This is a genomic window from Mycoplasma amphoriforme A39, from assembly GCA_000723365.1.
GTDB classification, from domain to species: Bacteria; Bacillota_I; Bacilli_A; order Mycoplasmatales; family Mycoplasmoidaceae; genus Mycoplasmoides; species Mycoplasmoides amphoriforme.
The window spans coordinates 749729-865071 of the sequence record HG937516.1; the positions used below are offsets into that span (position 1 = coordinate 749729).

Annotated in this window: 82 protein-coding genes, 6 tRNA genes, 3 rRNA genes and 1 riboswitch (1 of these 92 cut by a window edge); of the genes, 42 read left to right on the plus strand and 49 right to left on the minus strand. The window is 31.2% G+C overall.

What is annotated here, in order from left to right:
- Nucleotides 1–26: 26 nt before the first annotated feature.
- A complete protein-coding gene (locus ABDB96_RS02840) occupies nucleotides 27–491 on the plus strand; it encodes a hypothetical protein (RefSeq protein ID WP_343251281.1) in 465 nt (154 codons plus the stop codon).
- A gap of 1389 nt (nucleotides 492–1880) precedes the next feature.
- On the opposite strand, the gene ABDB96_RS02845 is transcribed toward ABDB96_RS02840, so the two are convergent.
- Nucleotides 1881–2585 carry a hypothetical protein gene (locus ABDB96_RS02845; RefSeq protein WP_343251282.1) on the minus strand — a complete coding sequence of 235 codons (705 nt, stop codon included), beginning with the start codon at nucleotides 2583–2585 and terminating at the stop codon, nucleotides 1881–1883.
- Nucleotides 2586–3998: 1413 nt separating this feature from the next.
- On the opposite strand from ABDB96_RS02845, the gene ABDB96_RS02850 reads away from it, so the two are divergent.
- Together ABDB96_RS02850 and ABDB96_RS02855 are read left to right on the plus strand one after the other, a co-directional pair.
- A complete protein-coding gene (locus ABDB96_RS02850) occupies nucleotides 3999–4793 on the plus strand; it encodes a hypothetical protein (RefSeq protein WP_343251283.1) in 795 nt (264 codons plus the stop codon).
- Between the two features lie 611 nt (nucleotides 4794–5404).
- Nucleotides 5405–5596, plus strand: coding sequence for a hypothetical protein (locus ABDB96_RS02855; protein ID WP_343251284.1), 192 nt, complete (start codon nucleotides 5405–5407; stop codon nucleotides 5594–5596).
- A 651-nt stretch (nucleotides 5597–6247) separates the two neighbouring features.
- Here ABDB96_RS02855 and ABDB96_RS02860 read toward each other — a convergent pair.
- Nucleotides 6248–6919 carry a coiled-coil domain-containing protein gene (locus ABDB96_RS02860; RefSeq protein WP_343251285.1) on the minus strand — a complete coding sequence of 224 codons (672 nt, stop codon included), beginning with the start codon at nucleotides 6917–6919 and terminating at the stop codon, nucleotides 6248–6250.
- 1289 nt (nucleotides 6920–8208) lie between these two features.
- Between ABDB96_RS02860 and ABDB96_RS02865 the strand changes: the two genes are divergently transcribed.
- The gene (locus ABDB96_RS02865) at nucleotides 8209–8583 is read left to right on the plus strand and encodes a hypothetical protein (protein WP_343251286.1); all 375 of its coding nucleotides are present in this window, start codon (nucleotides 8209–8211) and stop codon (nucleotides 8581–8583) included.
- A gap of 668 nt (nucleotides 8584–9251) precedes the next feature.
- Nucleotides 9252–9485, plus strand: a complete 234-nt coding sequence (locus tag ABDB96_RS02870; RefSeq protein ID WP_343251287.1) for a hypothetical protein — start codon at nucleotides 9252–9254, stop codon at nucleotides 9483–9485.
- Between the two features lie 571 nt (nucleotides 9486–10056).
- Here ABDB96_RS02870 and ABDB96_RS02875 read toward each other — a convergent pair.
- On the minus strand, nucleotides 10057–10782 hold the full coding sequence (locus ABDB96_RS02875) for a coiled-coil domain-containing protein (protein WP_343251288.1): 726 nt from the start codon (nucleotides 10780–10782) through the stop codon (nucleotides 10057–10059).
- A gap of 1186 nt (nucleotides 10783–11968) precedes the next feature.
- Between ABDB96_RS02875 and ABDB96_RS02880 the strand changes: the two genes are divergently transcribed.
- Complete coding sequence (locus ABDB96_RS02880; RefSeq protein WP_343251289.1) at nucleotides 11969–12202, plus strand: hypothetical protein; 234 nt, start codon at nucleotides 11969–11971, stop codon at nucleotides 12200–12202.
- A 1252-nt stretch (nucleotides 12203–13454) separates the two neighbouring features.
- On the opposite strand, the gene ABDB96_RS02885 is transcribed toward ABDB96_RS02880, so the two are convergent.
- Nucleotides 13455–14120, minus strand: a complete 666-nt coding sequence (locus tag ABDB96_RS02885) for a coiled-coil domain-containing protein (protein ID WP_343251290.1) — start codon at nucleotides 14118–14120, stop codon at nucleotides 13455–13457.
- Nucleotides 14121–15686: 1566 nt separating this feature from the next.
- Here ABDB96_RS02885 and ABDB96_RS02890 point away from each other — a divergent pair.
- Nucleotides 15687–16445 (plus strand): hypothetical protein, encoded by a 759-nt coding sequence (locus ABDB96_RS02890; protein ID WP_343251291.1) that lies wholly within the window; start codon nucleotides 15687–15689, stop codon nucleotides 16443–16445.
- 1386 nt (nucleotides 16446–17831) lie between these two features.
- Here ABDB96_RS02890 and ABDB96_RS02895 read toward each other — a convergent pair.
- On the minus strand, nucleotides 17832–18503 hold the full coding sequence (locus ABDB96_RS02895; protein WP_343251292.1) for a hypothetical protein: 672 nt from the start codon (nucleotides 18501–18503) through the stop codon (nucleotides 17832–17834).
- A gap of 1642 nt (nucleotides 18504–20145) precedes the next feature.
- Between ABDB96_RS02895 and ABDB96_RS02900 the strand changes: the two genes are divergently transcribed.
- Together ABDB96_RS02900 and ABDB96_RS02905 are read left to right on the plus strand one after the other, a co-directional pair.
- Nucleotides 20146–21240 (plus strand): hypothetical protein, encoded by a 1095-nt coding sequence (locus ABDB96_RS02900; protein ID WP_343251293.1) that lies wholly within the window; start codon nucleotides 20146–20148, stop codon nucleotides 21238–21240.
- Nucleotides 21241–22054: 814 nt separating this feature from the next.
- Nucleotides 22055–22192, plus strand: a complete 138-nt coding sequence (locus tag ABDB96_RS02905; RefSeq protein WP_343251277.1) for a hypothetical protein — start codon at nucleotides 22055–22057, stop codon at nucleotides 22190–22192.
- Between the two features lie 458 nt (nucleotides 22193–22650).
- Here the strand turns inward: ABDB96_RS02905 and ABDB96_RS02910 are convergent, their stop codons facing one another.
- Nucleotides 22651–23355 (minus strand): hypothetical protein, encoded by a 705-nt coding sequence (locus ABDB96_RS02910; RefSeq protein ID WP_343251294.1) that lies wholly within the window; start codon nucleotides 23353–23355, stop codon nucleotides 22651–22653.
- Between the two features lie 1444 nt (nucleotides 23356–24799).
- Between ABDB96_RS02910 and ABDB96_RS02915 the strand changes: the two genes are divergently transcribed.
- Nucleotides 24800–26110, plus strand: coding sequence for a hypothetical protein (locus tag ABDB96_RS02915; RefSeq protein WP_343251295.1), 1311 nt, complete (start codon nucleotides 24800–24802; stop codon nucleotides 26108–26110).
- A gap of 1480 nt (nucleotides 26111–27590) precedes the next feature.
- Here the strand turns inward: ABDB96_RS02915 and ABDB96_RS02920 are convergent.
- The gene (locus ABDB96_RS02920; RefSeq protein ID WP_343251296.1) at nucleotides 27591–27830 is read right to left on the minus strand and encodes a hypothetical protein; all 240 of its coding nucleotides are present in this window, start codon (nucleotides 27828–27830) and stop codon (nucleotides 27591–27593) included.
- 922 nt (nucleotides 27831–28752) lie between these two features.
- Here ABDB96_RS02920 and ABDB96_RS02925 point away from each other — a divergent pair.
- Nucleotides 28753–29454 (plus strand): hypothetical protein, encoded by a 702-nt coding sequence (locus ABDB96_RS02925; protein ID WP_343251297.1) that lies wholly within the window; start codon nucleotides 28753–28755, stop codon nucleotides 29452–29454.
- Nucleotides 29455–29679: 225 nt separating this feature from the next.
- Nucleotides 29680–30042: a hypothetical protein gene (locus tag ABDB96_RS02930; RefSeq protein ID WP_343251298.1), complete on the plus strand. Its 363-nt coding sequence runs from the start codon at nucleotides 29680–29682 to the stop codon at nucleotides 30040–30042.
- A gap of 2478 nt (nucleotides 30043–32520) precedes the next feature.
- On the opposite strand, the gene ABDB96_RS02935 is transcribed toward ABDB96_RS02930, so the two are convergent.
- Nucleotides 32521–32760, minus strand: coding sequence for a hypothetical protein (locus tag ABDB96_RS02935; RefSeq protein WP_343251299.1), 240 nt, complete (start codon nucleotides 32758–32760; stop codon nucleotides 32521–32523).
- A 931-nt stretch (nucleotides 32761–33691) separates the two neighbouring features.
- Here ABDB96_RS02935 and ABDB96_RS02940 point away from each other — a divergent pair.
- The 8 genes from ABDB96_RS02940 (at nucleotide 33692) to ABDB96_RS02975 (ending at nucleotide 41791) form a co-directional block, all read left to right on the plus strand.
- Entirely contained in the window at nucleotides 33692–34366 is a 675-nt protein-coding gene (locus tag ABDB96_RS02940; RefSeq protein ID WP_343251300.1) for a superantigen-like protein SSL4, read from the plus strand.
- Nucleotides 34367–35392: 1026 nt separating this feature from the next.
- A complete protein-coding gene (locus tag ABDB96_RS02945) occupies nucleotides 35393–35542 on the plus strand; it encodes a hypothetical protein (RefSeq protein ID WP_343251301.1) in 150 nt (49 codons plus the stop codon).
- A gap of 707 nt (nucleotides 35543–36249) precedes the next feature.
- Nucleotides 36250–38010 (plus strand): RNA polymerase sigma factor, encoded by a 1761-nt coding sequence (locus ABDB96_RS02950; protein WP_343251302.1) that lies wholly within the window; start codon nucleotides 36250–36252, stop codon nucleotides 38008–38010.
- A complete protein-coding gene (locus ABDB96_RS02955) occupies nucleotides 37994–38671 on the plus strand; it encodes a tRNA (adenine(22)-N(1))-methyltransferase (RefSeq protein WP_343251303.1) in 678 nt (225 codons plus the stop codon). Before ABDB96_RS02950 ends, ABDB96_RS02955 begins: the two co-directional genes overlap by 17 nt.
- Nucleotides 38652–39440: a Nif3-like dinuclear metal center hexameric protein gene (locus ABDB96_RS02960; protein WP_343251304.1), complete on the plus strand. Its 789-nt coding sequence runs from the start codon at nucleotides 38652–38654 to the stop codon at nucleotides 39438–39440. Before ABDB96_RS02955 ends, ABDB96_RS02960 begins: the two co-directional genes overlap by 20 nt.
- A 128-nt stretch (nucleotides 39441–39568) precedes the next feature.
- Nucleotides 39569–40492 (plus strand): sigma-70 family RNA polymerase sigma factor, encoded by a 924-nt coding sequence (locus ABDB96_RS02965; RefSeq protein ID WP_343251305.1) that lies wholly within the window; start codon nucleotides 39569–39571, stop codon nucleotides 40490–40492.
- Nucleotides 40493–40733: 241 nt separating this feature from the next.
- The gene (gene plsY, locus ABDB96_RS02970; protein ID WP_343251306.1) at nucleotides 40734–41477 is read left to right on the plus strand and encodes a glycerol-3-phosphate 1-O-acyltransferase PlsY; all 744 of its coding nucleotides are present in this window, start codon (nucleotides 40734–40736) and stop codon (nucleotides 41475–41477) included.
- Between the two features lie 2 nt (nucleotides 41478–41479).
- Nucleotides 41480–41791: a NifU family protein gene (locus ABDB96_RS02975; protein WP_343251307.1), complete on the plus strand. Its 312-nt coding sequence runs from the start codon at nucleotides 41480–41482 to the stop codon at nucleotides 41789–41791.
- Between the two features lie 3 nt (nucleotides 41792–41794).
- Here ABDB96_RS02975 and ABDB96_RS02980 read toward each other — a convergent pair whose 3' ends face one another.
- A complete protein-coding gene (locus ABDB96_RS02980; RefSeq protein WP_343251308.1) occupies nucleotides 41795–43777 on the minus strand; it encodes an MPN338 family protein in 1983 nt (660 codons plus the stop codon).
- Nucleotides 43770–45794 carry an MPN337 family protein gene (locus ABDB96_RS02985; protein ID WP_343251309.1) on the minus strand — a complete coding sequence of 675 codons (2025 nt, stop codon included), beginning with the start codon at nucleotides 45792–45794 and terminating at the stop codon, nucleotides 43770–43772. Before ABDB96_RS02985 ends, ABDB96_RS02980 begins: the two co-directional genes overlap by 8 nt.
- 412 nt (nucleotides 45795–46206) lie before the next feature.
- Here ABDB96_RS02985 and ABDB96_RS02990 point away from each other — a divergent pair, with 412 nt between their 5' ends.
- The 6 genes from ABDB96_RS02990 to ABDB96_RS03015 all read left to right on the plus strand — a co-directional run bounded on the left by ABDB96_RS02990 (nucleotide 46207) and on the right by ABDB96_RS03015 (nucleotide 52916).
- Nucleotides 46207–46905 carry an RDD family protein gene (locus ABDB96_RS02990; RefSeq protein WP_343251310.1) on the plus strand — a complete coding sequence of 233 codons (699 nt, stop codon included), beginning with the start codon at nucleotides 46207–46209 and terminating at the stop codon, nucleotides 46903–46905.
- 6 nt (nucleotides 46906–46911) lie between these two features.
- Complete coding sequence (locus ABDB96_RS02995; protein ID WP_343251311.1) at nucleotides 46912–49104, plus strand: ATP-dependent helicase; 2193 nt, start codon at nucleotides 46912–46914, stop codon at nucleotides 49102–49104.
- Nucleotides 49104–49718 (plus strand): 5-formyltetrahydrofolate cyclo-ligase, encoded by a 615-nt coding sequence (locus ABDB96_RS03000; RefSeq protein WP_343251312.1) that lies wholly within the window; start codon nucleotides 49104–49106, stop codon nucleotides 49716–49718. Before ABDB96_RS02995 ends, ABDB96_RS03000 begins: the two co-directional genes overlap by 1 nt.
- Entirely contained in the window at nucleotides 49718–50572 is an 855-nt protein-coding gene (locus tag ABDB96_RS03005) for a TIGR00282 family metallophosphoesterase (protein ID WP_343251313.1), read from the plus strand. The genes ABDB96_RS03000 and ABDB96_RS03005 overlap by 1 nt, the downstream gene beginning before the upstream one ends.
- Before the next feature lie 598 nt (nucleotides 50573–51170).
- Complete coding sequence (locus ABDB96_RS03010; RefSeq protein ID WP_343251314.1) at nucleotides 51171–52322, plus strand: GTP cyclohydrolase II; 1152 nt, start codon at nucleotides 51171–51173, stop codon at nucleotides 52320–52322.
- 288 nt (nucleotides 52323–52610) lie between these two features.
- The gene (locus ABDB96_RS03015; protein ID WP_343251315.1) at nucleotides 52611–52916 is read left to right on the plus strand and encodes an HU family DNA-binding protein; all 306 of its coding nucleotides are present in this window, start codon (nucleotides 52611–52613) and stop codon (nucleotides 52914–52916) included.
- 306 nt (nucleotides 52917–53222) lie between these two features.
- Here the strand turns inward: ABDB96_RS03015 and ABDB96_RS03020 are convergent, their stop codons facing one another.
- The 18 genes from ABDB96_RS03020 to upp all read right to left on the minus strand — a co-directional run bounded on the left by ABDB96_RS03020 (nucleotide 53223) and on the right by upp (nucleotide 70881).
- Entirely contained in the window at nucleotides 53223–54092 is an 870-nt protein-coding gene (locus ABDB96_RS03020) for an ATP-grasp domain-containing protein (RefSeq protein ID WP_343251316.1), read from the minus strand.
- A gap of 219 nt (nucleotides 54093–54311) precedes the next feature.
- Nucleotides 54312–55127: an ABC transporter permease family protein gene (locus ABDB96_RS03025; RefSeq protein ID WP_343251317.1), complete on the minus strand. Its 816-nt coding sequence runs from the start codon at nucleotides 55125–55127 to the stop codon at nucleotides 54312–54314.
- Entirely contained in the window at nucleotides 55120–56046 is a 927-nt protein-coding gene (locus tag ABDB96_RS03030) for a hypothetical protein (RefSeq protein ID WP_343251318.1), read from the minus strand. The genes ABDB96_RS03025 and ABDB96_RS03030 overlap by 8 nt, the downstream gene beginning before the upstream one ends.
- Nucleotides 56047–56117: 71 nt before the next feature.
- A complete protein-coding gene (locus ABDB96_RS03035) occupies nucleotides 56118–57332 on the minus strand; it encodes an ABC transporter ATP-binding protein (protein WP_343251319.1) in 1215 nt (404 codons plus the stop codon).
- Between the two features lie 341 nt (nucleotides 57333–57673).
- Complete coding sequence (locus ABDB96_RS03040) at nucleotides 57674–58861, minus strand: DnaJ C-terminal domain-containing protein (RefSeq protein WP_343251320.1); 1188 nt, start codon at nucleotides 58859–58861, stop codon at nucleotides 57674–57676.
- A gap of 257 nt (nucleotides 58862–59118) precedes the next feature.
- Nucleotides 59119–59499: a hypothetical protein gene (locus ABDB96_RS03045; protein WP_343251321.1), complete on the minus strand. Its 381-nt coding sequence runs from the start codon at nucleotides 59497–59499 to the stop codon at nucleotides 59119–59121.
- Between the two features lie 103 nt (nucleotides 59500–59602).
- Nucleotides 59603–60013: a hypothetical protein gene (locus ABDB96_RS03050; RefSeq protein ID WP_343251322.1), complete on the minus strand. Its 411-nt coding sequence runs from the start codon at nucleotides 60011–60013 to the stop codon at nucleotides 59603–59605.
- Nucleotides 60014–60048: 35 nt separating this feature from the next.
- Nucleotides 60049–61446 (minus strand): F0F1 ATP synthase subunit beta, encoded by a 1398-nt coding sequence (atpD, locus tag ABDB96_RS03055; RefSeq protein ID WP_343251323.1) that lies wholly within the window; start codon nucleotides 61444–61446, stop codon nucleotides 60049–60051.
- A 15-nt stretch (nucleotides 61447–61461) separates the two neighbouring features.
- The gene (gene atpG, locus ABDB96_RS03060) at nucleotides 61462–62319 is read right to left on the minus strand and encodes an ATP synthase F1 subunit gamma (protein ID WP_343251324.1); all 858 of its coding nucleotides are present in this window, start codon (nucleotides 62317–62319) and stop codon (nucleotides 61462–61464) included.
- Between the two features lie 2 nt (nucleotides 62320–62321).
- The gene (gene atpA / locus ABDB96_RS03065) at nucleotides 62322–64007 is read right to left on the minus strand and encodes a F0F1 ATP synthase subunit alpha (RefSeq protein ID WP_343251325.1); all 1686 of its coding nucleotides are present in this window, start codon (nucleotides 64005–64007) and stop codon (nucleotides 62322–62324) included.
- On the minus strand, nucleotides 63997–64566 hold the full coding sequence (gene atpH, locus ABDB96_RS03070) for an ATP synthase F1 subunit delta (RefSeq protein ID WP_343251326.1): 570 nt from the start codon (nucleotides 64564–64566) through the stop codon (nucleotides 63997–63999). Before atpH ends, atpA begins: the two co-directional genes overlap by 11 nt.
- Complete coding sequence (locus tag ABDB96_RS03075) at nucleotides 64559–65182, minus strand: F0F1 ATP synthase subunit B family protein (protein ID WP_343251327.1); 624 nt, start codon at nucleotides 65180–65182, stop codon at nucleotides 64559–64561. The genes atpH and ABDB96_RS03075 overlap by 8 nt, the downstream gene beginning before the upstream one ends.
- Before the next feature lie 24 nt (nucleotides 65183–65206).
- A complete protein-coding gene (atpE, locus tag ABDB96_RS03080; RefSeq protein ID WP_425528229.1) occupies nucleotides 65207–65500 on the minus strand; it encodes an ATP synthase F0 subunit C in 294 nt (97 codons plus the stop codon).
- A gap of 71 nt (nucleotides 65501–65571) precedes the next feature.
- Complete coding sequence (locus ABDB96_RS03085) at nucleotides 65572–66501, minus strand: F0F1 ATP synthase subunit A (protein ID WP_343251328.1); 930 nt, start codon at nucleotides 66499–66501, stop codon at nucleotides 65572–65574.
- The gene (locus tag ABDB96_RS03090; protein ID WP_343251329.1) at nucleotides 66467–67021 is read right to left on the minus strand and encodes an MG406 family protein; all 555 of its coding nucleotides are present in this window, start codon (nucleotides 67019–67021) and stop codon (nucleotides 66467–66469) included. Before ABDB96_RS03090 ends, ABDB96_RS03085 begins: the two co-directional genes overlap by 35 nt.
- Nucleotides 67022–67128: 107 nt before the next feature.
- Nucleotides 67129–68682: a DUF31 family protein gene (locus ABDB96_RS03095; RefSeq protein ID WP_343251330.1), complete on the minus strand. Its 1554-nt coding sequence runs from the start codon at nucleotides 68680–68682 to the stop codon at nucleotides 67129–67131.
- On the minus strand, nucleotides 68669–70168 hold the full coding sequence (locus ABDB96_RS03100) for a DUF31 family putative serine protease (RefSeq protein WP_343251331.1): 1500 nt from the start codon (nucleotides 70166–70168) through the stop codon (nucleotides 68669–68671). Before ABDB96_RS03100 ends, ABDB96_RS03095 begins: the two co-directional genes overlap by 14 nt.
- A 140-nt stretch (nucleotides 70169–70308) precedes the next feature.
- Nucleotides 70309–70881, minus strand: a complete 573-nt coding sequence (gene upp / locus ABDB96_RS03105) for a uracil phosphoribosyltransferase (protein ID WP_425528244.1) — start codon at nucleotides 70879–70881, stop codon at nucleotides 70309–70311.
- Between the two features lie 222 nt (nucleotides 70882–71103).
- Between upp and ABDB96_RS03110 the strand changes: the two genes are divergently transcribed.
- The 4 genes from ABDB96_RS03110 to rrf all read left to right on the plus strand — a co-directional run bounded on the left by ABDB96_RS03110 (nucleotide 71104) and on the right by rrf (nucleotide 78184).
- Nucleotides 71104–71916, plus strand: a complete 813-nt coding sequence (locus tag ABDB96_RS03110; protein ID WP_343251333.1) for a DUF1600 domain-containing protein — start codon at nucleotides 71104–71106, stop codon at nucleotides 71914–71916.
- A gap of 1315 nt (nucleotides 71917–73231) precedes the next feature.
- A 16S ribosomal RNA gene (locus ABDB96_RS03115) occupies nucleotides 73232–74746 on the plus strand.
- Between the two features lie 368 nt (nucleotides 74747–75114).
- Nucleotides 75115–78018, plus strand: a 23S ribosomal RNA gene (locus ABDB96_RS03120).
- A gap of 61 nt (nucleotides 78019–78079) precedes the next feature.
- A 5S ribosomal RNA gene (gene rrf, locus ABDB96_RS03125) occupies nucleotides 78080–78184 on the plus strand.
- The 16S, 23S and 5S rRNA genes sit together here, the layout of an rRNA operon.
- Nucleotides 78185–79582: 1398 nt before the next feature.
- Here rrf and ABDB96_RS03130 read toward each other — a convergent pair.
- From ABDB96_RS03130 to ABDB96_RS03190, 13 genes are all read right to left on the minus strand, one after another.
- Nucleotides 79583–79747: a hypothetical protein gene (locus ABDB96_RS03130; RefSeq protein WP_343251334.1), complete on the minus strand. Its 165-nt coding sequence runs from the start codon at nucleotides 79745–79747 to the stop codon at nucleotides 79583–79585.
- A gap of 472 nt (nucleotides 79748–80219) precedes the next feature.
- A complete protein-coding gene (locus tag ABDB96_RS03135) occupies nucleotides 80220–80954 on the minus strand; it encodes a hypothetical protein (protein WP_343251335.1) in 735 nt (244 codons plus the stop codon).
- Nucleotides 80955–81615: 661 nt separating this feature from the next.
- Entirely contained in the window at nucleotides 81616–82182 is a 567-nt protein-coding gene (coaE, locus tag ABDB96_RS03140) for a dephospho-CoA kinase (RefSeq protein WP_343251336.1), read from the minus strand.
- 2 nt (nucleotides 82183–82184) lie between these two features.
- On the minus strand, nucleotides 82185–83015 hold the full coding sequence (gene mutM / locus ABDB96_RS03145) for a DNA-formamidopyrimidine glycosylase (RefSeq protein WP_343251337.1): 831 nt from the start codon (nucleotides 83013–83015) through the stop codon (nucleotides 82185–82187).
- A 4-nt stretch (nucleotides 83016–83019) separates the two neighbouring features.
- Nucleotides 83020–83919, minus strand: coding sequence for a 5'-3' exonuclease (locus ABDB96_RS03150; protein WP_343251338.1), 900 nt, complete (start codon nucleotides 83917–83919; stop codon nucleotides 83020–83022).
- The gene (locus ABDB96_RS03155; RefSeq protein WP_343251339.1) at nucleotides 83909–86905 is read right to left on the minus strand and encodes a DNA polymerase III subunit alpha; all 2997 of its coding nucleotides are present in this window, start codon (nucleotides 86903–86905) and stop codon (nucleotides 83909–83911) included. Before ABDB96_RS03155 ends, ABDB96_RS03150 begins: the two co-directional genes overlap by 11 nt.
- Nucleotides 86906–86940: 35 nt before the next feature.
- Nucleotides 86941–87180 (minus strand): hypothetical protein, encoded by a 240-nt coding sequence (locus tag ABDB96_RS03160; protein ID WP_343251340.1) that lies wholly within the window; start codon nucleotides 87178–87180, stop codon nucleotides 86941–86943.
- A gap of 279 nt (nucleotides 87181–87459) precedes the next feature.
- A tRNA-Leu gene (locus ABDB96_RS03165) sits at nucleotides 87460–87543 on the minus strand.
- Between the two features lies 1 nt (nucleotide 87544).
- Nucleotides 87545–87620, minus strand: a tRNA-Lys gene (locus tag ABDB96_RS03170).
- A gap of 3 nt (nucleotides 87621–87623) precedes the next feature.
- A tRNA-Thr gene (locus ABDB96_RS03175) sits at nucleotides 87624–87700 on the minus strand.
- 7 nt (nucleotides 87701–87707) lie between these two features.
- Nucleotides 87708–87783 (minus strand) — tRNA-Val (locus tag ABDB96_RS03180).
- A gap of 55 nt (nucleotides 87784–87838) precedes the next feature.
- Nucleotides 87839–87915: transfer RNA gene (locus ABDB96_RS03185), tRNA-Glu, on the minus strand.
- 5 nt (nucleotides 87916–87920) lie between these two features.
- A tRNA-Asn gene (locus ABDB96_RS03190) sits at nucleotides 87921–87995 on the minus strand.
- 355 nt (nucleotides 87996–88350) lie between these two features.
- On the opposite strand from ABDB96_RS03190, the gene ABDB96_RS03195 reads away from it, so the two are divergent.
- A complete protein-coding gene (locus tag ABDB96_RS03195; protein ID WP_343251341.1) occupies nucleotides 88351–88734 on the plus strand; it encodes an MG296/MPN423 family protein in 384 nt (127 codons plus the stop codon).
- Here the strand turns inward: ABDB96_RS03195 and der are convergent.
- From der to ABDB96_RS03210, 3 genes are read right to left on the minus strand one after another with little or no spacing between them, the layout of a single operon-like run.
- The gene (der, locus tag ABDB96_RS03200; protein ID WP_343251342.1) at nucleotides 88731–90119 is read right to left on the minus strand and encodes a ribosome biogenesis GTPase Der; all 1389 of its coding nucleotides are present in this window, start codon (nucleotides 90117–90119) and stop codon (nucleotides 88731–88733) included. The genes ABDB96_RS03195 and der overlap by 4 nt on opposite strands.
- The gene (gene cmk / locus ABDB96_RS03205) at nucleotides 90120–90791 is read right to left on the minus strand and encodes a (d)CMP kinase (RefSeq protein ID WP_343251343.1); all 672 of its coding nucleotides are present in this window, start codon (nucleotides 90789–90791) and stop codon (nucleotides 90120–90122) included.
- Nucleotides 90776–91408 carry a hypothetical protein gene (locus ABDB96_RS03210; RefSeq protein ID WP_343251344.1) on the minus strand — a complete coding sequence of 211 codons (633 nt, stop codon included), beginning with the start codon at nucleotides 91406–91408 and terminating at the stop codon, nucleotides 90776–90778. The genes cmk and ABDB96_RS03210 overlap by 16 nt, the downstream gene beginning before the upstream one ends.
- 218 nt (nucleotides 91409–91626) lie before the next feature.
- Here ABDB96_RS03210 and rpoB point away from each other — a divergent pair, with 218 nt between their 5' ends.
- The 11 genes from rpoB to ABDB96_RS03265 all read left to right on the plus strand — a co-directional run bounded on the left by rpoB (nucleotide 91627) and on the right by ABDB96_RS03265 (nucleotide 110520).
- A complete protein-coding gene (gene rpoB / locus ABDB96_RS03215; RefSeq protein WP_425528230.1) occupies nucleotides 91627–95928 on the plus strand; it encodes a DNA-directed RNA polymerase subunit beta in 4302 nt (1433 codons plus the stop codon).
- Between the two features lie 20 nt (nucleotides 95929–95948).
- The gene (rpoC, locus tag ABDB96_RS03220; RefSeq protein WP_343251346.1) at nucleotides 95949–99812 is read left to right on the plus strand and encodes a DNA-directed RNA polymerase subunit beta'; all 3864 of its coding nucleotides are present in this window, start codon (nucleotides 95949–95951) and stop codon (nucleotides 99810–99812) included.
- Nucleotides 99813–100276: 464 nt separating this feature from the next.
- Nucleotides 100277–101794, plus strand: a complete 1518-nt coding sequence (locus ABDB96_RS03225) for a hypothetical protein (protein WP_343251347.1) — start codon at nucleotides 100277–100279, stop codon at nucleotides 101792–101794.
- A gap of 594 nt (nucleotides 101795–102388) precedes the next feature.
- Nucleotides 102389–103747: a phosphopyruvate hydratase gene (gene eno / locus ABDB96_RS03230; RefSeq protein WP_343251348.1), complete on the plus strand. Its 1359-nt coding sequence runs from the start codon at nucleotides 102389–102391 to the stop codon at nucleotides 103745–103747.
- A 90-nt stretch (nucleotides 103748–103837) separates the two neighbouring features.
- A complete protein-coding gene (locus ABDB96_RS03235; protein ID WP_343251349.1) occupies nucleotides 103838–105196 on the plus strand; it encodes a DEAD/DEAH box helicase in 1359 nt (452 codons plus the stop codon).
- A 78-nt stretch (nucleotides 105197–105274) separates the two neighbouring features.
- Nucleotides 105275–105389, plus strand: a riboswitch (FMN riboswitch).
- 112 nt (nucleotides 105390–105501) lie between these two features.
- Nucleotides 105502–106593, plus strand: a complete 1092-nt coding sequence (gene ribD, locus ABDB96_RS03240) for a bifunctional diaminohydroxyphosphoribosylaminopyrimidine deaminase/5-amino-6-(5-phosphoribosylamino)uracil reductase RibD (RefSeq protein ID WP_425528231.1) — start codon at nucleotides 105502–105504, stop codon at nucleotides 106591–106593.
- Nucleotides 106594–106596: 3 nt separating this feature from the next.
- Nucleotides 106597–107250, plus strand: a complete 654-nt coding sequence (locus ABDB96_RS03245) for a riboflavin synthase (protein ID WP_343251350.1) — start codon at nucleotides 106597–106599, stop codon at nucleotides 107248–107250.
- Nucleotides 107250–107888 (plus strand): 3,4-dihydroxy-2-butanone-4-phosphate synthase, encoded by a 639-nt coding sequence (ribB, locus tag ABDB96_RS03250; RefSeq protein WP_425528232.1) that lies wholly within the window; start codon nucleotides 107250–107252, stop codon nucleotides 107886–107888. Before ABDB96_RS03245 ends, ribB begins: the two co-directional genes overlap by 1 nt.
- Before the next feature lie 338 nt (nucleotides 107889–108226).
- A complete protein-coding gene (ribH, locus tag ABDB96_RS03255) occupies nucleotides 108227–108694 on the plus strand; it encodes a 6,7-dimethyl-8-ribityllumazine synthase (RefSeq protein ID WP_343251351.1) in 468 nt (155 codons plus the stop codon).
- A 420-nt stretch (nucleotides 108695–109114) separates the two neighbouring features.
- Entirely contained in the window at nucleotides 109115–109588 is a 474-nt protein-coding gene (locus tag ABDB96_RS03260) for an APC family permease (RefSeq protein ID WP_343251352.1), read from the plus strand.
- Nucleotides 109555–110520, plus strand: coding sequence for an amino acid permease (locus ABDB96_RS03265; RefSeq protein ID WP_343251353.1), 966 nt, complete (start codon nucleotides 109555–109557; stop codon nucleotides 110518–110520). The genes ABDB96_RS03260 and ABDB96_RS03265 overlap by 34 nt, the downstream gene beginning before the upstream one ends.
- Before the next feature lie 410 nt (nucleotides 110521–110930).
- Here ABDB96_RS03265 and ABDB96_RS03270 read toward each other — a convergent pair whose 3' ends face one another.
- The 5 genes from ABDB96_RS03270 to rsmH form a co-directional block, all read right to left on the minus strand.
- Nucleotides 110931–111200: a TM2 domain-containing protein gene (locus ABDB96_RS03270; RefSeq protein ID WP_343251354.1), complete on the minus strand. Its 270-nt coding sequence runs from the start codon at nucleotides 111198–111200 to the stop codon at nucleotides 110931–110933.
- Nucleotides 111201–111290: 90 nt separating this feature from the next.
- A complete protein-coding gene (locus ABDB96_RS03275) occupies nucleotides 111291–111572 on the minus strand; it encodes a TM2 domain-containing protein (protein WP_343251355.1) in 282 nt (93 codons plus the stop codon).
- A gap of 13 nt (nucleotides 111573–111585) precedes the next feature.
- Nucleotides 111586–113310 (minus strand): cell division protein FtsZ, encoded by a 1725-nt coding sequence (locus tag ABDB96_RS03280; protein WP_343251356.1) that lies wholly within the window; start codon nucleotides 113308–113310, stop codon nucleotides 111586–111588.
- A 26-nt stretch (nucleotides 113311–113336) separates the two neighbouring features.
- Nucleotides 113337–114611 carry a hypothetical protein gene (locus ABDB96_RS03285; RefSeq protein ID WP_343251357.1) on the minus strand — a complete coding sequence of 425 codons (1275 nt, stop codon included), beginning with the start codon at nucleotides 114609–114611 and terminating at the stop codon, nucleotides 113337–113339.
- On the minus strand, nucleotides 114598–115343 hold the 3' portion of the coding sequence (gene rsmH, locus ABDB96_RS03290; RefSeq protein WP_343251358.1) for a 16S rRNA (cytosine(1402)-N(4))-methyltransferase RsmH. 214 nt of this gene lie beyond the right edge of the window; the window shows 746 of its 960 coding nt (coding positions 215–960); its start codon lies beyond the right edge, outside the window — the gene reads right to left on this strand; its stop codon occupies nucleotides 114598–114600. The genes ABDB96_RS03285 and rsmH overlap by 14 nt, the downstream gene beginning before the upstream one ends.

Below are 115343 nucleotides of genomic sequence, written 5' to 3' on the forward strand. Positions count from 1 at the left end.
CATGTTGTGCTACAAGAGGTATCTAAATGAAAAAGTTTAAAAAGAAGTTTTTGTTAACCGGATTGGCATTAGCGGTTCCGTTGGTAGGAGTCATTGCATCAGCTTGCTCTGAGGTTAGTCAAGATGGTTCAACCCCTCCGCCTGGCGGAAATAATGGTGGAACCGCTGGTCAATCAGGAAGTGGCTCTGGTGGAACCGCTGGTCAATCAGGAAGTGGCTCTGGTGGAACCGCTGGTCAATCAGGAAGTGGCTCTGGTGGAACCGCTGGTCAATCAGGAAGTGGCTCTGGTGGAACCGCTGGTCAATCAGGAAGTGGCTCTGGTGGAACCGCTGGTCAATCAGGAAGTGGCTCTGGTGGAACCGCTGGTCAATCAGGAAGTGGCTCTGGTGGAACCGCTGGTCAATCAGGAAGTGGCTCTGGTAGTTCCAGTATGATGATGAAAAATAATAACATCGAAAACATACTTGAACATTTACCTAATTTCTTATAATTAGTAAGAAACAGAGTTACATTACTTTAATTAAAAAAAGCAAAACTCTATGACAAAAAGGGTTTTGCTTTTTAAATTTAAAATACCTAAAATTTATCTTTATTATCGCAACCATATATCAAATAATTAAAACCTTGAAATCTATGAAATTTTTTGGTTTTAAATATCAATTCCGTATTATAAAACAACTTTAATTATAAACAAAGACCTATTTATATTGTTCTTCTTTTGTTAATTTTATAAAAGTAAATTTCGTTAAACTATAGTTCAAAAGATTTATTTGAACCAGATATTGTACATATGATTATGCCTCAACTTAAAATTAGTTTTACAAAGCCCAAGTATTTTTAGTTTATATCATCCAATCGTGAGCATATTTCATGCGTATAGAAAATAATCATTTGCTAAATTTTGCTATTTTTAGAACCCTACTTTAATTTTTGATTTTTTATTTCCGATGAAATGAATCAGATAATAGGATTGATCCAAATGAGTAAATAAAATAATAAAATTTAACTAACTGAATTGGCCTTAGTAGTTTCATTAGTCGGTATGATTCGGTTATCGTGTTTTCAAGTTACAAAAGAAGATACTCTACAAAAGTTGAGAAGAAAAAACAAAGATTATTTTGCGAATGGAAGCCGAAGGTGTAGCGACTACACTTGTTAATAATTTTAAAAAGAATAAGGAAAATCACTAATGGATATTAGCAACTGTGATAGACTAATGTACAGATTAAAGACGATTAGAAGTTAACTTCCATAAATTCTTTCCAAAACCTCCAGGATTTCAACATGGCATTTCAGAAACTGGTAATAGGATGTTATACTTTAAATTACTTTAAAAAATATAATAAATTCTTTAATCCATCTACAGATTTCGAAATTCAACTAAGAACTCTTTGCATTATCACACTAAAAATGTTATCGTAATTAGATTTAAAAAACAACTCGATAAATGAAAATAGTTAAATACTTTTTAATTACTTTTAAAGTTCAAAATCTATAAAACCTTTATTTCTAATTTTATATATTTTCATTTTTCAAGAATAAAAAAACTACTTTTTAGTTAATCTTCATAATTACTTTAATAAAAATGAATGATTTATCATGCATTTAAACCACTTTAAATCACTGTTAATTTTTTATCAACATTATCAACTTTTGTTTTATTTTGTAAAAATCATTAAATTTATATTTAATCAATTAAAAATCAATTTTTGAAATTTCACATGATTATTTTGGGTCTTGATCATAAAGTTTTACTAGATAACAATGTACCTTTAATTTAGAAATTAAAGAATTATATTGAAACTAATAAAATTTGAATAAGCAAATAGATATCAAAAAACAGTAATTTTGTTTGAAAAATAAGATTTTTAAATATTGTTTAGATACGCTTTGATTCATCAGTTTCCTGATCAATCAAATATTGATAATCCTTACTAAATTTTATTGTTTCTAAGTATTTTTTAACAAAATCGATCATATTAGCATCTACTCTAAACTGAATGTAACCAATTTTCTTCTTTTTAAGATGATCAAAGTCTTGGTAAATTTGCTTAATTAATAATTTTAACTTATGCTGATTTCAAGAGTTATCAATATGAACTACAACAATATTTTTCATTAATTTGTAAAGTTTTTGTACTGGTGGGGGCGGCGGTGGCAGGTCAGTAGGTAAATGGTACGAATCAATCCTGGCGTTAATTGCAGCGTTACCATGGTCAACTTTTTGGTCTAACTTATCGACCATTTGGTTGGTTTTATCAATTTCTTTTTTTAATTCAATTTTATTGTCATCAATTTCCTTTTTTAACTCGATTTTAGTGTTGTCAATTTTTTGGTTTGTTTTTTCAATTTCCTTTTTCAACTCAACTTTATTATTATCAATTTCCTTTTTCAACTCAATTTTAGTGTTGTCAATTTTCTTGTCTAGTTTATCAACCTTTTGGTTGGTTTTATCAATTTCCTTTTTTAACTCGGTTTTGATGCTCTGAACGCTCTGATTCGTATTCTTAGCATTTTCAGTAAGTTCTTTTAGCTGTTCAAGAACCAATTTTTGAAATTGAGAGTCATTATCCTTTTTAGCCATACTAATTACCTCTTCTTGATACTTGTAATAAAAAGTTTTAACATTAGGTTTTCTTGCCTTAAATAGTTGAAAACAAGGATAATCTATTATAAATTATTTTGCTTTTTTGAATTTGTATTTTTTTAAAATAATTCTCAATCTGACATTAAAACTGATAACGATGTATTACTACTACTTGTCCAATCTAAATCATTATGAAAATCGTCAACAAATATGTAGTTTTACTATATTAATTTAGATCAATAAATAAAGATTTTTAAACTTTTTAAGCAGTTACAATTTTTTAATCAGGATGAGAGGGCTTCAAAGAATTTGGTGCAAATACATTATCGTAAATAATTGCATAAGTTATTTGAAGACAAGATATCAAATTAGCAAAACGATTGGCACTTTGCACACTCAATTGGTAAGAAATAAAAAAAACTAACAGTTTCTAAATATAAATAAAAAGGCAGAATGATGAATCTTTAAAATAAATAAAATTAAACTTCTAATTTATAATGGAAAAAATTCTGATTCTTTAATCTTTTTAATAACCGTGAAAGCTAATATACATCTTGCAGTATTGGAATTTAACATCTTTATATTTTGTAGTTTATAGTTTATTCAAAAAATGAATAATTTTTATTGTTAACTAAATTTATATTACTAATTTTTAGAGTTATTACTATTAAATTCAGTTTTGTTTTGATGTTTGAAATTTCATTAATCAATTTAAATTTAGTTCCCAAATTCATAGTTGTAAAACAGATTGTAAAGGTAATCTATTCACAATTAAATTTTATCAGATATCAAATTATTGAAATTTTTAGCCATAATAAAATTTGGAGTAATCATCGTTTCGAGTTATTCTTTGGCTTTATCGTTGTAATCTAATGACTAATGATAAATCAATAACAATCAATCCATTTTTATTTGAACCTTACTAGTTCCAGGTTACTGTGGTTATTATAATCAAGTTTAAATTGGTGTTTGTCTTCAAGGTTTTTAATATTTTGCTTTCTTAAAAATAATTTTGAAAATTCGATCTTTGAGTAAATTAGTTTTATTAAGTTTGTTTTACAAACTAATTAATTTTAAAAAACCTAAATATTTTTAATTTGCATCATATTGCCAAAAGAAAATTTAAAGAATTTTTCATATGATTATTAGTTTGTTGAATTCTGCAATTTTTAATTTTTGTTATTTTTTTAATTTCTATTTAAAGAATACAATAATTTCTTACAATCCTTAAATTTTGGACTATTAAGGATTTAATTTGTCGATTTTTTTATCAAAAAGCACGATTTTTTAAACAAACCACTTGACAAAAAAAAAAAAAACAAAATATTACCATCATTTAAAAACAAAACATGAAATTTTTCTAAACCTTATGTTTATTTACGAAGAATCATGTTAAGTGAGGTAAGTAAAATGAAAAAGTTTAAAAAGAAGTTTTTATTAACCGGATTGGCATTAGCGGTTCCGTTGGTAGGAGCCATTGCATCAGCGTGCTCTGAGGTAAGTCAAGATGGCCCAACAACACCACCACCAGCAACCGGCGATCAATCTCAAAAAAATCCACCAGCAACCGGCGATCAATCTCAAAAAAATCCACCAGCAACCGGCGATCAATCTCAAAAAAATCCACCAGCAACCGGCGATCAATCTCAAAAAAATCCACCAGCAACCGGCGATCAATCTCAAAAAAATCCACCAGCAACCGGCGATCAATCTCAAAAAAATCCACCAGCAACCGGCGATCAATCTCAAAAAAATCCACCAGCAACCGGCGATCAATCTCAAAAAAATCCACCAGCAACCGGCGATCAATCTCAAAAAAATCCACCAGCAACCGGCGATCAATCTCAAAAAAATCCACCAGCAACCGGCGATCAATCTCAAAAAAATCCACCAGCAACCGGCGATCAATCTCAAAAAAATCCACCAGCAACCGGCGATCAATCTCAAAAAAATCCACCAGCAACCGGCGATCAATCTCAAAAAAATCCACCAGCAACCGGCGATCAATCTCAAAAAAATCCACCAGCAACCGGCGATCAATCTCAAAAAAATCCACCAGCAACCGGCGATCAATCTCAAAAAAATCCACCAGCAACCGGCGATCAATCTCAAAAAAATCCACCAGCAACCGGCGATATGATGAAATCTAATTCCAATATTGGTTCACTTGAAAATTTGCCAATGTTCATTAAACTTACAAAATAACCGGTTAAATTATTTTAAAAAACAAAACCTGATGCAAATTCGGGTTTTGTTTTTTAAAATTTAAAACACCTCAAATTTCTCTTTTTATAGTTAAGTATCAAATCATCAAAAATCTAAAAATTAATTATATTTTTTTGTTTTTTATTTTGCATAAAATAAGTTTTTAGGTGCCCAAAAATTAAATTTAATCATTTTTACTTATTCCCTTAATTTACTTTGTTCTTAAAAGTAAACAAAGATTAATAATTAACACTTTTATATTGTTACTTTCCGTATGATTATTTCACAATCTAAAACTAAGTTTAAAAAATACGAATATTTTTCGTTTTCATGAAAGACTCAAAATCAGATCTCAAGAACTACCGTGTCAAATGATAATTTGCTAAACTTTTTTATCCTTACCATTCATTTTTTCATTTTTTACTAATAAAAGACATGAATCTTCAATCAAGGAACTTAACAAAAAAATAAAAATTTATCAGATTGATCATGTACTAAAATATATTTTTGAAACTTTTTATGATTGTGAATGATTATGATGCAGATTAATCTATATGAAAATCTAGAAAAGAATTTAATTAACTTAACCATTAGTAGTTCTATTTGTTGGTATGATAGCTTTAGTGTTTTCTGACGCACAAAATAAGAAAACCTTGCAGAAGGTCCAGATTAAGAAGGTCAAAAAATTATTCGGTGAATTTAAAACTGATAATCTAGTTATTACACTTGCTAATAATTTTCAAAAAGGAAGTGATGTTTCGAATAGCATCAGTGATCGCAATAGTGCTAATATTGAAGCATAAAGGAAGGATAAACAAACTTTCCTAAATCTTTTTAAGAACCTCCAGAACTTCAATATGGCATTTTAGAAACTGGTGGAGGATCATTATGTTTCAAGTTACTTTGAAAAAAACAGGAAATTATTTGATCCATCTACAGATTTCGAAATTACAACTAAGGCCTATTACATTGTCATACTAAAAGTACTATCGTAACTAAATTTAAAAAACTACTCGATAAATGAAAATAGTTAAATACTTTTTAATTATTTTTTTAAAGATTAAAATTTATGCTAAATTTTATTTCTGATTTTATATATTTTCATTTTTGAAAAATAAAAAAACTACTTTTTAGTTAATCTTCATAATTACTTTCATAAAAATGAATGGTTTATCATGCATTTAAATCACTTTAAATCACTGTTAATTTTTTACCAACATTATCAACTTTTGTTTTAATTTGTAAAAATCATTAAATTTATATGTAATCGATTAAAAATCAATTTTTGAAATTCAACATGATTATTTTGATTTTTGATCATAAGGTTTTACTAGATAACAATGTACCTTTAATTTAGGAATTAAAGAAGTATATGAAACTAATAAAATTTGAATAAGCGATATATATCAAAAAGTAGGAAGTTAGTTGAAAAAACAAGGCTTTTTAAATACTCTTTAGATACGCTTTGATTCATCAGTTTCCTGATCAATTAAATATTGATAATCCCTACTAAATTCTATTGTTTGTAGGTATTTTTTAACAAATTCAATCATGTTAGCATTTACTCTAAACTGAACGTAACCAATTTTATTCTTTTTAAGATGAGTAAAATCTTGGTAAATTTGTTTGATTAATAGTTCTAACTTATGTTGATTTCAAGAAGCATTAATATAGACTACAACAATATTTTTCATTAATTTGTAAAGTTTTTCTACTGGTGGGGGTGGCGGTGGTAAGTCAGTAGATAAATGGTACGAATCAATCCGGGCGTTAATTGCAACATTACCATCATCAACTTTTTGGTCCAGTTTATCAACCTTTTGATTGGTTTTATCAATTTCTTTTTTTAACTCAGTTTTAGTGTTGTCAATTTTCTTGTCTAGTTTATCAACTTTTTGGTTTGTTTTTTCAATTTCTTTTTTTAACTCAACTTTATTGTTATCAATTTCCTTTTTTAACTCGATTTTAGTGTTTTCAATTTTTTGATTGGTCTTATTAATTTCTTTTTTTAACTCGGTCCTGATGATCTGAACGTTTTGAGTTGTTTTCTTGGCATTTTCGGTAAGTTCTTTTAGTTGCTCAAGAACCAATTTGTGAAATTCAGATTCATTATCTTTTTTAGCCATACTAATTACCTTTTTTTGATACTTGTAATAATAAGTTTTAATAGTAAACTGTCTTGCTTTAAATGGTTGAAAACAAGCGTAATCTATTATAAGTTATTTTGCTTTTTTGAATTACCATTTTTTTAAATTAATTTTAAATTTAGTATTAAAACTGATAACGATGCATTACTACTAGTTATCCAATCTAAATCTTATGGAAATCGTTAGCAAGTATGTAGTTTACCATATCAATTTAGATCAATAAAAAAAGATTTTTTAAACTTTTAAGCAGTCACAATCCTTTAATAAGGATGATGAGACATCAAAGAATTTAGCATAAATGTATTATCGTAAATAATTGCATAAGTTATTTGAAGATAAGATATCAAATTAGTAAAACGATTGGAACTTTACATACTTAATTAGTAAGAAATAAAAAACTAACAGTTGCTAGATATGGATAAAAATACAGAATGATGAATTTATGAATCTTTAAAATAAATAAAATTAAACTTCTAATTTACAATGGAAAAAAATTCTGATTCTTTGATTTTATAATTATGTAAGGTCAATACGCATCTTGCAGTTTTGATATTTAGAATGTTTTTATAATTTTCAAATTCATAGTTGTAAAAGAGATTACAAAAGTAATCTATTCACAGTTAGATTTTATTAGATATCAAATTATTAAAATTTTTAGCCATAATAAAATTTGGAGTAATCAGTGTCTCGATTTGTTGTTTGGTTTTGTCGTTTCAATCTAATCACTAATGATAAATCAATAACAATCAATCCATTTTTATTTGACCCTTACTAGTTCCAGGTTACTGTGGTTATTATAATCGAGTTTGAATTGGTATTTGTCTTCTATATTTTTAATATTTCGCTTTCTTAAAAATGATTTTGAAAATTATATCTTTGAGTAAATTAGTTTTATTAAGTTTATTTTGCAAGCTAAATTAATTTAAAAAAGCTAAATATTTATAATTTGCATCATATTGCCAATAGAAAATTTAAAGAATCTTTTATATGATTGTTAGTTTGTTGAATTCTGCAATTTTTAATTTTGTTATTTTTTTAACTTCTATTTAAAAGACAGAATATTTTTTTGTAACCCTAAAATCTTGACTGTATAAAGGATTTAATTTGTCGATTTTTCTATCAAAAAGCACGATTTTTTAAACAAACCACTTGACAAAAAAAAAAAAAAAAAAAAACAAAATATTACCATCATTTAAAACAAAACATGAATTTTTTTTTAAACCTGATTTGTTTACGAAGAATCATGTTGTGTTATAAGAGGTATCTAAATGAAAAAATTTAAAAAGAAGTTTTTATTAACCGGATTGGCATTAGCGGTTCCGTTAGTAGGAGCCATTGCATCAGCGTGCTCTGAGGTTAGTCAAGATCAACAACCCCAACAACCAGGTAAACAAGATCAACAACCCCAACAACCAGGTAAACAAGATCAACAACCCCAACAACCAGGTAAACAAGATCAACAACCCCAACAACCAGGTAAACAAGATCAACAACCCCAACAACCAGGTAAACAAGATCAACAACCCCAACAACCAGGTAAACAAGATCAACAACCCCAACAACCAGGTAAACAAACGAACAGTTCCAGTTCGAATATTGGTTCACTTGAAAATTTACCAATGTTCATTAAACTTGCAAAATAACCGGTTAAATTATTTTAAAAAACAAAACCTGATGCAAACTCGGGTTTTGTTTTTTTTAAATTTTAAACACCTCTAATTTATCTTTTTATCGCAAGAATCAAATCATCAAAATTCAAAAATCAATCATATTTTTGGTTTTTAATATGAGTTTTTGCATAAAATAAGTTTTTAGGTGTCCAAAAAAATAAATTTAATCATTTTTACTTATTGCCTTAATTTACTTCGTTCTTAAAAGTAAACAAAGATTAATCACAATTCAAATGCTTATATTGTTACTTTTCGTATGATTATTTCACTATCTAAAACTAAGCTGAAGAAATACGAATATTTTTCGTTTTCATGAAAGACTCAAAATCAGATTTCAAGAACTACCGTGTCAAATTATATTTGCTAAACTTTTTGATCTTTACCATTCATTTTTTCATTTTTTTATTAATAAAAGACATGAATCTTCAATCAAGACACTTGACAAAAAAAATGAAAATTTATCTGATTGATTATGTACTAAAATATATTTTTGAAACTTTTTGTGTTTGTGAACGTTTATGATGCAGATTAATCTATACGAAAAAATCAAATTAAGAGAATTTAACTAACTTGACCATTAGTAGTTTTATTTCTTGGCGTGATAGCGTTAGCGTTTTCTAAAGTCACAAAATAAAAAGATTTTGCAGAAGGTCCTGATTAACAAGATTAAAGAATTATTTGGTGAATTTAAAACTGATGATCTAGTCACTACAGTTGTTAATAATTCTGAAAAAAACAAGCAAAATTACTACCTGGGTATTAGCAAGTGTGATACAGTTAATAGTTATATAGTAAAACGATGACAAACAAACTTTGATAAATCCTTTGCTGAACCATCCATTATTTCAACGTGGTACTTCAGAAATTCGTGATAGGACAGTTATGTTTCAAGTTACTTTGAAAAATACTGTAAATTCTTTATTCCACCTACTGATTTCGAAGTTGCAACCAAGACCTCTTGCATTCTCATACTAAAAATATTAACGTAATTAGATTTAAAAAACAACTCGATAAATGAAAATAGTTAAATACTTTTTAATTACTTTTAAAGTTCAAAATCTATAAAACCTTTATTTCTAATTTTATATATTTTCATTTTTTAAAAATAAAAAAACTACTTTTTAGTTAATATTCATAATTAATTTAATAAAAATGAATGATTTATCATGCATTTAAACCGCTTTAAAGCACTGTTAATTTTTTATCAACATTACCAACTTTTATTTTATTTTTTAAAAATCATTAAATTTATATTTAATGGATTAAAAATCAATTTTTGAAATTTCACATGATTATTTTGGGTCTTGACCATCAGATTTTTATTAGATAATAATATACCTTTAATTTAAAACTTAAAGAAGGATATTGAAACTAATAAAATTTAAATAAGCAATAGATATCAAAAAACAATAATTTTGTTTGAAAAATAAGATTTTTAAATACTGTTTAGATACGCTTTGATTCATCAGTTTCCAAATCTATCAAACATTGATAATCTTTACTAAATTCTATTGTCTCTAAGTATTTTTCAACAAATTCAATCATATTAGCTTCTACTCTAAACTGAATGTAACCAACTTTCTTCTTTTTAAGATGACCAAAATCTTGGTAAATTTGCTTAATTAATACTTCTAACTTATGTTGATTTCAAGAAGTATCAATATGAACTACAACAATATTTTTCATTAATTTGTAAAGTTTTTGTACTGGCGGCGGTGGCGGTGGCAGGTCAATAGTCAAATGGTACGAATCAATCCGGTCGTGAAGTGCAGCATTACCATCATCAACTTTTTGGTCTAACTTATCAACCTTTTGGTTGGTTTTATCAATTTCTTTTTTTAGTTCAATTTTAGTTCTGTCAATTTTTTGGTTTGTTTTTTCAATTTCCTTTTTTAGCTCTGTTTTATTGTTATCAATCTTCTTGTCTAGTTTATCAACTTTTTGATTGGTTTTATCAATTTCTTTTTTTAATTCAATTTTATTGTTGTCGATTTCTTTTTTTAACTCGATTTTAGTGTTGTCAATTTTTTGATTGGTTTTATCAATTTCTTTTTTTAAATCGGTTTTGATGCTCTGAACGTTTTGAGTTGTTTGCTTAGCATTCTCGGTAAGTTCTTTTAGTTGTTTAAGAACCAATTTTTGAAATTCAGAGTCATTATCTTTTTTAGCCATCCTAATTACCTCTTTTTGATACTTGTAATAAAAGTTTTAGCATTAAGTTTTTTTGCTTTAAAATTGTTGAAAACAATGGTAATCTATTATAAATTATTTTGCTTTTTTTGAATTTGCAATTTTGCAAAATAATTCTAAATTTGACATTAAAACTGATAACAATGCATTACTACTACTTGTCCAATCTAAATCATTATGGAAATCACTAGCAAATATGTAGTTTTTACTATATCAATAATTAGATCAATAAATCAAGACTCTTTTAAACTTTTTAACCTGTTACACTTCTTTAATCAGGATGATGAAACTTCAAAGAATTTAGTTTAACTATATTATCGTAAATAATTGCATAAATTGTTTGAAGATAAGATACCAAATTAGCAAAACGATTGGCACTTTGGACACTCAATTGGTAAGAAATAAAAGAAACTAACAGTTGCTAAATATGAGTTAAAAGACAGAATGATAGATTGGTAAAATCAATAAAATTATTAAGATTTCAATTTTACAATGCAAAAAAAATCAGATTTTTTAATTTTTATAATTATGTAAGGTTAATACGTATCTTGTAGTTTTGATGTTTAAAATGTTTTATAATTTTCAAATGAATCGTTGTAAAACAGATTACAAAAATAATCTATTCACAGTTAGATTTTATTAGATATCAAATTATTGAAATTTTTACCAATAATAAAATTTGGAGTAATCATCCTCTCGAGTTGTTGTTTGATTTTATCGTTGCAATTTAATGACTAATGATAAATCGCTTATATAATCTAATTTATTTCATTTATGACCTTAATGTAATCGAGACTAGTGTGGTTATTATGATCGAGTTTAACTTAGTGGTTGTCTTCAATATTTTTAATTTGCATCATATTGCCAAAGGAAAATTTAAAAAATCTTTTATATAATTATTAGTTTGTTGAATTCTGCAATTTTTAATTTTTATTATTTTTTTAACTTGTATTTAAAAGTACAATAATTTCTTGAAATCCTTAAATTTTGGACTATAAAGGATTTAATTTGTAGATTTTTCTATCAAAAAGCACGATTTTCTAAACAAACCACTTGACAAAAAAAAAAAAAAACAAAATATTTTCATCATTTAAAAACAAAGCATGAAATTTTTCTAAACCTTATGTTTATTTACGAAGAACCATGTTATGTTATAAGAGGTATCTAAATGAAAAAGTTTAAAAAGAAGTTTTTATTAACCGGATTGGCATTAGCGGTTCCGTTGGTAGGAGCAATTGCATCAGCGTGCTCTGAGGTTAGTCAAGATGGTCCAACTCCTCCTACTGGCGGAAACAATGGCGGAACCACAGGAAGTGGCTCTGGTGGAACCACAAGCTTGAGAAGAAACAGCGAAAACATACTTGAAAATTTACCAATGTTCTTCTTGGATCTTGAAAAATAAACAGTTACATTACTTTAATTAAAAAAAGCAAAACTCTAAGACAAAAAGGGTTTTGCTTTTTAAATTTAAAATACCTAAAATTTATCTTTATTACCGCAACCATATATCAAATAATTAAAACCTTGAAATCAATGAAATTTTTTGGTTTTAAATATCAATTCTGTATAAAACAACTTTAATTATAAATAAAGACCTATTTATATTGTTTTTCTTTTGTTAATTTTATAAAAGTAAATAATTTCGTTAAAACCAAAGTTCAAGATATTTATTGAAACCAGATATTGTACATGTGATTATGCCGCAGTTTAAAATTAATTTTACAAAGTCTAAGTATTTTTAGTTTATATCATCCAATCATGAGCATATTTCATGCGTGTAGAAAATAATCATTTGTTAAATTTTGCCATTTTTAGTACCCTATTTAATTTTTATTTTTTTATTCCAATGAATGAATCAGATTATAGGATTGATCTAAATGAGTAAATAAAATAATAAAATTTAACTAACTGAATTGACGTTAGTAATTTCATTAGTCGGTATGATTCGGTTATCATGTTCTGAAGTTACAAAAGAAGATACTCTACAACGGTCGAGAAAAAAAAGATTATTTTGCGAATAAAAAAGCAGAATGTTTAGCCACTGCACTTGCTAATAATTTTAAAAAGAACAAGGAAAATCACTAATGGGTATTAGCAACTGTGATAGACTACTGTGCAGATTAAAGACGAGCAGAAGTTAACTTCCATAAATTCTTTCCAAAACCTTAGGATTTCAACATGGCATTTCAGACACAGGTGATAGGAAACCATTATGTTTAAAATTACTTTGAAAAATACAACAAATTCTTTGATCTATCTACTGATTTTGAAATTATAACTAAGAGTTCTTACATTATGACACTAAAAATATTAGCGTAACTAGATTTAAAAAAACTACTTTTTAGTTAATCTTCATAATTACTTTAATAAAAATGAATGATTTATCATGCATTTAAACCACTTTAAATCACTGTTAATTTTTTATCAACATTATCAACTGTTGTTTTATTTTGTAAAATCATTAAATTTATCTTTAATCGACTAAAAATCAATTTTTAAAATCTCACATGATTTTTGACCATCAGATTTTTATTAGATAATAATGTACCTTATAATTTAAAAATTAAAAAGTATATTGAAACTAATAAAATTTGAATAGCAATAGATATCAAAAACAGTAATTTTGTTTGAAAAACAAGATTTTTAAATACTGTTTAGATACGCTTTGATTCATCAGTTTCATGATCAATCAAATATTGGTAATCCTTACTAAATTTAATTGTTTCTAAGTATTTTTCAACAAATTTAATCATATTAGCTTCTACTCGAAACTGAATGTAACCAACTTTTTTCTTTTTAAGATGACTAAAATCCTGGTAAATTTGTTTGATTAATAGTTCTAACTTATGTTGATTTCAAGAAGTATCAATATGGACTAGAACAATATTTTTCATTAATTTATAAAGTTTCTGTACTGGCGGCGGCGGCATGTCAGTAGGTAAATGGTACGAATCAATCCGGGCGTTAATTGCTGCATTACCATGATCAACTTTTTGGTTCAGTTTATCAACCTTTTCGTTGGTTTTATCAATTTCCTTTTTTAACTCAATTTTAGTGTTATCAATCTTCTTGTCTAGTTTATCAACCTTTTCGTTGGTTTTATCAATTTCCTTTTTTAACTCAACTTTATTGTTATCAATTTCCTTTTTTAATTCTATCTTAGTGTTGTCGATTTTTTGATTGGTTTTATTAATTTCTTTTTTTAATTCGGTTTTGATGTTCTGAACGCTTTGAGTTGTTTTCTTAGAATTTTCGGCAAGTTCTTTTAGTTGTTCAAGAACCAATTTTTGAAATTCAGAGTCATTATCTTTTTTAGCCATACTAATTACCTCTTTTGATCCATCTAATAAAAAAGTTTTAATATTAAGTTTTCTTGTTTTAAATGGTCGAAAACAAGGGAATCTATTATAAATTATTTTGCTTTTTTAAATTTCTAATTTTTTAAATTAATTTTAAATTTAGCATTAAAACTGATAACGATGCATTACTACTACTTGTCCAATTTAAATCATTGTGGAAATCGTTAGTAAATATGTAGTTTTACTATATCAATTTAGATCAATAAAAAAAGATTTTTTAAACTTTTTAAGCAGTTAGAATTCTTTAATCAGGATGATGAAACTTCAAAGAATTTAACGTATATATCATAGTAAATAATTGCATAAGTTATTTGAAATCAAAATATCAAATTAGCAAAACGATTGGCACTTTACATACTTAATTAGTAAGAAATAAAAGAAACTAACAGTTGCTAAATATGGATAAAAAGGCAGAATGATGAATCTTTAAAATAAATAAAATTAAACTTCTAATTTAAAATGGAAAAAATTCTGATTCTTTGATCTTTTTAATAACCGTGAAAGTTATTATACATATTGTAGTTTTGGAATTTAAGATTTTTACATTTTTGTAGTTTATAGCTTATTACAAAAAAAATGAATAATTTTTATTATTAACTAAATTTATATTACAAATTTTTAGAGTTATTACTATTAAACTTAGTTTTATTTTGATGTTTTAAATTTCATTAATCAATTTCATTTTGATTTCCAAATTCACAGTAGCAAAACAGATTGTAAAAGCAACCTTTCTATAATTATATCCATAATAATTAGATTTTATCACATATCAAATTATTGAATTTTTAGTCATAATAAAATTTGGAGTAATCAGTGTCTTGATTTGTTGTTTGGTTTTATGGTTTCAATCTAATGACTAATGATAAATTAATAACAATCAATCCATTTTTATTTGACCCTTACTATGTCCCAGATTACTGTGGTTATTATAATCAAGTTTAAATTGGTGTTTGCTTTGAACATTTTTAATATTTCGCTTTCTTAAAAACGATTTTGAAAATTCAATCTTTTAGTAAATTAATTTTACTAAGTTTATTTTGCAAGCTAAATTAATTTAAAAAAGCCTAAATATTTATAATTTGCATCATATTGCCACAATAAAATTTCAAGAATTTTTCATAAGATTATTAGTTTGTTGAATTCTGCAATTTATAATTTTTGTTATTTTTTTTTAACTTCTATTTAAAAGACAGAATATTTTCTTGTAACCCTAAAATATTGACTGTACAAAGGATTTAATTTGTTGATTTTTCTATAAAAAAACACGATTTTTTAAACAAACCACTTGACAAAAAAAAAAAAAAAACAAAATCTTACCATCATTTAAAAACAAAACATGAAATCTTTCTAAATCTTATTTGTTTACGAAAAATCATGTTGTGTTATAAAGAGGTATCTAAATGAAAAAGTTTAAAAAGAAGTTTTTATTAACCGGATTGGCATTAGCGGTTCCATTGTTAGGAGCTATTGCATCAGCGTGTTCTGAAGTTAGTCAAGATAGTCCAACTCCTCCTACTGGCGGAAATAATGGTGGACAAGGTGGGCAAAACCAAGCAGGTGGATCTGGTAGTCAATCAGGAAATGCCGCAGGTGGATCTGGTAGTCAATCAGGAAATGCCGCAGGTGAATCTGGTAGTCAATCAGGAAATGCCGCAGGTGAATCTGGTAGTCAATCAGGAAATGCCGCAGGTGGATCTGGTAGTCAATCAGGAAATGCCGCAGGTGGATCTGGTAGTCAATCAGGAAATGCCGCAGGTGGATCTGGTAGTCAATCAGGAAATGCCGCAGGTGGATCTGGTAGTCAATCAGGAAATGCCGCAGGTGGATCTGGTAGTCAATCAGGAAATGCCGCAGGTGGATCTGGTAGTCAATCAGGAAATGCCGCAGGTGGATCTGGTAGTCAATCAGGAAATGCCGCAGGTGGATCTGGTAGTCAATCAGGAAATGCCGCAGGTGGATCTGGTAGTCAATCAGGAAATGCCGCAGGTGGATCTGGTAGTCAATCAGGAAATGCCGCAGGTGGATCTGGTAGTCAATCAGGAAATGCCGCAGGTGGATCTGGTAGTCAATCAGGAAATGCCGCAGGTGGATCTGGTAGTCAATCAGGAAATGCCGCAGGTGGATCTGGTAGTCAATCAGGAAATGCCGCAGGTGGATCTGGTAGTCAATCAGGAAATGCCGCAGGTGGATCTGGTAGTCAATCAGGAAATGCCGCAGGTGGAAGCGATATGAAAAAAAATAACATTCAAAACATACTTGAACATTTGCCTGATTTCTTATAATTAGTAAGAAACAGAGTTACATTACTTTAATTAAAAAAAGCAAAACTCTATGACAAAAAGGGTTTTGCTTTTTAAATTTAGAATACCTCAATTTTATCTTTTTTATTATAGCAACACTATATATCAACAATTAAAACCTCAAATCAATCACATTTTTGGTTTTAAATATCAATTTCTGTACAAAATAACTTTACTTATGAACAAAAGACCTATTCATGTTGTTCTTCTTTTGTAAATTTTTATAAAAGTAAATTTCGTTAAACCATAGTTCAAAAGATTTATTTAAACCAGATATTATACATATGATTATGCCGCAGCCTAAAATTAACTTTACAAAGTCTAAGTATTTTTAGTTTATATCATCCAATGGTGAGCATATTTCATGCGTATAGCAAATAATCATTTGTTGAATTTTGCTATTTTTAGAACCCTATTTTAATTTTTTATTTTTTTATTCTGATGAATGAATCAGATTATAGGATTGATCCAAATGAGTAAATAAAATAATATAATTTAACTAACTGAATTGGCGTTAGTAGTTTCATTAGTCGGTATGATTCGGTTATCGTGTTCTGAAGTTATAAAAGAAGATACTCTACAACTGCTGAGAAGAAAAAAGAAAGATTATTTTGCGAATGGAAGCCGAAGGTGTAGCCACTACACTTGCTAATAGTTTTAAAAAGAACAAGGAAAATCAATAATGGATATTAGCAACTGTGATAGACTACTGTACAGATTAAAGACGATCAGAAGTTAACTTCCATAAATTCTTTCCAAAACCTCTAGGATTTCAACATGGCATTTCAGAAACTGGTGATGGGTAAGCCATTATGTTTAAAATTACTTTGAAAAATACAGCAAATTCCTTGATCAATCTACTGATTTCGAAATTATAACTAAGGCCTACTACATTGTGATACTAAAAATATTAGTTTAATTAGATTTCAAAAACTACTTGATAAATGAAAATAGTTAAACACTTTTTAATTACTTTAAAAATTCAAAATCTATAAAACCTTTATTTCTAATTTTATATATTTTCATTTTTGAAAAATAAAAAAACTACTTTTTAGTTAATCTTCATAATTACTTTAATAAAAATGAATGATTTATCATGCATTTAAACCACTTTAAATCACTGTTAATTTTTTATCAACATTATCAACTTTTGTTTTATTTTGTAAAAATCATTAAATTTATATTTAATCGATTAAAAATCAATTTTTGAAATTTCACATGATTATTTTGGGTCTTGATCATAAGGTTTTACTAGATAACAATGTACCTTTAATTTAGAAATTAAAGAAGGATATTGAAGCTAATAAAATTTGAATAGCAATAGATATCAAAAACAGTAATTTTGTTTGAAAACAAGATTTTTAAATACTGTTTAGATACACTTTGATTCATCAGTTTCCTGATCAATCAAATATTGATAATCCCTACTAAATTCTATTGTTTCTAAGTATTTTTCAACAAAATTGATCATATTAGCTTCTACTCTAAACTGAATGTAACCAACTTTTTTCTTTTTAAGATGACTAAAATCCTGGTAAATTTGTTTGATTAATAGTTCTAACTTATGCTGATTTCAAGAAGTATCAATATGGACTACAATAATATTTTTCATTAATTTGTAAAGTTTTTGTACTGGTGGGGGTGGCGGTGGCAGGTCAGTAGGTAAATGGTACGAATCAATCCGGGCGTTAATTGCAGCATAACCATGATCAACTTTTTGGTCTAACTTATCGACCATTTGGTTGGTTTTATCAATTTCTTTTTTTAATTCAATTTTATTGTCATCAATTTCCTTTTTTAACTCGATTTTAGTGTTGTCAATTTTTTGGTTTGTTTTTTCAATTTCCTTTTTTAACTCAATTTTAGTATTGTCAATTTTCTTGTCTAGTTTATCAACCTTTTGGTTTGTTTTATCAATTTCCTTTTTTAACTCGGTTTTGATGCTCTGAACGCTCTGATTCGTATTCTTAGCATTTTCAGTAAGTTCTTTTAGCTGTTCAAGAACTAATTTTTGAAATTCAGTGTCATTATCTTTTTTAGCCATACTAATTACCTCTTTTTGATACTTGTAATAATAAGTTTTAACATTAAACTGTCTTGTTTCTAATCGCTGAAAACAAGGGTAATTTATTATAAATTATTTTACTTTTTCGAATTTGCAATTTTGCAAAATAATTCGAAATTTAGCATTAAAACTGATAGCGATGCATTACTACTACTTGTCCAAATTTAAATCATTATGGAAATCGTTAGCGAGTATGTAGTTTTTATTACATCAATATTGGATGAATAAATAAAGATTTTTTTTAAATTTTTTAAGTGATCACAATTCTCTAATAAAGGATGATGAGACTTCAAATAGTTTAGCGTATATATCATAGTAAATAATTACATAAATTATTTGAAGACAAGATATCAAATTAGCAAAGCGATTTACTCCTTCTATATTTCAATTATTAAAAAATTAAAAACTAACAGTTGCTAAATATGGGTTAAAAAGCAGAATGATGGATCTGTAAAATAAATAAAAATTATTAAACTCTTAAATTTTACAATGAAAGAAATTCTGATGATTTAATCTTTTTAATAACCATAAAAGCTAATATACATCTTGCAGTTTTGGAATTTAAGATTTTTACATTTTTGTAGTTTATAGCTTATTACAAAAAAAATGAATAATTTTTATTATTAACTAAATTTATATTACAAATTTTTAGAGTTATTACTATTAAACTTAGTTTTATTTTGATGTTTTAAATTTCATTAATCAATTTCATTTTGATTTCCAAATTCACAGTAGCAAAACAGATTGTAAAAGCAACCTTTCTATAATTATATCCATAATAATTAGATTTTATCACATATCAAATTATTGAATTTTTAGTCATAATAAAATTTGGAGTAATCATCGTCTCGATTTATTGTTTGACTTTATCGTTTCAATCTAATGACTAATGATAAATTAATAACAATCAATCCATTTTTATTTGAACCTTACTATGTCCCAGATTACTGTGGTTATTATAATCGAGTTTAAATTAGTGTTTGCTTTGAACATTTTTAATATTTCGCTTTCTTAAAAACGATTTTGAAAATTCAATCTTTTAGTAAATTAATTTTACTAAGTTTATTTTGCAAGCTAAATTAATTTAAAAAAACATAAATATTTTTAATTTGCATCATATTGCCACAAGAAAATTTCAAGAATTTTTCATAAGATTATTAGTTTGTTGAATTCTGCAATTTATAATTTTTGTTATTTTTTTTTAACTTCTATTTAAAAGACAGAATATTTTTTTTGTAACCCTAAAATCTTGACTGTATAAAGGATTTAATTTGTCGATTTTTCTATCAAAAAGCACGATTTTTTAAACAAACCACTTGACAAAAAAAAAAAAAAAAAAACAAAATATTTCCATCATTTAAAAACAAAACATGAAATCTTTCTAAATCTTATTTGTTTACGAAAAATCATGTTGTGTTATAAAGAGGTATCTAAATGAAAAAGTTTAAAAAGAAGTTTTTATTAACCGGATTGGCATTAGCGGTTCCGTTGGTAGGAGCTATTGTATCAGCGTGCTCTGAAGTTAGTCAAGATGGTCCAATAACACCACCAGCAGGCGGCGATCAATCTAAACAAAACCCACCAGCAGGCGGCGATCAATCTAAACAAAACCCACCAGCAGGTGGCGATCAATCTAAACAAAACCCACCAGCAGGCGGCGATCAATCTAAACAAAACCCACCAGCAGGCGGCGATCAATCTAAACAAAACCCACCAGCAGGCGGCGATCAATCTAAACAAAACCCACCAGCAGGCGGCGATCAATCTAAACAAAACCCACCAGCAGGTGGCGATCAATCTAAACAAAACCCACCAGCAGGCGGCGATCAATCTAAACAAAACCCACCAGCAGGCGGCGATCAATCTAAACAAAACCCACCAGCAGGCGGCGATCAATCTAAACAAAACCCACCAGCAGGTGGCGATCAATCTAAACAAAACCCACCAGCAGGCGGCGATCAATCTAAACAAAACCCACCAGCAGGCGGCGATCAATCTAAACAAAACCCACCAGCAGGCGGCGATCAATCTAAACAAAACCCACCAGCAGGCGGCGATCAATCTAAACAAAACCCACCAGCAGGCGGCGATCAATCTAAACAAAACCCACCAGCAGGTGGCGATCAATCTAAACAAAACCCACCAGCAGGCGGCGATCAATCTAAACAAAACCCACCAGCAGGCGGCGATCAATCTAAACAAAACCCACCAGCAGGCGGCGATCAATCTAAACAAAACCCACCAGCAGGTGGCGATCAATCTAAACAAAACCCACCAGCAGGCGGCGATCAATCTAAACAAAACCCACCAGCAGGCGGCGATCAATCTAAACAAAACCCACCAGCAGGCGGCGATCAATCTAAACAAAACCCACCAGCAGGCGGCGATCAATCTAAACAAAACCCACCAGCAGGCGGCGATCAATCTAAACAAAACCCACCAGCAGGCGGCGATCAATCTAAACAAAACCCACCAGCAGGCGGCGATCAATCTAAACAAAACCCACCAGCAGGCGGCGATCAATCTAAACAAAACCCACCAGCAGGTGGCGATCAATCTAAACAAAACCCACCAGCAGGCGGCGATCAATCTAAAAGAAATAATAATATTGGTTCACTTGAAAATTTACCAATGTTCATTAAACTTACAAAATAAACGGTTAAATTATTTGAAAAAACAAAACCTGATGCAAAATTCGGGTTTTGTTTTTTTTTAAATTTAAAACACCTCAAATTTGTCTTTTTATAGCAAGAGATCAAATAATCAAAAATTTAAAAATCAATTATATTTTTTGTTTTTTAATATGAGTTTTTGCATAAAATAAGTTTTTAGGTGCCCAAAAAATTAAATTTAATCATTTTTACTTATTCTCTTAATTTACTTTGTTCTTAAAAGTAAACAAAGATTAATCACAATTCAAATGTTTATATTGTTACTTTTCGTATGATTATTTCACGATCTAAAACTAAGCTTAAGAAATACGAATATTTTTCGTTTTCATGAAAGACTCAAAATCAGATTTCAAGAACTACCGTGTCAAATTATAATTTGCTAAACTTTTTGATCTTTACCATTCATTTTTTCATTTTTTTAATAATAAAAACCTGAATCCTCAATCAAGGCACTTGACAAAAAAATAAAAATTTATCCGATTGATCATGTACTAAAATATATTTTTGAAACTTTTTATGATTGTGAAGGATTATGATTCAGATTAATCTATATGAAAATCTAATAAAAGAATTTAATTAACTTAATCATTAGTAGTTCTATTTGTTGGTATGATGACGTTAGTGTTTTCTGAAGTCACAAAATAAGAAGAATTTTTAGAAGGACAGATTGATTAACAAGGTCAAAAAATTATTCAGTGAATTTAAAACTGATGATCTAGTTATCACATTTGCTAATAATTTTCAAAAAGGAAGCGATGTTTTCAATAGCATCAGTGACCGCAATAGTGCTAATATTGAAATATAAAGGAAGGACAAACAACTTCCCTAAATCTTTTTAAGAACCTCCAGAATTTCAATATGGCATTTCAGAAACTGGCGAAGGGACGTTATAATTTAAAGCACTTTAAAAAATATAATAAATTCTTTAATCCACCTACTGATTTAGAAGTTGCAACCAAGGCATACTACATTCTCGTACTAAAAATATTAGCGTAATTAGGTTTAAAAAACAACTCGATAAATGAAAATAGTTAAATACTTTTTAATTACTTTTAAAGTTCAAAATCTATAAAACCTTTATTTCTAATTTTATATATTTTCATTTTTCAAAAATAAAAAAACTACTTTTTAGTTAATCTTCATAATTACTTTAATAAAAATGAATGATTTATCATGCATTTAAACCACTTTAAATCACTGTTAATTTTTTATCAACATTATCAACTTTTGTTTTATTTTGTAAAAATCATTAAATTTATATTTAATCGATTAAAAATCAATTTTTGAAATTTCACATGATTATTTTAGGTCTTGATCATAAGGTTTTACTAGATAACAATGTACCTTTAATTTAGAAATTAAAGAATTATATTGAAACTAATAAAATTTGAATAAGCAAATAGATATCCAAACACAGTAATTTTGTTTGAAAAACAAGGCATTTTAAATACTGTTTAGATACGCTTTGATTCATCAGTTTCATGATCAATCAAATATTGGTAATCATTACTAAATTCTATTGTTTCTAGGTATTTTTCAACAAATTCAATCATATTAGCATCTACTCTAAACTGAATGTAACCAACTTTTTTCTTTTTAAGATGACTAAAATCTTGGTAAATTTGTTTGATTAATAGTTCTAACTTATTTTGATTTCAAGAAGTATCAATATGAACTACAACAATATTTTTCATTAATTTGTAAAGTTTTTGTACTGGTGGGGGCGGCGGTGGCAGGTCAGTAGATAAATGGTACGAATCAATCCGGGCGTGAATTGCAGCATTACCATGATCAATTTTTTGGTCTAACTTATCAACCTTTTGGTTGGTTTTACCAATTTCTTTTTTTAATTCAATTTTATTGTTATCAATTTCCTTTTTTAACTCAACTTTATTGTTATCAATTTCTTTTTTTAATTCAATTTTAGCATTGTCAATTTTTTGGTTTGTTTTTTCAATTTCCTTTTTTAACTCTGTTTTATTGTTATCAATTTTTTTGTCTAATTTATCAACCTTTTGGTTGGTTTTATCAATTTCCTTTTTTAATTCGATTTTGATGCTTTGAACGTTTTGAGTTGTTTTCTTAGAATTCTCGGCAAGTTCTTTTAGTTGCTCAAGAACCAATTTTTGAAATTCAGATTCATTATCTTTTTTAGCCATACTAATTACCTCTTTTTGATACTTGTAATAAAAAGTTAACATTAAACTGTCTTGCTTTTAATCGCTGAAAACAAGGGTGCTCTATTATAAATTATTTTGCTTTTTTGAATTTACATTTTTTTAAAATAATTTTAAATTTAGCATTAAAACTGATAACGATACATCACTACTACTTGTCCAATATAAATCATTATGGAAATTGCTAGCAAATATGTAGTTTTTACTATATTAATAATTAGATCAATAAATCAAGATTCTTTTAAACTTTTTAAGCAGTTACAATTCTTCAATCAGGATGATGGAGACTTCAAATAATTTAACGTATATATCATAGTAAACAATTACACAAATTATTTGAAGACAAGATATCAAATTAGTAAAAGGATTAGTACTTTGCATACTCAATGAGTAAAAAATAAAAAAAGCTAACAGTTGCTAAATATGGATAAAAAGGCAGAATGATGAATCTTTAAAATAAATAAAAATTATAAAACTTTTAAAGTTTAGAATGAAAGAAATTATGATTGTTTGATCTTTTTAATAACCATGAAAGTTAATATACATTTTGTAGTTTTGGAATTTAATATTTTTACATTTTTGTAGTTTATAGCTTATTCAAAAAATGAATAAATTTTATTATTAACTAACTAAAATTTATAGTGATAATTTTTAGAGTTATTACTATTAAACTTAGTTTTGTTTTGATGTTTTAAATTTCATTAATCAATTTAAATTAGTTACAAATTCACAACTGTGGAGCAGATTGCAAAAGTAATCTATTCACAGTTAGATTTTTTATTGAATATCAAATTATTAAAATTTTTACTAATAATAAAATTTGTAGTAATCATCGTCTCGGTTTGTTATTTGGTTTTATCGTTACAATTTAATAACTAATGATAAATCACTTATATAATCTAATTCATTTCATTTATCATTTATAACCTTAAATATAATCGAGACTAGTGTAGTTATTATGACCGAGTTTAACTTAGTGGTTGTCTTCAACATTTTTAATATTTCACTTTTTTAAAAATCATTTGAAAATTTGATCTTTGAGTAAATTAGTTTTATTACGTTTATTTTTCAAGCTAATTAATTTAAAAAACATAAGTATTTTTAATTTGCATTATATTGCCAAAAGAAAATTTAAAGAATTTTTCATATGATTATTTAGTTTGTTGAATTCTGCAATTTTTAATTTTGTTATTTTTTTAACTTCTATCTAAAAGATAGAATATTTTTTTTGTAATCCTTAAATTTTGGGCTACAAAGGATTTAATTTTTAGATTTTTCTATCAAAAAGCACGATTTTTTAAATAAACCACTTGACAAAAAAAAAAAAAAAACAAAATATTCCCATCATTTAAAAATAAAACGTGAGATTTTTGCAAACTTTAATTTGGAATTTGGTTGCGAAGAATCATGCTGGAGAGAAATATAAATGCAAAAGTCTAAAAAGAAGTTTTTATTAACTGGATTGGCACTAGCGGTTCCGTTGGTAGGTGCCATTGCATCAGCATGCTCTGAAGTTAGTCAAGATAAACAACAGTCAACAACCCCACCTAAACCAGAAACAGAAGGTCAACCAAAACCAGAAACAGAAGGTCAACCTAAACCAGAAACAGACGGTCAACCAAAACCAGAAACAGACGGTCAACCTAAACCAGAAACAGACGGTCAACCTAAACCAGAAACAGACGGTCAACCTAAACCAGAAACAGAAGGTCAACCTAAACCAGAAACAGACGGTCAACCTAAACCAGAAACAGACGGTCAACCTAAACCAGAAACAGACGGTCAACCTAAACCAGAAACAGAAGGTCAACCAAAACCAGAAACAGACGGTCAACCAAAACCAGAAACAGAAGGTCAACCTAAACCAGAAACAGACGGTCAACCAAAACCAGAAACAGAAGGTCAACCTAAACCAGAAACAGACGGTCAACCAAAACCAGAAACAGACGGTCAACCAAAACCAGAAACAGACGGTCAACCTAAACCAGAAACAGACGGTCAACCAAAACCAGAAACAGACGGTCAACCAAAACCAGAAACAGACGGTCAACCTAAACCAGAAACAGACGGTCAACCAAAACCAGAAACAGACGGTCAACCAAAACCAGAAACAGAAGGTCAACCAAAACCAGAAACAGAAGGTCAACCTAAACCAGAAACAGACGGTCAACCAAAACCAGAAACAGACGGTCAACCTAAACCAGAAACAGACGGTCAACCAAAACCAGAAACAGACGGTCAACCAAAACCAGAAACAGAAGGTCAACCAAAACCAGAAACAGACGGTCAACCTAAACCAGAAACAGACGGTCAACCAAAACCAGAAACAGACGGTCAACCTAAACCAGAAACAGACGGTCAACCAAAACCAGAAACAGACGGTCAACCAAAACCAGAAACAGAAGGTCAACCAAAACCAGAAACAGACGGTCAACCAAAACCAGAAACAGACGGTCAACCAAAACCAGAAACAGACGGTCAACCTAAACCAGAAACAGACGGTCAACCTAAACCAGAAACAGACGGTCAACCTAAACCAGAAACAGACGGTCAACCTAAACCAGAAACAGAAGGTCAACCTAAACCAGAAACAGACGGTCAACATAAACCAGAAACAGACGGTCAACCTAAACCAGAAACAGACGGTCAACCTAAACCAGAAACAGACGGTCAACCTAAACCAGAAACAGACGGTCAACCAAAACCAGAAACAGAAGGTCAACTAAAACAAAATTAAATTATTTTAAAAAACAAAACCTGATGCAAAATTCGGGTTTTGTTTTTTTACATTTAAAACACCTCAAATTTATCTTTTTATAGCAAGGGATCAAATAATCAAAAATTTAAAAATAAATTATATTTTTCGTTTTTTAATATGAGTTTTTCCATAAGATAAGTTTTTGGGTACACAAAAATTAAATTTAATCATTTTTACTTATTCCCTTAGTTTACTTTGTTCTTAAAAGTAAACAAAAATTAATAATAATTCAAACGTTTATATTGTTACTTTTCGTATGATTATTTCACGATCTAAAACTAAGCTGAAGAAATACGAATATTTTTCATTTTCATGAAAGACACAAAATCAGATTTCAAGAACTACCATGTTAAAAGGATAATTTGTTAAACTTTTTAATTTTTACCATTTATTTTTTTCATTTTTTACTAATAAAAGACATAAATCTTCAATCAAGGCACTTGACAAAAAAACTGAAAATTTATCCGATTGATCATGTACTAAAGTATATTTTTGAAACTTTTTATGATTGTGAAGGATTATATGCAGATTAATCTATGTGAAAAATCTAATAAAAGAATTTAACTCACTTAACCATTAGTAGTTCTATTTGTTGGCGTGATTGCGTTAGTGTTTTCTGACGTCACAAAATAAGAAAACTTTGTAGAAGGCCAGAATTAACAAGGTCAAAAAATTACTTGATAAATTAAAACCATGATCTAATCATTACAGTCGTCAATAATTTCAAACAGGAAGTGATGTTTCCAATAGCATCAGTGACGGCAATGTTGCTAATACTGAAATATGAAGGGATGACAAACAAACCTCCATAAATTATTTTCAAAACCTCGAGGATTTCAGTATGGCAATTTAGAAACTGGTGATAGGACGATATGTTCAAATTACTTTAAAAAAATATAATAAATTTTTTGATACACCTACTGATTTCGAAGTTGTAACTAAGGCCTGCTACATTGTTGTATTAAAAATATTAACGTAATTAAATTTAAAAAATATTCTATAAATGTAAATAGTTAAATACTTTTTCATTATTTTTAAAGTTCAAAATTTATAAAAAACTTTATTTCTAATTTTATGTATTTTTTCATTTTGAAAAATAAAAAAACTACATTTTAGTAAGTATTCATAATTAATTTAATAAAAATTAATAATTTATCATACATTTAAACTACTTTAAACGTTGGTAATAATTTAGTTTTTATTTTAGTGTTGTTAATTTTATGAACATTATGAACTGTTTCAATTTGTTTTGTAAAAATAATTCAACTTATATTTAATTAATTAAAAATCGATTTTTAAAATCTCACATGATTTTTGATCATCAGATTTTTATTAGATAACAATGTACCTTTAATTTCGTAAATTAAAAAATTATATTGAAACTAATAAAATTTGAATAAGTAACATATATCAAAAAGTGGGAAGTTAGTTGAAAAAAATAAGGCTTTTTAAATACTGTTTAGATACGCTTTGATTCATCAATTTCCTGATCTATCAAATATTGATAATCCTTACTAAATTCAATTGTTTCTAAGTATTTTTCAACATACTTAATCATATTAGCATCTACTCGACACTGAATGTAACCAACTCTCTTCTTTTTAAGTTGACCAAAGTCTTGGTAAATTTGTTTGATTAATAGTTCTAACTTATGTTGATTTCAAGAAGCGTCGATATGACTTAAAACAATATTTTTCATTAATTTGTAAAGTTTTTGTACTGGTGGAGGCGGTGGTAGGTCAGTAGGTAAAATGGTATACGAATCAATCCAGGCGTTAATTGCAACATTACCATGATCAACTTTTTGGTCCAGTTTATCGACCTTTTGATTGGTTTTATTAATTTCCCTTTTTTACTCAATATTATTATTGTCAATTTTTTATTTGTTATTTTAACGTTTTCATTAAGTTTTTTAGTTAATCAATAATTAGTTTTTGAAACTTCGAATCATTATCTTTTTTAGTTATACTAATCAGCTCTTTTTGATACTTATATAGAATAGTTACAAATTTATACTTTCTTATTTTTAATGGTTGAAAACAAGGATAATTTATTGTAAATTGTTTTGCTCTTTTTGAATTTTTAATTTTGTAAAATAATTCCAAATTTAATATTAAAACTGATAAAGATAGATTATTATTACTTGCCAAATCTAGTTGATTATAAGAATCGTCAAGAAATATGTAGTTTCTATTGCATGAAATTCCTATTATTTTTGGATCTAATGATTCATATTTATAATGATTTTATTTTCATTTTTAATTTGACTATGATCAAGTTTAGTTTGATACTTACTTGACACCTTCATAATATTTATTTTCTTAAAAACGATTTTTAAAGTTTCACCTTTTAGTAAGTTTGTATGAAATAAGAAAAGATTGAAAGATTTTTTATAAGCTTATTAGTTTATTAATCTTGGTGATTCTTATTTTTTTGTTATTTTTTTTAATTTCAATCTAAAAATCCTTTTTTAGATTTTTTATTTGAATGCATAAATTTTTAATAAACACTACTTGACAAAAAAAAGAAAAACAAACAAAATATTACAATCGATTTAAAACAAAAAACGAAATTCTTTGTATTTTTTATTTGCAAAGTATTGTCCTAGGAGAAAAAACTAAATGAAAAAACTTAAAAGTACAAGGAAAATTTGATTAACCGGATTAGCGGTAGCAGTCCCGTTAGTTGGTGTAATTGCGTCAGCATGCTCTATGGTTGGAAAGCAAGAGAAAGATTCTGATAAACGAAAAGCGACTGCCATTTTAGGTCATGCCGCAAGAAATGTAAACACCAGAAACCAAACTCAACTTGCTATTCTTGTTTGACCAACAATTAATACACTTGAAAAAGTTAATGGACAATTACCATTAACCAATAGGTTTCCGACCGCCTTGACAACCGACACGACTGCTGAAGTTAGTGCCGAAATTGGTCCTGATATGAATTCAATTGTTATAAAAATTGCTTTGAAAAAAGGCAGAGAAGGAACCAGTTACTACTCTGCAACTGGCGAAATACAAAATACCAGATTTGAAAAGACTTTTACTATTTATGGATATCTAAAATTCCAAGAATTTATTAGTAAGAGTATGCAGGATGCATTAAAAGGATGATACCAAGAATTTATTAGTAAGAATATTCAGGATGCATTAAAAGGATATCAAGAATATAATAATAAGAGCATTCAGGATGCATTAAAAGGATATCAAGAATATAATAATAAGAGTATTCAGGATGCATTAAAAAGACTACTCTATCCCTATATAGATATCTATATAAATAAACAAAACTCAACTTGCTATTATTGTTTGACCAACAATTAATACGCTTGAAAAAGTTAATGAACAATTAACACGACCCGATAGGTTTCTGACCGCCTTACCTGCTGACACAACTGCTGAAGTTAGTGCCAAAATTAGTCCTGATATGAATTTAGTTGTTATAAAAATTGCTTTGAAAAAAGATAGAGAAAGAACCAGTTACTACTTGTAAAATGTTTTTTCTGTTAAGATAATGCTACGATTATGATTAATGAAAGGTTTCTAATATTGAATCAAAGTAATTCTAAATTGAATTTACATAATAAAACAAGAAATAAATTTAAAATTTTTACAAAAATAAAACTTGAAAATCCATATGAAGTTGGCAAACAAGTATCAACATGACTAACCGTTATTTATTTTTTTTGGATTGGTTTTATTGTTGCCATTATTTTATCGTCAAAAATGAAAGTCGAAATTGGTGTGATGTTTATAGTTTTTGTTATCATTGGATTGTTTATGTTATGATGACTTCTCATTATTTTTAAACAACAAGTTGGTTTTTTATCGAATTATCCCGAAAAAATTACAGGTATGATTTTTGTTCCGATTTTGTATTGATGATTTGGTCGGATTCAACAACTTAAGTAAATTCTAGTTAGTTAATTAGATAAAATTAGATAATAATCTTTTTCTGATAAAACGGTCTCTATAAATCATTTTTATTAAAGCGTAATAATTAAGTTATTTAGTTGCATGGTAGTCTGTAACATTAAACTTTTTTAGTATAAACAAGCATTTGCTTACTTGTTTTGCAAATGTGGTTTCCAATCAACTACCTTTCTTGTTTTCATGCACAAAAAATAATTTCTAAACTAACCAACAGCAAATCATGAATTAAAATTTAAGACGCAAACAAATGTGGATAAATCTGCTAAAAGGTAAAAATATTCTTAAAATTTAATTTTAAAATTAAGATAAAAGCATCAGTTTAAACTAAACAGTTGTTAAAAAAACAAATAAAGGTAGTTTTTGGTGTACGTAATGTTAAAAACAATATAGTTAAAATGAATAATTTCTAAAGTAACTGATTTAAAATCAAGCATGGATAAGTCTCTCATTAACTAGGAAGCAATTAGTAAAAAGCTAGTTGCACCAAAAAATAAATGGGTATTAATTTTGCACCTAATGTTGATTATTTTCAGAGTTTTGAGCCTTTTAAGATGTCAATTGTAATAATGAAGTATCTCCAAAAGAAAGGTTAGGGCGGAAATTTAGATCATAATCTCCGCCCAATTTGAAATCAAATGAAACTATTTATAGGAACATCTTAAGGTAACGATAAAAATAAATGTTAACATAAAGAATTAGAGATAGTGTGATTCATTTTTCTTTAAACAAAACTTATTTAAACAAAGAAAAAATCCATATTTATCTAATAATGAAATTTCAAATTAATTAAAATATGAATTTCTAGTTAAAAAGAAGCATGTATTCTTAATGATTTGCAGGTGTGGTACCCGTTCGTTTTGAATCCTGATTTTTAAGTACACTTATTTGAATTTAGATAAAAATCAACATAAAAGAAGTTGTGAAATATTTACATTCAAACTATAATTTGGTCCCCCCCATATTATTGTTCAGTTTTTTGTTTATTTAATGAACGCTAAACATCAAAATTTTAAATAGAAATTTTAAATGAAAAAATGTTATAGGAAACAGTTAGCAAAAATGTTTTGGCAACATTAATAAGTTTTGGTATTTTTTATGATAATAAGAATCATGTCAAGCGATTTAACATTTAACTAAAAAAATTAAATATTTTTAGGTCTGTGTTGTAAATTGATTTTTGTAAGTTTACTAGATTTAATATTTTTATTTATAATTTGTATATTATTGGCTTTTTAATTTTTTAGTAAAAAAGCCAGTTTAAATTTCTTGAACTTTTAGACATTAGACTTTCATGAAAATAAGAAAACTTTGAATTAATAAATATAGCGAAAAAATTGAAAAATTAGTTAGAGTTTTCAAAAAAATAAATTTTAATAATGAGTTTTCGTAAATTATTCGTTGATGTTCATCAAACTTTCTTAAGTTTTGTTGAAAAATATTTATTAATTGATCATAAGATATAAGTGTTTATTAAATATTTTTAAATTAAGACCAGAAGTAATTTAATCAATTCTATAGTTATATTTTTTTGAAACATTTTGTTCTCTTAATGTGAAAGGTTGCATATTTACAAGCACGGACAATTCAATGAAAATAAAACTTGAAAGATTTACTATATAAGATAGATGCCTTTATACGTTTATTTCACAACTAAAAACTAACTAAAAAACTATTTTGCATTTGTGTTATATAGACAAAATGCATTTCTAAAATTCATTATGTAAAAATGTTAATTTATTGAACTTTATGCTTTTGTTTTTTAACTATAATTTAAAGATTATATTATTTTTTCAATATTAAGATTAATATCAATATAGAATAATTTAATTTTTTAAATTTTTCTCTAAAAAGTACAAGTTTTCAAGCAAATCATTTTATAAAGAAACAGAAAATCATCCAAACTTTAAAAAATAAGCAATAGATTCTTTTAAATTTACTATATTTGCACAATATAGAACCAGAAGATCAATGAAATGTTGCAAAATATACAAAATTTAAAAAAGATTTTTTTAACTTCGTTTGCACGAATCATTCCGTTAGTCGGCATGATAGTATCAGTGTGCATCTGTAGAAATAATTCAAAAAAATTTTAAATGTATCGTAGCACAAATACCATCACAAAGAGAAAAATGGAACTAGCAAAGAATCCTTTGCGAACTTAAGGACAAGAATTAAATAGCATTTGTTCTAGCTAATTTCTGTTTTTAATTCAGCTCGAACATCATCAACCATTCATCTATTTATCCATATTTTTGTTAAGTTCTTTTCTTGTTAAAGAACTAATTTTTTGAATTCATCACCTTTATTTAATTATAAGATTTTGTTACTAAATTAACATACGTATGGTCTAAAAATTACATAAATGTATTGTAAATTAGTTTAATTAAAAAAAATAATACTTCTAAATTAAAAGCAGTAAATTAGTTTTGAATAAGAAGATTTTTTTCTAAGTATTATTTAGACATGTTTAGATTCATCAGTTTCCTGATCTATCAAATATTGATAATCCTTACTAAATTCAATTGTTTCTAAGTATTTTTCAACAAACTTAATCATATTAGCATCTACTCGAAACTGAATGTAACCAACTTTCTTCTTTTTAAGATGACCAAAGTCTTGGTAAATTTGTTTGATTAATAGTTTTAACTTATTTTGATTTCAAGAAACATCGATATGACTTAAAACAATATTTTTCATTAATTTGTCAAGTTTTTGCACTGGCGGTGGTAGCGGTGGTAGGTCAGTAGGTCAATGGTATACGAATCCATTAGGGCATGAATCGCAGCATTACCATTATCAACTTTTTGGTCCAGTTTATCGACTTTTTGATTTGTTTTAGCAATTTCTTTTTTAATTCAATTTTATTGTTATCAATTTTTTTGATTTGTTTTCTTAACTTTTTTCTCAAGTTTTTTAGTTGATCAATGCTTAATTTTTTAAATTTCAAATCATTGTCATTTTTGGTCATACTAATTACTTCTTTTTTTATCTTTATAAAGAAAAACTAGAGCAAAAAATTTTTGATTTTTTAACATTTGAAAACAAGGATAATCTTTTGTAAATTATTTTATTCTTTTTGAATTTATAATTCGTCAAATAATTTTAAAGTTAACATTAAAATTGATAAAGACTTATTACTACTTGCCAAATCTAGTTGATTATAAAAACCATTAACAAATATGTAGTTTCTATTACAGGAAATCCCTATTGGTTCGGATCTTTTGGATCTAATGATTAATGTTTATAATGATTTCATTTTCATTTTTAATTTGACTATGATCGAGTTTAGTTTGATACTTGCTTGGCACCTTCATAATATTTATTTTGTTAAAAACGATTTTTAAAACTTCCCTTTTAGTAAGTTTGTATGAAAAAAGAAAAGATTTAAAGAATTTTTATAAGCTTATTAGTTTATTAATCTTGGTGATTCTTATTTTTTTTGTTATTTTTTTTAATTTTAATCTAAAAATTCTTTTTTAGATTTTTTATTTGAATGCATAAATTTTTAATAAACGCTACTTGACAAAAAAAAAAAAAAATAAACAAAATATTACCATCCATTTAAAACAAAAAACGAAATTCTTTGTATTTTTTATTTGCAAAGTATTGTCCTAGGAGAAAATACTCAATGAAAAAACTTAAAAGTAAATGGAAAATTTGATTAACCGGATTAGCGTTAGCAGTTCCGTTAGTTGGTGTAATTGCGTCAGCATGCACTTCTCAAGCGAATCAAGAGAATAAAACCCCAACAAAAACAGGAACAGACAGTCCGCAAACCCCAACAAAAACAGGAACAGACAGTCCACAAACCCCACTAAAAACAAGAACAGACAGTCCGCAAACCCCAGAAAAAACAGGAACAGACAGTCCGCAAACCCCAGAAAAAACAGGAACAGACAGTCCACAAACCCCACAGCCTCCTCGACTGAGTCAAGAGAATCAACCCCAACCACTTGGAGGAAATAATCCTCAATCTGACAATGAAGAGCAAAGCGACGAATCTGAGAATCAAGACCAAATCAGCGAATCTGACAATGAAGAGCAAAGTGACGAATCTAACAATGAACCAAGCAAAGAACCAAGCAAAGGAGGGTTAAAGGAGTTAGGAAAGGATCTAGCAAAGGAGCTAGGAAAGGGTCTAGCAAAGGAGTTAGGAAAGGGTCTAGCAAAGGAGTTAGGAAAGGGTCTAGGAAAGCATTTAGCAAAGAAAGTAGGAGAGAAAATAAAAAAGAAACTAGAAAAGAATTCTGGTAAAGAATCTGACAATACAACAGAACTCGCCAAAAATAACAATGAAATTTAAGATTTAGAACTGTTTGATCTTTTGTTTTAACTAACAACAAACAGTTAGATTATTGTAAAAAACAAAACTATTAAAAAACAAAACTATTGAGTAAAATTTAAATTTTTCTTTTTTTAATTCAATATACGTCAAAATCTATCTTTATTAGAAAACTGATATTAAAGGGTATAAACCTAAAAATGCACCATAGTTTTTTTGTCTTAAAATATTAATTTTCTGTGTTTACTAATAAATTGATGATAGATGAAAGTTATACCTAAACATATCTTTGTCCATTTTATTTGTAGAATTGTTCATAGAATCAAATAATTTAATTAAAAATTAAATTATATAAACTTATTAAATGAAGCACTTTTGAAATGGTTATTCATTGATGAAAATAACTTCATCAAGTCTAATTATTTAGTTTATAATTTGTATTAAAAATCAGATCTGAATTAGATCATGTGAAAATTTTAATTAATTAAACGTTGTAATTTTGGAGTTTTGATATTCTATTTATTTTTAGATATCCTATTAAAAAAGATCATTTTGATACAAACGGTTTGCCAAAAAATAAAGTTTGTAACTACGCAAAAATATAAAAAATTAATTTCACGTAATATTTAAATTTGCAAATTATTATTACTCTGGGAAATTAATTAATATGAAAAAATTGAAAAAGAGTACTTACTAACCGTGTTAGTATTAGCGATAGTATTAGTTAATGCGGGTTACATCAACATGCTCTGAAACGTTAAAGTAAAAGAACAAGGTAAAAGTATAGACAGAGCGACTAAAGAGGCAAGTGTCATTAGCACAGCCGGTAAAATCAAGAATATTAACAAACAAGAATAAATTGCAATTTTAAATGATGCTATAAAGTAAGTAATTAAAAATAGTACTTAATTTGCAGGATCAGTTGTTTCTTTCGGAATTAATTCACTTGATAAAATAAACAAGCGGTTATCTCAAAGAAATGATTTTTAACTGAATTACCAATTTATACATAAGGATTAAGTTATTGCACAACAGGACTCAACCAGCGTGGATCCAGTTTTAATTCTCATAGCAATTATTTTGAAAAAAGGTAACGAATATTGAAATAAAAATGATTATTTACAAGTCGCTAAACGTGAATTAAAATTTTCGATCGCTGATTACAGTACTGCTGCTATTGTTTTTAGACTAAGATAGTCAGAGTTTTGATTAATCCCGAATTAATAAAAATTAAACTTTAAAATTTTGCTATTTTTATAATTCTAAACTTTAGGGCAAGAAGATTATCTGTAATACTATAGAGATAATTAATCAAAGTTTTTCAATCAGCAAATTCAAATTGTCGTTGAAGGTTTAAAGACAAGATTTTTCAAAAATAGGTGAAAAGGCATTAACATCATTTTCCACATAAATAAATATATTTAAATCTAATTTTTTCCACATAAATAAATATATTTAAATCTAATTTACAGTTAACCTAGTTAATTTCAAAAATGAATTTTACTGTAGGATTTGTTATTAATTTTGTTAAGCTTAATTCAAATTATTTTTAAGACAGAGATTACTTTTCACTTACTTGTTAAAAAAATAGATCTTATTTTTGCCAATTTTTATATTTTAATGTTTCGGATTAAATGAAAAAACTAATTTAATTCTACTAGTTATTAATTTAAGCGCGAATAAAGGATCAATAATATTACAATTTTTTATCATTCTTTAAAGCGATATCGAACTTTCTATAGAAAGAATTAAATTATGCAATTCTATATACAGTTATCCTTATTAGATTTTGCATTGTCTAAATTTACAGTTAAAAATTATTCATTATAAGTTATTCCATAATCAAAGTATGTTATAATAAATGCCATCTACTATTTAGATTGATCAGTCTTGTCCCTTGACATATGAATAAAAAAATAATTACAAAAACCGCTACCAAACCTAGCTATAAGGCAAAAGTTAAAACCCACAAAAACGTGGATAAACGTCTTATTAAAATAGCAGAAAAACCATTAAAGCCTGCTTCAAAAGGAAAAGTTAAAATCCAAAAAAAAATTGGCAAGCCTGATGCTAAAACAATCGCAAAACCATTAAAATCTATTTTAAAAACTAAAACAAGCAAACCGGTTAAAAAAAAGGTTGTCATAAAAGAAACAAAAACAGTTTTTATTGGCTCTAATGATCAGAAGAATTCAATTAAGAGCAGAAAACATATTAACAAAAAGGTTGCATCAAAACATAGCAGTGATAAACAACCAAATGAAATTAGTAACGAATTAATAAAAAAAAAGAAAAAAAAATTAATTGCTCCTAAAAAAGAAATAAGTGTTAAGTTATCTGCCAAAACTAACCATTCTTTAAAAAATTCAACTTCCATAACACCAAGCAACGAAATATTTCCTGAAAAAAAACGCCGAGGTCGTAAGGCAAAACACCCGCCTAATGATGAAAGAAACGAAATCATTTATAGTGATATTGTTGAAGCACCATCAAAGAGTAAGTATCAGGATAAAGAACTAGATGCTGTGATTCATGCTTTGCTAAGCAAAGCCCATTCAAAACAACGAAAAAATCCTTATTTATCCAATGCCGACATTGTTAAAATAATTAAAAAACACGATTTTACCGACAAGGAAGAAGAACATATCCTTGATGATTTGCGTGATCGTGGTGTCCGCTTGGAACCTGATGTCGAAGAACACTTAGTTGAATTTAGAAAAAATCAAGACTTAACTGAAATTGATGAAAACATTCAAGAATTATCCATTAAAGGAACTACGACAAGAGATAAAGTTGAAGACAACGTTAGAGCTATTTTAGGGACTTTAGGTGCGTCTAAAATGCTTGAATATAATGAAGAATTAAGAATTGCTAAACTGTTAGGAAGTAATGATGAAGAAACACGACAGTATGCATATAATCAATTAGTTACTTCTAATTTGCGTTTGGTTACTTCAATTGCCAAACGACATTTAAGTCGCGGGCTTGATTTTGTAGACTTAATTCAAGAAGGTACTATTGGCTTGATAAAAGCAATTAGTAAATTTAATTATAAGTTAGGCAATAAGTTTTCAACTTACGCAACATGATGGATCCGCCAAGCAATTACTAGGGCAATTGCCGATCAAGCAAGAACCATTCGAATTCCTGTGCACATGGTTGAAACGTTAAATAAACTTGGAAAAGTAGAACGATCCTTAACCCAAAAACTTGGACGCGAGCCCACTAATGAAGAAATCGCTGAAGAAATGGGAGGTCAGGCCAACGGTTTTACTCCTAAAAAAATCGTTGAAATTCGAAAACTTAATATTGATCCGGTTTCTTTGGATAAGCCCGTTGGCAATGATGATGAGTCGCAATTTGTTGATTTTGTGAAAGATACTGATATGGATCGACCTGATGAATTTTCTGAGAAAAAAATTATTGTCGAACATATTAACGAACTATTTAATAATACGTTAAGCCGTAAGGAAGAACAAATTATTCGAATGCGTTTTGGTTTAGCTCCTTTTAATGGCCCGATGACGTTAGAAGAAGTTGGTAGTAAATTTCTGGTAACTCGTGAACGAATTCGGCAAATTGAAGCCAAAGCACTACGAAAATTAAAACATCCAAGTAAAAATACGAAATTACGATCATTTTTAAGAAATGACGAAAAAAATTAATTACCTCATTTCATTTATGAATCGCCCGTGTGATATTGTTGTCGATATCGGGTGTGATCATGGCTATTTAGGGTTAACATTGCTGAAAAATCATGATGTTAATTTAGTTATCAATATTGATAAAAAAAGTGAACCATTACAAAGTGCCATAAAAAATTTAACTAAATATAATCTAAAAAAGCAAACGATTAATCTAATTAACGACGGTTTGAATGATTTAAATCTGAAAATGAAAATTGATTATGTTGTCATTGCTGGTTTAGGTGCACAAAATATTATTAAAATCCTTAAAAAAAAGCAAGCGAACAATATTAAATATTTTTTATTTCAGCCGGAAGGAAATCTGGTTGTTTTGCGACGATGACTGTTTGAAAATAACTATGAAATTCTTAACGAGGGCATTATTAAAGTTGACGAACATTTTTATGTTGTAATTTTGTGTAATGAAAATAAGAATTATCAAAAAGCAGTTTATGGCCTTGATGATCTTTATTTAGGACCTATTTTAAAGTTTTGACCCAAAAATCTTGTTTTTCGCGAATGGGTTATTAATCAAGTTAGCAAGTATGAAAAAATTACAGAAAAATGCCAATCTGAAAAAAATTTATCAATTTTAAGAGTTTATTACAATTTTTTAAAAGATGAAACCAATCAAAATTAAAGAGGTAATTGATTTTCTTTTGGATCTTTATCCTTTACAAAATCAATTAGTTTGAGATGCTAGCGGAATCATCAACAAAGTTTTTTTAAAAAATCAATTGCACAATGTTTTGGTTGTTGCTGATCTAGATGAACCAGCGATGACTTTAGCATTAGAAAATAATGTCAATTTAATTATTTCGCACCACCCGTTAAGTTTAAATATTCGCAACGAAAATGATCCATACATTAAAAAAACCATTAAAATCATGAAATTAAATAAAATTGTTTTCCTGTCATTACATACTAATTTTGATGTAGATAAAAATGGCTTAGTAAAGGCTTTTTGCGACTCAATTGGTTTTAAAAAATGAACAATAAATAAATTTATCCCAGGATTATGCGAGGTTAAATTTAACCAAAATTTATCAGAATTAATCAAATTATTTAAAAACCAGCATTATGTTGATTATGTTAAAGTTGATCGAAAGTTATTATTACAAAATCCGGTTATCAAACGTTGCTTAATTGGTTTAGGAGCTTTTTATTCAGCGGCCTATGATTATCTTCAAATTATCAAAAAATCTGATTTGTTTGTTACTGGTGATTTGAAATGAAGTAATTGAATTCACGCTTTAAATAACAGCGTTAAGGTGATTGATATTGGCCATAAAATTGAAGCGGTTTTTATTAAATATATAAAAGACTTATTACTTAAACACTTTTATCCTTTTCTAAATGATCAAATTTTTGACATGCCACCATCTGTTACCTTGCAAATTATTAATTAATTATTTACCTTACTTTCATTTATACTCTGTCAAAAAATAAAATATTAAATAAAAATCTTAAAGTTTTTTATAAAGTAAACATATTTATTGATAAATTGCACATTTTAAAAAACATTTTAAAACTAAATATGAAAGAAAATTTGGATAAGTTTGGTGATCAAAAGAATTTGGATGAAGAAATTGATGAAAACATTTCACAACCTTCAAAAAATTTAGTTAGTTATCTAAAAGATTATCATTTTAATAGTGATGATTATGTTAAATCTTTAGGAAGCGATGATCTTGAAATGAGGCAAAAAGCAGTTAAATACCTCATTATCTCTCACCTTAGAATGATTTATTCTGTTGCTGCTATTTATTCAGGACGCGGGGTATATTTTGCAGACCTGGTTCAAGAAGGAGCACTTGGATTAATCACTGCAATTAATAAATTTGATTCTAATTTCAATAATAAATTTTCCACCTATGCAGTATGATGAATCCGTCAAGCCATTCAGCGTGCTACTGTAATTCAAAGTCGGATGATTCGACTTCCCGTGCACATTGTTGAAACTTTAAGTAAATTACATAAAGTAAAAAGGTTATTACTTGAGCAGTTAGGACGTGAACCAAACAATGATGAAATTGCTGCAAGTATGAACGGTAATTCAACCAAAGATTACACGGCTCAAAAAATTGATCAATTTCGTAAATTCGATGTTTTGGTCTTTTCTTTGGACCGCTTAATTTTTAATAATAATTATCGAAAGGTTGATTTTGAAAATTGCTCAAGTTTAAACCGTCCAGATCTACGTTTAGAAAGGAAAATGCTTTTTGAATGTATTAATGAAATGCTAGATCAAACATTATCTAAAAAAGAAGAACAAATTATTAGAATGCGGTTTGGTTTATTTCCTTTTGAGCAATCAATGACACTAGAAGAAATTGGTGAGATATTTCACATCACCCGGGAACGGGTCCGTCAGGTTGAAAGAAACATTTTACAAAAATTAAAAATTTTTTCAAAAAGCCATCACTTAAAGTTATTTTTAACAGAACGGTTGCTAAATTAATTTAATCCCGATTTGCCCCTATTTTAACGTAAGTGTCTCTTTAAAAACGCCTTAATTTAAAGAAATTTTCATAAATTGATTTTGGCTAAAATTAAACAAAAAGTGAATTTTGAATACTTTATGAAATTAGCAAAATTTAAAAGTACATTCGAAATTGCAAATAAAACACTAACTTCCGTTTTAATAATTTATCATAGTTAATATAATAATGTAAATTAAGTGTTAGGAAACATATTTGTAAATGAGTTTAGCAACAGCTGTGTTATTATTAGTGGTTTTTGCATTAATAATCGGATATTTAATCGGTTCAGTAATGTTTTCTGATCTTTTTAGTTATTTTCTAAAAAAAAACCCACGCCATTATGGCAGTAAAAATCCCGGGATGACTAATTCCATTCGTGTTTTTGGAATGAAGTATGGCGTTATTACTGGTTTATTAGATATTTTTAAGGGATTAATACCGTTTTTAATAACATTAGCCATCTATAAATACTGATTGCAAGCATATATTGAAGTTAATGGTGGAATCAAGTCGTTTCCAGCCAACCGGATTTATTTTTTAACTTATCTATCTTCATTTGCAGCAATCGCCGGTCATATCTGACCAATTTTTTTTAAATTCAAAGGCGGGAAAGCGGTTGCAACAACGGTTGGCCTTTTATTAGCGACATCAGTTTGGTGGTTTATTGTTATTGCCATTATCTGATGAACCATTGCAATTAAAACTAAATATGTATCACTAGCATCCCTTGTTAGTTTTGCAGTTTTCCCAGTTTTAAATTTAATTCCGTGACTTGCTTACATGCATTGGTTTTATTTGGGCCAATTAAATTTTTTAACTTACCAAAGTGATTGACCAACAATTATTTTTTTTGAAGTTTTCATCCTTATGTTAACGGGTTATGTATTTTGATTACACCGTAGTAATATTCAAAGACTTCGCTCTGGCACTGAACGCAAAATTACTGAAAGAATTCACTCTTAAATATGGCAAAAAAAACAAACAAAGCAATTCAAGCCGAAATTTTAGATGTCTTAGATAACATCCGTTTTTACATTCAAAAAGACGGTGGTGATTTAAAGTTTTTAAAATTTGAAAAAGGTATTGTTCACATTCAAATTTTAGGATCATGCGTTAATTGTGCTTTAATTGATATTACTTATAAAGATGGCGTGGAAACCATCTTAAAAGAAGAAATTCCACAAGTTAAATCTGTAAAGATTATCCAAGAAGCAAACCCAACAGATAAAAAACAACCATATTTGCAGATTAATAAAATTTCACCTTTTAAAAAATAAATTTTATAACTGGTTTTTTAATTCCTTGGATTTATATAAATTGATTACAAAATAAATAATGATTGATAGCAACGTAAACGCTAAGGCTGATGCAATCCCAATAATTACCAAATTAACCGTTGTTAATCCAGCATTTACATCATTAACTGTTAAAACGGTAAATACCATGCCAAAGAAATTAATAAAGCCAATGATTGATGCGACTACAAACGCATAAACCATCATTTTTCGTTCTCTATCTTTTTTAACAAGCGAATCGTTTTGCTTTAGTTTAATACTCAAAGCATCAATTGATTTTTTCAAATTATTAATGCTATCAATTTTTTTTACAATTTCCCGAATTTCAGAAAGGCCATAAAAATCATCATACCAGTCAAACGATAACCGCTCTAACGCATTGATTTTATCGTGATAAAACTGTGATGTTTTTATTAAATTTTGATTATTAAAATCATGTTCAATATCATTTTTGATCCAAATTTTTGATTGTGCATAAATTTCGGCTCACAGATAATTTTTAAAAATATCAATTTTTTCGTTTTTTAATAATAAAATTGCTGGTGCACCAGACATATAGGTAACGTAGTTGTTATTAATTTCGGCACGTGAGGCCTCAATTTTTGCTTTGAAAGAATTTGAAACATTAGTATTTAGCCGGTTTTTTTCCAGAACGTTTAATAATTGGGCATAATCAATAAAAAAACTTGAGTATAAATCCATTCCGAATAATTCTGGTGAAGTTGTTAAAAGATATAACAGCCTTGTATTCATGTCTTCAGTAATCATTTTTTTTGACGAGACAAAAGGAGCGTTATTACTTATTTGTACGTCAAAAATTGGTATTGGTTGACTGAAAGATTCATAATCAATGGTTGTTTGGTGTTCAGAAATAGCACTAAAAACATCTTCGAATGATTTTAATTTTGATAAATTATGTTTTTTCAAAATATCGTTACGAAAATAACTTGCTTTTAAAAAGCGTCCTAATTCGAAAAAGTCTTGTTCAGGATTTTGGTTGGGGTCTTCTTTGATTTGGGATGGCTTATCTAAAATATTTAAAATTAGTTCCGGTTTTTGACTAGTAAAATAAATTTTTAATTCTTCATACAGTGATAAGTTAATCATGGTTCCGATTAAAATCGAAAAAAACAAGCCATCAGTTTTTTCAATCATTTCTTCTTTTGTTAGGCTTGTGCTAAATTTTAAATATTTTCGTTTGATTAATTCTGATCAATTGGCTTTTAAATCATTTGCCGTAACACTTTTAAAGTCAATTTCTAAATTATTTTTTTTAAAGGTTGGTTTGCTTTGAGTTCTTTTGCTTTTGCCAGGTGCAACTAGTTCATAATTGCTAATTAAATCTAAAATGTTATTCAACGATAAAGGGTATAATTGTTTAATGATATAGTGACGAATCAGTGTAGATAGATAAACATTGTTAACAACTTCTTCAAAGTTTAAATTGTCGCTAGTTTGGTCAGTTAAGGTTAAGGAAAATCCTCCAGAAAGAATTTTAGTTTCTTCATCTAAATAAAAAGATAAACGAATCGATTTCATGTATGAATATAAATAAGAAGTTGGATTAATATCAATAATGAAATTAAACCGTCGTTCGGACTGGTTATCTGAAACCAACTCAATTTCTTTATCTTCATCTAAAACACGGATGTAGAGGGGTTCTTTAAATCGATCGTATTCATGAACTTTAAAGATGTCATTATTCACACTTCCGGTTTTCGATGCGATTTTTTTTAATGCTAGATTTAACATTAAAGCAACCTTTTCGTTTTTAGTTAAGTTATCAATTTCAATAAATTTTTCTAATTCTTCTTCTACTAAATTTTTTTGAATTTTCGGAAGGACTTTATTAACAAATTTTTTATTCGGATGATTATTTAAACTAACAAAAAATTTATCGTTAATATTGTCGACATAAAAGGGATAAATATTTCGAATTGTTAAATTATTTCATTTTTTATTAGACATCTTTTCTTCCTTCTATTTTTTTCAGTTGGCGCCTTTCGATCATCCGCGAAAGAATCCCGTAAGTTAGTAAAGCTAATAAGGTAAAGATTAGTAAAGTACCAACGACTACAATTGCCACATTTCGCGGGTCCTGAATGCTTGCATTAATCAGATCTTTTTGGACGGTTAAGATTGTAAAAACTGTTGTAAAAAAATCCAAAATTCCAAAAATGGCGGCAACTAATACACCAACTGCTAGATATTTACGCTCTTTTGATTTCCCATACCGTTGATCATCACTATTAAGTTTTCTCAAAAAATATTCTGCCGAACTTTTAAAAGCAATTCCTGTCTCAATTTTATCGATAATTTTTTTGATTTCACGTAGCCCAAAAAAATGGTCATTATCATCATACTTCAGTAAATTTAATTCGTGAATATAAGTTCGCAGTTTTACGGGTGCAACCTCCCGATATTTTTTTGATAAAAATTGAATTTCATAAAGCCTTCACATCCGAATTTGACTAAAGATAATGGCTCAAATATAATTATTTACTAATTTTAAATTTGGATCTAATTCGTATTTGCTAACAATCTGATTTTGTTCATTATTAATTGTGACTGGGTTATAATTTTTCACAATTAAAAATGATAAAGCACTATTAATAAACGTTAAATAATCATAATTTCTTTCACACAATAATTTGTCGGCTTTATTTTTGATATCTGCATCGATTTGAACATCACTGGTATCAATATTTTCAAATAAATTTAAAACTTCTTGATATGTAGAAAAATTGCTATTTGTTAATTCTAGACCAAATAATTGAGGATACATCATCATTAAAAATAATAGATGAAAGTGTCGGTTACTTTGAAAAAAATCGTCACTATCATCGAAAAATGGTGTTTCTGTTTGCCGGATGATTTCATAAGAAGGAATTGATGTTCATAATGAATGATCTTCATCATAATTTGCAACATTTGTAATTGCTTCAATTGCATCATCGGCTGTTTCAATATCTTCAACATTAATTTCGGTAAAATAAACGTATTTGGTTTTTATAAATTTCAGTAAGTTAATAAAATCTTGATTAGAATCCACAGTTTGACGGAGATTTTTAATTTTTAATTGATCGTCTAATAATGATAGAAATAATGATGGATCTTTACTTTTAAAATAAGATTTAAGATCTTCATAAATGATTAAGATAATAATTTGGGAGATGAACAGTGAGTTGAATAAATTATCTTGTTCGATTGGAGAAGATATTGGTGTACCGCTTGCATCAATATATTTTCTTTGTATATAGTTATTTCAATTGGATTTCAGTTTGCTTTCTAAGGAAAGTTTATTATTTTTAATTTTAACTTTTAAATCTTCAAATAATTGCAATATGTTAAAAATGGAGTTTTTTTTGACTTCGTTTTCAAAGAAAAACCGGCACATGAAATTTTCAAAAATTTTTCTAGTAATCTCGTTAAACGTTGCATTCTTCTTGGCATTATTGCCCCAATTTAATGCAAATGAACCTGAAATCATTTTATTTTGCTTATCGAGATAATAACTGATCTGGATTTGTTCGACAAAATCGCTTAAATATGAATTAGGATCAATGTCAATTCCATATGTATATCGTTTTTGTGCTAAATTGTGCCCCAAAATTTTTAAATCTGATATTTCTTCTTTTTTGGCAACATAAATCGGTTCGTTTAGTTCATCGCGCTTTATTTCTTTAAACACAACCGAATTTTTTGATCCTAGAATCAAAGCAATCTTTTTAACCGAGTGGTTAATGACTTTGGCTAACGTATAGTGGGAGTTTACTGTTTGAATTTCAATCATTTCGTTTAATGATTCATCGCTTACATCATTTTCTATTTTTTGTTCAAGAGAAGAAAACAATCCTTTATACAAAGCTTTATTCTGATATTGTCGTAAATCAGATTCAAAAAAAATACTATTTGGTTTTTTAATATAAAACGGATATAAATTTCGTAATTTTAAAGTGTGGATAAATCCATTTTTAGTTGTCATTTTTAATCTCAATTCAATACCGGAAAATCTAAACTAAAATTTAAATCATTTTTGTTTAATTGATCCTTATATAACATTATTAATTGTATTGCTTTTTTGTTAGTTCTTGTTTTTAATAATATAATTTTTTATAGGTAATTTCTTTCTTTTTTTAAAAAAGTGATTAAATAATACTCATTTTGTTTAATATCTAATTGAATTGAAGATTAATTATTAAAAATTACTTTGCTAATGAATAAAAATATAAATTAAGTAATTTTGCATCCTAAAGTTAGATTTTCTTTAAGAAATTACCATTCATTTCGCCTAAACTAATCAATATTTTAAACTCATAGTTAATTGATTAAATACCAAGTCTAACTAAGTTAATTAATAAAAATTTTGAAATCAAAAAACTTAATACAATGTCATAATGAAAATTAGAACTGAATTGAACAACCAAAAAATGTTATATCCCTTAACAACACCGCTAGTTCGGTTTATTGTTAGGCTACTAGATGCAATAATTACGGGAATTATTAGTGTTATCATTTATAAATTAGTAAACCTAACTAATAATTTTGACATCACAATTTTGTTAACAATTATTTTAAGTTATGGTGTTTTTGCAATTTACTACTTAATTATTCCCTACCTAACAAAAGGTTACACTTTATTTCGGTATATTTTTAAAATCAAGTTAATTGAACTAATTAACATCCGAAAATATTTGGCTCACTTGGTGGTGCATGATTTATTTATCTGAATCCATTTTTCGACATTGACGTTAATATATGTTATTGTTGTCGTTAATTTACCCCAAAACCACCAACAACTTTTACAAAATTTATTTAATTCACAATCTTCCTTTGAAGTTATTAATGTTGTTTTTCGGATTTTGTATTCATTAGCTGCCATTGTTTCGATTGCTTTTTTAGTCTATTCGTTTTTACGTAAGGGAAAAAGAAATCTTCAAGACTTAATGAGTTGAACAGCAGTCATTTCGCTAAGCCGACCTACACCTGAAAATATCGATGCAAAGCTTAACCCTAGCGGGTGAAACCCTAAACCTAAATATCATCTTCCTGGCGAAATTGACGCTAATGCGTTAAGAGATATTAGTAAGGATTAAACGAAAATGGATTTAAATATTTTCAAATTAAATGAAGTACAAAAAAATGTGGTTTCGCACAGCACTGGCCCTGCTTTGGTAATTGCTGGGGCTGGTACTGGTAAAACGAGAGTATTAACCGCTCGCATTGCCTATTTGGTTGGTCATTTCGGGATTAGTCCGCACCGAATTTTAGCGATCACTTTTACCAATAAAGCGGCTGAAGAAATGAAAAATCGAATTAGTCGTTATTTGCCCGATATTAGTTTCCCCTTTATTCATACTTTCCACGCCTTTTCGTTAAGATTTTTAAAAGAAGAAATTTATCATTTAGACTATAATTCTTCGTTTAATGTTATTGATGAAATTAGCCAACGCAGTATTATTAACGATTTATACCGCTTACATAATTTCGAAAAAAGTTTATTAAAAACGAAAGAATCATTAGATTATATCGATACAATTAAAGCAGCTAATGGCGATTTTAAAACTAGCATTGAAAACATCAAATTAAAAAATAAATTATCACCATCACAATGTGATTTGCTTAAAAGTTTATTAAATCATTACCAAAATCATTTAAAAAAAAATAATTTAGTCGACTTTAATGATTTACTTAATTTCACCTATGAAATTTTATCCACAAACGAAGAAGTTAAAAAAAAGTGAATCAAGCGGTTTGATTGCATTTTAATTGATGAATTTCAAGATACCAATAAAGTTCAATACGAAATTGCTAAATTTCTAGCAATAAGTCACCAGAATATCTTTGTTGTGGGCGATCCTGATCAATCAATCTATTCATGACGTGGTGCAGATGAAGCGATTATTGAAAAATTTAAACAAACATTTCCTAACGTTAAAACCTTTGTATTAGAAGAAAACTACCGTTCTTCACAACAAATCTTAAATGTGGCTAATGATTTGATAAAAAATAATTATACCGTAAATATTAAAAACTTATGGTCGCACAATAAAAGCGGAAGTGTGGTGAAATATTATGCTGCTTTTTCACAAGAAGAAGAAGCGTTTTGAGTTGCTAATCAAATTAAAAATTTAACCGAACATCAAGTTAAAAATCAAGATATTGTAATTTTATACCGCATCAATTCGTGATCGCGAAGTTTTGAACAAGCCTTGATTAAGTTAAAGATTCCTTACTTTATTTATGGTGGTTTTAAGTTTTACGAGCGCCAGGAAATTAAAGATATTATTGCTTATTTAAAAGTTATTGCATTTAAGGATGAAATTAGTTTAAAAAGAATTATTAATGTTCCCTCCCGAAAAGTTGCATCAAGAACGATTGATGCAATTGACCAGTATGCTGCAAAACTAAACGTCAGTTTTTACGATGCGATGAAAAATGTTCAATCCCTTGACATTTACAGTATTGCTAAAAAAAACATTCATAACTTTTATTTTGAATTGCAAGAATGAAGGAAAAAAGTCAATAATGGTCTGTTTGCTTTAACTGACGACATTATCACCAAAACCAATTATTTATCTCAATTTGATCCAGTTAAAGAAAAAGACCGTCACGAAAACATTAAAGAGCTACTTAACTCAATCCAAACTTATGAAAATGACCATCCTAATGCTTCCTTATCAGATTATCTTCAAGACATTTCGCTATACACTTCAATTGACGAGAAAGAACAACGTGATTCGGTCCGCTTGATGACCGTCCATAGTGCTAAAGGACTTGAGTTTAATTACGTTTTTGTTGTGGGTCTAAACGAACGGATCTTTCCGATTTATCGAAATAGTGAAGATACTGAGTCGAATGAAATTAAAGAAGAGCGCCGGATCTTTTATGTTGCAATTACGCGAGCTAAAAAAGAATTAACCATCACTTCGGCATTAGGTTTTAGTTATGCTAGCAGCACGCCAAACCAACTATCGCGGTTTATTGATGAAATTGACCGGTCGCACCTGAACATCATTAATCTTGATAAAATTGCGATGTGAAAACAAAAAAATGCATCTTCTAACCAATTTGGCGACTCTTCCTGACCGCGTTTGAAAGTGTTGCAAAAATACGAACATTTAATGGCTAATGCACCTAATTTTCGTGTGGGCGAAGTTTTAGATCATGATTTTTTTGGCGAAGGCGTTGTTGTTGAAGTTTTAAAACGAACGGTGAAAATTGCTTTTAATCCGAAATTTGGTGTAAAGGAAATCCTTAGTGTTTCGGCTACTTTAAAACGTAGGAAAAACTAATGTTTAAACGTTTTTTTTCTTCGAATTATTTAAGTAAAGACCAAATAGATCATAACCAAGCGATTCGGAAAATGCACCGAGATCTGCGTGCACAACTAATTGGGATTAATAAGTCAAATTACGATGATAAAATCTGCCAACATGTCAAGCAATTTGTTAAAAAGCACAACTTTCAAACAATCGGATTTTATTGATCAACTAAAAACGAAGTTGATACCATTGCTTTAATTAATTTTTATCTTTATGATTTTGAAAATCAAGTAAAAATTTTTTTGCCACAAGTTGTCTCGAGAAAAAAAATGGTTTTTCGCAAGATTGAAAGTCTTAATTTTCCAAGTAACACGTTTAAAACGATTAAACAGCCGACGAAAAAAGCAATAAAAATCTTACCCCAAAACTTAAATGTTATATTTGTACCAATGGTCGCATACGACCAAAACAAAAACCGCTTAGGTTATGGTGCAGGTTATTATGACCGTTATTTGAAAAAAATGAAAAAGTACAATTGTGTAATTGTTGGTTTAGCTTACACTGTGCAAAAGACCAATTTAATTTATTGTCATCCACAAGACATAGCAATGGATTTAATTATTAACGAAACGGGAGAATTTTAATGAACATACTGTTTATCGGTGATATTTTTGGAAAAACTGGAAGGGATTTTTTAGCACTACATTTACCTCAAATTAAAAATAAGTATCATGTCGATTTAGTCATTGCTAATGCTGAAAATTGCACCCATGGTAAAGGTTTAAATTGAGAACACTTTAATTTTTTAAAAAAAATTGGTATTGATTTTTTTACAATGGGTAACCATACCTGGTCAAAATCGGAAGTTTTAGATATTTTAGAAAACGAATATAACATTATTAGGCCACTAAACCTTGATGATTCATTTCAACATCATGACATCGGTTCAGGAACGCAGGTTTTGCATGTGAAAAACACTACAATTCGCATTACCAATCTATTAGGTTCTTCTGTTGTTTTGCCGTTTAAAACCACTAATCCCTTTCATGCTTTAGCAAAGCTGTTAACTAATGAAATCAAAACCGACATTCATATTGTGGATTTTCATGCTGAAACAACATCTGAAAAAAATGCGTTTGGCGTTTATTTTGATGGTCAAGTAAGTGCGATCTTGGGAACACATACGCATGTGCCAACTAATGATTTGCAAATCACCCCAAAACAAATGGTTTTTTGTAGTGATGTAGGCATGTGTGGTCCCGGTTTTGGCAGCGTGATTGGGGCGAAAGCGGAAAATGCAATCGCTTGTTTTTTAGGTGAAAGTGAATATTTTAAACTCGAAGTATCCCAATTTAATGCTCAATTAAATGCTGTATTCATGCAGTTTGATAATCGAACTTTCAAACCAATTAAAGTTGAACAAATTCGGATTACAAGTAATGATTGTCAAAAATACTTGCAATGAAAATATTTTAACCCTTACAAAAATAATAATTAACGCTTTTAACTTAATCATTGAAAATTTTTTCTATTGAAAACTAATATTTAGCCAAACTTAAAACCAATGATTATCGAAATGTTATGCAGTCTACATTGTGCAAATTTTTATTAATATTCAAAAATAAATTTGTGATTTTGAAATAAATTTTGCTGTCAGTTTACTCATGATTAACAATTTGGGATTAGTGAACAATGCGTAAATTAGCAGCATTAAAATAACTTTTATTTTCTTGTATTAAAGCCGATTAGTTGAAATTTTTACCAAATTATTTATTTGATGAGAAACTTCTGTTAATAATAACGATTAGTAAAAGTTTGTAAGTTTAGTGTTTTATTAAGTATTTTTAAATGTGCTTTATAGGATTTTTGCCTATAATCAAATCATCCTATTTATGAATATTAATCGTATTCGTTAAGCACCCTTTAATGAAATTAAATATGCTTTAAATAAATTTAAACTATTTAAAATGCTAAGGCATCTTGCTGCTAAAAAAATCTTTTATAATAAGGCTAAGTTTTAATAATTGTAAACGATTTTAATTGCTAACTTAAACCTTTTAACCTTCTAAATTTTTGCTGTAGCCAGGACTTTTATTATGAAATATTACCTAAAATTTGTTAACTATCCTAATGAAAATTTATTGAATGAAAAACTAGCATACCACGAAGGCAAATCACCCCAAAGAATCTCCACTTTTACCTACCGAATTGAACCCGAATTAGACATTGTTAAAATTGATTATCATGAAGCTGTTGATCCGGTTTTTTTGGGTCAGGAAAAAGTTAAATTTAACCCGGTTGTTAAACTATTTAATACTGTCCAATACTTAATTGAAAAAAACCGAATCTACAATTATTATGTTGATTCGCATACATATTTAGCATTATCAACTAACAAAGATGATTTTTTAAAAGAAGCTAAGTGGTTAAAGCCAGATCCTCATTTAATGGTTAAAGTTTTCAAACCTTCAAAAGCAATCAAAGATATGGTTAAAAATTTATCTTCTGTAGACCAAAAAACGGTTTCTTATCACGAAAATGCTTTATGGTTTTCCTTCCGAACTTATGCTAGAATTCGTTTTGGTCAAGAAATGAAGCACTTCCAACTAGACTATAGTAGTAAACCCGAGTATAAAGCAATTTTAAAAAATGAACCATTATATGCTAATTTACGCATTGCTCAAACCCATTTAAAAAGTGGTTGTGAAAAAAACAAAGTTGTAGATTTTAGTTTACTGTATGCTGGCGATTTTAATAAACCGGTTAATTTAAGGGTTCATCACATGTGTGAAACATCAGAAATTTTGCATTCCCAGCATTGTGATTGCTTATTTCAAAAAGAAGAATTTTTAAACTATGCAGTGAAAAATTATCTTGAAAAAAAAGAACCGTTCTTGTTTATCTATGCAAAAGAAGAAGGTAGAGGCATTGGCTTAGAAAATAAAATTAATGCTTATATTAGAACGGCAGAATTTGGCGAAGATACCGTTGAAGCGATGATGAATACAATGGGCTTTAACGAAAACCGTTTGTTCGATGTTCCAGCTGAAATTGTTTACGATTTAGGCATTAAAGAAGTTAACTTAAAAACTAATAATCCGGCAAAAATTTATCCGTTTTTATACCGGGGGATCAAAGTTAATTTAACTAGTGCATGAACATGTAATGAAAATTTGTCAGATGCGGCTAAAAATTATACTGAAATTAAAGTAAAAAAAATGCATCATTTAAAGAGAGTCCAAAAATAATTTTTTTTGCTAAAAATAAGTTATTATCACTAGACAAAATTTATTAATTAATAGGAGTTCATGAAACTTCCAATTATTTATCAATAATGATGCAATTAACTCTCTTGTATGATTTTTTAAACCACAATTTTCTATTTTATAAGTAAAATTTTAGAAAAAATGACTTATAACTTGATAAAAATAGCAAAAAATCGTTTATTTTTGCTTAATTTTGCTTATTTTTTTTCGAATTATTTGTCATGAAAATGTATAATTTAAATAAATAAATCTATATTTGAGGTATTGCTTATGCTTACAAAAACTGAAATTTTTCGGATTATTTCTGAGTGCACCGGGGTGCCTACTAAAAACGTTAAATCGATTTTTGAAATTTATACTGATTTAGTCAAACGTGAACTAAAATCGGAAGGTGAAATTAAATTGCCAGATGTTGGTAAATTTAAAGTAGCAATTAGTCGGGAACGAATTTCGCGCAATCCGATTACTGGCGAACAAATTAAGTTAGCTCCAAAAGCTCGTGTAAAGTTTGTGCCAATCAAAAACATCAAGGAGGAAATGACCAAAGTTAAGTGGCGTTATGTTGATGAGGAATAAACCTACCCATATATAGATTTATCGTTGTTTTTACTGACGATCTTTTCCGTCGTTGCTTTGTAATCCTAAATACTTTACAAAAGTTTTCTAAAATATAAACAATACTTTAAAATTTGCGGCTATCCTTGGTGATTTTTAAAGTATTTTAACCGTCATCAGTCAAATCGTTCTTTTTCTCTTGATTAGTTATCTTGCTTTATTGTAAAAAGGAATTTTTAATAGGATCTTGAAAGTCAGGTCTTTTATTAAAATTATTGATTAACACATTCAAATGCCATGTGATCAAACCATCTTCTTACAAACATTTTAGTATTCTAATTTAGATAATGCTTGGTTGCGAAACTGCTGGGCATTTTTTAGTTTTTTAACAATATTTTTAATAATTAATCCAGAAATATTAAAATCAATATTTGCTTTGCTAAGTGCTTTAGAGTCAACAACATCTTCAATTTCGTTTAAAATTAGTTTGTTTTTATTGATAAAAAAATCAATTCCATAATAACCATCGGGTAATTTTTTAATAATTTTTTTTACATATCGTTTTTTTAGAAAAGATAATTTTATTTCTTTAACAACTCCGTTAAGATTAAAATTACTACGAAATTCATTACCTTCTACTGTTCTTTGGATGATTTTTATAATTTTGCCAAACATCACATAGATTCGTACATCCCTTTTTGCATTTTCACAAAAATCTTCAACAATATAATCACTAGCATTATTTTCATACGATAATAAGTCTTTGAATTCATTAATTTTATTGATTTCTTTTGCATGATGACCGTACCGGTTTTTTATTAGCAAGGGATAGCGGTAATCTTTTGCTTTTGCCATATCTAAAATTTTTATTTCATTACAGACAATTTTGTGATGTTTACATCATTCAAATGTTAAGTATTTATCGTTTGCCATTTCTGAAAAATCTACACGATTAAAAATAAATTTTTGATTTTTAAAATTTTTTAAAAATGATCCTTTCCGTGAACGATTTATCACCACATCAAAATTTGTCAAATCAATTTGATCACAGTGATCATGATTAACTAAAAATAGTTTGCCACGGTATCCTGCTTTTTCAATTTCATGGATGATAGCTTGTGCAAATTCTTTGTTAATTAAAAAGTCGTTTTCGCTATAAATTAAAGCAATACCTGACTGGTTTGTTGTCTTTTTCATTATTAAATACCTTTAGTTTTTCTTAAATATGGTTAATTAATAGATATCTTCTGATTAATGATTTTAGTTAGATTGTTGCTAACATGTTATTTAATTATTTTAGCAAGGATTATCTTTAACAAATAGTTGTAAAAAAGAAGGTACGATTTGATTTTCTAATGATTTTAAAAACTTAACCAATAAAGTTTAAGCAACAATTCGATTAGCATCCTTAAAAAATTAAACGTTTCGCGATATTCCTTTATTAATTCAGTGCGAAAAAGCAATGTAAATGCTTAAAGGAATTAAAAGCGAAACAACAGCACCAGCAGCTTGAATATTGGTTATATTGCCAAAGCCTGTATCGCCTAATGATAAAAACCATCCGGTGACATTTTTAACTGCCAAACTAGATAAAATAACATGTGGTCATAAGTATTCATTTCAAACATGAATCGTTGTGAAAATGACAAGTAAAAAGTATGGCATTTTTAAAACAGGTAAATAAACATAAAGAAACGCTTGGTACCATTTTAGCGAATCAATAATCATAATTTTTTCTTTAGTGACCCAAACTTGTGATGCCGCTCGATAAATATATATCATTAAAAAGAAGGAAAAAATTCCGTTTGTTGTTCAACTGATAGTTAATGAACTAGGAAAAATTCCAAGATCTGTAATAATTGTTTTTAAGGCTAAATAGATGGTGATTTCGGGAATGATACTTACGAAAAAGAAAATTCAAAACATAATTTTTTTTGTTATTGCATTAACTTTCATTAAACCAAACGAAGCCAACGTTAACGTCGTCATTCGTAAAAAAATTAAGGTAAAAATAACGCTAACTGTGATGCTGACTGCACTGCGAAATTCTGGCGTATTCAAGCCTTGAAAATTACCTGGCGAAAAAACATCAACTTTAAAACGAGTTTTGCCAAAAAAATCGGGAGTACTAAGACTAACAACAATTAAATAGTATAAGGGGAATAAAACAATAATTAATAGAAGAAAAACTATTAAGTATTTCAAAATTTCCTTACAAAGATTTTTAAACATAATTAACCTTATTTTTTTGTTTTGCTTTTTTATTTTTAATGAAAATTACTAACTGTTTACTTCATTGGTAGTATTTTCGTAATTTTTTAAAACGAAGTAAATAAAACAAAAACAAGATAAATAAAATGTAAGAAAAGAAAAGAAACGAAGCAGCATAGGCAACTTCAGGATTAAATTTAATGGATCGTCCTGAGCCACCTAAAAATTCATAAATATAACTTGTAATTGTTTCGCCATCAATAGCTGCTAAATCTTGTCCTTGTCCTAAAACTGCAGACGGATAAATTAAAGCTGTCACAATGAAATTTGTGTAAAGTATAACTGTAAAAGAATGTTTAATTTCGTACCTATGGATGTATCAGAATTTTTCAAAAAATTTCAAGCGATCAATTCTAAACGATTTGTAATGTTTCAAATTCGATTTATTAATTGCAAACTGTAAAATAACAATATTAAATGGTAGCACCCTTCACAATTGAAAGAAAAAATAAACTCATAATACTGATTGCCGATCATTTCCGATGAAATTAATTTTTAATCCTAAAATTTTGGCAAAAGCATTATGCTGACCAAACAAAAAGGAAAAAGATAAACCAATTGCAAATGAAGAAATAAAAAATTGCGAATATAATGCGGTAATAAATAAATTCCGACTTAACTTAAAACAAATGCTGGAAATTATTAAAGCAAAAAATAACCCTAAAAAAAGGGAAATTGGCGTGGTTATAAATGCTAAGAATGCCGTGTTTTTGATCGCATTATTAAAACCTTTACTTCTCGTTAAAACAAGAAAATTTTCAACATCATACTTTGCGGTAAAAAAATCGTATTCTGACCGAACCACAAAGGCATTTTTAAAAGTGCTGAAAATCGGAATAATCGAAAATAAAAGTAAAAGGATTAAAATCGGCAGCAGCATGGATAATCCCACCCAATTTTCTTTACAGTATTTGGTTATATAATTGAAAAATACTTTACTTTTTTTCTTTATTAATTGCAATTTAAAATTCTCCTTCCTTCCTTGTCAAAGTGAATTAAATCTGTGTCATTATAAGTAACTTTTACCTTATCAGTAATTTTGTACAAATTTGATGTGTTGTTAATCACAATCTTGCGCTGCAAATGCTGCACAAAAATTTCATAAACAAATAAATCACCTAAAAGTTTTTTGTCAACAATGAGATCTTCAGCTTGCTGATGATAACCAATCTGGATTTTATTATTTCGAATGTATGATCTAGACAAATTGTCTTCTTTAATTAAAATAATTTCAGGTGTTCCGATAAATTTCGCAACAAACTCATTAAACGGATTATTATACAAATTTTCGGGTGTGTCAAATTGTACGACCTTGCCGTCGTTGATTAGCAAAATTCGGTCACTAATTCGTAAAGCATCGCTTTGATCGTGGGTCACAAAGATGATTGATAGTTTTAATTCCTTTTGAATTGTGGCCAATCAATCCCGGGTCGATTCTTTAATTTTGACATCTAAAGAAGCGAATGGTTCATCCATCAATATTAGGGTTGAATTTTTAATAATAGCTTTGGCAAAAGCCACTCTTTGCCTTTGACCACCAGACAATTCCGAACCCTTCCTTTGAAGTAATTCATCAATTTTTAATTTTTTGGCAATTTCGTGTAAACGATTTTCGAACAAACGTCCGATTTTACAAAATTTTTTAAATGCGAGTCAGATTGGTAAATTTTGAAAAAAATAACGCCGGGATATGAGTTGCAAGTTCTTTTTGTATTGGCGTCAGATGCGATTATTAAACAAGCCAGAATCAATCTTATTGATGATTTGTTGAATATTTACTAAGTAGTTTGTAATTCGATCATTTTGGTGAGTTTTGCAAAATTCATGAACGGCTTCTAGTTTGTTTTTAATAATTCATGGTTTGGAATTGATTGCACTTAAATAAACATTTTTGAATACTGAAATATTTTCATATAGGGAACTATCTTGAAGAATAAACCCAATATTATTGGTTTTTTTATCGCCCTTGACAGTAATTTTTCCGTGAGTTGGTTTTTGAAATCCAGCTATTAGGTTTAATAAGGTTGTTTTCCCGCTACCTGACGGTCCTAATAAAGTAATAATTTGATTGGAAGGAATTTCTAAATTTTCAATATGTAATAAAGGTTTTTTTTTGTACCCAAAGGACAAATTTTCAATCCGAATTAATGGCTGTGTATTTTCCATAGTGTTGATTTCAACAATTAAAGTAAATTAGATCATTTTTCAAACCATTAATTTGCTTAAAAGTTATTGTGATCCAATCTTGAGCATTATTATATACGCGAACGATTCAATAGGTGTAAAAAAGAGTGTTTTCTTCAATAAACTTGTTAAACAAGATTTTTTATGCTTCAAAAATTCTTATTTTTTTTAAAATGTTGAAAATAAACAACTTCACCTAGTGACTAGTTAATTGATCCAGGCCTAAAAACCCTATAACATGCTTACTAGTTCTTTTATTTTAATTAATTTGCTTTAGATGAACTTTAAATCAAAAAACTAATGAAACAAAAAAACCAATTTAATTAATCGTTTGTCAATTCTTTTTCGAGAGCTTTGATGTACGCATTAACTTCGTCATTTGGTTTAACAAATTCTTGTAATTTTTTTAATTCGTGTTTACTGTAATGGTTCGGCGAAGAATAAGTAATAATTACAATTAAATCACCCGTGCGGTTCATTTTAAATAACCGGCTTTGGTTAGAAGTTTTAATACCCTCACCAGATAAAATAATTTGTTCACCGTTACGTGTGCCCGGCTTTACTTCAATTTGTCGCATTCCGTTTAAGGTCGCAACTTGCACAGTACCGCCAACTATCGCTTCTAACGGATCAATTAAGGCTTTCACAATGACATCATTATGGTTACGTTCAAAGATGCGGCTGTCAGCAATATTGACCCGAACGTATAAATCACCAACTTGGTTCATATACGTGTGACCTTCGCCCTTAACGACAATGACATCTTGGTCAAATAGTCCTGGTTCGACCTGAACTTTGTGTACAACTTCTTCACTAATCATTTTTTGTCCGTGACAATTATTACATTTTTCGCGAATGGTTTTTCCTTCACCTCTACAAGTCCCACAAATGCCCTGTGTTTGGAAGGTTCCGAATGGAATTCTTTTGGTTTGAACAACTACACCTTCACCATGACAAGTGCCACAAATTTTAATGGCGTTAGGTGATGTTCCAGCCCCAGTACCTTTACAAATTTTGCAAGTTTTTTGCCGAACGTAAGTTACATCGCGAACGCACCCCTTAGCACTTTCTAAAAAACTTAAGTTTAGATCAACTAGTAGGTTGATTTCCACTTGTTCGTGGTGGCTAGCCCTGCGGCTAGCTCCCCCACCAAAAAAACTGCTAAACACATCACCAAATCCGCCCGAACCAAATTCAATGCCCTCACTAAAACCCGAAAAACCCTCACCAAAAACACTATTGAAAATATCGAACGGATTGAATCCTTCTTGGTGAAACCCACTTGCATTTAAACCTTCATGGCCATAACGATCATAAAGTTTCCGTTTTTCTTCATCGTTCAAAACTTCATAAGCCTCGTTAACTTCTTTGAAAAGTTCTTCAGCATTAGGATCTTTGTTTCTATCAGGGTGGTACTTCATTGCCATTTTTCGAAATGCCCGTTTGATTTCGGATTGATCTGCATTCTTACTAATTCCGAGAATTTCATAATAATCCCGTTTTGATGGCATAGCATTCTCCTGATTATAATTGTTAATTAGCACTCTAGTCTAGCGAGTGATAGCAAGTAAAATTATATCCTACTTCTTAAAATTTTTTAAATTTTTTTAAAAAATCAGAAAAATAATCTAATTTGATTTGTTAAAAAAGTTAACCAACAATTTATTATTTAATAATAACTCTATAAAATTATGAAAACAACTTGATTTTTTAAATTATTGATCGATGAAAAAAAACGAATTAGTTGATTTTTGTTAAACTTGGCTTTTTAAAATTCAGACTTAAAGAATTTTTCCCATTCAATTGTTTGTTGATATTCTTTGAAATGCCGCTGAACCTTACCACGCTTGGCTGCATTTGCTAAACCAATCGGATCAAAAGATATTTCGCTTCCGGCTTTTCAAGTTTTTAATAGTTCATCAAGAATTTTTTTATCTTCATCTTTTAATGCGTATTTTTCAGGAGTTGTTTTGTTTAACGATAGGATGTGTTCAACCATTTCGCTATAAAAAGCCCGGTATTCAGTCGAATCATCCTGGTCATGACCTTCTTGTGATTTTTGGTATTTTTCGACGAATTTCATCCATTCGTTTTCGATTTTAATTTTTCATTGGATTTTGGGAACATAACTTTGCTTATTATCTGCCATACTTTTTCCTTTACAATTTTTCGCTTCTATAATTTTAAATTAAAAGATCTTATTATTTGTTATTGATTGAAAACTTTTTAACAAAAAGTAACGATTTCTTTAACTATTTGTGGTTGCTTTCACGTAATTTTAACAACTCGTACTGCAGTTTTAATTCAATTGCACTAATTTCTTGATGATTTGTTAACTCTTTGATTCTAGCCTCAAGCTTTTGTTTGGCGATTTTGGCTGCTTGAACATCGACATCTTTAGCCCAGATAAAATCTAAACTAAATACTTTGGCGATTTTTCTTGTTGCATAAATTGTTGCTTGGTCAATAATTCCTGCTTCTCTACGTCCATCAAGATGGGTAATATAGATCACGTGGGGAGCAGCTGTGGCCACTAGCGGAGCATTGTTTGCCATTAAGGCAATATAACCTTCAGGCGTTCGCACTTCAGCCCGTAAAATTTCGCCATTAAACTTCACGCCAACTGGTGTAAGAATTTTAAATTGGTAACTATTTTCAGCCATGATTGGTCCTTATCACTGGTTAGTAAATTAAAAGTTTATAATTTTTTGGCTTTTTCGACAACTTCGTCGATTGAGCCAACATAAAAGAAGGCCGATTCTGGTAGACTATCATGCTTACCTTCTAAGATTTCTTGAAAACCTCTGATTGTTTCGTTTAACGGGACATATTTGCCCTTATTACCCGAAAATTTTTCGGCAACAAAAAACGGTTGACTTAAATAATTACGAATCTTGCGGGCTCTAGCAACAATAATCTTGTCATCTTCAGATAATTCATCAATTCCTAAGATGGCAATTATGTCTTGTAATTCGGCAAATTTTTGCAAGATTTTTTGTACTTCTCGAGCAGTTTTATAATGTTGTAAACCAACAACATTAGGATCTAATAAGCGACTAGTTGATTCTAAGGGATTAATGGCGGGAAAGATCCCTAAAGAAGCAATGTTACGATCCAAGACGGTTTTTGCATCTAGATGGGTGAAAGTGGTCGCTGGAGCGGGATCAGTTAAATCGTCAGCAGGTACATAAATGGCTTGCACCGAAGTGATTGATCCACTTTTTGTTGAAGTAATGCGTTCTTGTAAAATACCCATTTCATAAGCCAATGTTGGCTGGTAACCAACTGCTGATGGCATCCGTCCTAATAACGCTGACACTTCACTACCAGCTTGGGTAAAGCGGAAAATATTGTCGATGAATAATAAAACATCTTGGTTATTATAATCACGAAAGTACTCAGCCATGGTCAATGCTGTTAGTGCCACACGCATTCTCGCTCCTGGTGGTTCATTCATTTGACCAAAAACAAGGGCTGTTTTATCAATGACCCCACCTTCAATCATTTCGTAATAAAGATCATTTCCTTCGCGCGTTCGTTCGCCAACTCCTGCAAAAACTGATAAGCCCCCGTGACCGGTTGCAATGTTGTGAATTAATTCTTGCACGAGTACTGTTTTACCAACACCCGCTCCGCCAAATAGCCCAATTTTACCACCTTTAGCATAGGGAATTAATAGGTCAATAACCTTAATTCCCGTTTCAAAAATTTCCAAATTATTCGATTGTTCTTCAAAACTTGGTGCTTGGCGGTGAATCGGCATTTTCTTGACAGTTGCTGGTAAATCACCCTGACCATCAATAACATCACCCACCACATTAAACATCCTTCCTAACACTTCATTACCTACGGGAACTGAAATGGGATTTTTCGTACTTGTAACGCTTGTGCCCCGAGCCAATCCGTCAGTTGCGCCCATGGCAATGCAACGCACGACATCATCGCCAACCAATTGGGAAACTTCTAAAATTAGTTGATGATCACCGATGTTGGTAACTAAAGCGTCATTAATTTCGGGCATTTGGTCTTCAGTGTCAAATAACACATCAACAACAGGACCAATCACTTGGTAAACTTTTCCGGTGATTTGTGGCATGATATATTCCTCCTTTTATTGTTCAATCCCAGCAATGATTTCGGTAATTTCTTGCGTAATATTGGCCTGGCGTAACCGGTTAAAACTTAATAGGTAATCATTAAATAATTCAGTAGCATTTTTGGTAGCTGTTTCCATTGCGTTTTGCCTGCTGGCATATTCTGAAACCTTTGATTCAACTAATGATCCGTACAGGACAACTTGTAAAAATTGTGGGATTAATGCTTGTAAAATCTCGGCAATATCAGGTTCAAACTCAAAGTTGTTTAAAAGTTGTTTATTTGTTGTTTTGGCATCATCTACAAATAACTCGTGGTCAATTGGTAAGATTTGAATTGCTTTAGCTTGCTGGACTAAAGTGTTCACAAAATGGGAGTAAACAATGACCACTTTGTTATATGACCCCTGGTAGTATCCTTCAAGAATTTTTTTACCAATATTTAAACTAATCCCAAAACTGATGTCTTGATCTTGTAAGTCTTTCGGAGCAATTAACGCGTCTTGTAAGCCTTTGGTTTTTCAGTAACTGATCCCTTTTTTGCCTAGAACCATAATTTTATCTTGTGGTTGATATTGGGCGTATAAAAGTTTGTTTAAATTAATGTTATATGGCCCACATAAGCCAAATGAACTATTGGTAACAACAAACAATGTTGGTCCATTTGCATCAACTTTTTTTTGACTAGAAGTTTTGATTGAACTAACAATTTCGCCAACAACCTGGTAAAACTCATGGCAAAACTCGTTAATATCACTAAGCATGCGGCGAAACTTACGCAGTTTAGCAGCAGCGACCATCCGCATGGCTTTTGTGATTTTAGCGGTAACAGCAATGCTATCCATTTTGCGCCGTAATTCTTGCGTTGATAACATTATTAAGATTCCTTATTTTGCAAATCATTTAACGCAATTACTTGCTCATCACCGTTAACATTATTTGGTTGTTTTGGCTTTTGTACATTAAAAGTTTGCACGAAGTGCTCAAGGCGGTTTTTTTCAGTTTGACTAACTTCAATTTCTGATAAATCACCATATTTTGCACAATCATAATTGGCAATAGTCACCATAAAATCATTAATCAAGATCTTGAATTGAATTTTAAAAATTTCGATCAATTCTTTCGTAAAGGTTTTCAAGGTTTTTAACTGGTGATATAACGGACTATTTTCAAACTGGTCTAAAATAAAGGTTTTGAATCGCTGGATGTCATCAACGGGAATTCATTTAATCAAACGTTCTTTAATGGCAAATAATAAAATCGCTTCTAAAATTTGGTCAACGGGTTTGCCATTAGGCTGTTTTAACATTTCCATTACCCGTTTTCCGTGTTCTAAAATACGTTTGGTCTCAGCGTCTAAATCGCTGCCAAACTGACTGAATGCATCCAGTTCGCGATATTGAGCTAGTTCGAGTTTTAAACTACTAGACATTTGCTTAATCGCTTTCATTTGGGCCGCTGATCCGACCCGACTGACCGAAAGCCCAACATGGATCGCCGGCCGTTGTCCAGCATTAAATAAACTTGATACCATAAATAACTGGCCATCAGTAATGGAAATTACGTTAGTAGGAATGTATGCGGAAATATCACCCGCTTGCGTTTCAATAATCGGTAATGCTGTAATCGAACCGCCACCAGCATTGCTATTTAGCCGTCCCGCTCGTTCTAATAGTCGTGAATGTAAGTAAAAAACATCACCAGGATAAGCTTCCCGCCCCGGCGGGCGGCGCAATAACAACGATAACGTCCGGTAAGACACAGCATGTTTGGATAAATCATCATAAACAATTAAAACGTCCTTACCTTGATGCATCCAGTTTTCGGCGATCGTTACGCCAGTAAATGGAGCAATGTATGATAAGGCAGCAATCTCGCTAGCTGTAGCGGAAACAACCGTGGTATATGCCATTGCTCCCGTCCGTTCTAATTGACCGACAATTTGGGCAATGGATGAATTTTTTTGGCCAATTGCGACATAAACACAATTAACGTTTTTGTTTTTCTGGTTTAAAATCGCATCAATGGCAATTGTTGTTTTTCCTGTTTGCCGATCGCCGACAATTAACTCCCGTTGTCCTTTGCCGATTGGTAACATCGAATCGACTGCTAAAATTCCCGTTTCCAACGGTTCATTAACTGATTTTCTAGCCATCACTCCCGGAGCCACTTGTTCAATTGGACAGTAAGTCACATTTTTAAATTGCCCCTTACCATCAATTGGTAAACCTAAACCATTCACGACGCGTCCTAATAATTCGTCACCAACTGGGGCTTCTACCACCCGCCCCGTGCGTTTTACTAACGTACCTTCACGCAAGTTAAAGTAATTACCTAACATCACTACGCCAACGTTGTTGGCTTCCAAATTTAACGCCATACCTAACGAACCGTTTTCAAATTCAACTAATTCGTTTAACACCACTTGATCTAACCCGCTAACTTTCACAATTCCATCACCAACAGTAATGACATGACCCTTTTCGTTACTAACAATTTGGGATGAATACTTTTTGATTTGGTCTTTAATGATCGAAGCAAATTCACTTAAATTAATTGCCATTTAAATTTGTTTTTCCTTGGATTTTTTCTAATAATAAGTTCGCCTTCATGTTTTTCAATTTGCCAACAATGGTCGAATCAAATGATTTTGATTCGGTTTCGACTCTCACCCCAGCGATCACGCTAGGATCAACTTTGGTTTTAATAACTAAGTGTGATGCTAACTTTTTTTCAAGAATGGTTTTAATTTTGGTTAATTGTTCACTAGTTAATGGGGTGGCTGAAGTAATTTTGACATAGCGCACGTGCTGAACTTGTTCGACTAGCAGCAAGAATTTTTTTAGAATCGCTATAATGGAATGAAACTCATGCATGTCAACCACAACCTTTAAAAAATCACATAATAAGGGATCGAAGAATTTTCCAAAAACTTGGTTAATTAATGCCGTTTTATGATTTCGGTTAATCACTGGCGAACAAAAAAAACGGCTAATTTCTGGCAACTCGTTCACTAGTTGGATGATTTTTAAACTTTGTTGGTAAATTTCGTGACAATTATTTTTTTCATTTGCCAGTTCGTGTAATGCTCTGGCAAAACTTAAAAAGCGGGTTTTAGTCAAGATCAGCTTCCTCTAACGCTTTAATAAAATCTTCGATAAAAGCCTGATTATCAGCTGATGATAAACTTTTTTTAGTTAGTGCTTCAGATGCGGTTAACGCTACGTTAATAATTTGTTTTTGCATTTCCTCACGCAACACCCGTTCACGCCGTACTAGTTCTTGTTTGGCGTTTTGGATGGTAATGTTAGCACTACGTTTGGCCGTATCTTCAATTTCCGCTTTAATCCGAAAGCCCTCATTAGTCGCGTGGGCAATAATTTGGTTCGCTTCCATGCTCGCTTTTAAACGTTTGGCATTGGCATTTTCTAAATAAACTTTGGCTTGGGCATAGGCTTCTGTAGCCTCATCCATATTTTTTTGAATTAATGCCTGCCGGGCTTTTAAATTTTTTTGGGTCGGCTTTCACAAAAAATAAATCATCGCTACTAGTAAAATAACCAAAGCAATCATGTGGGCAAGAAATACCCAAAAATTGGGGAAAAATTGGTTAACAATGTTTTCTTCCTTAAGTTCTTCTGGCAAAGCACACGAAGTTACGATAATGGGAATTAAGACAATTCCCGTTAGCCCTATAAAAAGACGTTTGCTTTTTTGATAAGGTTTTTTTTGTGTCATTGTTTGATTCACCCAGTTTTGATTCTAAACTACGAAAATTAAGATGATCGCAATTACTAAACCGTAAATTGCTGAAGATTCTGCAATCGCACTACCGACAATGAAAAAGGTACGAATTTTACCTTCAACTTCGGGGTTTCTCGCCAATGCCAAACAAGCTTGGCCGGCCACAAAACCCTGACCAACGCCAACCCCAACGGATGCAACCATGGCCATTCCCCCACCAATATAGGCAAGGCCTTTATCAGTGATCGTCGTAGTTGATCCACTCAGAGCATGATTGACAATATCGCTAATATGCAAAATAATGTTGTCCATAAATTTTTAACTCCAATTTAATAAATTTGTATGATCTTTTTGTCAATTTAGTGATGACAATCATTCCTTAATTAAATGTTACTAACTTTCGTTTGTACAAAAACTTCGCTAGCGTTTTGTTTTTTCAATCCATGATTTATTTTTTTTCGCAAGGGAATTTTTTGGCCTTGTTCATCGTGTTGCTGTTTGGACCAATACGAATAGGTTAACATTAAAAACACATATGCTTGCAACAGCCCAATAGCCACATCAAAATACGAATGGAACACCGGGGTAATCATCCCGCCAAACACACTACCCAATGTTAAACCTAAAATCACGGGATTGACATTTTGAAAAATGAATTGGATCAACGAATACAGTAATGCCATGATTAAAGTTCCAGAAAAAATATTACCCCATAACCGCATGGAAATCGATAGTAAAGGTGCAATTTGGCCAATAACTTCTAACGGATTGATCATTACTGGAATTTGCCGTCCCTTAATTTTAACATTCACGGTAAAGGTTTTTAAAAAACGCAACCGTTGGTATCTAAAGGCGACAACATAAGTTCCAAGAAAGGTCATCAAACCCAGGGTTGCTGTGACTGTTAACGAACTGGTCGGTGGCGATAAATTACCAATAAGTGAAAATAAATTACTAAAGCCTAAATAGGTTAAAATCATCAGAAAATACGGAGTAAATTTTTTGTTTTCTTGACCAAATAAATCAACGGTCATTTTTTCAATTCCCAAAACGTATAATTCAACCATCAAAACGTATCCGCTTGGTGCTTGGTCGGGTTTTAAGCGGCAGGCTTTAATGTAATATACGATGGTAAAAATCAAAATCGCCATTACCACTAAAGGAATTGTTACGACCACACTTGTGGGTTCAAACGGTTTTCAATTAATTCCACTAATCGGAGTTTCTTGAATTAAAACGCTAAACGGGTTGGTGGCTTGAGGCGAATTGGGTTGAGAATTAGTTTGGTGATAAACTATCTCCTGTGGCAGCATTTTGCACTCCTTTCTTCGTTGTTTTGTTAAGATCGACTTTAAATAAAAGAAAATTTAACAAAACTGAATTTAGTGGAACAAGCATGATAATTGCTAATACTCCAGCAAGATGAAAATAATTATTTGCACTAAATTTTTCAACTAAAGCAACGATGATAATGGGAATTACATACAAAAAGTAGCGTCCAATAAATAAAATGGCAGCAAGCATTGCTAAAAAATTCTTGCTAAGTTTTTTATTTCTGATGTTTGAAGTTAATTTTAAGCCTAACTTGATAATAAAATTCGGAATTACTGTCGTTGTAAATACCGCTACAATTGCAAAGGGCAAACCAACTAAATACGCAAATAAAACCCTTCAAGGAGACACTTTTAAAACAGCTAAAATTACTAAAATTACAATCCCAAAACTAGCAAGGATAATAAAAGAAAAATTTTTGCTTAATCACGCGTTTTTAATACTTGTTCAATTAATTTGCGACCAGTTTAACTTGGTTTTAGCAACCGGATTTATTTTCATTAAAATCTAATTTTTATATCCCCTTAAAGACGCTTAGTATTCTATACTGATTTTTAAAAAAAACATCCAATAAACAAAAAATTAATAATTAAATACTTAATTATTGTCTATTTGGAAATCTTTGCTAATTTAAAAAGGTTGGAATTAATGTTAGCGTCAGCTAATTTTTGTCGATAAAAACTGTCAGAGATGACACCATCATCACTTTTTGTAGCATTATTCATGTATTGGTTGCCAGCAAGTAAGTTGTAAGGGATTAAGTTTTCGTAAAAATCTGCTCTAATTTTACTGCGGTTATATTCGGGGACAATTAAAGCCATGCCTAACCCTATCTTGGAATCTTTCCCAAAATTTTTGGGTTTAAAAGTTCCAAAATAAATGGCACTAATTTTACTTTTTGAAGAATCATTTGGTTTTGTACTAAAAATAGCACTTCCCGAACTTCCGCCTTGTAAGTTCGAATTTTCAATAACATAACCCAAGCCGTATTGAAGGTATTTTTCGCCATGGTAATAAAGCGTTTGTGAAAAATCAATACTACCAAAACTGTATAATCCCGACAGGTCTGGAGCTGATAAATTTGGCTGTTCATTATTAGTGGCAAATTTTTGACCTTGAGTATTTAAATCATTATTTGACGTGTTAATGGTTCATGCTGGTGATCCGTTGGGGTTACCAATATGATTTCCATCAAGTCCCACGCGTCTGTTTGTATAGTGTGGCGGTGGAATGTTCTGGTCTGAATTTGAGCGATATACTGGATAACCACCAATCGCATAATAATTTTGTGATGTTTTTCCTGAATTGTTATATTCGTTAATTAGATTGGTGTTGTCAAATAATCGGGTGTATGCATCAGGGCCATAATGGTTTTTCAATGTCTCCATGGCTGGTACAATTCAGTTTTCATAAACTAATTTTTCGTTTTGTTGTTGGTCATTTATTGGCGTTTGAAAATATTTTATCGAAATTGCAAGAACGGCAAAATCAAGATAAAAATTATCGTTTAAAATAGTATTTTGATGCGGAGTGACATTAACTTTTTTGTTATAAAAATTCAATCCAGTATAAAACGTTTTGGGTAAAGTTGATAATGGGATTGAAGTGATGTTGGCGTTATTTTGTAAACTATTTAAAGTTGATGGTGAATTATCAAATTTACCTAATGAAAATGCCGTTGTTTGATCACCTTGACTATTATAACCGATACTACCAACTCGCAATCATGACGGGGTGTAAATATCACCATCATCTTTATTTAATAAACCATCAACAACGTGCACGTTTGTTGCAAAATAACCGGTTCACGTAAAATTACCATTTTCATCAGGAGTAGTTGAGTCTAAATTTCAATCAAATAACCAACCTGTACCAAATTCGGAATACGGCCCCTTTCTTTCATTGATACGTTCGTTTGTGCTACCACTAGGATGATAGCCGCCAGAATTATCAAATTGTAAGGAAAAAGTTAAATTATGAGCAATTTGGTAAACGGATGCTTCGGGAACACTATTAACAGCATGGTTGGTTGATTTTGGGGCAATATAAAAGGGAACTACCGCACAAGCACTAGCGACACTAAAAATGCCAATCATGCCAGTCATCATCGCGATTATGCGATATTGTTTCTTTTTAAATTTTTGGTGATTAATTTTGATCATTATTAAAAAATAGGTAATTACAAAAATTATTACGTTTCATCGTTTGAATGTCATTATCACTTTTTGGAAACATTTTTGTATCCTCGTCTGGACCTAAACTTGCCTTGTATGATTGGTTCTTGCCGTTAATTAAATCGTAAGAAAAAAGGCCTTGATTTTTGTATATGTTTTTGTTGTTAGTATTAGTATTTAAGAACAGTGCATCAGCAAAACCGTAAGAACTTTCGCCACCTTCTTGACTTGCTAATGTACCAAAATAAATCCCTAATGCTTGGGCGGTTTTTTTAGTTCGTGTGTTTTGGGCCAACAAAACACTGCCAGACGATCCGCCACCTAAATTGGAGTTTTTTACATAGTAAGATACTCCCGTTTTGTGATATTTTTCGCCACGGAAGTTAAAAGTAAAATTGGGCACTGATGTATTGTTAATTAGCCCATTAATGGGGGAATTAGTGACTCGTTCAAAACCTGAAGTTCCCGAATTATCAATTGGCTGTCCGTCAAATTGTTTAGCATTATGATCAGCATTAATGGTCCAAACGGGTTTGGCAGAAAACCCATTTCGTGAATCTTTGACAGGATAACCACCGATATATCCATTAATGTTACTTAAACCTGATTGCAAGTAATTGGTAGTATCAAAAAAACTCACGTTTTGATTAAAGTAATAATCATCAAGTGTTTTCACTGCTGGTTTAATTCATGATTCATATAGTAAATCTTCAGCTAGTTCTGACAAAGTTGACGGATTTTTGGTGAACCGAATCACGACTTTTAAAACCGCAAAATCAAGGTAAAACCGGTTGCCTTCTAATGTTGTCGCTTCGTTTTGTAACCCGATAGCTGCAAACTGGGTGGTCGGAATGTAAGTTAATTTAACCCCATGAACTCTAGGTTCGGTTCGTGGTAGAAAAGGATCTGATGGTTTGCTGCTTTCTTCATGAAGGTTGGGATCATAACGGTTTAAGTAAAAAGATTGCGTATAATCAGAATTTTTTCACAAAGGATTTTTAAATGCTGGTGCTAAATAGTTCGGGTTGGTTTCGTTCGGATTTAATATTGAATTAGCAACGTGTAAATTTGTTGCAAAATACCCCGTTCAGTTAAAACTACCATCAGCGTTTTCTGAACGATCGCGGTTGTAGTCAAATAACCATCCGGTTCCATAAGCAAAATAAGGGCCGCGCCTTTCTTCGGTTTCACCAAATTTGTCGTTATCATTTCGACCACCCCGATTCGATATTATTAAGCTAAAAGATAGCTTATTAATTATTTCGTAAGGTGTATTTTTTGGAACCGTGTTTTCTAAATGTGCTTGATTATTATTTTTTTGTTCTGTTTTAGGTTTATAAGGATTAACAAAATTAAATCAGTTATCAGATCTATTACCTGTAAATAAGGAGCATCCGGTTGTAATCATCGTTATGGAAAAACCAAGAAAACTTAAAGGTATAACAAAAAGATTTTTGCGCTTTTCTTTTTTCATCAACTGCACCTCATTCCTAAATTTACTAAGAATAATTTGCATTGTTTTGAAACAAAATTAATTAAATAATTGCCATTTTGTTCAATTATTTTTTTAGTAAATATTGAAGTTTAATCTAGGCTTATTATAATCAAATTCTTTTATTTGGTACCATATAAGCGATCACCAGCATCACCAAGCCCAGGTTCAATATAACCTAAATCATTCAATTTTTCATCCAATGCAGCAAGATAAACATTCACATCTGGATGCATTTCATTTAGAATAGTTAACCCCTGACGTGCTCCAACTAAACCGACGAACTGAATAGATCTTGGTTGCAATTTTTTAATAATCGAAATGGCTTTTGTTGCTGATCCGCCTGTTGCTAGCATTGGATCGAGCACAATGACGTCAGCGTTTTTCATGTTTTGGGGAAATTTCGCGTAGTACTCGACCGGTTGCAAACTGCTTTCATTTCGGTATAAACCAATATGACCAATTTTTGCCCCAGGAATCACATCGCTTACCCCGTCAGCCATGCCTAAACCGGCTCGTAAAATGGGGACAATGACAATATCGTTTTTTAACGTATAACCAGTCATTTTTGTTAAGGGTGTTTCAATTTCAATTTCTTTTAAAGGATAATCGCGAGCCACTTCATACATCATTAATGCCGTAATTTCCTTTAATAAATCCCGAAAGTAATTCGCTTTTGTGGAAATATTTCGCATTCTTGTTAACTTATTTTTAATTAACGGGTGATCAATAATCTTATTCAATTTTCTCCCTCGCTTTTTAAAACATTATAAAATAGGAAAGTTAATTCACGCTAACGATTTAGTTTAAAAAAGTTCATATCTTTTTAATGAAGAATTAACAATCAATCAATGCAATTTGCTTTAATCCAAAAGTTAATAATCATTTTTTAATGTTATCAAGGAGGATCAAATTTAATGATTTTAAAGAAACCAGCAGCATTAAATTGTACTGAAAAATTAAAGTCCGAATGTTTGGTTAGAAAATATTTTAAAACCTTTGACAAAATCCGTTGGGTTTATTTTTTAGGATTTTGGTTTTTCTTGGTTGCAGCAGCCTTGATTATTAATGAATTTGTTAAATCGTTCCAGAATTTTTCCATTGCAGAAAACCCATGAAAAATCATTGATAAATGAACTTACCAAAGCAATGTATTATTATTAATTTTTACCATTTTTATTGTTTTCTTTCCCGATCACCAGTTTTTAAAAAACAATAAGTTTTTGATCGCTACTATGGTGTACATTTGGTTTACCTTTTTTGGTTACAACATTGTTTTAAGTGTCACATCAACGCAACAAAATCCCGTAGGTTGACATAGACTAATTGCTAATCGTAATTCGTATGATTTTGCAATTAGTGCGTGACATCATGTAATTTGCCCCGTTTTGTTTATTGCTTTAGGAATTTTCAAGATGTTTTGGGATCAAAATTCTAGTTTAAAATCGTATTGAAAAACGTTATTACCGGGAATGATTTACCCTACAATTTACTTAATTTATGTTGCAACCATTCCTTTTGTGTACCCAACTGATCAAACTAGTAGTAAAAGAATCATTTATACAATCTATGGAAATGCCACCAATCTAGTCGAACATCCGCTAATTTCTGGAATTGCATTCGCAACCATTTATGTTGTTTTCTTTCCGGCTAGTTTTGCAGCAATTTATTACGGTTATCGAAAAATTCAAAAACACCTAAGATTAAAAACGTCTGCTACTAAAAAATAATTTTTCTGATGTTGTTTATGGAAGGTGTAAATTCCCTTTATTATTGAAAATTTCGCCATAACAAGATTAAAACTAATTCTAAACAACTTTTAATTGTTTGTTAAATTTGATGATCTAGTTAATAAAATAAAAAAAAACATATCGCGATGATGACAACAAAGTCAGCTATTATTGTTTTATGTCGATAATATCCAGAAAAATTCTTTTTTAAAATTATTTTTTATTAACACTTGTTCAAGTTTTCTAATAAATAGCTTTTGATAAAACTATGATAAAAGTTTAAATGTCTAGTTATTTTTATCACCTAATTTTTAATTAATTAAGTTTGGTTGCTATAGATGATAAAGTGAGATATTTTAGTTTAATATCCCTAGTTTAATTTTGTAATACAATTATGATTCCATTTGATTTGGTGAAAATTAAAAAAACCGAAGTGAGTTATTACAAATATTGAAAATTATGAAAAGCCATTTTGTTAGATTGCTCCAATTAGAAAAATAAACAGTATTGGTGTTGTTACTAAAAACAATTTTTAAATCACATTAAACAATGATGCAAGCAAGGATGACAAATATGAAAAGTCAATTATTTGGCAGATTAAGTTTTTTTGTTTTGTAATTAATTTAGAACTAATAAATAAATCGATTAGCAATATTTCCATGAAGTTTATTATGTTTGTGAACTTACAGATGCAGCCTAATTTAACAATAGTTTAAATTAATTCGTAAATTTACTTAGTTTGTTTTTTTTATTTAATTTTTAGAATCGATTTGCAAAATAAACCATAAAATCCAAATCGAAAATTATTAACATCAATTTTTTCAAAATTTAACTTTTTATCAGCTTTTTCATAACAATCATTGTATTTAAGGTTCTTATGTTTTGATTTAAAGTTTTTAAATTAAAGATATTAACCACAATTATTTATGATCTAAATTTTGGTTTATATTTAATAATATATTTTCTCTGGTAAATTAATTTATTCCCTTTTTTAACAACTATTGCTCCTTACTTAATTAACGAATATTTTGATTTAACTTTTTATCAAAAAAAAATTTTCGAAAAAAGCAGGGAAAAAATGTGGAAAATTACAAAATCTTCATTTTTTTCTCAAAAAATAAAATTTTTATAAATTTTTATGTGAAATAAAAAAATCGTGCTATCATTATATAGCTAATTCTTTTTTGTTATCTATTGTTGCAAATTACTTAGCAATCGTTTCTTAACTATAAAAAGAAACGGTTTAAAGTGATGCAGCAATTTTAAATGAAAGTTTATAGCAGAATGTTCTTTGAAAACTGAAAAGAATCTGTCATTTTCTGAGAGTTTGATCCTGGCTCAGGATTAACGCTGGCGGCATGCCTAATACATGCAAGTCGATCGGGTGCAGCAATGCATCAGAGGCGAACGGGTGAGTAACACGTATCCAATTTACCCCATAGCGAGGGATAACTAGTCGAAAGATTAGCTAATACCGCATAACGATTAAAATATCGCATGAGAATTAATTTAAAGATCCGTTTGGATTACTATGGGATAAGGGTGCGGCATATCAGCTAGTTGGTGAGGTAACGGCCCACCAAGGCAATGACGTGTAGTTATGCTGAGAGGTAGAATAACCACAATGGAACTGAGACACGGTCCATACTCCTACGGGAGGCAGCAGTAGGGAATTTTTCACAATGGACGAAAGTCTGATGGAGCAATGCCGCGTGAACGATGAAGGTCTTTGTAGATTGTAAAGTTCTTTTATTTAGGAAGAAAAGCTAGTAAAGGAAATGTTATTAGTTTGACCGTACTATTTGAATAAGTAACGACTAACTATGTGCCAGCAGTCGCGGTAATACATAGGTTGCAAGCGTTATCCGGATTTATTGGGCGTAAAACAAGCGCAGGCGGATTAGAAAGTCTGGTGTTAAAATCAACTGCTTAACGGTTGAATGCATTGGAAACTTCTAGTCTAGAGTGTGGTAGAGAGTTCTGGAACTCCATGTGGAGCGGTGGAATGCGTAGATATATGGAAGAACACCAGCTGCGAAGGCGAGAACTTAGGCCATTACTGACGCTTAGGCTTGAAAGTGTGGGGAGCAAATAGGATTAGATACCCTAGTAGTCCACACCGTAAACGATGGATGTTAAACGTCGGGGCGATCACCTCGGTGTTGCAGTTAACACATTAAACATCCTGCCTGGGTAGTACATTCGCAAGAATGAAACTCAAACGGAATTGACGGGGACCCGCACAAGTGGTGGAGCATGTTGCTTAATTCGACGGTACACGAAAAACCTTACCTAGACTTGACATCCTTGGCAAAACTATAGAAATATAGTCGAGGTTAACCGAGAGACAGGTGGTGCATGGTTGTCGTCAGCTCGTGTCGTGAGATGTTGGGTTAAGTCCCGCAACGAGCGCAACCCTTATCGTTAGTTACTTTGTCTAACGAGACTGCCAACGCAAGTTGGAGGAAGGTGGGGATGACGTCAAATCATCATGCCCCTTATGTCTAGGGCTGCAAACGTGCTACAATGGCCAATACAAACAGTTACCAAACCGTAAGGTGGAGTTAATCTGCAAAGTTGGTCTCAGTTCGGATTGAGGGCTGCAATTCGCCCTCATGAAGTCGGAATCACTAGTAATCGCGAATCAGCTATGTCGCGGTGAATACGTTCTCGGGTCTTGTACACACCGCCCGTCAAACTACGAGAGTTGATAGTGTCTAAAACCGTGTTGCTAACCGCAAGGAAGCGCATGTCTAGGACAAGATTAATGATTGGAGTTAAGTCGTAACAAGGTACCCCTACGAGAACGTGGGGGTGGATCACCTCCTTTCTATGGAGTATAATTACGTTTTATACACCTTTTACAGCAAATGGTGTTTTTAAAAATCCAACCTGGATTCATATTACCCATACCAAAGCAATTTGAAATTATGAAATCCATTGGTCAGATTCTTTTCAGTTCTGAGAGAATAATTCTCTCCACAAATTTAGGTAATCTTTTTTCAGTTAGATAATTATTCATCCATTGATTTTAGATTTGCCAGTTCTTGTTTCTATTGATTTGAAAACAAGAAAATCCTTATTAGCCTAAATTTGTGAGATGGTTCTTTGACAACTGAATACAACAAATCTTTCTAGTTCACACATAAATGAAATTAAATTTGTTTATGTGCAAAATAATGCTAATGGATTATTAAAAAATAAGTTACTAAGAGCTTATGGTGGATGCCTTGGCACTAGAAGGCGATGAAGGACGTGCAAATCTGCGAAAAGTTGCGGGGAGTTGGTTGGAAACGATAATCCGCAAATATCCGAATGGGGTAACCCAGTATGGCGAAATCCATATTATTTTATTCTGAATTCATAGGGATAAAAAGCGAAACGTTGCGAAGTGAAACATCTCAGTAGCAACAGGAAAAGAAAACGAAAGTGATTCCGTGTGTAGTGGCGAGCGAAAGCGGAACAGGCCAAACCGGAGTAATCCGGGGTTGTAGGACTGCAATCTGGACTTAAAATTGATAGGAGAAGTGGTTGGAAGGCCACACCACAGAGGGTGATAGTCCCGTATCTGAAATCAAGTTTATACCTAGCAGGATCCTGAGTACGTCGGAAAATGTTATTTTGACGGAATCTGCCCAAACCATTGGGTAAGCCTAAATACTAATCTAGTGACCGATAGTGAACAAGTACCGTGAGGGAAAGGTGAAAAGAACCCAGAGATGGGAGTGAAATAGATTCTGAAACCATATGCTTACAACGTGTCAGAGCAATTTAATGTGTGATGGCGTGCGTTTTGAAGTATGAGCCGGCGAGTTATGAAGGCAAGCAAGTTAACCAATAGAAGGGTAGCTATAGCGAAAGCGAGTCTGAAAATGGCGTTTTAAATGTTTGTTTTTATAGACCCGAAACGGGTTGAGCTAGGCATGGGCAGGTTGAAGGTAGAGTAACATCTGCTGGAGGACCGAACCGACTTTCGTTGAAACGACAGCGGATGACCTGTGTCTAGGGGTGAAATTCCTATCGAAATCCGTGATAGCTGGTTCTCGTCGAAATAGTTTTAAGACTAGCGTAAGATCATGATTAATTGGAGGTAGAGCTACTGAATGTATGATGGCGTCGCCTTGACGTATTGATTACAATTAAACTCCGAATGCCGATTAATTTATTCTTGCAGTCAGACAGTGGGGGATAAGCTTCATTGTCACAAGGGGAAGAGCCCAGATCATTAAATAAGGTCCCTAAAATATGCTAAGTGGAGAAGGATGTTGAAATACTTAAACAGCAAGGATGTTGGCTTAGAAGCAGCCACCGTTTAAAGAGTGCGTAACAGCTCACTTGTCGAGTGTTTCTGCGCCCAAGATGTAACGGGGCTAAGCATATTACCGAATTTATGGATGGTACGCAAGTACCGTGGTAGACGAGCGTTGTATAAAGATTGAAGCCAAACCGTGAGGATTGGTGGACTATATACAAGTGAGAATGCCGGTGTAAGTAACGCATGAGAGTGAGAATCTCTCAAACCGATTGACTAAGGTTTCCTGGACGAGGGTCGTCCTTCCAGGGTTAGTCTGGACCTAAGGTGAGGCTGAAAAGCGTAATCGATGGCCAACAGGTTAATATTCCTGTACAAACATAATAACTGATGGAGTGACGGAGAAGGTTAATGGCTGCCCCTTAACGGATTGGGGTTCAAATAACAAGTCTTTGTGGTTGGCAAATCCGCCACATTTAAGGGCAAGTTATGATAACGGGTGAACGCTTCGGCTAGTAGCGAAGAGCCATATATCACGCTTCCAAGAAAAGCTTCTAGGATTAATTATTATGTTTCCAGTACCGAGAACGAACACACGTAGTCAAGGAGAAGATCCTAAGGTTAGCGAGTTAACGATAGTTAAGGAACTCTGCAAATTAGCCCCGTAACTTCGGGAGAAGGGGTGCTCAATGAAAGTTGAGCCGCAGTAAAGAACGAGGGGGGACTGTTTAACTAAAACACAGCTTTATGCTAAGATGCAAATCGATGTATATGAGGTGACACCTGCCCAGTGCTGGAAGGTTAAAGAAGGATGTTAGCGCAAGCGAAGCTTCCAACTGAAGCCCCAGTGAACGGCGGCCGTAACTATAACGGTCCTAAGGTAGCGAAATTCCTTGTCGGGTAAATTCCGTCCCGCTTGAATGGTGTAACCATCTCTTGACTGTCTCGACTATCGACTCGGTGAAATCCAGGTACGGGTGAAGACACCCGTTAGGTGCAACGGGACGGAAAGACCCCATGAAGCTTTACTGTAGCTTAATATTGGGCAGAGTTTGAGCATGTAGAGCATAGGTAGGAGACTTTGAAGTAAGTTCGCTAGGATTTACAGAGTCAACTGTGGAATACTACCCTTGCTTAAACTTTTCTCTAACCGGCTGGTGTCATCCACCAGCGGGACAGTGTTAGGTGGGCAGTTTGACTGGGGCGGTCGCCTCCTAAAATGTAACGGAGGCGCGCAACGGTACCCTCAGCACGGTTGGAAATCGTGTCTAGAGTGTAATGGTATAAGGGTGCTTGACTGTGAGACTAACGAGTCGAGCAGGTGAGAAATCAGGTCATAGTGATCCGGTGGTTCAGCATGGAATGGCCATCGCTCAACGGATAAAAGCTACTCTGGGGATAACAGGCTGATACTGCCCAAGAGTTCACATCGACGGCAGTGTTTGGCACCTCGATGTCGACTCATCTCATCCTCGAGCTGAAGCAGGTTCGAAGGGTTCGGCTGTTCGCCGATTAAAGAGATACGTGAGTTGGGTTCAAACCGTCGTGAGACAGGTTGGTCCCTATCTATTGTGCCCGCAGGAAGATTGCAGAGATTTATTCTTAGTACGAGAGGACCGGAATGAAGATACCACTTGTGCTCCAGTTGTACCGCCAGGTGCATGGCTGGGCAGCAACGTATCGCATAGATAAACGCTGAAAGCATCTAAGCGTGAAACTAACTCTAAGAAAAATCTTCCCATCCCGCAAGGGAGTAAGAATCGTTATAGACCATGACGTTGATAGGTCACAGCTGCAAGCACGGCGACGTGTTTAGGTAAGTGATACTAATCATTCGAGGACTTATTTAATCCAGCATTGTTTGAATAGAAAAATGAGGCGTTGTATTTAGTTATCAAAGAAACCATCACGTGTGATACCGATATCGTCGTGGAAACACCTGGTCCCATTCCGAACCCAGCAGTTAAGCACGGTGGAGCCGATGGTAGGGCAACCAAGAGTAGGAAAGTATCACGCAAAGTTAAGACCTCTAGGTTATCTAAGAGGTCTTTTTCTTTTTTGTTGGCAGTTACTTCCAACAGGATCGTCCGGGAATGGATGACATACGCTTGGTGTTGAGTAAAAAGTGTTTACGTAATTGACTTTAACTATAACAAGATTTTTGTAAAACAGTAAACATTATTTTTTGGTTCGTAAAAGTTTTTGGGCTTGTTCTTTCGCTAAACAAGCGGGTGTAGTTATATAATACCGGTTTTCGTTAGTAAATTTTTGATATTTACCATCATGTAATGATGTTCGTATTGGCTTTAATTTTAGTTGGTCTTAAACTTGTGCATATAGAATGTTCTTGTAAAATGATTAGCACAAGTCGTCCCGTAGCAAACAATGTCCTCACTAACTTGTGTGAAAGATGCCGTATGCAAACTAATCGTACCAGCATCACCTCAGGGGTCAATTGGTAAGTTGTACTTGCTTGATTAACATAATCGCTCCATAAGTATTTTGTTTCAGTTTCGTTAAGTTCTTTAAATTAATAGCCATGGTTTTTCCTTTGAACTTAATTAAATTGCTTTTTAGCAACATGATCTTTATTCAAAAAACTCACAAGTAATTCATAAAATCGACGATTCTTAAACCAAAAGGAAACCTCGTAAAGGCTTTTGGGCTGATATCCTTAAAGTAAAAAAAGAACCATTTTATTTTTAATTAACCCAATTTCATTATCAAAATTGACTTGGTCAAACTGGGATAAATTGCTAAAATTGTTTAATTATAATAATGATCCGCATTAATCATTCGTGATAAAATTCCTAAAAAAATGTATACACGAATTCAAAGGCCGCAATTTGGACATTATGATATTTAGGCTTACTGGCAAATTTGCTGTCATGTTTTTAAAATTTTGTTTGGGAATATTGTCACTAGATTGGTATTATTCATCATATCCAGCCAACTGGATGATGCCAATTCCTAATTTTAACCAAATATTATCCTTTAGCGAATTAATTATCAACCTTTTTCTGAATTTTGACGTCTTTCATTTTTAACAGATATTCCCGGTTTTGCGATAAGAAATGGTATTACACCAATAGTATTTTTAACCATTAATTCTTTTAATTGTTAATTCTTTTTGGTTATGTTAATCAAACATAGCCAAGCGTACATCAATTTCGTTAATGATAATCTTGATAAAATCCCAATTAGGCTTGTTTGGCAATGAAACTGCGTTCTTGTAACTAAATTTTGGCTAATTGGTTTTTCTAAATTATCAACCGGTACAACTTAGTTTAAATATTTGTTAATTTCATCTTGAAATCTCTTAGTTACTAGTTCGGGTTTTTGTGTAATGCGAATCCTGCATCCGTAACTAAAAGGTAGATTGAAATTTTTTGAAATGACTTAACGTCACTTATTTTAATTTCAGTAGCAAACGTGACTTAAAAAACTTATTTCAACTAATTTTTTTATTGTATCAACGTTTTGGCTCCCCAGGTCTAAATATTTCTCGTATTCTTTAATGCTTGCTTCTGCACTTAACACCACAAAAACAGGATGCTCGTGGTGCTTGAGAACTGCCATTTTTAATTAGATGGTCCTTACAATTAGTAATTCCTAGTTGGTTTTAATCGATATCACCAAGAACTCACTGGCAATTTTTTCGTATTTCTCATCTTTCAGTGTGATGGTGTTGACCAGTAATAATCAGAAATTAGGACAAATTATTACTTGAACTTGTACCTAATCTTTAGCATAAACCTTGAAAAAGAAAAGAAAATCATTAAAAAAATTATTTTTAACAACAACTATTAACAAGATCATCTGTCTTTTTAATATTTGTTGAAAATTTTCTTTTATTTTGAGTTATTTTAAACTGAATTTAAACAATTATTATTCTTTTCAAAACCATCAAAATCTTGATAAATTTGTTTAATTAATAGTTATAACTTGTGCTAGTTTTAAAAAAGACCGTCATTAACTAAGGCAATATTTTAAATCTGAAAACAGCAAATTAGTTAAATTAAAAAGATACTATTTTTTTTTTAAATAATGTTTAGATACGCTCGGATTCATTAGTTTCATTATCAATTAAATATTGGTAATCTTTACTAAATTCAATTGCTTCTAAATACTTCCTAACAAATTCTGTTTTACTTATAACCACTCTAAACTGAACGTAACCAATTTTACTCTTTTTAAGATGACGAAAATCTTGATAAATCTGTTTAATTAATTCTTGAAGCTTTTGTTCGTTTCAAGAATCATCAACATGAACTAAGATAATGTTTTTTATTAATTTGTAAAGTTTTTTCGGTGGCGGTGGCGGCGTAGTCGTCGGGTGATAATAATCAATTCTTGCATTTAGATCATTTTTAGCATCGACTATTTTTTGTTCTAATTTATTTTCACCTTCTTTAATTTTTTTCTCTAATTTAACTTCACTTTCTTTAATCTTTTGTCTTAACTTCGTTTCACTTTCTTTAATCTCTTGTCTTAATTTATTTTCACTTTCTTTAATCTCTCCCCTTAATTTAACCTCACTCTCTTTAATCTTTTGTCTTAACTTCGTTTCACTTTCTTTAATCTCTTGCCTTAATTTATTTTCACTTTCTTTAATCTCTTGCCTTAATTTATTTTCACTCTCTTTAATCTCTTGCCTTAATTTATTTTCACTTTCTTTAATCTCTAGTTTTAGTTCGGTTTTAGCGTTATCAACCTTTTTATTAAGTTTATTTAATTCTCTAAGTATTAATTCCTGAAATTCAACATCGTTTTTTTTCTTAGCCATAATAATTTCATCCTTATTTATAAAACCACAACTTTTAATAATTAACTAAACTTATCGTAATTAATTTTATTATCTGTAAATTTACTATTAAATTATAAATTAAATTCATAATTAATTCCGTTAAAACTTAACTAAATTTTGACAATACTTTGCCGTTTTACCTATGCATTATTCTAAAACCAAGATTAAAACGAATATTGTTTATTTACTATCGCTGTTTATAAAATAACTATAATTTTTTTAACTTAATTCGGCTTTATTATTTTGGTCATTATTTTTATTGTTTAATATTAAAATTTTGAAAAAATGCCCTTAGATTATTATTTTTTCTAAAAAAAGTCGTATAAATTTGATATTCTCTTTATTTAATTTTTCAATTGGTTAGAAAAAAAGTTAAATAATAAAACGTGATATGCCTGTATTAGGATTTAATTAATATTTAATTCTTTGAATTTAGATTTTTTATAAAGATTTTTTAAACGGTTAATTAATTATGAAACTAAAAGGAAAACGATGTTAATTTTTTAAATTTTAAAGACTATAAGAAAGATTGTTTTGATATGTAAAATCAGAAATGGTGAAGAATTATTCTATGGTAATGATAGTAATAATTAAAAAACTAATCTAACTTGTATTTTCCTGTTAATATACATAGTTTAAATTAGTAAAGACTATTAAGATAAGTCTGCAAGCAAATGGCTGCAACTTCAACTGTTTGGTTATTTTCAATAGTTAAATCGAAGTTGTTAGAAGAATTTTTATTTAAAATATTTAGTTCATATGTTGACAAATAAGCAAAACGAATCTGATTTGTTAACTGCTTCTGTTTTCTTTGCGAAGTAACTAAAATTTTTCGATAAAACAAATCATAGTAATTTTCAATGATGTATTGTGAAAAAGCCGTTTCTACAAGAACCAAATCATTTTCATGGATTTTAGATAAATTAGTTAAATGTTCACGAATTATTGGTTTTAAGGCGTTGTTTAATTTTGCTAACATTAATGGGTTAGTAAATACTAAATTTCCTAATTTTTCACGATCAACATGGTTATTATTAACGTATTGATTACCAAATTTTTTCTTAATGATTTTGTATCCGATTTGGTCTTTTAAATACAAGAAATGAACATATTCGTCCAGGAAATATTTGTGTATGTTTTCGAAAAGTTTGTTTTTTAAAATTGTGGTTTTTCCAACGCCACTTATTCCAGTAATTGCAATTAACATAACTATTTAAGGATTTGACAATGTGAGCAAAAATAAGTGCCCCGGCCGTTAACTTTGATTTTGGTAATTTTTGTTTTGCAAAATTGGCACGGTTTGTTTTGTTTTGTATGAACTTTTAAGTGTTCTTGAAAACTGCCAATATGGCCTTTTTTGAATTTGTAAGAAGCAATTGTTGTGCCGTTACATTCGATCGCCCATAATAAGATTTCTTTCGCTTTTTTAGCAAGCAATTCGCATTCTTTTAATGTGATTTTAACTGCTGGTGTTGAAGGGTTAATTTGACAGGCAAACAAAATTTCATCAGCATAAATATTACCGATTCCTGAAACGATGCTTTGGTCTAGCAAAATGGTTTTAATTGCCCTTGTTCGGCCTTTAATTTTGTTATGTAAATAAGCACCGTTAAACTGCGGATCAATCGGATCTAACGCGATTTTTGCTAATTCATTCGAATGTAAGTGGTCATCATTTTCATAAATATTAAAAGTCCCAAACCGTCTGGTGTCATGGTATCGTAAAACCTCATTTTTAAATTCAATTTGAACCAAAACGTGTTTGTGATCATAAGGTGTACTTTGGTTTTCAAAAAAGTATTTTCCTTCCATTCGCAAGTGCGAAACCATCTTTTTAGCACTAGTTAAATTAAAAATTATATACTTGCCCTTTCGGCTAATTTTTTCAATTTTTTCACCAGTTAAAAATGCTTGAAATTGTGCAACGGTACTATTTTTTAATAACTTTGCAACGTGGACTTTTACACCGGTAATTTTTTTATTTAAAACACTAAGGTTTAATTCATTAACAACGGTTTGAACTTCGGGTAATTCTGGCATTTATTTAATTCTCTTGAAACATTTTGACCGAATTGTACATTTCTTTTTCTAAATTTCGAATTTTATACTTTTCTAAAAAAGTAACAAAAGCTTCGATGTTGACGTCTTTTCTTAAAAATTCACTAAGATTTATCCCATCATAACAATCGCATTTAATGGTGGCAAGTTTTTTACACATGTATGCGGCTTGTTTGGCGGCAATAAATAATTTTTGCTGACTTGGTTTTAATTCACATAAGTGTTGGTAAATGTTATCAAGCGTCTGATATTTTTTTAATAGAGTGATTCCTGTTTTAGTTCCAATTCCCTTAATCCCTGGTAGGTTGTCTGAACTATCACCAACAATTGCTTTGTACTCAATAACTTGTTCTGGTTGTAAACCAAAATACAGTTCACTAAAATTATTTAAGTCATATTTAATCATTTCAGAAACCCCCTTTTTGGGTTGTAAAATACTTGTGTATTGGTTGACCAATTGCAACATATCTTTATCAGACGAGTAAATGAAGTTATTAATTTTATTATTTGATAATTTCCTTGACAAACTACCAATCAAGTCATCAGCTTCGACCCCTTTTTGCAAATCCACTTTATAACCAATGTAAACTAGTGCTTCTTGCAATAAACCAAGTTGGCTACGTAACTGCTCAGGTGAACGCGGTCGACCGGCTTTATAATTGTCAAATAAATCATCACGAAAGGTTTTTTCACCAGCATCAAAGGCTACTAATGCGTATTTAGGATTATGCTCATTTAAAATTTTTAAGGCCATTAACAACATTAATTTAACGGCGTTTGTAGGTTGAACGTTAGAAGTTTGGTAATATTCTAACTGTTTTATCGTTGCAAAATAAGCCCGATAAGTTAACGAATGACCGTCAATAATCACCGCATTATTTTTCATTATCTTCGCCTTTGATTAACACTAGTTTTTTTAAATTTTCGTTATAAATAGCAACCAAACGCAACCAGACATAATCTTTATTATTGTTGTAATTTGTGTCATTGCTTTTAATACTAATTAAACAAATTAAATTGGTTTTTAGCAAATCTTTAATTGCAACAAAATTAGCTGGCCAAATCGTTATTCTTGCTGTGTCTGTATCATCTTCAACATTAACAAAGGCCATTTCGTTGCCAGTTTTAGTAATTTTTTTTCGAATACTATTAATTTTTACAAAAATTTTTGTAAACTGACTAGTTTCTTGGGAAGTATTTTTGAAAGTATGTAAATCGGTAAAAGTGTATTCTTGAATGGTTTCTTTAATTTTTTTAAACGGATGGTCTTGCAAGTAAATGCCAATGGTTTTCGCTTGTTTTTCAGCAAATTCTTTAACGTCGTCTAAACTCATTGGAAATTTTTCAATTTCAATTTCAATCCCACCAGCAAACAACATGTTTCGTTTTAAATCGTTTAATGTAGCTGCTTTTTTCAAGTTATTAATCATGGTTTTACGGTCTAAACCTAAACAGTCTAACCCCCCAGCATAAATTAATGATTCAATAACTTTGATCGAAACCTTTTTTTCAAGCAAAAAGGGAATGGTTTCTAAATAGTTATGAAATTTTTTTTGCGGAATTAATGCCCTTGCATTCAGGATTTTTTTAATGGTTTCATGGCCAATGTTTTTAATCGTATCAAAACCAAATAAGATTTTATTTTCAAAAATACTAAATGATGCTTGTGAATGATTTAAATCAGGTGGTAAAACCTCAATCCCTTTGCGTTTGATTTCGCTCACATACGTTTCAATTTTTTCACTGCTGCTTGCATTGGCACTTAATAAAACGGTAACAAATTCTAGAAAATAATTGGTTTTTAAGTATGCTAGCCAGTAACCAATTAGCGAATAAGCAATCGCGTGCGAATGGTTGAAACCATAATTTGCGAACTGGTGGATGTAATTAAAAATTTGTTCGGCGTCTTGCTGTTTTAAATTATTGTTTATCGCCCCATCGATAAACGATTTTTTTAACTCATCGAATCCTGATTCGTTCTTTTTAGAAATGGCCCGGCGGAATAAATCAGCTTGTGCTAGTGAAAAGCCAGCAACATCTTGAGCAATTTGAATAATTTGTTCTTGGTAGACAATAATCCCGTTCGTGTTTTTAAGAATTGGAATTAAAGCATCAGCAACATATTCAACTTTTTTTAGTTTATTTCTTCGTTCAATAAAAATGGGAATGTTTTCTTGTGGTCCTGGTCGATATAGGGATGAAGTAATGGAAATGTCCTCAATATTCTTGGGATTCATTTTCATTAAAGTGCTCCGCATACCTGGCGATTCTAACTGAAAGATCCCATTGGTATCACCACTTGCTAATAAGGCAAAGGTTTTTGCATCGTCAAGCGGAATTTTATCTAAAACAATGTCAATTTTTCTTGTTGCCTTCACGTTTTTAATAACTTGGTCAATAATTGTTAAATTTCTTAATCCCAATAAATCCATTTTTAATAACCCAAACCGCTCGAGATGTTCCATGGAAAATTGTGACAACGGGTTATTATTAATGCCTAATTGGACTGGCAAAATATCAACTAACCCAATGCTAGATAAAACAATTCCAGCTGCATGAGTTCCGATTTGTCTTGGGATATTAATTAAACGTTGAGCAATTTTAAATAGGGTCGGATAGATTAAGGTTTTGTCGCTTAATTTTTTGGAATTATTAATCGCTTCTTGTAAATTTTCATCATATTGACTGCCAATCAATTTACTAATTTCGTCGACTTCTTTAATGGGAATTGCTAAAATGCGACCAACATCGCGGATGGCCATTTTTGCTTTAATGCGCTGAAAAGTGACAATGTGAGCAACGTGATCACGACCGTATTTATTAAATAAATAATCGACAACTTCTTCCCGTCTTGTATCCATAATATCAATGTCAATATCGGGCATTGTTTGCCGTTTTGGGTTTAAAAAACGTTCAAAAATTAAGTCATATTTTAACGGATCAACATCGGTTATTTGTAAAACATAGGCTACAAGTGAACCAACAACTGAACCCCGCCCGGGACCAATGATAATTTGGTTACGCTTGGCAAAATTAATCAAATCATAAACAATCAAAAAGTAATCGTCATAACCCATTTGGTTAATGATTGATAACTCTTCTTTCAGGCGTGTTTCGTATTTTTTTGGAATCAGTTGTTTATCAAAGCGTTGTTTCAAACCTTCAACACAAAGACTTTGTAAATAAAGTTGACTTGGAATTTGTTTAGGCGTTGGGAACTGAATTAGTTGCGTATGAAATTTGGTTAAATCCCACTGGCAAGAAGTAACCAATTTTTCTAAATTTTCTAATTGGATTGGTGTAAAAATTTGGATTGCTTCTGCCTCTGATTTAAACCAATTGTCCTCAGTTAGATCATACAACGCTAATTCATCATCAATCACGCGATCGTTTTTAATTGCTTGCAAGACGTTTAATAGATAAGCATCATCTTTGTTAGCACAGTTAACTTCGTTAATAGCAATCCCTTTTTCGGAATCAGAATTAGCAAAATAAATTTCGGTATTTTCGACGTTAACCGTCCCATCTTTCACAATAACAGCCACATCTTGAAGGAAATCAGTTAACGTAAATGTTTGGTTTAGCATAATAAAACTAGAAATTTTAATTAAGTTTTTGTAACCATCGTTATTTTTGGCAATCAGGATTAGATTACTTGCTAAATTATGTTCATAAATTTCTAAACCAATAATTGGTTTTAAATGGTGTTTTTTTGCTAAATCAAAAAATTCAACAGCACCCGATAAATTATTAAAATCGGTTAAACAAACATACTGTTGGTTATTTTTTAAAGCATAATCGATGATATCATCAATACTCAAAGTTGATAATAACAAAGAATAATGAGATCTTACATTCAAATTAATGAACATCAGATCTCACCTTTTTTAAACATGTTAAATGATGTTTACTTGCCACTCTTAATTTTCTTTTCTAAGGCTTTGATTTCATTTTTCAACTTAAGAATGGTTGCTTTATCACGGGTTGTTTTTAATTGTAACTTTAAATCTTCTAATCGCACAGCGTCCCCAATTTTACCACTTTTGATGTTTAAGACTTTGGTTTCTTCAAGTTTAACGCGTTCAAAACGATCGATATCTTTTGATGATGATTTAAATTTCAAGGTTTTTTTAGTGTCATTACTCATCGCTGAAAAGGGCTTTCTTCACTTCAATAACTTATATGTGTGAGAATTATAGCATAATTAAAGCAAGAAATATTAGCTACTAATAACTATTTAATGAAAAAAACTGCTGAATATACGATCAACTCAATAAGTTTCAGGTTTTTGTAGTTAATCCAGTTAATTAAATTAGGTTTTGACTTGGTAGAAAAAGCCAAATTAAGAACAAAAAAAATAAAAAGCAAGTGGTTTTTAACTTGCTTTATAAAGAAATTTTGTAAGGTTTTTAAACTCGTTTTTTAATGGTGCACCCGAAGGGACTTGAACCCCCACTCTAAAAAGAACTAGATCCTAAGTCTAGCGCGTCTGCCATTCCGCCACGAGTGCTTGGTGCACCTTGAGGGGTTCGAACCCCCGACCCAGTGATTAAGAGTCACTTGCTCTGCCAACTGAGCTAAAGATGCATCTGGTGCCGACTATAGGAATCGAACCTACAACCTACTGATTACAAGTCAGTTGCTCTGCCTGATTGAGCTAAGTCGGCGTAAAAATGGTGGAGTGTGAGGGATTCGAACCCCCGACCCTCTGCTTGTAAGGCAGATGCTCTCCCAACTGAGCTAACACTCCGTAGTAACCAAAACAAATTAATTTGACATTGTCTTGGTTTTTACGGTTTTCTATATGGTGACGCGTACGGGATTCAAACCCGTGAATGCACGCGTGAAAGGCGTGTGTGTTAAGTCACTTCACCAACGCGCCAAATATGGCGGCCACAACAGGATTTGAACCTGTGACCAACCGGTTAACAGCCGGTTGCTCTACCGCTGAGCTATGTGGCCATGTTTTTCATACATCAAAACTCGATAAATTTTACCAAAAAACTTTAATTATTGGTTAATTAGTTTTACAAAATCATGGTTTTATTTAAAAAATAACTGCTAAAATCACAGTAAGGCTAACAAAAATAAACAACATTTAGTATAAATTCTTGAAAATTGCTAACTAATTAGTACATTTCTTAATATTTTGCTGCGAAAATTAACATTTTTAAAAAAATGTTTGTAATTCCAACATTTTTGCTAATTCAAATGTTTAATTTAAGTCAAAATCGGTCACTATTTTAGGTAAAATAATAAAAACGATTTACAATTTATTCAAGCGATTTCTAGTAATTAAAGAATTAATTTAAAAATAATGATTCATAACCAGATGATTTGTAAGTTAGCAACCGTTTTAAATAACGAAGTGAACAGTCTTGATTTTGTCATTTTAAAAGATAATTACAACCGGATGTTTGATCGTTACATTGATACAAAAATTATTTATGTCGATGATGATTATGAAGACGTTTCGTTTTTTAGCAAACGGTTAGAAGGTGATGATTTTTTTTTAAAAGCCGAATTATTAAAACAAATTCAAATGACTGTTGATGTCATTAAACCCGCACCATTTGATGAGCAAAAAAAACTTAATTTATTATGGGATGAATTTGAAATTTTGATTAGAGCGATTGCGGTTAGCAAAGGGTTATTACTAGATAATTATAAGCAGCGGCTACACCAGTTAATTAACCGTTAAAGTTTTGTTAAATGATCTTCATACCCTTCTTTTTTCAATTTAATTTGTCCATCAAGGCCCCGGTTGCGGGCGTTTTTTGACTTGAAATATAGGGTGATTGGGGTGTTTTTAAAGCCAAAACTTTCCCGAATTTTCTTCTCTAAATAACGCCCGTAGGAAAAATGTAAGTATTTTGGATCATTGCAAAATAAAACAAAAGTCGGAATCTGGCCTTGGACTTGAGTCGCATAGCTAATGCGTAAGCGGTCGCCATTAAAAACTGGTGGTTGGTTTTGCATTTGGGCTTTGATTAAAACATCGTTTAATAGCGAAGTGGCGACTTTTAATTGCATTTGCGTTTTAACTAGTTTAATTGTTGTAAACAAGGTGTGAATGCGCCAGTTTTGTTTCGCACTAATATAGATGATTGGAGCTCACGCTAAGTACTGAAACCTAGTGGGAATGGTTTTGTTAAACACATTCATGGTATTAGTGTCTTTATTAACTAGATCCCATTTGTTCACCACAATAATTGTTGGTAAATTAGCTGCAAATGCTAACCCGCCAATGACTTCATCTTGTTCGCTAATTGGTAACGAACCATCGATCATTAGCAAAATGAAGTCACTACGCGAAATTGCCAACTTCGTACGAATTAAAGAATAACGTTCGATTGCCGTGTCAATTTTACCCTTACGCCTAATGCCCGCTGTATCAATGACTTGGTAATTTTCATGATGGTATTGAAACGTGGCATCAATGGCATCACGCGTGGTGCCTGGAATGGTGGAAACTAAAACTCTAGGTTGGTTTAATAACTGGTTTAAAAGCGAAGATTTACCCACATTGGTTTTGCCAATAATGCAAAATTTAGCAACATAGTCACGAACTGTTTTGGCCGGTGTTAACAATGAATTACCAAGGTTAATTAATTGATCTAATAAATCACCAATGCCAATGCCATGCTCGCTAGAAATCAGCATTGGTTTACCAAAGCCTAATGCGTAATATTGGGAAAAATCAATCCCGCTAGGATTTATGCTTTCAGTTTTATTAATCACTAATTGAATTAGTTTATTTTTATTTTTTTTTAATAATTTGGCTGCATGCAAATCATCAACATTAATCCCGTCCTGGTAAGAACATAAAAAGACAATAACATCAGCCTCGTTAATGGCATAACCAATTTGTTCTGCAACGTTTTTTTGAAAACTGTTTTGCTGACTAGTTAACCCGCCTGTATCGATTAGTTTAAACGTTTTTGTTAGTCATTCAACTTCACCAAAAATGCGGTCCCTAGTGACGCCAGGTGTACTGTGAGTAATCGCTACTTTTTGCTTTGTTAACCGGTTAAATAAGGTCGATTTACCAACGTTTGGTTTACCAACAATTGCTACTGTAAACATTTATTTTTTTCCTAATAAACTAACGTACCAATTCTCAATGATCATCACACATTGCTCAATTGTTAAATTTGAAGTGTCTAAAATGCGGGCGGTTTCATCCCGTTTCAACGGAGCAATTTCTCTGGTAGCATCTTGCTGGTCGCGTTGGGTTAAATCATTAATAATTTCTGGTAGTTTTTGGTTTGGTAGGTTTAATTGTACTAACCGCCGTTGGGCCCGAATTTTGACATCAGCATCGATAAAAATTTTTAAATTAGCACGTGGCAAGACCACACTGCAAACATCACGGCCGTCCATAATGATGTTTTGGTTAACTGCAAAAGCTTGTTGCATCTTAACAGCGATTTGCCTAATTAATTGGTTCGTAGCGATTGCACTTGTTCATTTTGAAACTTGTTCGCTTTGTAAAAGATTACCGTAATTCATGTGATCTATTAAAACACAATTATCTTCAAGTTTAACGCGTTTAGGAATTTGCGTTAATAAAGCAGCAAACGACAGGTTTTCGTGGTAATGCAAGTAAGCAATCGCACGGTAAACCATTCCAGTGGATAAAAAAACAAAGTTAAGTTTTTTGGCCACACTTTGACCAATCGTTGTTTTTCCTGATGCTGACGGTCCGTCAATGGCAATTTGGAACATTGGTAATTTTCTTCCTAATGCAAAACTCACGCCGCAATAATCACAGCAATGGCGACAATGGCTATGGCAAATAAACTAAATAAGGAAACTAAAAACAGTTTATATGTCGATTTTCCCCGCTTAATTTCGATTTCTTTGGGTGGAAAAAGTTTTGCAATTTGGTTTTCTTTATTTTTGGTAAGATTCACGATTTTTTTAAATTTCATTAAATCTTGATAGGAGGTTTTGTCAAAATCAAGATTTTGTTTTTGAGCCGCATTGAATAGTGAATTACATTTATTGATGAAATTAGTTCCAACGTCCTGGCTTAGCCAGCCGTGTTCAAATTCAAGCATTCCCTTTTCGTTTTTTGATTGTAATAACAAGATTTCGGCTTGATTTTGTAATTCAAATAAATCAGAAAGATCAAAATCGCTGATAAATTGTTGTATGTGATTGATCCCATCTCTTTTACTATTATCAATCATTAGTAAATTCATCAATTTGATTTCAATTGGTTGGAAGTTTAAAAGAATTTTGGGTTGAATTTCGTTAATTTTGGTTTTGTAATGGTTGACGTAACTAGACGGATTTTGCAAAGCGTTTTTAATCTGAGATTCATTGTTCATTTGCTCCCGAGTAATGCGGTATTTTTCGTAACGACTCATATGCAACCCTATTTCTTTTGGATTAATTTTACACTATTAAAAGTAACTTGAAACTCTAATTTGACGAAAAATGTACTTTGACAAGTTGGTAACAATTCTCCCAAAATTTTTCTAATTTTTCTAACGTGTACATATCACAAAAAATTATTTTTTTGAAAAAAATTTAATTAAATATGCATTTAATTTGTATAATTAAATATATATGTCGTCATATTAGAATGATTTATTCCACGAAAATTTGCTCTGTAGAGTGTTCTATTGGGCTCTTTTTTGGTTTTTTGTCGTTTTATTTTAAGGAGAGTTCTGTGGAAAGTAATTATCGCATTACCGAGTTTTCACCACGCGTGGTGCGTCGGGATTATGGCAAAATTAAACGTAATTTTCAAGCACCAAACTTACCGTCGTTACAAGTTGAATCGTATAACCGTTTTTTAAATAAAGAATTGCGGGAAATTATTGCTTCGTTTTTTCCGATTACTTCTTTAAACGGAAAGTATACCATTGAATTTAACGATATTTCGTTTTCTGAACCCGAGCGTTCTGAAGAAAAAGCCCGTTCGGAATCAAAAACATATGAAGTTAGTTTATATGCTGATTTGTCATTAGTTAATCACGAAGCAGCAACTTCTAGTAGGTCGAAAAAGACAAAAACAAAAGTTTCTAAAGACGGTATTTTTTTCGCAAACATTCCCTTAATGTCAAGCAACGGATCATTTATTGTTAACGGAATCGAAAAGTTTGTTATTGCCCAAATTGTTCGTTCTCCTGGTGCTTACATATTAAGAAAATCACAAATTAAACTGTCAAACAACCGCAAGCGTAGTCAGGAAGGCTATGTTTGCGAAGTTTTACCTGCTAAAGGGATTTTGATGTTTATTTATATCGCTGAAAACAAGGATTTTGTTCAGGTGGTAATTCGTGATATTACTGGTGAATCAGTTAAGGTTTTTTCGATCACCACAATTTTAAAAGCCCTTGGTTTATCCCAAAAGGAAATTCTTAAAATATACAATAATAATGAATACATCATTCGGACTTTAAATTCGGAAAAGTACAATTACGAAAACATTTTACAAGACCAAGAAATTAAAAATTTAAAAATTGATTTTTTTAGCGAAAAAGACAACCCGAAAGATCACCGTGGTTTACCAATTGATAAGTATTTGCGTGAAATTGTTTTTGATTATTATGGCAAAGAAAAAGAAATTGATGATTTTTTACTAAATTTAGATAAAAATCCCGACGAATTAAAGGGCAATGATTTAGAGCAATATAACAAATTGGTTGTTGCCAAAAACTTAATGCTAGATAAAATTATTGCCGAAAAAGCGGCGAAAAACGTGATTAATGAATTATCAATTTCGACCAAAAGCTTTGATAATTCATCTGATAAAACCATTGAACCAAATTACCAATTGTTACTCTGACAATATTTCTTTCAAAAACGCCATTACGATTTAAGTTTAGCGGGACGTTATAAATTTGTTCGTAAATTACGGGTTTCCGAACGCTTGTACCAACAAACAATCGCTCAAGATATTTACAACAGCCGAACGAAACAATTAGTGATTCCAAAAGGAACACTAATGACTAAAGTGGAAATTGATTTGATTAAAACTTTAACTAAAAATAAAGAATTAAGCATCGTTCATGACATTGATTTTGTGGAAAAATCACCAGGATACCAAAAGGTTAATATCGCCCACCAGTACGAAAGTATTTTAGTTTATACTGATAACGAAACCCGTTCACAAATCACGCCAATTATTGGAATTGATGGCTCTGACGATAGTGTCGAAACCTTAACGATTCCCGATTTAATTTCCATCGTTTCTTACATCATTAATTTACCCCACAACATTGGTTATTATGACGATATTGATCACCTTGGTAACAAACGTTTGAAGTTAATTAATGAATTGTTAAGAACGCGCGTTCAAACGGGCATGTTACGAATCGAACGGCACATTAAAGATAAATTAGCTATTGCTGATGGTGCTAATAAAAATACGGAATTTAACGAAATTACTGGTGAATTTGAAGAAGTTGAAAAACCAACACGGTTAACAATTAAATCAGTGATCAATTCCAAACCGTTCCAACTAGTAATTAAGGACTTTTTCAATACGCACCAATTAACCCAGTTTTTAGACCAGCAAAATCCGCTTGCTGAATTAACTAACAAACGCAGAATTTCAGCGATGGGACCTGGCGGGATTTCGCGTGAAGATCCAAACTTGGACATTCGCGACGTGCACTATTCGCATTATGGCCGGATTTGTCCGATTGAAACACCTGAAGGTTTCAACATTGGTTTGATCATGTCGTTAGCGTTTTATGCTGAAATTGACCAAAACGGCTTTTTGATGGCACCATACTACAAGGTTAAAGACGGCGTGATTACTGATCAAGTTGAAAAATTAACTGCCTTACGGGAAGATGAATACATTATTGCTGAAGCATCTGCAAGCATGAAAGTTGATGCAAATGGCAAAATTAAAGATCAGGGAATTATTGCTAGATACCGATCATCCCAAGAATTATATGATCCTAAACAAGTCGATTACATTGATGTTGCACCCAAACAAGTCGTTTCCATTGCGACCAATTTAATTCCTTTTTTAGAAAATGATGATTCATCCCGGGCGTTAATGGGAGCCAACATGCAACGGCAAGCCACCCCATTATTAAAACCTTATGCTCCTGTTGTTGGAACTGGGGTTGAATATAAAATTGCTCATGATTCAGGAATGGTGATTTTAGCTAAAAATGGTGGTGAAGTTAGTTATGTTGACAGTCATAAAATTGTCATCAAAACCAAAGAAGGCACTGAAGATTATTATAGTTTAATTAAGTTTCAAAAATCTAACCAAAACACCAGTTATAACCAAGTTCCGATCGTAACTGTTGGTGAAAAAGTTGAAAAATTCCAAACGATTGCTGACGGGGCAGCAATGCACAACGGCGAACTTGCCTTAGGTCAAAACGTTCTTGTAGCATTTACAACCTGACGCGGTTATAACTACGAAGATGCGATTATTATTTCCGACCGGTTGTTAAAAGAAGATGTTTACACATCCATTAGCATTAACGAACACGTCGTGCAGTGTGTACGGACGAAAAATGGTGATGAAGAGATTACCCGTGACATTCCTAATGTTCCTGATGAAGCCAAACTTTATTTGGATGAAGATGGGGTCATCATGATTGGTGCTGAAGTCAAAGAAGGTGATATTTTAGTTGGTAAAATTTCGCCCAAAGGACAAGTTGATTTAAGTGCTGAAGAAAAACTATTACAAGCAATTTTTGGCGAAAAAACCAAAAACATCCGCGAATCATCGCTCAAAGTACCTCATGGTGGTGATGGGGTGGTTGCGGCCGTGCACCGCTTTAATATTGCCCGTGGTGATGAATTAGGCGATGATGTGATCGAACTTGTCAAGGTTTACATTGTGCAAAAACGCAAAATTCAAATTGGCGATAAATTAGCTGGACGTCACGGTAACAAGGGGATTGTTTCGAAAATTGTTCCCCGTGAAGACATGCCGCATCTTGAAGACGGTACGCCAATCGACATTGTTTTAAACCCTTTAGGGGTACCTTCGCGGATGAACATTGGCCAAATTTTTGAGTTGCATTTAGGATTAGCAGCCCGCCAAATCGCCCAACAAGAATTAATTAAAGCAACTTTTAGTCATGATGGTGACAAAACCTTAGCGAAATTATTTGGCTTAACCAGTCTTGGTGCTAAGAGTTTAATTAAAGCTGCAAAAGAGCACTGTAAAAGTCGCAACATCAAAACCCATGAAGAAGCGATTAATAAAATCAAAGCAATTGATGTTGACGTGATTTTAAAACAAGTGGGGATGAGTCGGGACGATTTAAGTTACAAAATAGCAACTCCGGTTTTTGAAGGTGTTAACATGAACGATTTAAGAACCGTGATGGCTGAAGCCGGCATTGATACCGAAAAAACTCACGGGAAATTCAAGTTAATTGACGGCCGGACTGGCGAACCGTTTGAAAAACCGATTTCAGTGGGCGTGATGTACATGTTGAAATTAGACCACATGGTTGATGACAAGGTCCATTCGCGGGCTGTTGGTCCGTATTCGAAAATCACCCAGCAACCGTTAGGTGGACGTTCGCAAATGGGGGGCCAACGTTTTGGGGAAATGGAAGTATGGGCTTTACAAGCTTATGGGGCTGCTCATAACTTACGCGAGTTATTAACCATTAAATCTGACGACGTGCGTGGCAGAAATTTAACGTATAACGCCATTATTAAGGGCCGAGAGATTCCAGTACCAGGCATTCCCGAATCGTTTAAATTATTAACTAAAGAATTACAAGGTTTAGGTTTAGCAGTCAACATCATTTATGATGATAATACCAAAGATGATGTGAACTCATATACGGTAGTTGATGAAAAAGACGACGAATATGAAGAACAGTACGACCGGTCAATGACCCAGGTCTTTAATATCGATGACGACGATGATTTCGGTGACAAGTATTAGTTTTGGTAAGGAAATAATTCATGGAAAATTTAAATAATAAAAAACAAAATAATAAAGCAAACAGTAAAATTAAGCAGATTCGCGGTCTACAAATTAGCATTGCTTCACCCGAATTGATGCGCGAGTGGTCACGTGGCGAAGTTACCAAGGCGGAAACCATTAATTACAAGTCATTAAAACCCGAACCAGAAGGCTTGTTTGACGAAGCCATTTTTGGTCCGGTAAAAGACTATGAATGTGCTTGCGGAAAATATAAAAAAATTAAGCACCGCGGTAAGGTGTGCGAAAAGTGCCATGTTGAAATTACCGAATCAATTGTGCGTCGCGAACGGATGGGCCACATTGAATTAGCAACGCCAGTGGCCCACATTTGAATGGTTAAAGAACTACCGTGTCCTTCGAAAATTTCTTTAGTCTTAGACATATCTTATAAAGAAGTTGAACAAGTAATTTACTTTGTTAACTACATCGTTTTGGACGAAGGTAATTTAAAAGAAAAGTTTTTTAAGTATAAAGAAGTCATTGATTTAACCGGCAAGGGTTCCAACCGCACCCGCATTAAATACCGGAAGATTTTACGGACAATTTACGAAAAATTTGATCGCGATTCCCTAGAATACCGCCGTGCGAAAAACTACTATGACCGCTTGCGCGAATCTTCCTTACCATTCTCGATTGAAGAAGTAAACAATTTTATTGCTAAACATGCCGGGATTCGTCTGGGCATTGGGGCGGAAGCCATTTTAGAACTTTTAGAAAAAATTGATTTAAATGCCGAGTATAAAAAAATTAACGCTGATTTAAAATCACCCGATTTTACCGACCAGCAAAAAATTAAAAAGGCCCTACGCCGGTTGGAAACCATCAAGTGATTTAACGAATCTGGTAATAGTCCTAAGAACATGATTTTAAAGGTGATTCCAGTAACCCCACCTGATACCCGGCCGATTATCCAACTGGATGGAGCAAGGTTTACCACAAGTGATATTAACAACTTTTACCGCCGGATTATCATTCGGAACGAACGGTTAAAAAAAGTAATTCAATTAAAAGCTCCATCGATCATTTTAAATAACGAAAAACGGATGCTACAAGAAGTTGTTGACGCGTTATTTGACAATTCATCGCGCAAAAAACCAATTGTTTCTAAAGACAAACGCCCGTTAAAATCCTTAACGGATCGCTTAAAAGGAAAGCAAGGTCTATTCCGACAAAACTTGTTAGGAAAACGGGTTGACTACTCGGGACGATCGGTAATTGTGATTGGTCCCGAATTGAAAATGTACGAAGTCGGTTTGCCGTCAATTATGGTTTTAAAATTATTCCGGCCGTTTATCATTCGCGAATTAATTAAGCGTTATGACGAAAACGGGACGGAAATTAAACCAATTGCTAGCAACATTAAAGTCGCTGAACAAATGATTAAAGACCAAAACGATTACATCTGGGATATTGTGCACCAGGTAATTAAAGAACGCCCGGTTTTATTAAACCGGGCCCCAACGTTACACCGTTTGGGCATCCAGGCATTTGAGCCGCGCATCGTTGAAGGCAAAGCCATTCGGTTGCACCCATTAGTTACCACAGCATTCAATGCGGACTTTGATGGTGACCAAATGGCGGTTCACGTCCCGATTGGGAAAGAAGCAATTGCTGAAGCCCGAGCAATTATGCTTGCTTCATGGCACATTTTAGGTCCAAAAGACGGCAAACCTGTCGTGACGCCAACTCAAGACATGGTGTTAGGTAACTATTACTTAACAACTGAAGTTCGAAACCAACGGGGTGAGGGCTTGATTTTTGCAAGTGTGCAAGAAGCACTAAATGCTTACGAGGTGAACCGGGCCCACGTCCACGCGTTAGTTGGGATTGCCACTTCGGCCTTTCCGAATAAAAAATTTAGTCACCACGGGATTTTAATCACTACCATTGGTAAAATCTTGTTAAACGGAATCATGCCAACAGACATGGTCTATTTAGATAATCCTGATCATTTATTAGCTGGGGTTAGTAGCCAGAACATTGTTAAGCACGGTCAAGACCCCATGCAGGTGATTAAAGAACGCAAGTTAATGAAGGCGTTTGATAAAAAAGCCGTTGCGAAAATCATTGACCTTTTACAAAACAAGTATAGTATTGCTGATATCCCTGTGATCCTAGATAAAATTAAAGAAATCGGCTTTAAATACTCAATGCTTTCGTCAACCACTGTATCTGCGTTTGACATTCCCTCATATAACTTAAAATGGGATTATTTTAAAGATGTTGATGCCAAAGTTGCGTTGTTAAAACAACAATATCAAAAGGGATTGTTAACTGATGACGAACGCTATGTGCGGGTGGTAAAATTATGAACCGAAGTCAAAGATAAAGTGGCTGAAGACATTAAAAAAATGATTCAAGAAGACAAATTTCGGGATAATTCGATTGTGGTAATGGCCGATTCTGGAGCCAGGGGGAACACTTCGAACTTCACGCAGTTATTTGGAATGCGCGGTTTGATGAGTAAATCGTATAACTATGACCAAAAGCAACAAAGTAAAATTGTTAAAGATACCATTGAAGTACCAATTAAGCACTCGTTTATTGAAGGTTTAAGCATTAACGAATACTTCAATTCATCATATGGGGCTAGAAAGGGGTTAACCGATACAGCGATGAAAACGCGAAAATCTGGTTATATGACCCGGAAGTTAGTTGATGCAAGTCAGGAAGTGATTATTGGTGATGAAGATTGCAAAACGACCCAAGGGATTTTGGTCGAAGAAATTCGGGATACCAATAACAACGGCTTAATTGAAAACTTGGCCGATCGGATTGTGAACCGGATTACTGTTGAAGCCATCATTCACCCCAAAACCAAAAAAGTCCTTGTGGCTGCTGACCAGTTAGTAACTAATGAATTAGCTGATGAAGTTTTAAGTGCTGGGGTGCGACAAGTAAAAATGCGTTCACCCATGTATTGTGAATCAACCAAAGGCTTATGCGTACGCTGTTTTGGTAATGATTTAACCACTAAAGAACTTGTTGAATTAGGGACCGCTGTTGGCGTGATTGCCGCCCAATCGATTGGTGAGCCCGGGACGCAGTTAACGATGCGGACATTTCATACTGGGGGGGTATCAACAGAAACTAACTTAGCCCAAGGCTTTGAGCGGTTAAAGCAGATTTTCGATGTGGTTAGCCCTAAAGTTTGGGAAAAAGCGGTTATCGCTGAAATTTCGGGAACAGTCGAAAAAATTGAAATTGTGGACAAGGGCCGCGTAGTAGTTATTAAAAACAAATATGACACCCGGGAGTATGCGTTAGTTTATGATGTGATTTTACGCGTTAGTGTTGGTGATGAAGTTAATGCTGGTGATAAAATCACCGAAGGTTCGGTGGACATTAAGGCGTTATTACGGGTGGCTGGAATTGACGCCGTTAGACAATACATGATTCGTGAAGTCCAAAAGGTTTACCGGATTCAGGGAATTGAAATTGCTGATAAATACATCGAAATTATTATTCGCCAGTTAACTAATAAGGTTCAAGTCACTGATCCTGGTGAAACCGATTACTTTGTCGGTCAAGTGGTTGATGTCAACACCTTCCGCAACGTGAATATGCAATTACTAACGGCCAATAAGCAACCAGCGATCGCCATTAACCAGGTTTTTGGTTTGGATGAAGCCCCAAGCAAATCCGGATCATTTTTGTCAGCAGCATCGTTCCAAGATACCAAAAAAATCTTGACTGATGCCGCTGTGCGCGCCCAAGTTGATAACTTAATTGGTTTAAAAGAAAACGTCATTTTAGGTAATTTAATCCCTGCAGGTACTGGCTATTTGCAAAGCGAGGAAATTATCAAATTGGGTGAAGAAGCTGCTAAAAACGAATATTAGAAAATGACCTTTCAAAGGTTATTTTTTTTGTAATTCACACGAATTTTTCAAATTTTAGCTTTAATTTATTTGTTAATTTTATTGTTTAATGAAAGAATCAAAAAGTTTGCCATAAACAAAAGGTATTGCATGTTCTAAAATGTTAGATCACGAATTTTTCTTTTTTATATTTTAACAACGACATGAATCATCTATGAAGTAATGATGTTTCAAGCGAAATGATGTACCAAGTAACCATATTAGTTCAAAAAATCAATCGTTATGATTTTATTTTTGTACTGATTTTCATGATAAATTGAATAAATTTTTTGTTTTTTCAAAAGTAAGAGTCTTTGATCTAAACAACCATATTAATTGTATTAATACTATTTTGATTTATAATTTATAGCGTTAGAAGAAATGGCTTTTACTAACATATAGTTAGTAGTTAGCCAATTGATCTTAAGGAGATTAAGATAACACATATGCCTTCATCTAAAAATTTACAACCTTCTTCTGTTAATAAATTTTATCGTAAGTTTAATAAGAAAACATGGATGCTAAGTTCGCTAGTTGTCGGATCAGTCGGAATTGTTGGTGCTGTTGTGATTCCGATTGGAGTTAGTGTTCATCAGAACCTAAATATCAAAGAACATAGTTTTAACCAAAACAATCGCCAAAATAATCGAACAAACCAAAATCTTGAAAATAAAAAAGGATCAGAATTAACTAACGCTGAAAAACGCGAACTAATTAACCGGTGATCTTTAGCTCTGGATCAAACTAAAACATATCCGGTTCTTAAGGCACATTCAGCAAGATTTCCAACCGAAATTGATAAAAACGATTTGGTGTTAGAAACAATTAATAGTTGGTTAAATACTGGCGAAAAGATTCCAGAGTTTCCGAAAAATCTAGAAGCAATTGGCTATAACTTAAAAATCACTAGTGACGCAGATGATGCTGATGATGCCAAGGGCACTTTACAACTCCGTTTGACAGTTTCATCTGATCAAAACCCATCAGTTAATTTAGTTGAAAAAATTATTACTTTATCAGGCTTTTATGACATTAAAACCCAAGTAAGCAAGCAATACGATGAATGGATGACTAGAACTAATGAAAACTTAGAACCAGTTAGTGCAAATGCTTCCTTATGAGATGCTGATTTTGCTCTCCATTCATTAAAAGCAAACCTTCAAGATACCACCATTCTTGAGAAAATCAACGCAAAACTAGATGATTCAAGTAAAATTCCGGAATTAAGTGAAACATTAAAATCCCGTGGATACAAAATTTCGATTAATACTGTGAACACTAATTACCAGTCCAAATCATTATATTTCAAGTTTGTCTTAAGAGATCAAAACAACCAAATTTTCAACTACAAAGGTGAACATGATAATAATTATGGCGGCTTAAATGTTAACATCACTAATTTCAACACCAAATTTAAACCTAATGTTGATATTGAAAAAAGCCAACCAACTTTAAAATTTGTTGATATTGAAGGAACGAATTGAAAACGTCTTGATATCACCTATCCAAACATTGATACTTTACAAAAAGCCAAATGGTTCTTACAAAGAGTTTCTAAATATGCAGCACAACGTTCATCACGATATCAATTCCTTTCTGGAAACGAGATTGAACTAAGTCCGGTTGTAGCCAAATTTGTAGACTTGATAACAAGTCAGTTTGATGCTAAAACCAACCCTTTTCCAAGCAACGTTCGGCTTGTTTCGTTTAACCCTGAGTTAAATGGCATCAATACTAAAGAAAAACAACAACCTTATAATGATCAAGGTACACATTTAATTATTGGTGGTAGACAATGAGATAGTTTTAGTCTTTTTAACGGAATGACTCCAAATTGTCGGGGTGAAAATTGTTTAATTAATGGGGTTAGTGGTTTACAAAAAGAACTAAAACATCTGTTTGAATTACACAGTGTGACCCCAATTCGTGGCAGCTATGACGCGAATAATATTTATAATGAATAGTAGTCATCGTTCAGTTTAAAATCTATTTCTTTTTTAAAAATCTAATCGATTAAATCGAAAACAATTAAAAATGTTCAAGACATTGTTTAATTGTTTTTTTTAAATCAAAAAACTAAGATTTTTGATAAATGTTAAATAAAGCGAAGTATGAAAAATAACCGCTTGGTATATTTTCATATTGGCAAAAATTAGGTTATAAAAACTAAAAAATTTTTTTTGGGTTAATAACTGGTTCATTACTAGAAGCATGGATCTTATTGTTGATTGGTTTAAAAAAAACACAAATAACAAAGATTGCTAACGCATCAAACTATTAATCTTGATGAATTTAGCTAAAAATAAAAATTACCACAACTTGATAACATCAAAAATTATCATCCTAATTCTTATGAAAAAAAAGGATTCTGTGTCAATATCTAGTGTTATTTAGATGACTCGTGAGTTTGCTACCTTTTATAATTAATCTTTGGCTAATAAAAATTCAATTCTGAAGTTTGCAATATTTAAAATTAAATTTAAATATTGCCTTGGTTCATGTTAAGATTATTAACGTGTTCATATTAAAAGATTAAATCATAATTAGTAGGAAAAAATATGAAGAATAAATCGTTAGAAATTGTTAAAGTTTTTGCTTATGAAGTATTTGATTCACGCGGTTTTCCAACCGTGGCTTGTGAAGTTGAATTAGGTGGCGGGGTAACTGGTTTAGCAATGGTGCCATCAGGAGCATCTACTGGTGAAAAAGAAGCCCTTGAATTGCGTGATCAAGATTCAAAAAGGTTTCATGGTAAAGGCGTTTCTAAAGCAGTTAATAATGTTAATAAATTAATCGCACCAAAATTAATTGGTAAAGATGCTTGCAACCAAGAAGAAATTGATCAATTAATGCTAAAAATTGATGGAACTGAAAATAAGAATAAATTAGGTGCTAACGCAACTTTAGCGGTTTCAATCGCTGTTGCTAAAGCCGCAGCAAATGCTTTGCAACTACCGCTTTATGCTTATTTTGCTAAATTAGTTGGTGCTAAAACCAACCAATACACTTTACCAGTACCAATGCTAAACGTGATTAATGGTGGAGCTCACGCGGATAATACTATCGATTTTCAAGAATTCATGTTTATGCCGCTTAATGCCAAAAAAATGTTTGATGGTTTACGCATTGCTAGTGAATGCTTTCATAGTTTACAAGCAATTTTAAAAGGCAAAAAATTAAACACTAATAAAGGTGATGAAGGCGGCTTTGCTCCGAACTTAAACCATGCTGAAGATGCATTAGATTTAATGGTGGCAGCTGTTGAAAAAGCCGGCTACAAACCAGGAGTTGATGTGGCTTTTGCTTTGGATTGTGCTGCAAGTGAATTTTATGATGCTAAGAAAAAAGTTTATGTTTTTAAAAAAGCGGTTAATGCGGGAATTTTAAAAGCCAAACAAGCCACCTTTACAACCCGACAAATGGTTGATTATTTAAAAAAATTAATTAAAAAATACCCAATTGTTTCCATTGAAGATGGCTTAGCTGAAACGGACTGGGATGGCATGGCGTTATTAACAAAAGAAATTGGCAAACAAGTTCAAATTGTTGGTGATGACACTTATTGCACTAATCCGAAAATTGTTGAAAAGGGAATTAAAGCAAACACTACTAACGCGGTTTTAATTAAATTAAACCAAATTGGTACATTAAGTGAAACTCTAAAAACGATTGCTATGACTCATAAGAAGGGGTGAGCTGCCATTGTTAGTCATCGTTCAGGCGAAACCGAAGATACAACGATTGCTGATTTGTCAGTAGGGTTATCAACTGGACAAATTAAAACTGGGTCAATGTCGCGTTCGGAACGAATTGCTAAATACAACCGTTTAATTAAAATCGAAATTGAATTAGATAAAAAAACGAAGTATTTGGGTTGAAAGACATTTCAAAACATTAAACCGGCTATTAAAAAATAACCAGTTTTAATCATCATAAAAATAACTGATAGTTAGTTTCATAAGAAAACTATCGGTTTTTTTATCCTACGATACGATCGGATCAGGAAGATGGAATGAAAGCAATACATTAATTTAGGCCTTGAATACTTCAAGATTAAACAACTAACAGCCATTCAAGAACAAATTATTCCGATCCTTTTAAAACAACAAAACGTGATTGGTGTATCACAAACAGGAACAGGCAAAACCCTTGCTTATTTATTGCCAATCTTGCAACATCTTGACTTGACAATAAAAACCCCCCAAGCGATCATCATTAGTCCAACGCGAGAGTTAGCTAATCAAATTAAAAATGTGGTCAATATTTTTGCTAAATTGGAAAAACGTTTGGTTTGCCGATTGCTAGTTGGCGGTAACGATTATAATAAGCAACTAAAACAAATTAATTATCATCAGGGACAAATTGTGATCGCAACGCCCCAACGTTTACAAGACACTTTTAAGTCAGGTGTTAACTGGAATTTTGAACATCTTAAATACTTAATTTATGATGAAACTGACATGTTAATCGATACTGGGTTTTGACCATTATTAACCAAGTTACAACACCGTTTATTAAAAACTAATCTGGTACAAGCGGCTTTTAGTGCCACGTTACACCAAGCCATTGTTGATCAAGTGCAAAAACTCATTAAAAACGCCAAAGTTGTTGATGTTTCAAATTCAATTTGAATTCATGACAAAATTAAGCATTATTTAGTTACCAATAAACGAATGGATAAATTTGAAAGTTTAGCTGCCATCGTTGAAAAAATTAACCCGTATTTATGCTTAATTTTTGTAAATGACTACCGTCATATTAAACCAATTATTGACTGGTTTCACACCCAAGGAATTGATCCGTTAGTTTTACATGGCAAGTTAACAACCACTGCTAGAAAACAAACTTTCAAAGCGTTAAAAAATGGTTCAAAAAAATATTTAATTGCCACTGATTTAGGGGCCAGAGGATTAGATATTAATGCCGTATCCCACGTTATTTCGTGAAACTTACCCCAAGATGACATTTGGTACATCCATCGCTCCGGACGGACTGGTCGTGGTCATTATGAAGGTGAATCTTACGTTTTGTATGATCATAAAGATGATTTTCAATTACGCCGGTTAGAAAAAAAGGGAATCATTTGGTTACCATTAAAAATTAACCCGGATTTATCATTTAGCAAGTATAAAATCGTTTTTAAAACCCGAAAAAAAATCATAACTGATCCAATAATCAAAAAGCAGATTATCCACATCAAAGCGACTCAAAGCAAAAAAGTTCAACCCAACCACCAGAAAAAACTTCAATTAAAAATTAAAAAAATTAAACAAAAAGCAAAACACCAAGCGATTGAAAAACGGGTTAAGGCCAATTTGCTTAAAAAATATAAACAAAAATCCCGGTTCACATCACGCCAAAAATAGTTTTATTTTTGATTAAGTACTAGTTTTTTAATCAAAAAGTTGCTTTTCAAAAGCGATTAATTATAATGATACTAATAATTTAATCTTCAGGGCAGGGTTAAAGTCCCTACCGGTGGTATAGTCCACGAGCAAGATTGCATGATTTGGTGTAATTCCAAAACCGACAGTACAGTCTGGATGAAAGAAGATTAAAGTGTTTCGATTTTTTATTAATTTTAAAACCTCTAAGGTTTTTTTAAAGATTTAAAAAATCAAAAGCACCTAGTTTTATGTCCTGAAAAAAACATCTTTTTTAGGAGTTTTTTTTGAAAAGCGATTATTGGTACATGCAGCAAGCTATTCAACTTGCGAAATTAGGTAATGGGTGGGTTAATCCAAATCCCATGGTTGGTGCTGTTATTGTTAAAAATGACCAAATTATCGGTCAGGGTTACCACCAAAAATACGGCGATAATCACGCTGAATTAAACGCCATTATGAATTGTCGTACTGATCCAATCGGTAGTACGCTTTATGTCACTTTAGAACCGTGTTGTCATTATGGGAAAACCCCACCGTGTTTGGACTTGATTTTGAAAGCGAAGTTTAAAAGGGTTGTTATTGGGGCTTTAGATCCTAATCCCGTTGTTAGTAAAAAAAGTATTAAAGCACTAAAAAGTCACGGAATTGCTGTGACTATTGGCATAAAAAACGAAGCGTGCGAACGGTTAATTCGCGTTTTTAAAAAATACATCTTAACAAAAACACCTTATGTGGTGATGAAATACGCCATGACTACTGACGGTAAGATTGCTACCAAAACGGGTCAATCAAAATACATTTCGGGAACTAATGCGTTGCAATTAGTTCACCAAATGCGCCACTACTGCCAAGCAGTTATGGTTGGGGTGAACACGGTTATTGCCGATGATCCGAAATTAACCTGCCGTTTACCAAATAAAAAAAATCCGAATCGGATTATCTGCGACACGAAGTTAATTACACCAACTAATGCCTATGTTGTGAAAACTGCCAAAATGATTCCGACCATCATTGCCACTTCTGAACAAGATTTAACTAAGCACAAACCATACTTACAAGCCGGATGCCAAACCTTAATCACTAAAAAAAAGGATAATCATTTAGATCTAAACGATTTGATGATGCAATTAGCTAAAAAGCAAATTGATAGCGTTTTGCTAGAAGGTGGTGCGACCTTAAATTGAAGTGCATTAGTTAGTCAGATTGTTGATTTGATCCACGTTGATGTTAGCCCGAAAATTTTTGGTGGTTCATTTGCAAAAACACCAGTCATGGGTCTAGGGGTTGATGAAATAAACCAAGCAATTAAATTAAAAAACCAAAAGTATTTTTTGGCTGGTAATGATTTGATCATTGAAAGCGAGATCGCCTACTAACTTATGTTTACGGGAATTATTGAAGAAGTTGGCACGGTTAGTAACATAAACAAAACCACCAAACAAAGCCGATTAACCGTTAGTGCTAATTTAGTTTTAGAAAACTTAAAAATTGGCGATAGTATCGCTGTTAACGGTGTTTGTTTAACAGTAATTAGTTTTGACCAAAAAGGGTTTTGCGTGGATGTGATGAATGAAACCATTCAACGAACGGCATATTTGCAATTAAAAGTTAATAGTCACGTTAATTTAGAACGAGCCATGCAATTAAATGGTCGGTTGGGTGGGCATTTGGTATCTGGTCATGTTGACGGAACGGGAACCATTATTCAAATTAAAAAGGATTTAAACGCGACTAGATACACAATTCAAACCGCACCAGTTTTGTTAAAATACATTGTTGAAAAAGGCTCAATTGCTATTGATGGGATTAGTTTAACAGTGGTTAGCGTTAACGAATCATCATTTGATGTCTCATTAATTCCCCACACAATGCAAGTGACCACAATGGCTTATAAAAAAGTTAATGATTTAGTCAATTTGGAAAATGATTTAATTGCTAAATATGTGGAAAAATGGTGGTTTAATAACCAATCTAATGAACCTAAAAAACAAAACCTAATTAATCAAGATTTTCTAAAGAAGCACGGATTTTAATGAGTATCAATGCCAAAATAACCAATCATGTTAAAATGGCTCTAAAAGCCTTAAAGGAACAAAAAATTGTTTTAGTTGCTGATGATGTTGATCGTGAAAACGAAGGTGATTTAATTTGTGCTGCCCAGTTTGCAACAACTGAAAATGTGAACTTTATGGCTAAGTACGCAAGGGGTTTAATTTGTTTGCCAATGGATCAATTGCTTGCTAAACGGCTTTGTCTACCATTAATGGTTCAAGATAATATTGATAATTACCAAACCGCTTTTACAGTTTCTATCGACCACATTAATACAACAACCGGAATATCGGCATCTGAACGCGGTTTAACAGCTAGAATGTGTGTAGCTGATCATGTTTCACCCCAAGATTTCCGGCGCCCGGGCCACATGTTTCCTTTAATTGCCAAAGATGGTGGGGTTTTAGTGCGCAACGGACACACGGAAGCCACTGTTGATTTGATGAAATTAGCTGGTCTAAAACCATGTGGTTTATGTTGTGAAATTATGACTGATAATGGCGAAATGATGCGCCGAAATGAATTGAAGGTTTTTGCTGATAAATACCAAATTCCCTACTTAACAATTAGTCAAATCCAAGATTACCGCAAGGCTAAAGAAGAACTAAAAAAATTTTAACGAAGTAAGGTATTTTTGGATAAGGATTTTTTTATTCGAAAATATATAACATGTTTTTATTAAGATGCTGTAGTGTTTATACGAATTTGTGTGAAAAATTACTAAAGTAGCAAGTTGATAATTAAGAAAAATTACTAATGAGTTTGGAATTTAACGATGGTATGGATTGATTTTATTTCCCCAGCATTTTTTTGTTAATCTTGGTATTTAGAAACTGCTTTTATAATTAACTTTATAATAACAAGTTATCTTCCTTAAAAAATCAAGGTTAATCATGAACAATATCTTTTAATAAAAAACCTAATAACTTAAAAAATAAAAATTAAAGGAGTCAAATTGTGAAAATTTATTCAGGAAACTTCTGCAATACAAAGGCGAAAATCGCTATTGTTGTTTCGCGGTTTAACGAATTCATTACTAGCAAATTACTACAAGGAGCACTAGATAATTTAAAGCGTCACGAGTTTAGTGATGAGCAAATTGCAATCGCGTGAACTCCGGGAGCTTTTGAAATTCCGTTAATTGCTGCTTGCTTAGCAAAAACTAATAAATATGATGCAATTATTTGTTTAGGTGCAGTAATCAGGGGTAACACCAGTCATTATGATTATGTTTGCAACGAAGTTGCCAAAGGGATCGCTAGTGTTTCAATGAAATATGCATTACCAGTAATGTTTGGTATACTAACTACTGAAAACATTGAACAGGCAATTGAACGTGCTGGAACTAAAGCTGGTAACAAGGGTTATGATGTAGCCCAAGAAACAATTGAAATGATTAATTTAATCAAAGCAATTAATCAATAGACAAATATTTTGTTTAGCAATAATCATGATTTTGAAAAGTTTTTTAAAAAATAAAATGAAATTATTTATCTAGAAAATAGGTTAAATTTTAGTAACTATTAATCAAAACTTTTAGCCTAGATTTAGGTTTGAATTTTTAATCTAAACAATTAATTAATAAATATGATTAATTAAGTTTATAGTTTATTTTAATATGTTATAATTTAGCGATAAATTCAGTATATTTAGTTTGGTTTTTATTAACCTTTATTGGCTGAGTTGTGAAATTACAAGGATAATATCGAAAATGAAGAAATTGATTTATTGAAAAAACTTATTTTTGTCATGGTTTTGGCAATGATGTTTTTTCAATTGAATTGCTAAAACGATTCACTATTTTAATAAACAAACAATGAACATTTTAGGCATTTAATTTTGATTATGAATAAAACTAATTTTAGTAGTAAGTTAAGTTCTTGACAGTTTTCGTTATTTTTAGTTAATTATGTCGCTGGATTCGGTTTTGTTACAACAATATCTGGCGTGGTGCAATTGGGTCCATTCGGACTAATTACATTAGGATTAACTGCCTTTATTGCCTTTGCCGTTGTTTTGGTCTTTTCTCGTTTATCTAGTTCGTTTCCACATAATTTTGGTGGTTCTTATAATTATGCAAAAGTCGCTTTCGGAACAAATAGCACTTCATTTTTTTTAGGCTGAAACCAGTTCATACGCTCGCCAATTTTGAGTGCAGTTTCCCCCTTGTTTTTAGCAGACGCACTAAACATTTTAGTGACTGATGATCGAGCACTTTTAGGGATTAGAATCGGTTCTATTGTTTTTTTGGAATTCTCATATTGGTTTCAACTCTTGGCTTGAAGTTGAATAAAAAACTGATTTTTGCAACCGGTTTAATCAAGTGGTTAGTAATTTTTCTTGGAATTATTATTGCCTTAATTTTATCAATTCAACAAGGAAAAACCGCTTACCCTTTAAATTTTAATAATGCTAATAATGCAAGTGTTTTTCTCATTTTTACAACCACGATTAATTTCATGTATTCATTTGGCGGTATTGAGGAAGTTGCTGTAGTCTCCCCGGATGCTAATGTGAAAAATTTTAAAAAGATTTTTATGTATTCGTTTGCAGCAATTTTAACCTTCTATTTTGTGACTTACATAATTATTATGGGTTTACAAATTGGTCCTAAAATTAAAAACTTTAGTGAAATTTATAATATTCTAACTGGGGCTACAGGAGTAATTATCTTTGTAACCGGCTTAATTTTTAAAAACATTTCGTCGCACCTTAGTGGTAATTATATTATTGCCAGACAAATTCTACCTTTAGCTAATGATGGTTTTTTACCAAAACTATTTACAAGAAGAAACAAAAAAGATGAACTTGGATGAGCAATTGGGTTTTATGCCGGAGTGACTTTATTTTCTCTTTTAATCTTCTGACTAATTCCTCAACTTGCAAAATTTGAAAACTTTTTTAATCAAGTGATTCAAATTGGAATCATTTCCTTTTTTGCCCAATACATCATCACGATGATTACAGCTTTGATTTTAGAAAAAAGAAAGATTGTTAAATCAATCCCTATATTTGAAAAAATTGTCTATATTTTGGCAATTGCAATCATGATTGTTTCGCTATTGATTTTCATTTTTCCACCAGTTACTAATAATCCTTGAAAGGCTGAAAACACAGTGATTATTATTTCTTATCCGGCATTTATCGGATTAGGATATATTTTATATTTAGGACGTTATTTAAACGACAAACGCAAAGCAAAAAAGGTCTATCATCCTGATACGATAAAAACCAAAGAATTGCAATTTTAACTTACGTAATTTAAATAAATATTTAATTCATTTTCTTGTTTATCAACACCATCTTTATTTGATTAAAAAAATTAATATAGTTTTTTTGTATATCGTAGTTTGTTAAATTCGATGATGTTAATGGATTTGCCTTCTTGATTTCGCCTTAGGGTTCTGATAATTTCATATACGAAAATTTTTTTAGTATTAGAATTACTAAAAATTATGAAAATATCTAAAATTAAAAAATAATAATAATCATGGTCCTTGAACAAAACTTAAAAATTTAATTATTAATTTTTAAGTTTTGTTTCATTGTTGCAACTTAAAAAAAGAAGAACAAGTTTAATTGATTAATATTTTAATTTTTTAAACAAAAAAACTTACTACGGTTGACGTAGTAAGTAATGGCTTAATTATTAACAATATAATTAATGATTTTTGACATATAAACCCGATTTATCACGGAAATTACCAATAACAATGATAATGAAATCAATGAAAACCCAAATTCCAAAACCACCAAAAGTAAATAGCATCAATAATCCTGTTCCAACTTTACCTACATAAAAACGGTGAGCACCAAGACCACCTAGAAAAAAACATAACAAAAAAGTTGCAAGTCAGTTATATGGCGATTTTTTGTTCACGTGCGATGGTTCATTTACATAGTTGCTAGCATTTGCATTTGTATGATTCATTTTGATTTTCCTTTCAGATAAAATATTATAATATATATATATATTGCAACAAAAATCTGAAATATTTTTTACCAAATATAATTAAACCATTTAAGTTTTATCAACATAACTTGGAATTCGTAAATCATTTTCATCTTTAAACTTGCCAATTAAAATCAAAATTAAATCAATTAAAACCCAAATTCCCAATAACCCTAATGTTATTAACATTAATACGCCAGTCTCAGTTTTCTTGACGTAGAAACGATGGGCTCCGATTAAACCTAAAAAGACACATAACAATAATGTAATAATTCAGTTGTATGGTGATTTATTATTGAGTGAATCACTTGCTTCATCAACATCTTGCTTAATTGTTGGATTATTATTCATATTTTAGTCGATATTAATTTTCAAATAATTTGGAATCACGGAAAGTACTAGCAACATTTTGCACATTCTGTTTTTGGGTATTGTGAAAGAAAGTTTTTACTGATTGATTCACAATTTTTGACATCGAATCAGTGTCAATAATTGTTTTTTTTGTTTTCATTAATTCGTTAATTGATCCTTCGATAATGCTGTAACTAACTAAGGTTGTTTCCGTATTGGATTTGTTTTGCTTTTGCCAGTAACGGGTTCTTTGACCAGAACTATGACTTGGTAACAAGTTTGGTTGCTCGATCGCTACAATGCTATTGTAATTATTATTAATGGAGTATTTCAACCGGTTACTAAGGGCTTTGGGTGTACCAATAGAAATGGCACTTTCTTGAAGGGCAATTAAATCAAAACCAACTTCTTCTTCCAAATCGTTAATTTCCTGAATTCCAAACAGAATTTGGAGATTTTCATTTTTGGCAATTTGTCTAATTTCGTTCATTCCTTTATCAACCATGTTGTGCGGGGTATTTGGGCCAAACTTAAATAAAATCATCACATTCGAAGCATTTTTTAAATCCTGATCAAATAAAGAGTATTTCAATTGGCGGACGAGTTTTTCGTTCATTTTATTAAATTCATCTTTTTTAAAAGCAACGTGCATTGATAAAAAGGATTTAATTTCGTTTTTTCTAGCGAAGAAATTTTTAACATCAGCTAAATCAATATTGACGAAAGTTGGAACTAAAATGATGTCGGTAATGATTTTGATCGATAACCCAATTTGTTGGTTGGAATTTTTAAACCTTTCAAACGGGTTAGTTGTTAGTGCCATGTGTTGACTAGTCATAATTTGGTCATTACTCAATGTGGAAATTGCATCAACCGTTTTGTTTAATTCTGCTAGTCCAGCCAGTGCTTTATCAGTTGTTGTTTTTCCTTCATGATGCATTGGCAAAGTTACAAAGCCTAAGGTTAAAATATTCATTTTTTTAGCAATTTTTGCAATCACTGGAGCCCCACCAGTTCCTGTGCCTTTCCCCATACCAGCCACGACCATGCAAAGATCAACTCCCCGTAAAATCTCTTCAATTTTTGCAGCATTTTCTTCAGTTACTTTTCGGCCAATTTCAGGATCGCCACCCGTCCCCATTCCTTTGGTTAAATTTGACTCAATTAAAAGACGGTTTTTTCCATAACGTAATGATTGTAAGTGTTGGAAATCAGTATTAAGTTGGTAAAACTGCACTGCACAATTAATTTTTAAATTCGTTTTATGGCTAACCAAATCCTCGACGATGTTATTGCCTGCTCCGCCAATACCAATCACAGCGATTTTAGGCACAAAGGTTTTTGCTGCATCATTAAAAATGGCATTTTCATCGATTAAATGGGAATCATCTTCGTGATTTTTTTTTGTTGGATACATGAGATCATGATCAATTTTGGCATTATCAAAATCCTGAATTTCTTGCTCGAACATTTCTTGAGTTGTCAATTTCTTTTCGCTAGCATCATCATCAATTAATGATTTAGCATAAGCTAGATCTTGATCTAATTCCGTGGACGCTGTTGTCTGTGATGTATTTGAATGCATGTTATTTAAATTGTTGGCTTCAAGCATCGGCAATTCTAAAAAAGGATCGTGACTTGGTTCTTGTTTTTTTAACAAGTTAGTTTCGTTAAGTTGGGTTTTATTGATCTCATCAAAATGAAACAAGGCGTCATTCATTCGGTTGGTTTTTTTCATAATGATTTACTTCCTTTCTTAGGCACTTATTTAATGATTTTTTGCACAATTTGACTAACATCTTTGGATAAACTTAGAAACGTTAAATTGCGATCAAATTTCTTGTCAAAACTTTCCGAATAAAAGACTTCTAGACAGCTTTCTTCCCGACCTAGTAAGTTATCTTCTTGGACTTGCCGCATAATAGCTAAACCTGTTAAAAAGTGGATCGGCCGTAAAAAACGCATTGTGTTTTTATATGCTGAAATTTTGAGTTTTTCATCCATAATTTTTGCTAATTCTTCAGCTGCTAAAGCAATTATTTCGCAATTTGAATACACCACAATTTGTTCAATTTGACAATGAAATTTTTTGGTAATTTTTTGACATTCACTATTTAAAGCATCAGCAATTTGTGACAGTGATTGCACGATTAATGAAAGTAATTGCTGGTTACTTAAAAAACCCATATTTAAAAATTGATCGTTAGTTTTGCAAACTAAATTAATTGGTTTTTGATTTAATTGGTTTAAATGGTTGTAAACCAAATTTTTAATTTGCGGCAAACTAATGTTCGTAGCTGATGACTTTTCATGAACGAAAGCAAACACATCATTTTCACCAAATTTAGTTTTTGATAAATGAATTAAAGCCCCGTTAGAATAAGTTGCAAATACCGTTTGTTCGCTTTGAATATTAACCACAATTTTATCAGCCTTAGGTTGTTTTAACATGCTGTGTAAATCTAATTCGGGACAAGAGTTATTCAGAACCTGGTAGCCAGTGTTGTAAAAGATGGCATTAATTTGGTCAACTAACGGATTTTTTGATGAATAAATTTGCACATTTGCCTGATAGTTATGACCCACTTCCAAACTATCAACTTCTTGTTCATTTTTGGTGTCAATAAAATTTAATACTTTTCAAGAAAAAACATTCGTTTGTTTCAAATAAGGATCTACTTTGCAAAATTGCTTGGTATACGCGTTTACTTGTTTATAAATTAAATGCCATTTATTAACAAAAGTCATCGTGTTTGTAGTGATTTTCCTAATTGACAAATCATCAAGGATGTTTTCAAAAGAAACCAAAACTTTTAAGATTTTACTACCAACATAAGCACTAGCTTTGCCTAAAACTTCCTTAAGTTTATCTTTCAGTTTTATGGAATTGATAACTTTTTTGCGATCGTACAACCCTTCATTTGGATATGATTGGCTCCAAATCAAGTGAAAACTATTATTTTTATTTTCACTTAAGACAATATGAAAATGATCAGGGTTAAATGTTGCAGCTACATAAACTCTTTTAAGATTGTACATAATTAGCAATTGTTCCTTTTTTATGAAGTACAAATAGTTTTGCCGATCGCGAACGGTGGTTTGTTAATAATTCAGATTTACTAGCAGTAATGGGTTTGTGAGTTAACAGTTCGTATTGACTAAAATGCAACGGATTGATCGGTACACCAGTTAAATTCACGGGGTTAATTAATTTGTGAAAGGCGTTTTTAACAATTTTTTCTTCTAATGAATGAAAGGTAATAATGCATAGGATGCTATTATTCGCTAAATAGTTGGGAATCATTTTTAAAAACTTGCTTAGCGTATTCAATTCATCGTTAACAGCAATTCGTAAAGCTTGAAAATACAGGCGACTGGTATGCTTTTTTGCATATAATTGGCGAACGGGAACATTGGCTTTAATTAGTTCACTAATGGCTAACGTTGTTGTTTTGTCTCCGTGTTCCTTAACGTATTTTTTCATTTGCGAAGCAACATGAACCGGATTTTTAATTTCGCCGTAATGTTTAAAAATTTGAATTAACTGATTAAGCGGGGTTTTTAAAACGTACTGGCTGGCTGGTAGGTATTGCTTTTGGTTCATCCGCATGTCAAACGGACCGTTATGCTGGTAACTAAAACCCCGATTCGGATCATCTAATTGTTTACTAGATACGCCTAAGTCTAAGAGAGCAAAATCAATTTGAAACAGTTGTCATTGACGAAAATATTTTTCAAAGTTAACAAAATTGTCGTGAACTAGTTGCAGTT